115 protein-coding genes, 1 other RNA gene, 1 pseudogene and 3 other annotated features (2 of these 120 only partly in view) are annotated in these 115,343 nt (G+C 45.9%); of the genes and pseudogenes, 94 read left to right on the top strand and 23 right to left on the bottom strand.

Features of this window, described 5'->3' with window-relative positions; translation table 11 throughout:
* From KNP93_RS01780 to KNP93_RS01700, 16 genes and pseudogenes are all read left to right on the top strand, one after another.
* A protein-coding gene (locus KNP93_RS01780; protein WP_214852821.1) for an L-aspartate oxidase crosses the window boundary here: on the top strand, positions 1-979 show its 3' portion. Its footprint begins 452 nt before the window's first position; 979 of the gene's 1,431 nt are visible here — the last part of the coding sequence; its start codon lies beyond the left edge, outside the window; the stop codon is at positions 977-979.
* Positions 948-1,790, top strand: coding sequence for a carboxylating nicotinate-nucleotide diphosphorylase (gene nadC, locus KNP93_RS01775; RefSeq protein ID WP_214852819.1), 843 nt, complete (start codon positions 948-950; stop codon positions 1,788-1,790). Before KNP93_RS01780 ends, nadC begins: the two co-directional genes overlap by 32 nt.
* Positions 1,780-2,877 (top strand): quinolinate synthase NadA, encoded by a 1,098-nt coding sequence (gene nadA / locus KNP93_RS01770; RefSeq protein ID WP_131502719.1) that lies wholly within the window; start codon positions 1,780-1,782, stop codon positions 2,875-2,877. Before nadC ends, nadA begins: the two co-directional genes overlap by 11 nt.
* A gap of 216 nt (positions 2,878-3,093) precedes the next feature.
* Positions 3,094-3,687, top strand: a complete 594-nt coding sequence (gene ruvA / locus KNP93_RS01765) for a Holliday junction branch migration protein RuvA (protein ID WP_012370967.1) — start codon at positions 3,094-3,096, stop codon at positions 3,685-3,687.
* A gap of 4 nt (positions 3,688-3,691) precedes the next feature.
* Positions 3,692-4,687, top strand: coding sequence for a Holliday junction branch migration DNA helicase RuvB (gene ruvB / locus KNP93_RS01760; protein WP_026832440.1), 996 nt, complete (start codon positions 3,692-3,694; stop codon positions 4,685-4,687).
* 2 nt (positions 4,688-4,689) lie between these two features.
* Positions 4,690-5,733, top strand: a complete 1,044-nt coding sequence (gene queA, locus KNP93_RS01755) for a tRNA preQ1(34) S-adenosylmethionine ribosyltransferase-isomerase QueA (RefSeq protein WP_114595335.1) — start codon at positions 4,690-4,692, stop codon at positions 5,731-5,733.
* On the top strand, positions 5,730-6,875 hold the full coding sequence (gene tgt / locus KNP93_RS01750) for a tRNA guanosine(34) transglycosylase Tgt (protein ID WP_114595336.1): 1,146 nt from the start codon (positions 5,730-5,732) through the stop codon (positions 6,873-6,875). Before queA ends, tgt begins: the two co-directional genes overlap by 4 nt.
* Positions 6,876-6,946: 71 nt before the next feature.
* Positions 6,947-7,237: a preprotein translocase subunit YajC gene (gene yajC, locus KNP93_RS01745; protein ID WP_012370963.1), complete on the top strand. Its 291-nt coding sequence runs from the start codon at positions 6,947-6,949 to the stop codon at positions 7,235-7,237.
* A 153-nt stretch (positions 7,238-7,390) separates the two neighbouring features.
* Positions 7,391-9,602, top strand: a pseudogene (secD, locus tag KNP93_RS15595) (protein translocase subunit SecD).
* 69 nt (positions 9,603-9,671) lie between these two features.
* Entirely contained in the window at positions 9,672-11,957 is a 2,286-nt protein-coding gene (recJ, locus tag KNP93_RS01730) for a single-stranded-DNA-specific exonuclease RecJ (protein WP_214852817.1), read from the top strand.
* Between the two features lies 1 nt (position 11,958).
* Positions 11,959-12,477, top strand: a complete 519-nt coding sequence (locus KNP93_RS01725) for an adenine phosphoribosyltransferase (protein ID WP_012370959.1) — start codon at positions 11,959-11,961, stop codon at positions 12,475-12,477.
* Positions 12,478-12,616: 139 nt separating this feature from the next.
* A complete protein-coding gene (locus KNP93_RS01720) occupies positions 12,617-14,815 on the top strand; it encodes a RelA/SpoT family protein (RefSeq protein ID WP_114595340.1) in 2,199 nt (732 codons plus the stop codon).
* A gap of 13 nt (positions 14,816-14,828) precedes the next feature.
* The gene (gene dtd / locus KNP93_RS01715; RefSeq protein ID WP_188004553.1) at positions 14,829-15,266 is read left to right on the top strand and encodes a D-aminoacyl-tRNA deacylase; all 438 of its coding nucleotides are present in this window, start codon (positions 14,829-14,831) and stop codon (positions 15,264-15,266) included.
* A 56-nt stretch (positions 15,267-15,322) separates the two neighbouring features.
* Positions 15,323-15,546: a binding site (T-box leader), on the top strand.
* Positions 15,547-15,587: 41 nt separating this feature from the next.
* Entirely contained in the window at positions 15,588-16,865 is a 1,278-nt protein-coding gene (gene hisS / locus KNP93_RS01710; RefSeq protein WP_251138589.1) for a histidine--tRNA ligase, read from the top strand.
* A complete protein-coding gene (gene aspS, locus KNP93_RS01705) occupies positions 16,865-18,631 on the top strand; it encodes an aspartate--tRNA ligase (RefSeq protein ID WP_214852815.1) in 1,767 nt (588 codons plus the stop codon). Before hisS ends, aspS begins: the two co-directional genes overlap by 1 nt.
* A gap of 61 nt (positions 18,632-18,692) precedes the next feature.
* Complete coding sequence (locus KNP93_RS01700) at positions 18,693-19,280, top strand: DNA-3-methyladenine glycosylase (protein WP_214852813.1); 588 nt, start codon at positions 18,693-18,695, stop codon at positions 19,278-19,280.
* 91 nt (positions 19,281-19,371) lie between these two features.
* Here the strand turns inward: KNP93_RS01700 and KNP93_RS15750 are convergent, their stop codons facing one another.
* Positions 19,372-19,494, bottom strand: a complete 123-nt coding sequence (locus KNP93_RS15750) for a hypothetical protein (RefSeq protein WP_012370953.1) — start codon at positions 19,492-19,494, stop codon at positions 19,372-19,374.
* 140 nt (positions 19,495-19,634) lie between these two features.
* Here KNP93_RS15750 and KNP93_RS01695 point away from each other — a divergent pair, with 140 nt between their 5' ends.
* From KNP93_RS01695 to KNP93_RS01685, 3 genes are all read left to right on the top strand, one after another.
* Entirely contained in the window at positions 19,635-20,837 is a 1,203-nt protein-coding gene (locus KNP93_RS01695) for a DASH family cryptochrome (protein WP_214852811.1), read from the top strand.
* A gap of 67 nt (positions 20,838-20,904) precedes the next feature.
* Positions 20,905-21,094, top strand: a non-coding RNA gene (gene ssrS, locus KNP93_RS01690) — 6S RNA.
* 98 nt (positions 21,095-21,192) lie between these two features.
* On the top strand, positions 21,193-21,957 hold the full coding sequence (locus tag KNP93_RS01685; RefSeq protein ID WP_131502710.1) for a tRNA threonylcarbamoyladenosine dehydratase: 765 nt from the start codon (positions 21,193-21,195) through the stop codon (positions 21,955-21,957).
* 35 nt (positions 21,958-21,992) lie between these two features.
* Here the strand turns inward: KNP93_RS01685 and KNP93_RS01680 are convergent, their stop codons facing one another.
* Positions 21,993-23,306, bottom strand: coding sequence for a replication-associated recombination protein A (locus KNP93_RS01680; protein WP_131502709.1), 1,314 nt, complete (start codon positions 23,304-23,306; stop codon positions 21,993-21,995).
* 63 nt (positions 23,307-23,369) lie between these two features.
* Between KNP93_RS01680 and cymR the strand changes: the two genes are divergently transcribed.
* The 4 genes from cymR to KNP93_RS01660 are packed head-to-tail and all read left to right on the top strand — an operon-like array spanning position 23,370 to position 26,728.
* Positions 23,370-23,777, top strand: coding sequence for a cysteine metabolism transcriptional regulator CymR (cymR, locus tag KNP93_RS01675; RefSeq protein ID WP_026827839.1), 408 nt, complete (start codon positions 23,370-23,372; stop codon positions 23,775-23,777).
* Between the two features lie 13 nt (positions 23,778-23,790).
* On the top strand, positions 23,791-24,921 hold the full coding sequence (locus KNP93_RS01670; RefSeq protein ID WP_188004550.1) for a cysteine desulfurase family protein: 1,131 nt from the start codon (positions 23,791-23,793) through the stop codon (positions 24,919-24,921).
* 12 nt (positions 24,922-24,933) lie between these two features.
* A complete protein-coding gene (mnmA, locus tag KNP93_RS01665; RefSeq protein WP_131972448.1) occupies positions 24,934-26,058 on the top strand; it encodes a tRNA 2-thiouridine(34) synthase MnmA in 1,125 nt (374 codons plus the stop codon).
* A gap of 13 nt (positions 26,059-26,071) precedes the next feature.
* Positions 26,072-26,728 (top strand): tetratricopeptide repeat protein, encoded by a 657-nt coding sequence (locus KNP93_RS01660; RefSeq protein ID WP_131502706.1) that lies wholly within the window; start codon positions 26,072-26,074, stop codon positions 26,726-26,728.
* Positions 26,729-26,777: 49 nt separating this feature from the next.
* Here KNP93_RS01660 and KNP93_RS01655 read toward each other — a convergent pair whose 3' ends face one another.
* A complete protein-coding gene (locus KNP93_RS01655) occupies positions 26,778-27,326 on the bottom strand; it encodes a VOC family protein (protein WP_131502705.1) in 549 nt (182 codons plus the stop codon).
* 117 nt (positions 27,327-27,443) lie between these two features.
* Between KNP93_RS01655 and recD2 the strand changes: the two genes are divergently transcribed.
* The 14 genes from recD2 (at position 27,444) to KNP93_RS01585 (ending at position 42,087) form a co-directional block, all read left to right on the top strand.
* A complete protein-coding gene (gene recD2, locus KNP93_RS01650; RefSeq protein WP_131502704.1) occupies positions 27,444-29,669 on the top strand; it encodes an SF1B family DNA helicase RecD2 in 2,226 nt (741 codons plus the stop codon).
* A gap of 42 nt (positions 29,670-29,711) precedes the next feature.
* Positions 29,712-29,929, top strand: a binding site (T-box leader).
* A gap of 60 nt (positions 29,930-29,989) precedes the next feature.
* Positions 29,990-32,632 carry an alanine--tRNA ligase gene (gene alaS, locus KNP93_RS01645; protein ID WP_131502703.1) on the top strand — a complete coding sequence of 881 codons (2,643 nt, stop codon included), beginning with the start codon at positions 29,990-29,992 and terminating at the stop codon, positions 32,630-32,632.
* A gap of 34 nt (positions 32,633-32,666) precedes the next feature.
* Positions 32,667-32,936 (top strand): IreB family regulatory phosphoprotein, encoded by a 270-nt coding sequence (locus KNP93_RS01640; protein ID WP_026827846.1) that lies wholly within the window; start codon positions 32,667-32,669, stop codon positions 32,934-32,936.
* Positions 32,933-33,355, top strand: coding sequence for a Holliday junction resolvase RuvX (gene ruvX / locus KNP93_RS01635; RefSeq protein ID WP_026827847.1), 423 nt, complete (start codon positions 32,933-32,935; stop codon positions 33,353-33,355). The genes KNP93_RS01640 and ruvX overlap by 4 nt, the downstream gene beginning before the upstream one ends.
* Before the next feature lie 12 nt (positions 33,356-33,367).
* Positions 33,368-33,655, top strand: a complete 288-nt coding sequence (locus KNP93_RS01630; protein ID WP_012370940.1) for a DUF1292 domain-containing protein — start codon at positions 33,368-33,370, stop codon at positions 33,653-33,655.
* The gene (locus KNP93_RS01625; protein ID WP_233494510.1) at positions 33,639-33,935 is read left to right on the top strand and encodes a DUF1292 domain-containing protein; all 297 of its coding nucleotides are present in this window, start codon (positions 33,639-33,641) and stop codon (positions 33,933-33,935) included. Before KNP93_RS01630 ends, KNP93_RS01625 begins: the two co-directional genes overlap by 17 nt.
* A gap of 81 nt (positions 33,936-34,016) precedes the next feature.
* The gene (mltG, locus tag KNP93_RS01620; RefSeq protein WP_114595354.1) at positions 34,017-35,165 is read left to right on the top strand and encodes an endolytic transglycosylase MltG; all 1,149 of its coding nucleotides are present in this window, start codon (positions 34,017-34,019) and stop codon (positions 35,163-35,165) included.
* 72 nt (positions 35,166-35,237) lie between these two features.
* On the top strand, positions 35,238-35,879 hold the full coding sequence (locus KNP93_RS01615; protein WP_131502702.1) for an O-methyltransferase: 642 nt from the start codon (positions 35,238-35,240) through the stop codon (positions 35,877-35,879).
* Between the two features lie 20 nt (positions 35,880-35,899).
* A complete protein-coding gene (gene udk / locus KNP93_RS01610) occupies positions 35,900-36,547 on the top strand; it encodes a uridine kinase (protein ID WP_012370936.1) in 648 nt (215 codons plus the stop codon).
* Positions 36,548-36,603: 56 nt separating this feature from the next.
* Positions 36,604-37,077, top strand: a complete 474-nt coding sequence (gene greA, locus KNP93_RS01605; protein WP_012370935.1) for a transcription elongation factor GreA — start codon at positions 36,604-36,606, stop codon at positions 37,075-37,077.
* Between the two features lie 58 nt (positions 37,078-37,135).
* A complete protein-coding gene (mtnN, locus tag KNP93_RS01600; protein ID WP_131502701.1) occupies positions 37,136-37,840 on the top strand; it encodes a 5'-methylthioadenosine/S-adenosylhomocysteine nucleosidase in 705 nt (234 codons plus the stop codon).
* Positions 37,841-37,951: 111 nt separating this feature from the next.
* On the top strand, positions 37,952-38,896 hold the full coding sequence (locus KNP93_RS01595; protein ID WP_131502700.1) for a beta-ketoacyl-ACP synthase III: 945 nt from the start codon (positions 37,952-37,954) through the stop codon (positions 38,894-38,896).
* A 1-nt stretch (position 38,897) separates the two neighbouring features.
* Complete coding sequence (gene fabF, locus KNP93_RS01590) at positions 38,898-40,136, top strand: beta-ketoacyl-ACP synthase II (protein WP_131972451.1); 1,239 nt, start codon at positions 38,898-38,900, stop codon at positions 40,134-40,136.
* A 304-nt stretch (positions 40,137-40,440) separates the two neighbouring features.
* Entirely contained in the window at positions 40,441-42,087 is a 1,647-nt protein-coding gene (locus tag KNP93_RS01585) for a peptide ABC transporter substrate-binding protein (protein WP_214852808.1), read from the top strand.
* A gap of 111 nt (positions 42,088-42,198) precedes the next feature.
* Here the strand turns inward: KNP93_RS01585 and trpS are convergent, their stop codons facing one another.
* Positions 42,199-43,200, bottom strand: coding sequence for a tryptophan--tRNA ligase (trpS, locus tag KNP93_RS01580; protein WP_131502698.1), 1,002 nt, complete (start codon positions 43,198-43,200; stop codon positions 42,199-42,201).
* Positions 43,201-43,252: 52 nt separating this feature from the next.
* Positions 43,253-43,457 (bottom strand) — a binding site (T-box leader).
* 56 nt (positions 43,458-43,513) lie between these two features.
* Positions 43,514-43,894, bottom strand: coding sequence for a DUF3899 domain-containing protein (locus KNP93_RS01575; protein ID WP_131502697.1), 381 nt, complete (start codon positions 43,892-43,894; stop codon positions 43,514-43,516).
* A gap of 270 nt (positions 43,895-44,164) precedes the next feature.
* On the opposite strand from KNP93_RS01575, the gene KNP93_RS01570 reads away from it, so the two are divergent.
* The 5 genes from KNP93_RS01570 (at position 44,165) to KNP93_RS01550 (ending at position 50,131) form a co-directional block, all read left to right on the top strand.
* Complete coding sequence (locus tag KNP93_RS01570) at positions 44,165-45,781, top strand: peptide ABC transporter substrate-binding protein (protein WP_131502696.1); 1,617 nt, start codon at positions 44,165-44,167, stop codon at positions 45,779-45,781.
* 338 nt (positions 45,782-46,119) lie between these two features.
* The gene (gene opp3b, locus KNP93_RS01565; RefSeq protein WP_131502695.1) at positions 46,120-47,046 is read left to right on the top strand and encodes an oligopeptide ABC transporter permease; all 927 of its coding nucleotides are present in this window, start codon (positions 46,120-46,122) and stop codon (positions 47,044-47,046) included.
* Entirely contained in the window at positions 47,046-48,077 is a 1,032-nt protein-coding gene (gene opp3C, locus KNP93_RS01560) for an oligopeptide ABC transporter permease (RefSeq protein ID WP_114595364.1), read from the top strand. Before opp3b ends, opp3C begins: the two co-directional genes overlap by 1 nt.
* A 27-nt stretch (positions 48,078-48,104) precedes the next feature.
* Complete coding sequence (locus KNP93_RS01555; RefSeq protein WP_026827862.1) at positions 48,105-49,178, top strand: ABC transporter ATP-binding protein; 1,074 nt, start codon at positions 48,105-48,107, stop codon at positions 49,176-49,178.
* The gene (locus KNP93_RS01550) at positions 49,178-50,131 is read left to right on the top strand and encodes an ABC transporter ATP-binding protein (RefSeq protein WP_131502694.1); all 954 of its coding nucleotides are present in this window, start codon (positions 49,178-49,180) and stop codon (positions 50,129-50,131) included. The genes KNP93_RS01555 and KNP93_RS01550 overlap by 1 nt, the downstream gene beginning before the upstream one ends.
* A gap of 49 nt (positions 50,132-50,180) precedes the next feature.
* Here KNP93_RS01550 and KNP93_RS01545 read toward each other — a convergent pair whose 3' ends face one another.
* Positions 50,181-50,714, bottom strand: a complete 534-nt coding sequence (locus tag KNP93_RS01545; RefSeq protein WP_131502693.1) for an HD domain-containing protein — start codon at positions 50,712-50,714, stop codon at positions 50,181-50,183.
* A 222-nt stretch (positions 50,715-50,936) separates the two neighbouring features.
* Between KNP93_RS01545 and KNP93_RS01540 the strand changes: the two genes are divergently transcribed.
* The 3 genes from KNP93_RS01540 to mecA all read left to right on the top strand — a co-directional run bounded on the left by KNP93_RS01540 (position 50,937) and on the right by mecA (position 52,447).
* A complete protein-coding gene (locus KNP93_RS01540; RefSeq protein ID WP_012370921.1) occupies positions 50,937-51,074 on the top strand; it encodes a hypothetical protein in 138 nt (45 codons plus the stop codon).
* A 178-nt stretch (positions 51,075-51,252) separates the two neighbouring features.
* Positions 51,253-51,651 carry a transcriptional regulator SpxA gene (spxA, locus tag KNP93_RS01535; RefSeq protein ID WP_012370920.1) on the top strand — a complete coding sequence of 133 codons (399 nt, stop codon included), beginning with the start codon at positions 51,253-51,255 and terminating at the stop codon, positions 51,649-51,651.
* 169 nt (positions 51,652-51,820) lie between these two features.
* Positions 51,821-52,447, top strand: coding sequence for an adaptor protein MecA (gene mecA / locus KNP93_RS01530; RefSeq protein ID WP_131502691.1), 627 nt, complete (start codon positions 51,821-51,823; stop codon positions 52,445-52,447).
* 72 nt (positions 52,448-52,519) lie between these two features.
* Here mecA and KNP93_RS01525 read toward each other — a convergent pair whose 3' ends face one another.
* Positions 52,520-53,242 carry an SDR family NAD(P)-dependent oxidoreductase gene (locus KNP93_RS01525; RefSeq protein ID WP_131502690.1) on the bottom strand — a complete coding sequence of 241 codons (723 nt, stop codon included), beginning with the start codon at positions 53,240-53,242 and terminating at the stop codon, positions 52,520-52,522.
* Positions 53,243-53,303: 61 nt separating this feature from the next.
* Here KNP93_RS01525 and cls point away from each other — a divergent pair, with 61 nt between their 5' ends.
* From cls to pepF, 3 genes are read left to right on the top strand one after another with little or no spacing between them, the layout of a single operon-like run.
* Positions 53,304-54,815, top strand: coding sequence for a cardiolipin synthase (cls, locus tag KNP93_RS01520; RefSeq protein ID WP_214852805.1), 1,512 nt, complete (start codon positions 53,304-53,306; stop codon positions 54,813-54,815).
* 14 nt (positions 54,816-54,829) lie between these two features.
* Positions 54,830-55,897, top strand: a complete 1,068-nt coding sequence (locus KNP93_RS01515) for a competence protein CoiA family protein (RefSeq protein WP_131502688.1) — start codon at positions 54,830-54,832, stop codon at positions 55,895-55,897.
* 5 nt (positions 55,898-55,902) lie between these two features.
* Positions 55,903-57,705 carry an oligoendopeptidase F gene (gene pepF, locus KNP93_RS01510; protein ID WP_214852803.1) on the top strand — a complete coding sequence of 601 codons (1,803 nt, stop codon included), beginning with the start codon at positions 55,903-55,905 and terminating at the stop codon, positions 57,703-57,705.
* Between the two features lie 170 nt (positions 57,706-57,875).
* Here the strand turns inward: pepF and KNP93_RS01505 are convergent, their stop codons facing one another.
* Both KNP93_RS01505 and KNP93_RS01500 read right to left on the bottom strand, forming a co-directional pair.
* The gene (locus KNP93_RS01505) at positions 57,876-58,667 is read right to left on the bottom strand and encodes a DsbA family protein (protein ID WP_114595373.1); all 792 of its coding nucleotides are present in this window, start codon (positions 58,665-58,667) and stop codon (positions 57,876-57,878) included.
* A 92-nt stretch (positions 58,668-58,759) separates the two neighbouring features.
* The gene (locus KNP93_RS01500; protein ID WP_251138588.1) at positions 58,760-59,335 is read right to left on the bottom strand and encodes a CYTH domain-containing protein; all 576 of its coding nucleotides are present in this window, start codon (positions 59,333-59,335) and stop codon (positions 58,760-58,762) included.
* A 105-nt stretch (positions 59,336-59,440) separates the two neighbouring features.
* Between KNP93_RS01500 and yjbM the strand changes: the two genes are divergently transcribed.
* From yjbM to KNP93_RS01485, 3 genes are read left to right on the top strand one after another with little or no spacing between them, the layout of a single operon-like run.
* Positions 59,441-60,091 (top strand): GTP diphosphokinase, encoded by a 651-nt coding sequence (gene yjbM / locus KNP93_RS01495; protein WP_034769792.1) that lies wholly within the window; start codon positions 59,441-59,443, stop codon positions 60,089-60,091.
* A gap of 10 nt (positions 60,092-60,101) precedes the next feature.
* Positions 60,102-60,905: an NAD kinase gene (locus KNP93_RS01490; RefSeq protein ID WP_114595374.1), complete on the top strand. Its 804-nt coding sequence runs from the start codon at positions 60,102-60,104 to the stop codon at positions 60,903-60,905.
* 18 nt (positions 60,906-60,923) lie between these two features.
* On the top strand, positions 60,924-61,805 hold the full coding sequence (locus KNP93_RS01485; protein ID WP_131972459.1) for an RluA family pseudouridine synthase: 882 nt from the start codon (positions 60,924-60,926) through the stop codon (positions 61,803-61,805).
* Positions 61,806-61,850: 45 nt separating this feature from the next.
* Here KNP93_RS01485 and KNP93_RS01480 read toward each other — a convergent pair whose 3' ends face one another.
* Positions 61,851-63,020 carry an FtsW/RodA/SpoVE family cell cycle protein gene (locus tag KNP93_RS01480; protein ID WP_131502685.1) on the bottom strand — a complete coding sequence of 390 codons (1,170 nt, stop codon included), beginning with the start codon at positions 63,018-63,020 and terminating at the stop codon, positions 61,851-61,853.
* A gap of 144 nt (positions 63,021-63,164) precedes the next feature.
* Here KNP93_RS01480 and fabI point away from each other — a divergent pair, with 144 nt between their 5' ends.
* Together fabI and KNP93_RS01470 are read left to right on the top strand one after the other, a co-directional pair.
* Complete coding sequence (gene fabI / locus KNP93_RS01475) at positions 63,165-63,938, top strand: enoyl-ACP reductase FabI (RefSeq protein ID WP_114595377.1); 774 nt, start codon at positions 63,165-63,167, stop codon at positions 63,936-63,938.
* A 133-nt stretch (positions 63,939-64,071) separates the two neighbouring features.
* Complete coding sequence (locus KNP93_RS01470; RefSeq protein ID WP_114595378.1) at positions 64,072-64,275, top strand: hypothetical protein; 204 nt, start codon at positions 64,072-64,074, stop codon at positions 64,273-64,275.
* Positions 64,276-64,277: 2 nt separating this feature from the next.
* Here the strand turns inward: KNP93_RS01470 and KNP93_RS01465 are convergent, their stop codons facing one another.
* A complete protein-coding gene (locus KNP93_RS01465) occupies positions 64,278-64,790 on the bottom strand; it encodes a YjcG family protein (RefSeq protein ID WP_131502684.1) in 513 nt (170 codons plus the stop codon).
* Between the two features lie 145 nt (positions 64,791-64,935).
* On the opposite strand from KNP93_RS01465, the gene KNP93_RS01460 reads away from it, so the two are divergent.
* The 3 genes from KNP93_RS01460 to KNP93_RS01450 are packed head-to-tail and all read left to right on the top strand — an operon-like array spanning position 64,936 to position 66,609.
* Positions 64,936-65,481, top strand: coding sequence for a phosphatidylglycerophosphatase A family protein (locus KNP93_RS01460; protein WP_026827879.1), 546 nt, complete (start codon positions 64,936-64,938; stop codon positions 65,479-65,481).
* Complete coding sequence (locus tag KNP93_RS01455) at positions 65,481-66,116, top strand: phosphatase PAP2 family protein (RefSeq protein WP_131502683.1); 636 nt, start codon at positions 65,481-65,483, stop codon at positions 66,114-66,116. The genes KNP93_RS01460 and KNP93_RS01455 overlap by 1 nt, the downstream gene beginning before the upstream one ends.
* A complete protein-coding gene (locus tag KNP93_RS01450; RefSeq protein ID WP_131502682.1) occupies positions 66,103-66,609 on the top strand; it encodes an HAD family hydrolase in 507 nt (168 codons plus the stop codon). The genes KNP93_RS01455 and KNP93_RS01450 overlap by 14 nt, the downstream gene beginning before the upstream one ends.
* Before the next feature lie 163 nt (positions 66,610-66,772).
* On the opposite strand, the gene KNP93_RS01445 is transcribed toward KNP93_RS01450, so the two are convergent.
* The 4 genes from KNP93_RS01445 to KNP93_RS01430 all read right to left on the bottom strand — a co-directional run bounded on the left by KNP93_RS01445 (position 66,773) and on the right by KNP93_RS01430 (position 70,509).
* Positions 66,773-67,645 (bottom strand): DegV family protein, encoded by an 873-nt coding sequence (locus KNP93_RS01445; protein ID WP_131502681.1) that lies wholly within the window; start codon positions 67,643-67,645, stop codon positions 66,773-66,775.
* A 64-nt stretch (positions 67,646-67,709) separates the two neighbouring features.
* Positions 67,710-69,032 carry a branched-chain amino acid transport system II carrier protein gene (brnQ, locus tag KNP93_RS01440; protein ID WP_131972461.1) on the bottom strand — a complete coding sequence of 441 codons (1,323 nt, stop codon included), beginning with the start codon at positions 69,030-69,032 and terminating at the stop codon, positions 67,710-67,712.
* A gap of 201 nt (positions 69,033-69,233) precedes the next feature.
* The gene (locus KNP93_RS01435; RefSeq protein ID WP_026832492.1) at positions 69,234-69,527 is read right to left on the bottom strand and encodes a hypothetical protein; all 294 of its coding nucleotides are present in this window, start codon (positions 69,525-69,527) and stop codon (positions 69,234-69,236) included.
* A 250-nt stretch (positions 69,528-69,777) separates the two neighbouring features.
* On the bottom strand, positions 69,778-70,509 hold the full coding sequence (locus KNP93_RS01430; RefSeq protein WP_214852800.1) for a hypothetical protein: 732 nt from the start codon (positions 70,507-70,509) through the stop codon (positions 69,778-69,780).
* Positions 70,510-70,631: 122 nt separating this feature from the next.
* Between KNP93_RS01430 and KNP93_RS01425 the strand changes: the two genes are divergently transcribed.
* From KNP93_RS01425 to KNP93_RS01395, 7 genes are all read left to right on the top strand, one after another.
* Entirely contained in the window at positions 70,632-71,189 is a 558-nt protein-coding gene (locus KNP93_RS01425) for a GNAT family N-acetyltransferase (protein WP_012370898.1), read from the top strand.
* Positions 71,190-71,197: 8 nt separating this feature from the next.
* A complete protein-coding gene (locus tag KNP93_RS01420) occupies positions 71,198-71,923 on the top strand; it encodes an alpha/beta fold hydrolase (RefSeq protein ID WP_131502678.1) in 726 nt (241 codons plus the stop codon).
* Between the two features lie 139 nt (positions 71,924-72,062).
* Positions 72,063-73,154: a virulence factor gene (locus tag KNP93_RS01415; protein WP_214852798.1), complete on the top strand. Its 1,092-nt coding sequence runs from the start codon at positions 72,063-72,065 to the stop codon at positions 73,152-73,154.
* A gap of 357 nt (positions 73,155-73,511) precedes the next feature.
* Positions 73,512-73,724 carry a hypothetical protein gene (locus KNP93_RS01410; RefSeq protein ID WP_114595387.1) on the top strand — a complete coding sequence of 71 codons (213 nt, stop codon included), beginning with the start codon at positions 73,512-73,514 and terminating at the stop codon, positions 73,722-73,724.
* Between the two features lie 91 nt (positions 73,725-73,815).
* Positions 73,816-74,280, top strand: a complete 465-nt coding sequence (locus KNP93_RS01405; RefSeq protein WP_131502675.1) for a BsuPI-related putative proteinase inhibitor — start codon at positions 73,816-73,818, stop codon at positions 74,278-74,280.
* A 37-nt stretch (positions 74,281-74,317) separates the two neighbouring features.
* The gene (gene nadE / locus KNP93_RS01400; RefSeq protein ID WP_131502674.1) at positions 74,318-75,133 is read left to right on the top strand and encodes an ammonia-dependent NAD(+) synthetase; all 816 of its coding nucleotides are present in this window, start codon (positions 74,318-74,320) and stop codon (positions 75,131-75,133) included.
* A gap of 106 nt (positions 75,134-75,239) precedes the next feature.
* Positions 75,240-76,535, top strand: a complete 1,296-nt coding sequence (locus KNP93_RS01395) for an FAD-dependent oxidoreductase (RefSeq protein WP_131502673.1) — start codon at positions 75,240-75,242, stop codon at positions 76,533-76,535.
* On the opposite strand, the gene KNP93_RS01390 is transcribed toward KNP93_RS01395, so the two are convergent.
* A complete protein-coding gene (locus KNP93_RS01390; protein WP_214852795.1) occupies positions 76,529-76,921 on the bottom strand; it encodes a disulfide bond formation protein B in 393 nt (130 codons plus the stop codon). The genes KNP93_RS01395 and KNP93_RS01390 overlap by 7 nt on opposite strands.
* Before the next feature lie 65 nt (positions 76,922-76,986).
* Between KNP93_RS01390 and KNP93_RS01385 the strand changes: the two genes are divergently transcribed.
* From KNP93_RS01385 to KNP93_RS01365, 5 genes are all read left to right on the top strand, one after another.
* Entirely contained in the window at positions 76,987-77,877 is an 891-nt protein-coding gene (locus KNP93_RS01385; RefSeq protein ID WP_012370890.1) for a transcriptional regulator CcpC, read from the top strand.
* Positions 77,861-78,973: an N-acetyldiaminopimelate deacetylase gene (locus tag KNP93_RS01380; protein ID WP_114595392.1), complete on the top strand. Its 1,113-nt coding sequence runs from the start codon at positions 77,861-77,863 to the stop codon at positions 78,971-78,973. Before KNP93_RS01385 ends, KNP93_RS01380 begins: the two co-directional genes overlap by 17 nt.
* A 222-nt stretch (positions 78,974-79,195) precedes the next feature.
* Positions 79,196-80,584 carry a cytochrome ubiquinol oxidase subunit I gene (locus KNP93_RS01375; RefSeq protein WP_131502670.1) on the top strand — a complete coding sequence of 463 codons (1,389 nt, stop codon included), beginning with the start codon at positions 79,196-79,198 and terminating at the stop codon, positions 80,582-80,584.
* A gap of 12 nt (positions 80,585-80,596) precedes the next feature.
* Entirely contained in the window at positions 80,597-81,619 is a 1,023-nt protein-coding gene (locus KNP93_RS01370; RefSeq protein ID WP_012370887.1) for a cytochrome d ubiquinol oxidase subunit II, read from the top strand.
* A gap of 187 nt (positions 81,620-81,806) precedes the next feature.
* Complete coding sequence (locus KNP93_RS01365) at positions 81,807-82,475, top strand: potassium channel family protein (protein ID WP_012370886.1); 669 nt, start codon at positions 81,807-81,809, stop codon at positions 82,473-82,475.
* A 52-nt stretch (positions 82,476-82,527) separates the two neighbouring features.
* On the opposite strand, the gene KNP93_RS01360 is transcribed toward KNP93_RS01365, so the two are convergent.
* The gene (locus KNP93_RS01360) at positions 82,528-83,304 is read right to left on the bottom strand and encodes a Cof-type HAD-IIB family hydrolase (protein ID WP_131972465.1); all 777 of its coding nucleotides are present in this window, start codon (positions 83,302-83,304) and stop codon (positions 82,528-82,530) included.
* Between the two features lie 170 nt (positions 83,305-83,474).
* Between KNP93_RS01360 and KNP93_RS01355 the strand changes: the two genes are divergently transcribed.
* Entirely contained in the window at positions 83,475-83,693 is a 219-nt protein-coding gene (locus KNP93_RS01355; RefSeq protein ID WP_114595395.1) for a DNA-dependent RNA polymerase subunit epsilon, read from the top strand.
* Entirely contained in the window at positions 83,690-85,357 is a 1,668-nt protein-coding gene (gene rnjA / locus KNP93_RS01350; RefSeq protein ID WP_012370883.1) for a ribonuclease J1, read from the top strand. The genes KNP93_RS01355 and rnjA overlap by 4 nt, the downstream gene beginning before the upstream one ends.
* 56 nt (positions 85,358-85,413) lie before the next feature.
* Here rnjA and def read toward each other — a convergent pair whose 3' ends face one another.
* Entirely contained in the window at positions 85,414-85,953 is a 540-nt protein-coding gene (gene def / locus KNP93_RS01345; RefSeq protein ID WP_131972466.1) for a peptide deformylase, read from the bottom strand.
* A gap of 378 nt (positions 85,954-86,331) precedes the next feature.
* Between def and pdhA the strand changes: the two genes are divergently transcribed.
* From pdhA to KNP93_RS01320, 5 genes are all read left to right on the top strand, one after another.
* Positions 86,332-87,414 carry a pyruvate dehydrogenase (acetyl-transferring) E1 component subunit alpha gene (gene pdhA / locus KNP93_RS01340; RefSeq protein ID WP_012370881.1) on the top strand — a complete coding sequence of 361 codons (1,083 nt, stop codon included), beginning with the start codon at positions 86,332-86,334 and terminating at the stop codon, positions 87,412-87,414.
* Positions 87,415-87,417: 3 nt separating this feature from the next.
* Complete coding sequence (locus tag KNP93_RS01335) at positions 87,418-88,395, top strand: alpha-ketoacid dehydrogenase subunit beta (protein WP_131502667.1); 978 nt, start codon at positions 87,418-87,420, stop codon at positions 88,393-88,395.
* Between the two features lie 99 nt (positions 88,396-88,494).
* Positions 88,495-89,793, top strand: coding sequence for a dihydrolipoamide acetyltransferase family protein (locus KNP93_RS01330; protein WP_214852793.1), 1,299 nt, complete (start codon positions 88,495-88,497; stop codon positions 89,791-89,793).
* 3 nt (positions 89,794-89,796) lie between these two features.
* Positions 89,797-91,209 carry a dihydrolipoyl dehydrogenase gene (gene lpdA / locus KNP93_RS01325; protein WP_026827898.1) on the top strand — a complete coding sequence of 471 codons (1,413 nt, stop codon included), beginning with the start codon at positions 89,797-89,799 and terminating at the stop codon, positions 91,207-91,209.
* A gap of 102 nt (positions 91,210-91,311) precedes the next feature.
* Entirely contained in the window at positions 91,312-91,620 is a 309-nt protein-coding gene (locus KNP93_RS01320; RefSeq protein ID WP_131502665.1) for an SAV0927 family protein, read from the top strand.
* Positions 91,621-91,673: 53 nt separating this feature from the next.
* Here the strand turns inward: KNP93_RS01320 and KNP93_RS01315 are convergent, their stop codons facing one another.
* Positions 91,674-93,161, bottom strand: a complete 1,488-nt coding sequence (locus KNP93_RS01315; protein WP_114595399.1) for an aminotransferase class I/II-fold pyridoxal phosphate-dependent enzyme — start codon at positions 93,159-93,161, stop codon at positions 91,674-91,676.
* A gap of 132 nt (positions 93,162-93,293) precedes the next feature.
* Between KNP93_RS01315 and KNP93_RS01310 the strand changes: the two genes are divergently transcribed.
* The 3 genes from KNP93_RS01310 to KNP93_RS01300 all read left to right on the top strand — a co-directional run bounded on the left by KNP93_RS01310 (position 93,294) and on the right by KNP93_RS01300 (position 94,907).
* A complete protein-coding gene (locus KNP93_RS01310; protein ID WP_131502664.1) occupies positions 93,294-93,566 on the top strand; it encodes a UPF0223 family protein in 273 nt (90 codons plus the stop codon).
* A 234-nt stretch (positions 93,567-93,800) separates the two neighbouring features.
* A complete protein-coding gene (locus KNP93_RS01305) occupies positions 93,801-93,989 on the top strand; it encodes a hypothetical protein (RefSeq protein ID WP_012370874.1) in 189 nt (62 codons plus the stop codon).
* Between the two features lie 138 nt (positions 93,990-94,127).
* Positions 94,128-94,907 (top strand): inositol monophosphatase family protein, encoded by a 780-nt coding sequence (locus tag KNP93_RS01300; protein ID WP_214853444.1) that lies wholly within the window; start codon positions 94,128-94,130, stop codon positions 94,905-94,907.
* 18 nt (positions 94,908-94,925) lie between these two features.
* On the opposite strand, the gene KNP93_RS01295 is transcribed toward KNP93_RS01300, so the two are convergent.
* Positions 94,926-95,096 (bottom strand): DUF5325 family protein, encoded by a 171-nt coding sequence (locus KNP93_RS01295; RefSeq protein WP_012370872.1) that lies wholly within the window; start codon positions 95,094-95,096, stop codon positions 94,926-94,928.
* A gap of 187 nt (positions 95,097-95,283) precedes the next feature.
* Here KNP93_RS01295 and typA point away from each other — a divergent pair, with 187 nt between their 5' ends.
* The 3 genes from typA to KNP93_RS01280 all read left to right on the top strand — a co-directional run bounded on the left by typA (position 95,284) and on the right by KNP93_RS01280 (position 98,700).
* A complete protein-coding gene (typA, locus tag KNP93_RS01290) occupies positions 95,284-97,131 on the top strand; it encodes a translational GTPase TypA (RefSeq protein WP_012370871.1) in 1,848 nt (615 codons plus the stop codon).
* Positions 97,132-97,158: 27 nt separating this feature from the next.
* Positions 97,159-97,512 carry a YlaH-like family protein gene (locus tag KNP93_RS01285; protein ID WP_012370870.1) on the top strand — a complete coding sequence of 118 codons (354 nt, stop codon included), beginning with the start codon at positions 97,159-97,161 and terminating at the stop codon, positions 97,510-97,512.
* A gap of 138 nt (positions 97,513-97,650) precedes the next feature.
* A complete protein-coding gene (locus tag KNP93_RS01280; protein WP_131972469.1) occupies positions 97,651-98,700 on the top strand; it encodes a PQQ-dependent sugar dehydrogenase in 1,050 nt (349 codons plus the stop codon).
* 29 nt (positions 98,701-98,729) lie between these two features.
* Here KNP93_RS01280 and KNP93_RS01275 read toward each other — a convergent pair whose 3' ends face one another.
* Positions 98,730-98,933 (bottom strand): YlaI family protein, encoded by a 204-nt coding sequence (locus KNP93_RS01275; protein WP_131502662.1) that lies wholly within the window; start codon positions 98,931-98,933, stop codon positions 98,730-98,732.
* Positions 98,934-99,049: 116 nt separating this feature from the next.
* Between KNP93_RS01275 and KNP93_RS01270 the strand changes: the two genes are divergently transcribed.
* Positions 99,050-99,502: a PNPOx family protein gene (locus KNP93_RS01270; RefSeq protein WP_131502661.1), complete on the top strand. Its 453-nt coding sequence runs from the start codon at positions 99,050-99,052 to the stop codon at positions 99,500-99,502.
* Positions 99,503-99,541: 39 nt separating this feature from the next.
* Entirely contained in the window at positions 99,542-100,858 is a 1,317-nt protein-coding gene (locus tag KNP93_RS01265; RefSeq protein WP_131502660.1) for a PhoH family protein, read from the top strand.
* 78 nt (positions 100,859-100,936) lie between these two features.
* Here KNP93_RS01265 and KNP93_RS01260 read toward each other — a convergent pair whose 3' ends face one another.
* Positions 100,937-101,398 carry a hypothetical protein gene (locus KNP93_RS01260; protein WP_114595405.1) on the bottom strand — a complete coding sequence of 154 codons (462 nt, stop codon included), beginning with the start codon at positions 101,396-101,398 and terminating at the stop codon, positions 100,937-100,939.
* A gap of 122 nt (positions 101,399-101,520) precedes the next feature.
* Between KNP93_RS01260 and KNP93_RS01255 the strand changes: the two genes are divergently transcribed.
* The 4 genes from KNP93_RS01255 (at position 101,521) to KNP93_RS01240 (ending at position 108,034) form a co-directional block, all read left to right on the top strand.
* Entirely contained in the window at positions 101,521-101,799 is a 279-nt protein-coding gene (locus KNP93_RS01255) for an Fpa/YlaN family protein (RefSeq protein ID WP_014970798.1), read from the top strand.
* 77 nt (positions 101,800-101,876) lie between these two features.
* On the top strand, positions 101,877-103,148 hold the full coding sequence (locus KNP93_RS01250; RefSeq protein ID WP_114595406.1) for an FtsW/RodA/SpoVE family cell cycle protein: 1,272 nt from the start codon (positions 101,877-101,879) through the stop codon (positions 103,146-103,148).
* Entirely contained in the window at positions 103,141-106,575 is a 3,435-nt protein-coding gene (locus tag KNP93_RS01245) for a pyruvate carboxylase (protein WP_214852790.1), read from the top strand. The genes KNP93_RS01250 and KNP93_RS01245 overlap by 8 nt, the downstream gene beginning before the upstream one ends.
* Positions 106,576-106,678: 103 nt before the next feature.
* Entirely contained in the window at positions 106,679-108,034 is a 1,356-nt protein-coding gene (locus KNP93_RS01240; protein ID WP_214852787.1) for a cryptochrome/photolyase family protein, read from the top strand.
* A gap of 63 nt (positions 108,035-108,097) precedes the next feature.
* Here the strand turns inward: KNP93_RS01240 and KNP93_RS01235 are convergent, their stop codons facing one another.
* Positions 108,098-108,991, bottom strand: coding sequence for a COX15/CtaA family protein (locus tag KNP93_RS01235; protein WP_114595409.1), 894 nt, complete (start codon positions 108,989-108,991; stop codon positions 108,098-108,100).
* A gap of 325 nt (positions 108,992-109,316) precedes the next feature.
* On the opposite strand from KNP93_RS01235, the gene cyoE reads away from it, so the two are divergent.
* From cyoE to KNP93_RS01200, 7 genes are all read left to right on the top strand, one after another.
* Entirely contained in the window at positions 109,317-110,249 is a 933-nt protein-coding gene (cyoE, locus tag KNP93_RS01230; RefSeq protein WP_188004533.1) for a heme o synthase, read from the top strand.
* A gap of 64 nt (positions 110,250-110,313) precedes the next feature.
* On the top strand, positions 110,314-111,345 hold the full coding sequence (gene coxB / locus KNP93_RS01225) for a cytochrome c oxidase subunit II (RefSeq protein WP_114595411.1): 1,032 nt from the start codon (positions 110,314-110,316) through the stop codon (positions 111,343-111,345).
* A 34-nt stretch (positions 111,346-111,379) separates the two neighbouring features.
* A complete protein-coding gene (gene ctaD, locus KNP93_RS01220) occupies positions 111,380-113,248 on the top strand; it encodes a cytochrome c oxidase subunit I (RefSeq protein WP_026827913.1) in 1,869 nt (622 codons plus the stop codon).
* A 1-nt stretch (position 113,249) separates the two neighbouring features.
* The gene (locus KNP93_RS01215) at positions 113,250-113,879 is read left to right on the top strand and encodes a cytochrome (ubi)quinol oxidase subunit III (protein WP_012370856.1); all 630 of its coding nucleotides are present in this window, start codon (positions 113,250-113,252) and stop codon (positions 113,877-113,879) included.
* A 1-nt stretch (position 113,880) separates the two neighbouring features.
* A complete protein-coding gene (locus KNP93_RS01210; RefSeq protein WP_131972474.1) occupies positions 113,881-114,210 on the top strand; it encodes a cytochrome C oxidase subunit IV family protein in 330 nt (109 codons plus the stop codon).
* A 130-nt stretch (positions 114,211-114,340) separates the two neighbouring features.
* Positions 114,341-115,246, top strand: coding sequence for a cytochrome c oxidase assembly factor CtaG (gene ctaG, locus KNP93_RS01205; RefSeq protein WP_114595413.1), 906 nt, complete (start codon positions 114,341-114,343; stop codon positions 115,244-115,246).
* An 18-nt stretch (positions 115,247-115,264) separates the two neighbouring features.
* Positions 115,265-115,343, top strand: partial view of a DUF420 domain-containing protein gene (locus KNP93_RS01200; protein WP_114595414.1) — the 5' end (the start) only. Its footprint extends 383 nt past the window's final position; only the first 79 of its 462 coding nucleotides appear in the window; the start codon lies at positions 115,265-115,267; its stop codon lies beyond the right edge, outside the window.

Genomic DNA, 115,343 nt, shown 5'->3' with positions numbered 1-115,343 from the left:
TACCGTCATTACGGAATTGTTGATGAACAGACAACAGGTCGTCGGCGCACGCGGGTATCGCGGTCAAACGCCGGTCGTCTTTTCTGCTCGGGCTGTCATCCTGGCGACAGGCGGAATCGGCGGCTTGTTCACGGCTTCGACGAACGAACCGGACCTGACGGGTGACGGTCTGGCACTCGCAGCGCAGGTCGGAGCACGTCTATCCGATTTAGGGTACATCCAGCATCATCCGACCGTGCTTCTTCACGACGGTGTCAGTCAAGGCTTGATTACGGAGGCATTACGCGGAGCGGGTGCGTATTTGATGACAACAGACGGTCGCCGTGTGATGGCGGATCATCCGCAAGGAGACTTGGCCGCCCGGGATGAAGTCGCAAGGCGCATCACGACAGTACGCGAACAAGAACCGGTTTATCTCAATACGACGTCTGTCGAACAATTGCACCGACGCTTTCCGACGTTTGTTAAGAAATGTGAAACGTTGAACATATCACCTGGTATCGTTGAAGTGATGACCGGTGTTCACTTTTTAATGGGCGGGATTAAAACAGACCGTCTCGGGCGGACGACCGTTCCGGGACTGTATGCAGTTGGTGAGACGGCATCAACAGGATTGCATGGAAAAAATCGATTGGCCTCAAACTCGCTGCTCGAATGTTTCGTAATGGGCAAGGAATTGGCATTACGGCTTCAGTTGCCGACACGCCAGCCGTTACCGGACATAGAGATCGTACAGGAGAGAGAGCCGGAACCACTCGATTCCTCCTGGGCAGAAGCGTTAAGCGTTCAGCTCGATGAACGCCTGCTTAAACAAACGCTGGAAACCTTCCAACATCAACCGGATGAACAAGGATCCGGACGGGACGCTGAACTGAGGCGTCTGCATCGGATGACGGCAAAGCTGTTACTTGAAGGAGCAATTCAACGATTAAAAGGAGAACAACCACATGAACAGATGGTACCTACGACGACAACTTGAAGATTTTTTAGTGGAGGATATCGGTCATCAGGACGTGACGAGTGAAGTATGTCTGATTGGCGATGAACAAGGAACCGGTCAATTCATGGCGAAAGAGTCCGGTATTTTTTGCGGTGAAGCTGTATTGGGCGAATTAGCCCGACTGCTCGAAGTCGAACACGAAACGATCGTCCGGGACGGACAACCGATTTCCCGAGGACAAGTGGTCGCGAAATGGTCCGGTCGCCTGCAGGCGATTCTGACGGGAGAGCGGGTCGCTTTAAATCTCATACAACGAACGTCGGGAATCGCGACCTTGACGCACCAGGCAGTAAATCTTGTCGGTGGGAAAGTCCGGATTGCCGATACACGGAAAACAACACCGGGTCTCCGGATGCTTGAAAAACATGCAGTTCGGATCGGGGGCGGATTTAATCACCGCGGTCGACTCGATGATGCCGTCATGATCAAAGATAATCACATCACCGTCGCCGGTTCAATTACAGCTGCCGTCAGTCGGGCGAAGGCACAAGTCGGTCACACGACACCGATTGAGGTGGAGGTCGAGACAAGTGAAGAGGTCAAGGAAGCAGTCGCAGCCGGTGTCGATATCATCATGCTCGACAACCGGACACCGGAAGAGATCAAGTTGTTCCGGTCATGGATTCCGCGAACGATTACGGTCGAAGTATCAGGCGGAATCACACTGGATACGTTACCGGCATATGGTGAGTGCGGAGCGGATTATATCTCAATTGGTGCATTGACCCATTCGGCACCGGCGTTAGACATCAGTATGAAAATTGCGGGAGGAAAAAAAGATGAGTCTTAATTTATTTACAGAGCAAGGGATTCCGAGAACATACTTAAAAAAAACAGATGCAGAATTAGTGGCAATCATCGAAGGGGTCAAACTGCGGATGGGATCAAGACTATTTTTACCCGCGCATCATTATCAAAAAGATGAGGTCGTTCAGTTTGCGGATGCAACAGGAGATTCACTCCAACTCGCGCAAGTGGCGAAACAGATGACGGATGCCGACTATACAGTTTTTTGCGGTGTTCATTTCATGGCAGAGACGGCGGATATGCTGACGGATCAACAGCATACGGTCGTCTTGCCGGATATGCGGGCCGGCTGTTCAATGGCTGATATGGCGAACGGCTTTCAGACGGAACGGGCATATGGCGTGTTGACGAACCGGTTGGGGCGATCGATTCTCCCGTTGACGTATGTCAATTCAACAGCTGAAATCAAAGCGTTTGTCGGTCGTCACGGCGGAGCAACCGTTACTTCCTCGAATGCAGTTCGAATGGTCGAGTGGGCACTTGCTGAACGCGACATCCTCTTCTTCCTGCCCGATCAACATCTCGGACGGAATACGGCGCATGCCTTGGGAATTCCGCTCGAACAGATGGCTGTCTGGGATCCGATTGCCGATCAGTTGGTGTTTGACGGAGCGGATGAGGACATCCGGGTCGTACTGTGGAAGGGACATTGTTCTGTTCATGAGAAGTTCACGGTCGAACAGATTGAGCAGTTCCGTAAAGCAGATCCCGAACGGAAAATTCTTGTTCACCCGGAATGTTCCTTTGAAGTCGTCGCAGCGTCAGATTTGAATGGTTCGACAGCGTATATCATTGATCAAATCAGACAGGCGGAACCGGGAACGAAGTGGGCCATCGGGACAGAAATGAACTTAGTCCAACGGCTGGCAAAAGATTATCCGGAACTCGACATCGTGTCCTTAAATCCATTCATGTGTCCGTGTCTGACGATGAACCGGATTGATTTACCGCACCTCGCCTGGTCACTCGAACAAATTGAATCCGGTCAGCCGGTCAATGTCATCACCGTCGATCCGGAAACGACACGCTATGCAGTCCTCGCACTCGAACGGATGCTGGAACGCTCGTAACAGTACGAAAAGTAAAGCGGACTCGAACAATTCACGCACTACGAAACAGGGCAACGGAATGCGACATCCGTTGCTCTGTTTCATTTTTTTGAGAGAAGTAGAATACGCAAATTTCCATCGTGACAGTCTCAGTTATGGAGAATTACGTTTTGAAGAGCCTCCTCGTTATATGCTACAATAACACGAGAGTTTGTTAATGGATGGGAGCGTTCAAAAGTGATAGAATTCGTACGCGGCGAAGTCGCTTATGTCTGTGCGGAATTCGTGACGATCGAGGTCGGGGGGATTGGCTACAAAATCGTAGCACCGAACCCGTTTTTTTATCGGACCGGAGACGAACAGGTTATCGTATATACGTATCATTATGTCAGAGAAGACCAGGAAGTCTTGTTCGGATTCCGTTCAAGACGTGAACGGGCGCTGTTTACGAAATTGCTTGGCGTAACAGGGATTGGTCCTAAAGGATCACTTGCCATCGTGGCGTCAGGAGATGTCGATGCGCTTGTTGAAGCAATCGAGCAGGAGAAGGAAAGTTATTTGATTAAGTTCCCGGGTGTCGGTAAAAAGACAGCGAAGCAGATGACGCTTGATTTAAAAGGGAAACTGGCTGAGCTCGCACCGGACTATATTCCAAGTGAAGGATTATTTGCCCAGGGAAATGCGGAATTGAATGAAGCATGTGAAGCCTTGACGGCACTCGGATACAGTGAACGGGAAGTCGAGAAAGTCAAAAAAGCACTTCAAGGTGAAGTGTTGTCGACGGACCAATATGTGAAGCGGGCGTTGCAGTTGTTATTGAATGTGAGGTGAGAACGTGGAAGAACGGATTTTGTCAGAATCCGCACATGCGGAAGATCAGGAAGAGTGGAGTTTGCGTCCTCAGACACTGGATCAGTACATTGGTCAGGAAAAGGCGAAAGGCAATCTGAGTGTCTTTATCCAAGCGGCAAAAATCCGTCAGGAAACACTGGATCACGTGCTTTTATACGGTCCTCCCGGTCTTGGGAAGACGACACTTGCGACAATCATTGCCAACGAGATGGGCGTCGGCATCAAGACGACAGCCGGCCCGGCGATTGAACGGCCGGGGGATCTCGCGGCAATTTTGTCTTCGCTCGAACCGGGAGACGTCTTGTTTATTGACGAAATTCACCGGTTGAGCCGGTCGATTGAGGAGATTCTTTATCCGGCTATGGAAGACTATTGTCTTGATATCGTCATCGGTCAAGGGGAGTTGGCACGCAGCGTACGGATTGATTTGCCACCGTTTACGCTAGTCGGAGCAACGACACGGGCAGGCATGTTGTCGGCTCCACTTCGTGACCGCTTTGGTGTGACGCTGAAACTGGAGTACTATACGATGCCGGAACTGTCGGCGATTGTCACACGGACATCCCGTCTGTTTGGGTTTGAAGCAGACCGGATGGCAGCAGAAGCCATTGCGCTTCGTTCCCGCGGGACACCACGGGTTGCCAACCGGTTGTTACGACGTGTCCGTGATTTTGCGCAAGTCGCGCATCAGACCGCAATCGACGCGACACTTGCGACGAGTGCACTCGATCGTTTGCATGTCGATGCGCTTGGACTGGATGATGTTGATCACCGTCTGTTACGTTCGCTTGCCGAACGGTTTGCCGGAGGACCGGTTGGTCTTGAGACGATTGCAGCGACGATCGGCGAAGATGCGCAGACAATTGAAGACGTCTACGAACCTTATTTACTACAACAAGGATTTTTACAACGGACACCACGCGGTCGTGTCTTGACGCCGTTTGCGCGGCAACATTTAGGATTGAAAGAAGGAAACTAAAGATGGATGTAAATTTATTTGATTTTCATTTACCGGAAGAACAGATTGCCCAAGTGCCATTGCTCGATCGGACAAGTTCAAAGTTGATGGTCGTCAATCGGGAAACAGGCGCCCTTCGTCATGAAAAATTTCATGATATCGTCTCGTATTTTAACGCAGGAGATACGCTCGTCATCAATGATACGAAGGTCTTACCGGCCCGACTGTTTGGTGTCAAAGAAGAGACCGGCGGCAAAATTGAACTGTTATTGCTCAAGCAGACGAGCGAAGATGTCTGGGAGACGCTCGCAAAACCCGCGAAACGCGTTAAACCGGGAACTGTCCTGTCATTTGGTGACGGATTGCTCCGGGCGGAATGTGTCGAAGCACTCGACGATGGCGGGCGAATCCTGAAGTTCTCGTACACCGGCATTTTTTATGAAGTACTCGATCAGCTCGGGACGATGCCTTTGCCACCTTATATCCATGAGCAACTCGAAGATCAGGACCGTTACCAGACGGTCTACGCCCGGGAACGGGGGAGTGCGGCAGCCCCGACGGCAGGTCTGCATTTTACACCGGAACTGTTGCAGGCACTGACTGATAAAGGCGTTCAGCTTGCACCGTTAACATTACACGTCGGACTCGGGACATTCCGTCCGGTCTCCGTCGATGACGTGGACAGTCACAAAATGCACAGTGAATACTACGAATTACCGGAGTCCTCTGCGAAGATTTTACGGGAGACCCGTAAAAACGGCGGACGGATCATTGCCGTCGGAACAACTTCGACCCGGACACTTGAAACCGTCATCCGGGATCACGGGGATTTCGTCGAAGCATCCGGTTGGACGGATATCTTTATCTATCCGGGGCAGGAAATCAAAGGAATCGACGGCTTGATCACGAACTTCCACTTACCGAAGTCGACTTTGATCATGCTCGTATCCGCTCTATCGACCCGTGAACACATATTACATGCCTATGAAGAAGCTGTTGCGCAAAATTACCGATTCTTTAGTTTCGGAGACGCAATGTTCTTAACGAGAGAGGAATTAAACCGATGACAAAACATGCAGTAACGTACGAACATATCAAGACTTGTAAACAATCTGGTGCGCGGTTAGGAATCGTCCATACGCCGCACGGCAGCTTCGAGACACCTGTTTTCATGCCGGTCGGTACACAAGCGACAGTCAAGACGATGGCGCCGGAACAGATTAAAGACATGAATGCGAACATCATTTTGTCCAATACCTATCACCTGTGGGTCCGTCCGGGCCATGATGTCATTAAAGAAGCCGGCGGCCTGCATAAATTCATGAATTGGGACGGCGCCATCTTAACCGATTCCGGTGGATTCCAAGTCTTTTCTCTCGCTGATTTACGTAACATCACAGAGGAAGGTGTCCATTTCCGGAACCACTTGAATGGAGATAAACTGTTCCTGTCACCGGAAAAAGCAATGGAAATCCAAAATGCCCTCGGTTCTGACATCATGATGGCGTTTGACGAGTGCCCACCGTTCCCGGCTTCTCATGAATACATGAAAGCTTCTGTCGAGCGGACAAGCCGCTGGGCGGAACGTTGCCTTGAAGCACACGAACGGCCGCAGGATCAAGCATTGTTCGGTATCATTCAAGGCGGCGAGTATGAAGACTTACGCCGTCAAAGTGCCCGTGATCTTGCATCACTTGATTTCCCGGGTTATGCGGTCGGTGGTCTTTCAGTCGGAGAACCAAAAGACGTCATGTACCGCGCTCTTGATTTTACGACACCACTCATGCCAGAAGACAAGCCGCGTTACTTAATGGGCGTCGGTTCACCGGATGCCTTGATCGAAGGTGCCATTCGCGGTATCGACATGTTTGACTGTGTCTTGCCGACTCGAATTGCACGCAACGGTACGTTAATGACATCAAGCGGACGTCTTGTCGTCCGGAATGCGAAATATGCCCGTGACTTCCGTCCACTCGATGAGAAATGTGATTGCTATGCGTGTAAGAATTACTCACGTGCTTATATCCATCACTTGATCCGGGCACAGGAAACATTTGGTCTTCACCTCTGTTCGACACACAATCTTCACTTCCTCGTCAAGTTGATGGAAGGCGTCCGTCAAGCGATTCGCGAAGACCGTCTGCTTGATTTCAAAGACGAATTCTTTGAAGAATACGGTTATAATTTACCGAACGCAAAGAATTTCTGATAAATGGTCTGACAATTCCATTCTTTTTACGGTATAATGAACGTGATTTGAATGAAAAGGAGCTGACTCAGATGCAACAACTATTGACTTTCCTCCCGATGATCTTGATCTTCGTGGTGTTTTATTTCTTGTTGATTCGTCCACAGAACAAACGCCAGAAGCAAGTGCGTGAGATGCAAACCCAATTATCACGCGGTGACTCGATCGTAACGATCGGTGGCCTTCATGGGGTCGTACAAAAAGTAGATGAGACAACCGTCACATTGAAGTCGGGTAACGCGCAATTGACGTTTAACCGTAGTGCGGTCGCAGAAGTTACGAAAAAAACTACGACTGTCATGGACGACGAAATCGTCGAATAAGGCTCGAAAAAGACGCTTTCCGAATTCGGAAGCGTCTTTTCTGTTTATATATGAGAAAAACGATTGCTAAGATTACCAATTCTTATGTAAGCTAGGATAGGATAAGAAAGTTGTCTGAAAATATACAGGGATTGAGAGAAAGGACAATGTAGCATGATTAAGAAGGGAAAACTGGCCACGTTCTTCATTATCGTCGCCGCGCTGCTCGTTTTGATTGGCACGACATCGAATTGGCTCTTAAAAGACACCAAACTCGGTCTGGACTTAAAAGGCGGATTTGAAGTCTTGTATGAAGTACAACCACTAAAAGAAGGCGATGTCATCGATTCCAATGCGATGAGCGCGACGCTGACGGCAATCGAAAACCGGGTTAACGTACTGGGTGTTTCGGAACCGGACATCCGGATTGAAGGAGACAACAGGATTCGTGTCCAGCTAGCCGGTGTCAAAAATCAAAGTGAAGCCCGTCAGATTTTATCCTCGACTGCCGAACTGTCATTCCGGGACATCAACGACAAAGTGTTACTTGATGGATCAGACTTAAAGGCAAAAGGAGCGAAAGTCGGATACGATCCGCAAACAAACGCACCGCTCGTCGAACTGACAATGAAGTCGAAAGAAAAATTTTATGAAGTGACACAACAAGTGTCTAAAATGCAACCTCCTGCAAATCGTCTTGTCATCTGGCTCGACTATGAAAAAGGGGATACGTACGAAAAAGAGATTCAAAAAGAAAATTCAAAAATCGTCTCCGATGCTTCGGTCCAACAGCCGATCAACTCAGATAAAGCCATCATCTCTGGTGGTGACATTACAGCAGAATACGGAAAACAACTATCGTCAATCCTGAATGCCGGAGCACTACCCGTCAAACTGGATGAAATCTATTCGACGTCTGTCTCGGCCGCGTTTGGTCAAGATGCCCTCGATCAGACATTGTTTGCGTCAATGATCGGTGTTGCAGCCGTCTTCCTCTTCATGTTGCTGTTCTACCGGGTATCTGGTTTAGTGTCGATCATTACATTGTTGTTCTATATCTATCTCGTCATGATTTTCTTTAACGGGATCAATGCAGTCTTGACATTGCCGGGTATCGCTGCGCTCGTACTGGGTGTCGGGATGGCAGTTGATGCGAACATCATCACGGCAGAACGGATCAAAGATGAACTCCGAAGCGGGAAATCCGTCTTGTCCGCCTTTAAAGCCGGTAACCGCCGCTCATTTGGTACGATTCTTGATGCCAACTTGACGACGTTGATTTCAGCAGGCGTGTTGTATTACTTCGGAACAAGTACCGTCAAAGGATTTGCCATCATGCTGATGGTCTCGATTGCCGTTACGTTCATCACGAATGTTTTCATCTCACGTTACTTGATGCAACTTCTCGTCAGCAGCCGCTGGTTTGATAAGAAAAAAACCTGGTTTGGCGTAAAGGAGGATGAAATTCGTGAACTTTAATCCAACGAAATTTGATTATGTGAAGCATCGGAAAGTTTACTTTGCAATCACGATTGCGCTTGTAGTCATTTCGATTCTACTGTTGGCCTTCCGCGGCTTGAACCTCGGAATCGACTTTACAGAAGGAACACGCGTTGAAATTTCTTCAACGAACACGATCAAAGAAGCAGAGGTTCGTTCCGTCATTGAAGAGGCCGGAATTGATGCCGCTGAAATCAATGGTGTGCAATTCGCGCAAGGCGGAAAGCTCGCGAACGTGACGTTCGTCGGAGAATTCGATCAGGAGCAAATCTCGAAAATGAAACAAACGATTGAAGCAAAATATAAAAAAGAACCAAGCATCTCGACAGTGTCGGCACAAGTCGGTCAGGAAATCGCCCGTAACGCGATTTATGCCGTCTTGCTGGCTTCACTCGGAATCGTTATTTACGTCTCGTTCCGTTTCCAACCGCTATACGGGATTGCGACTGTCCTTGCTTTGCTCCATGATGCGTTGATGATCATTGCCTTCTTCTCGTTGTTCCAGATTGAAGTTAATCTGTACTTCATCGCAGCGATTTTGACGATCATCGGTTATTCGGTCAATGATACGATTGTTACCTTTGACCGGGTCCGGGAAAACTTGGGTCTTGCTGAAAAAGGTGGCCGTCAAGTGACGTTCAGTGAATTGTCGCATATCGTCAATGAATCGATTCAACAGACAATCATTCGTTCAATCAACACGGTCGTCACAGTCATCATGACGGCAGCGGCACTCTACATCTTCGGTAGTGAAGCGATCCGTGGATTCAGTCTTGCCTTACTCGTTGGTCTGATCATGGGCATGTATTCTTCGATCTTCATCGCAGCCCAACTGTGGCTCGTCATGAAAGGTCGGACGCTGAAATCAACAAAACAAGCCTCATAACCTGACCCGTGTTAGCTATCGCTAACGCGGGTTTTGTTCTATAATGATGAAGTTGATTGGAGGGATTAGATGTATCATTCAAAGAAAACATGGATCGATAAGCAAGTCGAGTCCGTTAAAATAGACGAACTGGCTGGCCAGGTGAACGTTTCCCATCAAGTCGCACACTTGCTCGTGCAACGTGGCTTTGAGACAGCGGATCAAGCTAAAGCGTTTTTGGAAACCGATCAAATGGCGTTTCATGATCCGTTCCTGTTCCAGGACATGAACAAAGTAGTCGCCCGGATCCAGCAAGCGGCTGATGAAGGTGAGATGATTTTGATTTACGGAGACTATGATGTCGACGGCGTCAGTTCCGCTGCGATTTTATGGCATGCGTTGATTGAAATCGGTGCGATGGCGGAATGCTACATTCCGAATCGGTTTACAGAAGGTTACGGACCGAACGAGGCAGCGTTCCGCTGGGCGGCAGAAGAAGGATTCGGTCTCGTCATCACGGTCGACTGCGGAATTTCCGGTATCGAGGAAGCCGCCGTCTTAAAAGAACTCGGCGTTGATTTAATCATTACCGATCACCATGAAGCAAAAGACGTCTTGCCGGACGCTTTCGCCATGATTCATCCGGGTGTTGATTCCAATTACCCGTATTCGAAGCTTGCCGGTGCCGGTGTTGCCTTTAAGGTCGCCCATGCGTTACTGGGACGTGTGCCGGAAGAATTGCTTGATTTGGCTGTACTCGGAACGATTGCCGACTTAGTGCCGCTCGTCGGTGAAAACCGGTTGCTTGCAGCGAAAGGGATTGAAGCGTTAAATGCCAGTGAACGACCGGGTATTTTAGCGTTACGGAAAGTCTGCAGTCTCGTCGAAGACGAGTTGACGGAAGAGTCGGTCGGGTTTGCCTTTGGTCCCCGGATCAATGCAGCCGGTCGACTCGACTCGGCGATGCCGGCGCTTGAGATGTTACTCGCGGAAACAATAGAAGAAGCCAGCCTGCTTGCAGAACAACTCGACCAACAAAATAAACAACGGCAGGATATCGTCAAAAAGATTGCCGAAGAAGCGACCGACCTCGTGGAACAGCATTATCTGGCAGACCGTGTCTTAGTCGTCGATTCGGATCAATGGAATCCGGGTGTCGTCGGAATCGTAGCGTCCCGGCTTGTTGAAAAGTATCATCGACCTGTGATTCTTTTGTGTCATGATGCAGAAAAAGGGACGGCAAAAGGTTCTGGCCGTTCGATTGCCGCATTTGATCTCTTTGCCGAGTTGAATCAGTCGGCTGATATCTTACCGCACTTCGGAGGACATCCGGCTGCTGCCGGAATGACATTGTCATCAGAAAACGTCAGTGTTTTACGGGAACGATTGAATGCCCAAGCGGCAAGTTTGCCGGAAGAAGCGTTCATCGCGACGACAGAAATTGATTTACGCCTGAATGTTTCGGATGTCTCCATCGGCTTGATTGAAGAGATGGGACGACTCGCACCGTTCGGTATGGGGAATCCGTCACCGCGTGTCGTCGTGGAAGGTGCCAGCATCCGAGACTTAAAACGGATTGGCCGTGATTTGACCCACCTGAAGGTTCTCGTGACCGACGGAAAGACCGAACTGGATGGAATCGGATTCGGTTTTGGTGACGCCGTCGACGAAGTGTCATCACTCGCAGAAGTGTCGTTAATGGGGAGTCTGAATATCAATGAATGGAACGGTTTCCGTAAACCGCAACTGATGATTCAGGATTTAGCAGTCGTCGATTACCAACTATTTGATTACCGTGGTGGCAAGAAACCGTTGACGGATGTGTTTGAACTTCCGCATGATACGACGACGTTTGTCGCCTTCTCGGAAGAAACACAAACCAAATATGCCGAGCGTACGCTAAATGGATCTGCTAAGGCAAACGTCGTCTTTTTGGATCTGCCGGAAGAAGAGTCGGCCTTCTTGCCTTATTTGAACGAAGCCGAACGGATTTACTGTGCGTTTAAAGACGAAGGATACTATTTCGAGACGATTCCATCCCGGGAAGAATTTAAGCATTACTTTAATTACTTTGCGAAATGCCCCCGTGATGAGCTCCGAATTGGACTTGTTCGTTTGTCGAAATCGCGAAAATGGTCGAAACGTTCGATTAACTTTATGCATTCAGTGTTTTCGGAACTTGATTTTCTTGTTACAATGGAGGACGGGCTGCCGGGTGTGAACCCGAACGCTGAAAAACGAGACTTGACGGAAGCTGCGACGTACAAGCGTCATGAGGAACGTCAACGTCTTGAGCAACAATACATTTATTCGTCACTCGCTCAGTTGAAAGAGCGTTTTGATACTTTGGTAGAAGGGCGAAGCAGGAGGAAATGACATGGAGTTCAAACAGCATATAAAAGAGGTCGAAAACTGGCCGAAAGAAGGAATCAGTTTCAAAGATATCACATCCCTGATGCAAAACGGTCCTGCTTACAAGCAGTCGGTCGATGCCTTGATCGATTATGCCCGTAAACAAGGAGCGGACGTCATCGCTGGACCGGAAGCACGCGGATTTGTTGTCGGCTGCCCGGCAGCATACGCGATGGAAATCGGATTTGTACCTGTCCGTAAAGAAGGGAAATTACCACGTGAGACGGTCCGTGTCGAGTATGGTCTTGAGTACGGAAAAGATGTCTTGACGATGCATCACGATGCGATTCAACCAGGACAACGCGTCGTCATCCTGGATGACCTACTGGCAACAGGCGGAACAATCGAAGCGACAATCAAAATGATCGAGCAACTTGGTGGAACGGTTGCCGGAATCGGATTCTTGATCGAGCTCGACGGTTTAGGTGGACGTGAAAAATTAGAAGGATACGATATTCTTTCCTTAATTCGTTACGCAGATTAATGAATCGCAAGTACCTTCCCGACAGTGGTCGGGGGGGTATTTCTTTTTATTTTGACATATTATCAAAATTTCACGATAATAGAGGATATATATTAGGGATTCAGCGTAATCAATCCCGGGGACTGGGTGAGGATAAGGGATGACAAATAAACAAATCGTAAATGTAGAAGACCTTCTCGCTCGATGTGCGGAGTACATGACAGAGGCAGAAGTTAAAGATATCGAACGCGCCTATCAATTCGCAAAAGACGAGCATGACGGACAATTTCGTCGATCGGGTGAACCTTACATCATTCACCCCGTTCAAGTAGCGGGGATACTAGTGGATATCGGTTTGGATGCGACAACGATTGTTGCCGCGCTTCTTCATGATGTCGTCGAGGACACCGATATTACGCTGGAACAACTGACGGAACGATTTGGAGCAGATGTTACGATGCTCGTCGATGGTGTGACGAAGCTTGGTAAAATCAAATACAAGTCGAAACGGGAAGAACTGGCCGAGAATCATCGGAAGATGTTCATCGCGATGGCCGAGGACATTCGGGTCATCTTGATCAAGCTGGCCGACCGTTTGCACAATATGCGGACTTTGCAACACATGGTCAAAGAGAAGCAAGTACAAAAAGCGGAAGAGACACTTGAAATCTTTGCCCCGCTTGCTCATCGTCTCGGGATTTCGACGATCAAATGGGAACTGGAAGACATCAGTCTGCGTTATATCAACCCGCAACAGTACTACCGGATCGTCTCGATGATGAAACAAAAGCGGACCGAACGGGAAGCACTCGTCACGTCTGTCATCGATGAAGTCAATGAGGTCCTGGAAGAAGTTGAGATTGCAGCTGAGGTCGATGGTCGTCCAAAACATATTTATTCCATCTATAACAAGATGCAAAACTCGAAAAAAGAGTTCAGTGAGATTTATGACTTGATGGCGGTCCGAATCATCGTCGATTCGATCAAGGATTGTTATGCGGTGCTCGGAATTATTCATACGCAATATAAACCGATGCCCGGTCGCTTCAAGGATTATATTGCGATGCCAAAACCGAATATGTACCAGTCGTTGCATACAACGGTCATCGGGCCGAAGGGTGAACCGCTTGAAGTGCAAATTCGGACACGCGATATGCATTTCATCGCCGAGTACGGAATTGCCGCTCACTGGGCGTATAAAGAAGGAAAAGAGCAGGAAGCCAAATCAGGTTTTGAAGATAAAATTGCTCATTTCCGTGAAATCTTGGAACTCCAAAAAGATACGGCGGACGCGGAAGAATTCATGGAATCAGTCAAAGTCGATTTCTTCAGTGATATGTTATACGTCTTTACGCCAAAAGGAGACGTCATCGAGCTGCCGAAAGGTTCGGTCCCGATTGATTACGCGTACCGGATTCATACAGAAATCGGTCACCGGACAATCGGTGCCAAAGTCAACGGACGGATGGTGCCGATTGACTATAAATTGAAGACCGGTGACATCATTGAAATCGTCACATCCAAACACAGTTATGGTCCAAGCAAAGACTGGCTGAAAATTTGTGTGTCGAGTCAGGCGAAAAATAAAATCCGTCAATGGTTCAAACGCCAGCAACGGGAAGAAAATGTCTCAAAGGGCCGCGAATTAATTGAGGCGGAAGTGAAGAAACTCGGTTTCGAGCCAAAAGACGTCATCAATGAAAAGACGCTCGAAGACGTGACACGGAAGTTTAACTTCGGTCAGGAAGAAGATATGTATGCGGCAGTCGGCTATCATGGACTGACCGCGGCTCAAGTCGCCCATAAATTGACGGAAAAATTGCGCAAAGACAAAGAATCGAAGAATATGGAATTAAACGAAGCCATCAGCGGGATGAAGACATTTGACCGGCCGCAGAAACAGAATCCGGAAGGGGTTCGCGTCAAAGGGATCGACAATATGTTAGTCCGCATGAGTCGTTGCTGTAATCCGGTTCCGGGTGACGACATCGTCGGCTATATCACCCGTGGCCGCGGGGTTTCGATTCACCGGTCCGATTGTCTGAACGTCATTCATGAACAGAATCCGGAACGGTTGCTTGAAGTCGAATGGGAACACGAAGGAAAAACAGTCAAGAGTTATAACGTCGAAATCGAAATCTCCGGTTTTGACCGGGCAGGTCTGTTAAATGACGTTCTCCAATCGGTATCCGCGATGAATACGAATATCGTAGCCGTCAGCGGGAAGGGAAACGACAGCAAACAGGCGAAGATTTCAATGACGATTGCAATCGACAACGTCAACCATTTGCAAAAGGTCGTTGATCGGATTAAACAAATATCAGACGTCTATGCGGTGCATCGCGTCATGATGACATAAGGAGCGGATAGAAATGCGAGTCGTATTACAACGGGTCAAAGAAGCAAGTGTGACGGTCGAAGGGGCAGTTACCGGTCAAATCGATCAAGGATTTCTTTTACTCGTCGGGATCACGCATGACGATACGCTAGAGCAAGTCAACTGGTTGGCGGACAAAATTGCCGGTTTACGGGTGTTCGAGGATGAAGAAGAGCGGATGAACCGTTCGTTGCAGGATGTCGAAGGTAAAATCTTATCGGTGTCCCAGTTCACCTTATACGGAGACATCAAAAAAGGCCGTCGTCCTGCCTTTACGGAAGCGGCAAAACCGGATCTTGCGAACGAGTTGTATGAAGCGTTTAACGCGCGTTTACGTCAGCAGGGAATTGTTGTTGAAACGGGACAGTTCGGAGCGATGATGGACGTCGCACTCGTCAATGACGGACCGGTCACGCTGATTTTAGAAAAGTGACCAAAGTCTTGACAGGATCTTTTGAACGAGGCAATATAAAGGATAACAGAACGAATTAAGAACCGATGACGAAGAAGAGTAATTTAGATCTCGGCTGCATAGAGAGTCGCCCCCCGGCTGAAAGGGTGATCAGACGAACTAGATGAAAGACCCTTTTGAGGTATTTTCCTGAAACGAACAGAGTAGGGAAAATCGTAGGCAGGCGTTAACTGCACCGAGTGGCTGAGAATTTTCAGCAACCAGGGTGGTACCACGGGATCTTCAGGTTCTCGTCCCTTTGCGGACGAGGACTTTTTTTGTATTCAAAAAGGAGGAATTAGGATGAAATTACCACGCGGAACGTTTGATGTACTTCCGGGTACAGTAGAACGTTGGCAGTATATTGAAAACCAATTGCGGGAGATCAGTAAACGGTACAACTATAAAGAAATCCGGACACCGATCTTTGAAGAAACAGAGTTGTTCAAACGGGGTGTCGGTGAGACGACGGACATCGTTCAAAAAGAGATGTTCATGCTTGAAAAACGCGGGAAGGAACAATTTACGCTTCGTCCGGAAGGGACAGCAGCCGTCGTTCGTTCATTCGTGACGAATAAACTCTACGGCGCCGCCAATCAACCGGTCAAACTCTTTTATATCGGACCGATGTTCCGCTATGAACGTCCGCAAGCCGGTCGTTTCCGCCAGTTACACCAATATGGCGTCGAGGCACTCGGCAGCGAAGAACCGGCAATCGATGCAGAAGTCATCAGTCTTGCGATGAGTATTTACCGCTCGTTTGGTCTGAAAAAACTGAAGCTCGTCATCAACTCGCTCGGAGACAGCGAAAGCCGCGCCGCCCACCGGGAAGCACTGGTCAATCACTTCAATCCGGTCGCCCACGAGTTATGCCAGGATTGTCAGAACCGTCTCGAAGCGAATCCGCTCCGGGTACTGGATTGCAAAGTCGACCGTAATCACCCGAGCATGGCGACAGCGCCGTCGATCCTCGACTTCCTGAACCCGGCTTCGAAAGACTATTTCGATCAAGTCCTGTTGCACCTGGATGCGCTCGGCATCGAATACGTGATTGATCCGACACTGGTCCGAGGACTTGATTACTACAATCACACGTCGTTTGAAATCATGTCGGAAGCAGAAGGATTCGGCGCAATCACGACGCTTTGCGGCGGCGGACGTTATAACGGACTCGTCGAACAAATCGGCGGACCGGCTACACCGGGAATCGGATTTGGAATCGGGATCGAACGTCTGTTGATGGCGCTTGAAAATGAAGGTGTCCTGCCGGAAATCGATGATGCGATTGATGTCTTCATCGTCGCGCAAGGCAACGAAGAAGTTGAAAAAACGGCAACACGCCTGTTGCAATTGATGCGTCTCGAAGGACTTGCCGCTGACCGTGATTATCTCGGACGGAAGTTCAAAGGACAATTCAAAGCAGCCGATCGGATGAAAGCCCGCTTCACTGTCATTTTGGGAGACGAAGAAGTCGAACGTGGAGCAGCAGCGTTAAAAGACATGTCGACCGGTGAACAGATTGATGTGCCATTATCAGCTGTTGCCGATACGATTGTCGCGAAATTAAAGGAGGAAGCATAATGATCGGACGTACACACATGAACGGAACCGTAACAGAAGAAACAATCGGCCAAGCCGTTCAATTAAAAGGATGGGTCCAAAAAAGACGTGACCTCGGAGGATTAATTTTCCTTGATCTTCGTGACCGGACCGGGATCGTCCAAGTCGTCTTCCAACCGGAAAACGAACAGGCGCACCGCCTGGCGGAATCGATTCGTTCGGAATACGTGCTCGATATCAAAGGGACGGTCGTCCAGCGTGAAAATCCGAACCCGAACATCCCGACCGGACAAGTCGAAGTCGTCGCAGACGAAGTCATCATCTTAAACGCTTCAAAAATGACGCCGTTCCCGATTAGTGAGGAAGCGGAACAGACATCAGAAGATTTGCGTCTGAAATACCGTTACCTCGATCTTCGTCGTCCGTCGTTACAAGAGACATTCCGTCTGCGTTCGAAAGCTTCGAACATCATGCGGAACTTCCTTGACGAACAGGATTTCCTCGAAGTCGAGACACCGATCTTAACAAAATCGACACCGGAAGGCGCACGGGATTATTTGGTTCCGAGTCGTGTTCACCCGGGTGAGTTTTACGCCTTGCCGCAATCACCGCAATTGTTTAAGCAATTGTTGATGGTTTCGGGCTTTGAGCGGTACTTCCAAATTGCCCGTTGTTTCCGTGACGAAGATTTACGGGCCGACCGTCAACCGGAATTCACACAAGTCGATATCGAAACGAGCTTCATGGATGTTGAAGATTTATATGCAATGATGGAATCAATGATGACACGTGTCATGAAAGAAACGCTCGGAAAAGACATCACGACACCGTTCCCGCGGATGCCGTATGCAGAAGCGATGAGCCGGTTCGGTTCAGATAAACCGGATACGCGTTTTGGTCTTGAATTGATTGATGTCGCAGAAGCAGTCACAGGAGCCGGCTTTAAAGTCTTCGACATGGCGCTAGAATCAGGCGGCGAAGTCAAAGCGTTGAATGTCAAAGGCGCAGCCGATCAGTTCTCCCGCAAAGACATCGATAAATTACAAGAATTCACAGCGATTTATGGAGCGAAGGGTCTTGCCTGGATCAAAGTGACAGCAGACGGACTGAACGGTCCAATCGCGAAGTTCTTTGACGAGACAGCAACGGCCCGACTCGTGGAAGCGACGGCAGCTGAAGCCGGTGACTTACTTGTTTTCGTCGCAGCAAAAGCTTCGATCGTTGCCGACAGCCTCGGTGCACTGCGACAAAAACTCGGGAAAGAACTCGGTTTGATTGACGAAACCGTCTTCAACTTCCTGTGGGTAACAGACTTCCCACTCGTAACGTTCGAAGAAGCGGACGGCCGTTTTTATGCGAACCACCATCCGTTCACGATGCCGCGCCGGGAAGATCTCGAGAAACTCGAGACAGACCCGGGCAGCGTCCTTGCCGTAGCCTATGACCTCGTCTTGAACGGGTATGAGCTCGGTGGCGGATCACAACGGATTTACGAACGTGATATCCAGGAGCGGATGTTTAAACTGCTTGGCTTCAAGGAAGAAGAAGCAAACGAACAGTTTGGTTTCCTGATGGAGGCGTTCGAGTACGGCACGCCGCCGCACGCAGGTATTGCACTCGGTCTTGACCGTCTCATTATGCTGCTTGCTGGCCGGACGAACTTACGTGATACGATTGCATTCCCGAAAACAGCTTCGGCAAGCGATCTGCTGACAGCGGCACCAAGCCCGGTTTCAGACGCACAACTGAACGAACTGTCGATTCGGACAGCTGTCAAACAATCATAATACCAACAGATTTCCTTCAGTCATGAGGGGAATCTGTTTTTTTAATGGAGGAGGATTCGTGATGGAGCGCACTTTTTTTGAACGGTCACCGGTTGAGGTGGCCCCGGAACTGTTAGGGAGTCTGTTGACGGTTGATGAGGTCACGATGCGGATTGTCGAAGTGGAAGCATATCTCGGACCGCACGATCAAGCCGCCCATTCTTACAGTGGACGACCAACAAAACGGACGGCACCGATGTTTGGACCGGCCGGTCATATTTATGTGTATTTTACCTACGGCATGCATCATTGTTTGAACATCGTCTGCGGGGAAGTAGGGGAAGGATACGGAATTTTGTTGCGCGGGGCGGAAGTCGTCCACGGACATGATCTCGTTGCGACCCGCCGTTTCGGAAAACCGTATGCGGAACTGACGAAAACCGAACAAAAAAATCTTGTCAATGGTCCCGCCAAATTATGCCAAGCGTTCGGGTTAATGACGGAGGATTCCGGAACGGATCTCTATACGGATCACCGTTTTCAGATTGAAGCCGGTCCAGTTACTGACGTCATCCAGACAACCCGGATCGGGATTCCGAATGCCGGAGAAGCGACAGCCTATCCGTGGCGGTTTTATGAAGCGGGAAGCAACGGGGTCAGTAAAAAATAAATGGAACGGCAAACAAACGTGTCGCTGACGGACACATCCTTCACACACAAAAAAACGTGTTTCTCAAAAAAGAGAAGCACGTTTTGCTGTTTTATCGTTTTGGTGTATTGATTGATTTTTTAGATTGCTGTTTTTTATAGAATTTGTAGACGATTGGTCCGACCGTCGTAGCAAGCGTGATTAATGTTCTTAATTTACCTTTTTTAGCAGCCATGAAATAATTCACTCCTTAGTAAGTTGTACTAATCATATTCCACGAAAGCAAAAAGTTAAAACCTTTCCGGCACATCGGTTCTTTGCGAAAGGAAATAAGATTGAGATAGTACGGGTAGAAAAGAGAAAGGAGCTGATGACGTGGCAGGAGTCGTATGGTATCGAAAAGATTTGCGGGTCGACGATCATGAAGCATTGATGCGTGCATGCAACGAAAAAAACACGGTCCGTGCAGTATTTATCCAGCAGGAATCCGGAAACCGTGGAAAACAGCAAGTAAGGTTTGAACAGGAAACGCTTCAGTCCTTGCGGGAACACTTAGAACAACTTGGCGTCGAACTGACGATTTTACAAGGGGAGACAGTCGAACAACTGACATCGTTTGTTCAACCGGAGGACATCGTTTACTTTCACCGGATGACGGGTGAGTACGAAGCACGACAGGAAAACGCAGTGCAAAAACATTTTACCACGCGAATGTATGAGACCCAGACGCTTCATCTCCGGGAAGATATCGGCAGTGACGAACTGAAACGTGTCTTCACGGCGTTCCGGAAAAGAGTTGAGCATGACGGCCGCTTTGCGGATCCAATCGAAGCACCGGGGGAAGTTCGGTACATCGAATCACCGCAAACGAGAGCAGGCTACGACCCGCGAACTGCGTTCCCGTTTACGGGAGGCGAGTCGGCAGGGCTGGACCGATTAGCCGCATATTTGGAACGGCCGATTTTTACCTACAAAGAAACACGAAACGGCTTTGACGTTGATGACTCTTCGAAATTATCCGCCTGGCTGGCAAACGGTTCGCTGTCCCCGCGACGGGTCATGGCAGAACTTCAACGGACCGAACGCGAGCATGACGCTAATGAATCAACATACTGGTTGTATTTCGAATTGTTATGGCGCGACTTTTTCCACTTGACGATGCGTGAGACAGGACACCGGCTGTTCCGTTCCAATGGGTTACGGGACGGACACTTGACCTGGAAGACGGATCCAGCGGCGATTGATTCCTGGATTGCAGGGGAGACGGGTGAACCGTTTGTCGATGCGTTCATGCGGGAAATCAAGGAGACCGGCTGGATGTCGAACCGTGGACGTCAGATTACGGCCAGTTATCTGATTCATGACTTAAAGCAGGATTGGCGGATCGGTGCGCGATACTTTGAACAGCAGTTGATTGATTACGATGTAGCCTCCAATTACGGGAACTGGGCTTATATTGCAGGCGTTGGAAATGCGACCCGGACACCACGGTTTAATCCTGAATTTCAACAACAAAAATATGATCCGGCCAAAGCATTTATCCGGCGCTGGATGTCAAGCGAAACGACTGAAAAATGACCAAATTTTAAGAGTCAGAACCAGTTGCATTTCGATAAGGGGAATGCTATATTAAATGCAACAGATGGGGTTCCTGAGATGTACGAGAGCCGCCTTTTATCTTTGAGCCACTCTTTTTTGATAGGGAGTTTGACGTTCCAACTAGTAGTACATGCCTCGTAACACAGCAGGAGGACGTACGAATAGGAATCGGATAAGACACCCACCTGCGCAGCAGGTTCAAAAATAAGGTATCGACACGGCACTTCGGGTCCCATCGTTTCTTTTTTTAGATGAATCACACCATACGTCGCATGACGTTTTTTTTTATGATATAATTCCGAGTAAAACAGTATGAGTATTGTGAGGTTATGAGATGTTAAATCAATTTTCACGTAATGAATTGGCAATCGGTAAGACCGGACTTGACGCATTGGCATCCAAGTCTGTTGCGATTTTAGGAATCGGCGGCGTCGGTTCGTTTTCGGCGGAAGCCCTGGCCCGCAGCGGCGTCGGTCGTTTGATTCTTGTTGATAAAGATGATATCGATATCACAAACGTCAACCGTCAGATCCATGCCTTGTTACCGACAGTCGGTCAGCCGAAAGTCGATGCAATGGCGGATCGTTTGATGCAAATTAATCCGGATTTAGAAATTGTCCGCTTGAAAATGTTCTACAACGAAGAAACGTTCGAAGCCTTTTTTGCAGAAAATCCAGATTATGTGATTGACGCTTCGGATACAGTATCGTTTAAGATTCATTTGATTAAAGAGTGTAAACAACGTCAGATTCCAATTATCTCGAGTATGGGAATGGCGAACAAGATGGATCCGACACGAATCAAGATCGTTGATATTAAAGATACGAGTTACGATCCGCTTGCAAAAGTGATCCGGACGCGCCTGCGTAAGGAAGGGATCCATAAAGGAGTCCCGGTCGTCTTTTCGGATGAACCACCGGTCAAAATCATCGAAGAAGTCCGTCAAGTCGTCGGTAACGATGAAGCGTTTATTCGGAAAGCTAAAATGCCGCCGAGTTCAAACGCGTTTGTTCCATCGGTTGGTGGATTGATTGCGGCAAGTTATGTCATCAATGAGATTGTCCGGGAAGCTGGCGTCATCATCGAACGTGTCCGTTAAAAAAGCGACCTCAGCAGGTCGCTTTTTCTAATCGTTTACGGTTGTTTTTTCCAAAAATCGAGCCGTGCCTGTAATTGTTTTTCGAATCCGCGTGGACTCGGCTTATAAAAAACCGGTTTGGTTCGTGCCAGGTTTTCCGGCCAATAGTTCTGTTTGACATACGCATGCGGAAACTGGTGCGGATACTGATATTCGACACCATTGCCGAGTGCTGCGGCACCGGCATGATGTGCATCCCGTAAATGCGGAGGGACCGGACCACCATCTGATCGACGGACGAGTTCAAGTGCCTGATCAATCGCTGTAATGACAGTGTTTGATTTCGGAGCAGTCGCGAGATACAGCACAGTTTCAGCAAGCGGAATTCGTGCCTCCGGAAAACCAATGTACTCACAGGCCCGGGCACACGCATCAACGATCAGTAGCGCTTGTGGATCGGATAATCCGATGTCTTCTGCTGCATGGACATAGAGGCGGCGGACGATGAAGCGTGGGCTTTCCCCGGCTTCAATCATGACAGCAAGCCAGTAAAGGGCAGCGTCGGGATCCGAGCCGCGAATCGACTTGATGAAGGCCGAGATGACATCGTAATGCCGGTCTCCGTCTTTATCGTATTTCAAAGCTTTTTGCTGAATCGATTCTTCGGCTACAGCAAGGTCAATCGTGATTTCACCGTCAATTTCCGGTGTTGTCAGAACGGCGAGTTCGAGGGCGTTGAGCAGTGCCCGGTAATCACCGTCCGAAAGCTTCACATAATGCTCGACGGCCTCCTCGGTGACAGTGACCGGATACTTGCCGAGACCGCGGTCCGGGTCTTCTAAAGTCCGGTGCAGAACAACGCGCAAATCGTCTGTCGTCGGTGTCTCGAACCGGAAAACAGTCGCCCTGGATAACAGGGCAGCATTGACTTCAAAACTTGGGTTTTCCGTCGTTGCGCCAATCAACGTGATTGTTCCGGCTTCGAGTGCCGGCAGTAAGGCATCCTGCTGCATTTTATTGAAACGGTGGATTTCATCTAAAAATAAAATGGTTTTTTGTTGGTCAAACTGCAAACGGGATTCCGCTGCTTTTAAGACTTCACGCAACTGATCCAGTTTTGCCGTGACGGCATTCAACTGTTCAAATGCTGATTTCGTATAACTGGAAATGACACGGGCGAGCGTCGTTTTTCCGGTTCCAGGGGGTCCGTAGAAAATAACGGTTCCGAGCCGGTCAGCCAAAATAGCCCGGCGTAACAGGGTCGATTCTCCAATCAAATGGCGTTGGCCAACGATTTCATCCAGTGATTGAGGGCGCATCCGATTGGCAAGTGGCCCGGCCGGAGAATGTGATTCAAATAAATTAGCCATAGGTAGCGTTCCTTCTTTCAACTTTTAGCTACTACTATACTAGAAAGGATGTCTTTTCGCATGATGAAAATCTCGACAAAAGGCCGTTATGGTCTGACAATCATGATTGCACTCGCCAAAGGAGGCGAGGCAAAGCCATTGTCTTTAAAAAAAATTGCGCAGATGTATGATCTGTCCGAGCACTACCTGGAGCAATTGATTGCCCCGCTCCGTAACGGCGGTCTCGTCAAAAGTGTTCGCGGAGCATACGGTGGATATAAATTAGGCCGTTCAGCCGAAGACATTACCGCAGGGGATATCATCCGTCTGCTCGAAGGTCCGCTTGTCGTCGTCGAAGGCGACAATTGTGACGAAGTGACGAAACGGAAATTGTGGGATAAAATTCAAAGTGCCGTGGATCAAGTACTTGATACGACGACATTAAAGGATTTAGCGGAAGAAGACGATACAGGTTATATGTTTTATATATGAGAGGTGAAAAACGATGATGTATTTTGATCACGCTGCAACGACGCCGATGCGGCCCGAAGTGCTCGAGAAGATGACACCATACATGCTTGAACAATTCGGAAATCCGTCAAGCGTCCATGCATTCGGACGAACAGGGCGGGCTGCGATTGACACGGCACGACGAATGATGGCGACGGAATTAAACGCCAGACCGACGGAAATCATCTTTACGAGCGGTGGCACGGAATCCGATAACTATGCCATCCTCGGTGCTGCCATCCAGTATCAATCGAAAGGGCGTCATGTCATCACAACGCGGTTTGAGCACCATGCCGTACTTCATGCTTTCGAGGAACTGGAGAAACGTGGATTTGACGTGACGTATCTTGATATTCCGGAGTCGGGCATCGTGACGGAAGAGGCTTTACGTGCAGCAGTTCGACCGGATACGATTTTAGTATCGATGATGTTCGGGAATAACGAAGTCGGAACGGTCCAGCCGATTGCGGCATGCGGTCGTTTCTTGCGTGAACAACAGATTGTGTTCCATACGGATGCTGTTCAAGTATTTGCGAAGTCGCCCATCGATGTAGAAGCGATGCACATTGATTTGCTGTCGGCATCGAGTCATAAAATCAATGGACCAAAAGGCGTCGGAATATTATATGTCCGGTCTGCTATCAAGTTAGCGCCTCAATCGTATGGTGGGGAACAGGAACGCAAGCGTCGTGCCGGAACGGAAAACGTCGCCGGAATTGTCGGGTTTGCGGAAGCTGTCCGGCTGACGGCAACGGAGCGGGAAGAGCAGACTCGACAGTACCGGCTGTTACGGACGATGTTGCTCGAACGGCTGCGAGCCTCAACGATTGATTTTGAAGTCAACGGGGCGGAAGGATTGCCGCAAGTCCTCAACCTGTATTTCCCAAACGTCGAAATTGAACCGTTTTTAATTATGCTCGACATGCGGGGGATTGCCGTTTCAAGCGGAAGTGCCTGTACGGCAGGATCGGTTGAGCCGTCGCATGTCCTGTCGGCGATGTACGGTGAAAATCCGCGGACGAAACAATCGGTCCGGATCAGCTTCGGCCGTGGAAACGATGCGGCACAAGTCGAACTGCTCGCACAAGGCCTGATAGATGTCGTAAAATCGTTTCAGAACAATTAAGAGGTGAAAACAATGAATACACGCGCAAAAGCACCGGAGGAAACAACGGTCGTCGTCGGGATGTCCGGCGGCGTCGATTCGTCCGTTACGGCTTATTTATTAAAAGAACAAGGATACAACGTCATCGGAATCTTCATGAAGAACTGGGACGATACCGACGAAAACGGATTTTGTACAGCAACGGAAGATTACGAAGATGTCATCGCTGTCGCCAATCAAATCGGCATTCCGTATTACGCAGTCAATTTCGAAAAAGAGTACTGGGACAAAGTCTTTACGTACTTCTTGGAGGAATATAAACTTGGCCGGACACCGAATCCGGATGTCATGTGTAATAAAGAAATTAAATTTAAAGCATTTCTTGACCATGCGATGCGCTTAGGGGCAGATTTTGTTGCGACGGGCCATTATGCGCGGGCTGTATATGAAGACGGTGAGCATAAATTATTACGCGGCGTCGATACAAACAAAGATCAAACGTATTTCTTGAACCAACTGTCGCAGGATCAAATCGCTAAAGCGATGTTCCCGATTGGACACATGGAAAAATCAGAAGTGCGGAAAATCGCCGAAGAAGCGAACCTCGCGACGGCGAAGAAAAAGGATTCGACCGGTATTTGTTTCATCGGGGAACGGAATTTCAAACAGTTCCTCAGTCAGTATCTGCCGGCGCAACCGGGTGAAATGCGGACACTTGACGGTACAACGATGGGACGTCATGACGGTCTGATGTATTACACGATGGGACAACGCCACGGTCTCGGGATTGGCGGAGACGGAGAACCATGGTTCGTCGTCGGGAAAAACCTCAAAGAGAATATCCTGTTCGTTGAGCAGGGATTCCATAATGAATTGCTTTATTCAGAGGGGTTATATGCGTCTGATATCAGCTGGACGGCAACGATGCCGGTCGGGACAGAATTCCGTTGTACAGCGAAGTTCCGTTACCGTCAAACGGATACACCTGTGACCGTTCGTATTCTGGACGGCGGACGGTTAGACGTCGCGTTCGACGAACGGCAACGGGCAATCACACCGGGACAAGCTGTCGTTTTCTATGACGGAGATATCTGTCTTGGCGGGGCGACGATTGACGATGCATACAAAGCGGGCAAACAGTTAACGTATCTTGCGTAAGGGAGAGAATGAAATGAACTACAACGAAGTCGGGTTCCGACATCTGGAGTCCGGGAATTATGAACTGGCGGCTCAAGCTTTTAACGATGCCATCGAAGAACAACCAAATGATCCGACAGGTTACGTCAATTTAGGGACATTGCTCCAATCAATGGACGATGCTGACCGGGCACTCCGGTTTTACGATAAGGCATTGACGATTGATCCAACGTTTGCCAGTGCCCATTATGCCAAAGGGGCATTATATTTCTCGGCGGATTTACTGGTGGAAGCCGAAGAATCATTGCGCCTTGCTTTGTTACATGGACTCGATGACGCGGATCTTCATTTCATGCTCGGTCTGACATATCAAAAGCTGGGTGATCCAGTCCGGGGAATTCCACGTTTGAAGCAAGCCACGGAACTGAACGGTGTAGATGTTGAAATCGCCTTCCAGTACGGTCTTGCCCTTGCTCAGAACGAACAGATTGAAGAAGCGGCTGAAATCTTCGAGCAGGTATTATTGCTGGAAGAGACACACACGGATGCCCGTTATAACTATGCCATTGCACTGGCTTTTTTAGGTCAGCAGGAAGCATGTTATACGGAACTCGAAACTGTTCTTGCTTATCAGCCGAACCATACGATGGCACAGGATGCGAAAGCGAAGATGGATGCCTTATTGAACTAAAAAAAGCGTTGCGACCGATGAACATCCCGGTTTCGCAACGCTTTTTTCATTAATGTCCGACTTCACGTACGATTCGTAACGGTGGACCGGAAAAGTCTTCATACGCTTCGTCCATGTTTTTCGTATACAGTTCGATGACATTTTGTTCCGTATCTTTAAAGTAAGCGGAGTACTCCTTATCATTCGATGTCTCCTGTTCATCCCATTCACGAATTTTGACATCAATTGAAGCAGTACGCAACAGATCAAGGGCTTCTTTGAATTCATTTTTCTCGACATAAAAGGCGCAATGGACATGGACTCCGCCTTCATCGTACAAGCTGTCCCACTCTGTGACAGGAAGGTGTTTGACTGTCCGTTCTTCCATTGTAAAGTCACGTTTGAGCCAAAGGCCGAGACGGGTGTTTCCGCCAATGTACAACCACGTTGCCCAAACGCCGTCCTGCTTTTCCTGTTCATGACTCGGCTCGGCATCTTCCGGTGCCCACTGTTCAACAATCGGAATACCAAGCGTCCCGTTCCAAAAGGCAACAGCCCGTTCCATATCTTCCACTTCCAGCACTAATTCACACAATCCGGCAACTGGCAATCGTCCCATGATTTGTTCCTCCATTCAATTATTGATTCAAGAAATGTTTCCCTCATTTAAAATCCCTTAAACGAATGCTATGATTGGAACAGCGTAATGGAGTTCAGACAGAAAGCAGGTGGAGTGATGGAGCACCCCCATCAAGTAGTCGGCCGCATTAAACGTGTGCTTTTTTCCTCCGAAGAAGAAGCCCATTCCATCGTTTTGATGGCAATTAAAGAAAAGAACTTTGAATTAAAAGAAACAGAACTCGTCGTCACAGGAACCGGTGTCGGAATCGAACTCGGCGGAACGTATCAAGCATTCGGACGATTGATTGATCATCCGCGATTCGGTAAACAACTAAAAGCAGAGTTGATCCGCCGGTCGGTTCCGATGACGAAACACGCAGCCGTCCGTTTTTTGACGAACGGTTCGTTTACCGGCATTGGTCCGAAAACAGCGAAAAACATCGTCGATGCTCTTGGTGAAGATGCAATCGATATCATCTTAAAAGACAGCAAGGCACTTGACCGTGTCCCTGGACTGAAACAAAAACAGGCCGATGTCATCTTCAGCCGACTCGCAACCCTATACGGTGTTGATCAATTGATGCTTTTTTTAGCCCCGTTTGATGTTACTCCGAAACTCGCGGCGAAGATTTATGCGGCATATGAAGGAGACGCGATGGCGAGAATTCGGGAAAATCCTTATTCTTTAATGTACGAAGTCAGTGGCATCGGTTTTAAGACAGCCGATCAAATCGCCTCGCATCTGGGGCTTATCGGCTTGCATCCGGAACGGGTCGCAGCCTCCATCATGCATATACTCGAACAGGAGGCGGGAGAGGGGCATGCGTTTGCAACCGTCGAATCACTGTTGCAACGGGCACCCCGTCTACTCGGAGAAGATCCCGGCGAACGTCTCGAACAAGCCATCGAACTGTTGTTGAACGAAGATAAGGTCAAACTCGAAGAAGGCTGTTTGTATTTGCCGACGATTTTTTATGCGGAAGTCCGGGCGGCAAAGGAACTGGCCCGTGTCATGGCGAACGGAGCGGAGCAGGAAGTTGATGTCGCGACGATTCTGTCGGCCATCGGTCAGCTCGAAGAACGGTTCGGTATGGAATATGCAGTCCAACAACGGGAAGCCATCGAACTGGCGGTCAAAGCGCCGTTGATGGTCTTGACGGGTGGACCGGGTACCGGGAAGACGACCGTCATTAAAGGGATTTTGCACGCGCTTCAGGAAATTCATGATTGGCCGCTTGAAAAAAGTCAGGTCAAATCGGGTGAGGTCTATCCCTATGTCCTTGTTGCTCCAACCGGACGAGCGGCAAAACGCTTGTCGGAAGCGACGGATGTTCCGGCGATGACCATCCATCGTTTGTTAAAATATGACGGGTCAAATTTTCAATTGGACGAAGACCAACCGATCTCGGGCAAGGTTTTGATCATTGATGAATCATCGATGATAGATATCTACCTGTTATCGAGTTTGTTACGAGCGGTACCGAATGGCATGAAGATTTTATTTGTCGGCGATCGTGATCAACTGCCGTCGGTCGGACCGGGACAAGTCCTGGCCGACTTAATGGACACAGACGGAATTCCGGTCGTTCGGCTCAATGTCGTTCACCGGCAAGCCGAGGATTCCTCGATTCTTCGGCTGGCTCACGATTTGAAAAACCGGGTCACGTCAGCTGACTTGCTTGCTCCGTTATCTGACCGGCGATTTTATTCGCTCGCCCCGCAAGAGTCGTTACGCGGTATCGCCGCCTTCGCGGAAAAAGCACTGGCGAAAGGCTATTCGAAGTTTGACGTCCAAATCCTGGCGCCGACGTATCGTGGACAGGTAGGAATCGATGAACTGAACATCGTCCTGCAACAGGTCTATAATCCGGAAGCGCCCAAAAAACGGGAAGTCAAACAAGGGACACGAATTTACCGGAGTGGAGATAAAATTCTTCAGCTCGTCAATAATGCGGAAGAAAATGTCTATAACGGGGATATCGGCGAAATCGTCAACATCTTTTTTGCAAAGGAAAATGTCGACAAGGTGGACAAAATCATTGCCCGGTTCGATCAGACGGAAGTCGAATACAACCGGAGTGAGTGGGATCAATTCACACATGCGTATGCGATTACGATTCATAAAGCACAAGGGTCGGAGTTTCCGATTGTCCTGATGCCGGTCTTTTTCACCGGAGCCTTTAAACATTCCCGTAATCTCATCTATACGGCCGTCACACGGGCAAAAGCCAGTTTGTTGTTGTTCGGAGATCCCCGTGCCTTTTATAAAGCTTCCCAAGAGGAAGAACCACGCCGGCGGACCCGGCTGATTGAACGGCTCGGCGGTATGACAAAGACTTGACTGAATGCACCAGATAGGTAATAATCACGGTAGATGAATGGACGCAAAACGTTGATGGAAGATAAGTAAGTCGTAATCTTCATGACCAGAGAGAGATGGATCTGCTGCAACCATCTTCATGACGATTCGATTGAAGCTCCTTCCGGAGTCGAGTGCAAACACTTGCGGGTAATCTCCGTTAACGGATTTTTCGAGGTAAAGAGAGCACATGTCTTTACGAACGAGGGTGGTACCACGAAAGCGATGCTTTCGTCCCTTTTCAGGGATGAATGTATCGTTTTTTTGCGTTCAGGACAAATTAATCAATGGGGGTATTTTCGATGAAACCATTAAAACCGTTGACGGGTGCACAAATCCGTCAGATGTATCTCGACTTTTTCCAGTCTAAAGGACATGCAATCGAACCAAGCGCATCGCTCGTTCCAATCGAGGATCCAACATTACTGTGGATCAACTCGGGTGTCGCTACGTTAAAAAAATATTTTGATGGACGAGTCATTCCGCAAAATCCGCGGATTGTCAACGCGCAGAAATCGATCCGGACGAACGATATCGAAAATGTCGGAAAAACAGCACGTCACCATACATTCTTTGAAATGCTTGGAAACTTTTCTGTCGGCGACTACTTCCGTGAAGATGCAATCAAATGGGGCTGGGAACTCTTGACGAGTGACGAGTGGTACGGACTTGATCCGGACCGTCTTTCCGTGACGATTCATCCGGAAGACGACGCAGCACGTCAAATCTGGCTTGAACTCGGTGTGCCGGCTGAACGTATCATTCCGCTGGAAGATAACTTCTGGGAAATTGGTGAGGGTCCTTCAGGTCCGAACACAGAGATTTTCTTCGACCGCGGACCGGCTTTCGGCGACGATCCGAACGATTCTGAATTGTATCCGGGCGGCGAAAACGAACGGTATCTCGAAATCTGGAACATCGTGTTCAGTCAATATAATCATGATGGACACGGCAATTACACAGAATTACCGCGTAAAAACATCGATACCGGGATGGGTCTTGAGCGGATGGCGAGCGTCATGCAAGATGTGCCGACGAACTTTGACACGGACTTGTTCATGCCGATCATCCATAAGACAGAAGAACTCAGCGGTAAACTTTACCGTGAAGACACAAAACTGGATGTCGCGTTCAAAGTCATTGCTGATCACATCCGGACGGTTGCCTTTGCAATCGGAGACGGTGCGTTGCCTTCGAACGAAGGACGCGGTTATGTCTTACGCCGCCTGCTTCGTCGTGCTGTCCGTTATGCAAAAATGCTCGGAATCGAACGTCCGTTCATGTACGAGCTCGTTGATACAGTCGGTAGCGTCATGGTCGATTTCTATCCACAAGTTCCAGAAAAAGCAGATTTCATCAAACGTGTCATTAAAAACGAAGAAGAACGATTCCACGAGACGTTACATGATGGTCTTGCCATCTTAAACACCGTGGCACAAGCAGCGAAGAGTAACGGTGAACACGTCATCAGCGGAGAAGATGCCTTCCGTTTGTATGATACGTATGGTTTTCCACTCGAATTGACGGTTGAATATGCGGAAGATCATCAGATGTCTGTCGATGAAGAAGGATTTAAACGGGCAATGGATGAGCAACGGAAGCGTGCTCGTGCTGCCCGTGAAGACGGCGGTTCGATGCAACAACAATCAGAAGTGTTAGCAACGTTGACTGTTCCAAGCCAGTTCATCGGTTATACGGACCTTGAGACGGATGCTAAAATCATTGCTTTGTTGCATGATGGAGAACGAGTGACAGAAGTCGCTGCCGGCGAAGAAGCACAATTGTTGCTTGATATTACACCGTTTTATGCAGAAAGCGGTGGAGAAGTGGCGGACACAGGAACCATTACAGGTCCTGATTTCGTCCTTGATGTCAAAGATGTTCAAAAAGCACCGAACGGTCAAAACCTGCATACCGTTATTGTTCGGACGGGGATTGCTTTGGCAGATGCGACAGTTCATGCAACAGTCGAAGCGTCGTCACGTCAAGCCATCACAAAGAACCATACTGCAACCCACCTGTTGCACAAAGCATTAAAAGATACACTCGGGACACACGTCAACCAAGCTGGTTCACTCGTTTCGGCAGATCGTCTCCGGTTTGACTTCTCGCACTTCGGAGCAGTCACGGCTGAAGAATTGACAACTATCGAACAGGATGTCAACCAAGCAATCTGGGCATCACTTGCAGTCGACATTGAAGAGATGAACATTGCTGATGCGAAAGCAAAAGGTGCAATGGCTCTGTTTGGTGAAAAATACGGTGAGACGGTTCGTGTCGTTTCGGCTGGAACATATTCCATCGAATTATGCGGTGGAATCCATGTTCGAAACACGGCAGAAATCGGTCTGTTCAAGATTGTTTCCGAATCAGGAATCGGAGCTGGAACACGACGGATTGAAGCAGTCACAGGCGCTGGAGCATACCATGTGATGAACGGTCACCTGCAGACACTCGAGCAGGCAGCACGCGTACTGAAAACGAAGACGACTGAAGTACCGGGACGGATTGAAGCACTTCAAGTCCAGCTCCGCGAAACGGAACGTGCACACGAATCCCTACAAGCAAAACTGGCAAACATTGAAGCAGCATCATTGAAAGAGGATGTCGAGCAAATCAATGGAGTCCAAGTCCTTGCGAAGCAAGTCGACGTCTCAGATATGGATGCGCTTCGCGGTATGATGGATGAATTGAAGTCGAGTCTCGGTTCGGCAATCATCGTCCTCGGCAGCGCGCAGGGAGACAAAGTCAACCTCGTTGCAAGTGTCTCGAAAGACTTGATTGATCAAGGATACCATGCCGGTAAACTGATCAAGGAAGTAGCGACGCGTTGCGGCGGTGGCGGTGGCGGCCGCCCGGACATGGCACAGGCTGGCGGAAAAGATCCTGCAAAATTAAACGAAGCTCTTGCGTTTACTTCACATTACGTGCAATCACTGGCATAATAGAGAAGTAGTGTAAATGAAAGAGGTGATTAACGTGAGTCAGATGGATCAAACGATGAAATTTAATTTTCCAGAAGACGATAGCCAGGCGGCAACACGCGAAGTATTGCTGACGGTCTATCATGCTTTAGAAGAAAAAGGCTATCATCCGATCAACCAAATCGTCGGATATCTACTTTCCGGTGATCCTGCTTACATTCCTCGTCATAACGATGCACGTAATATGATCCGAAAGATTGAGCGTGATGAACTACTGGAAGAACTCGTGAAATCTTATCTATCGGAGAGTGGAGACAAAAAATGAAGCGTGCCATCGGACTTGATGTCGGTTCGAAGACGATCGGTGTTGCGGTGAGTGATTTGATGGGCTGGACAGCACAAGGCATCGAGACCATCAAATGGACAGAACCTGAATATCCGGTCGCCTTCAAGCGACTCGAGGCAATTATTAAGGAATACGGTGTCGAAATCATCGTCATCGGACATCCGAAAAACATGAATGGATCAATTGGTCCCAGAGCTGAGGCGAGTGAAGCGTTCGCGCGTGAAATCGAGACGCAGACAGGCCTTTCGACCGTTCTTGTCGACGAGAGATTGACGACGATGCAGGCAGAACGTATGCTGATCGATGCCGATGTCAGTCGAAAAAAACGGAAACAAGTCATCGATAAGATGGCAGCAGTCATGATCCTACAATCTTATTTGGATCGGGCAAATCGATAAGGAGGAAATGAGATGTCTGAAGAAAAACGGCAGTATCTCTTTCCTGATGAAGACGGTGGCGAACATCTTTTCGAAGAATGGTACCGTTATGTCAGTGAGCGAACCGGCAAGACCTATCTATTTCTCGAAATGATTGGTCATCCGGAAGAGGGCGCAGATGATTTGATCATTTGTGAAATCGACGAGTTTGGCGAAGGCGAAGATGATTTTGAATTGAGCCTGATTGATGAAAACGATGAGCAGACTTGGGATGAACTTGAGGCTGCATTAAAGGAGCGGATGAATGATGCAACAGAATGAACCTACACATTACGTAATTCCCGATGGAGAAGGTAATGAATTTAAATTTGCCGAGCGTTTACGGTATGAAAGCCCGCGCTCAAGCAAAACGTATATTTTCCTTGAGCCAGTCGGCGCGGATTATGATGAAGCAGAAGAAGTCGACATCTTTGTTTATGAGTTAGAAGAATATGGTGATGGTGATGATGACTTCAACCTAGTTCCGATCGCAGAAGACGATGCAGAAACTTGGGATGAAATTGAAGAAGTCTTTAATACATTAGAAGACGAGCTTGACTAAACCGACTCGTGTATAAGGTGGTGTCGTCAGAGCAGCAGCTCTTTCGATATCACCTTGTTTTAAGAGAAGAAGGAGGAACCGATGGAGAATGAATGGAAGAAAAATGCTGAAATCGAACAGAAACGTCGCCGGACATCGCGCCGGATTACGTTAATCATCCTTTCAGTATTATTCACGATTTTCTTAGTAGCAGGAGCAGCCATCTACATCTTTTTAAAGAGTTCACTCGAGCCGGTCAACGAAGAGGCGACGAAGTCCGTCAAAGTCGAAATTCCCTTAGGCGCCGGAACAAGTACGATTTCAAGCATTCTCAAGGAAAAAGATTTAATCGCGAACGAAACGATTTTCCGCTATTATGTCCGCTATAAGAATGAATCGTCATTCCAAGCCGGGACATACACATTGACGCAAGCGATGACACCGGATGAAATCATCAATGAGTTAAAGACCGGAACGATCATGAAAGCAGCAGATGTTAAAATTACGATCCCTGAAGGAATCACGATGGATCGTCAAATTGCCATCATTGCGAAAGCAACCGGTTTTAAAGCTGACTCGATCCGAAAATCATTGACGGATGAGGCGTATATCAAGACATTAATTGACAAGTATCCGATGTTAACGGATGAAGTGACAAAGCAGGGAGTCCTTTATTCACTCGAAGGATACCTTTTCCCGGCGACATACGAATTCGACAAAGGAAAAAGTATCAATCAAATTGCCGAAACGATGTTAGATGAGACGGAAAAGATTTATGATGAGAACACCGATGCGATTAAGAAATCAGGCATGACCTTCCATGAAGTGTTGAGTCTCGGATCGATGGTCGAGCGGGAAGCCGCAACACCAGACGATCGTCGTGAGATTGCCGGTGTCTTTACGAATCGCCTCAACGACGGGATGAAACTCCAATCGGATCCAACGGTCTGGTACGGTACAGGAGAGAATACAGCACTGACGACATTGAAGGATCTTGAGAACAATTCGAAATACAATACGTACAAGTATGAAGGTATTCCGATTGGTCCGATTTCAACGGTCAGTAAAGATTCAATTCTTGCCGTCCTTAATCCGAAAAAGACGAAATATGTTTATTTCTTTGCCCGACCACCAAGTGATAAAAATCCACGGGGGCAAATTCTTTATGAGGAAACCTATGAGGAACATCAACGAAATGTTGTGAAGTATAAACCGGAATGGGTCGAATACGAAGCAAGTAAAGAGCAATGAACAGGGGGTTGATCGGGAACGGTATGTTCGTTCCCGGTCAACCTGTTTATGCGCAGAAGGAGTGAATTCCGAATGAATGATTTTACAGCGTATGTCGAAGGGATGATTCGACCGCGTGATCCCTTGTTACAGGAAATGGAAGCATACGCGAAAGAGCACCATATTCCAATCATTGAACTGACGGGATCGGAAGTTTTGTTATCGTTGTTGACGTTACAACAACCGAAACGAATTCTTGAACTTGGAACAGCGATTGGTTACAGTGCGATTCGGATGGCTCGTGCCTTACCGGATGCCCGGATCACGACAGTAGAACGAAATGCGAAACGATACGCCGAAGCCAGGATGTTCATTGAACGATCAGACGTCGCGGACCGGATTGACATCGTTTTTGCTGATGCAGTAGAATTAGCCGAAACCCTTGAACAGCAGTTCGATGCCGTATTCATCGACGCAGCGAAAGGACAGTATAAAAAATTCTTTAACGGTTATGGGCGATTGGTGCCAATAGGCGGAGTTTTATATACGGATAACCTGTTTTTGCACGGAGATGTCCTTGAGACAGATCCGAAGACCTTTGACCGGAGAAGACGGCGCCTTGTCCGTCTGGTTAAAGAATTCACGGCATGGATGATGGAGCAAGATCAATATGATACGACGATTTTCCCACTTGGAGACGGTGTGTCCGTCAGTCGGAAAGTAAAGTCGGAATGAATGATGGAGGTACGAATTCAATGCAAAAACCGGTTGTAATTGGTGTGGCTGGAGGAACAGGTTCAGGAAAGACGACGGTCGCACGGTCACTTGTCGACGCGTTCCCGAGTGAATCCATCGTCATGATCGAGCAGGATGCTTACTATAAGGATCAAAGTGAATTATCGATGGAAGAGCGTTATCAAACAAACTATGATCACCCGTTTGCCTTTGATAACGATTTGCTGATTGAACACATTAAGGCACTGCGAGAAAATCAGGCGGTTGAAAAACCGGTCTATGATTACGTTGCGCACACACGGGCAACGGAGACGATTCCGCTTGATCCACGTGACGTCATCATCGTCGAAGGTATTTTAGCGCTTGAAGATGAACGTTTACGGGAATTGATGGATATTAAAGTCTTCGTGGATACAGATGCCGATGTTCGGATTCTGCGCCGGATGCAACGTGATATGAATGAACGGGGACGTTCGATTGATTCTGTCGTCGAGCAGTATACGAAAGTCGTCCGTCCGATGCATCTTCAGTTTTGTGAACCAACAAAACGATATGCTGACATCATTGTTCCCGAAGGTGGCGAAAACCACGTGGCAATCGATTTACTCGTCACGAAGATCCGGGCGATTCTCGATTATCGGTCTTCACTTGATCAAAGAGGATATTGATTCCAAAAAAGATGTGAATATACTATACTAGTGGAATAAAAAGGAGCGTGACAAAAATGGCAGAAAAACAGTATTACATGACGCTTGAAGGTAAAGCGAATGTTGAAAACGAATTAAACGAACTGAAGTCAGTCCGCCGTAAAGAAGTTGTCGAAAACATTAAGATTGCCCGTTCATTTGGTGACTTGTCGGAAAACGCGGAATATGATTCAGCGAAAGAAGAACAAGCAATGGTCGAAGGCCGGATTGCTCAATTGGAAGAGATGTTACGCAACGTCGCCATCATCTCGGAAGATGAGAAGGATATCTCGGTTGTTGGTATCGGGACAACAGTTACATTCTTGATCCTTGAAGACAATGAAGAAGAAACGTATACGATTGTTGGTAGTGCAGAAGCCGATCCGTTCACTGGGAAAATCTCGAACGAATCACCAATCGCTAAAAGTCTGTTCGGTCACAGCGTCGGTGAGCAAGTATCCGTTCAAGCACCCGGCGGAGATTTCGCTGTAAAAATTACATCAATCAAGTAAATAAGAACGGACAGCAGCCGGAGCAATCCGGTTTTCTGTTTGAACGGGGGGAAAAGACATGCCAATCGCAATCATCGGAGCGATGGAAGAAGAAGTAAACTTACTTCGAAATGAATTATCGGAACGAAAAGATACCGTCATTGCCAATTATCATTTTTATGAAGGATTGTTGAACAGTGTCCCGGTCGTTATCTTAAAATCCGGTATCGGAAAAGTAAATGCCGCAATCGGAACGACATTACTGCTTGATCATTTCAAGCCAAGTGCCGTCATCAATACCGGTTCAGCCGGCGGATTCAGAGCCGGTTTAAAAGTCGGTGATGTCGTTGTTTCGACGGAAGTCCGTCATCACGACGTCGACGTGACAGCGTTCGGTTACGAGTATGGTCAAGTACCGGGAATGCCGGCTGCCTATACAGCTGATCCAAAACTGATTGCAACAGCGGAAGCTGTCATTGAACGAATGGATGCGATTCGGGTCGTCCATGGTTTGATCGTGACAGGTGATTCGTTCATCCATGATACGGAGCGTTCAAATCTCATTAAAACGAACTTCCCGGATGTCGCGGCAGTTGAGATGGAAGCGGCACCGATTGCACAAGTTTGCCATCAGTTCGATGTTCCGTTCGTCGTGACACGTTCGATTTCTGACAGTGCCGATGAAGAAGCATCTCTGTCATTTGATGAATTCTTGGAGATTGCTTCGATTAATTCAGCGAAGATGGTCATGGAAGTCGTCCGCACATTAGCTGATTCAGAGTAATCTGGATTACGTGAAAGAAGGTCTCTCAACGGGAGACCTTCTTTTCTCTTTGACAAAATGTGTTTAACGCTTTATATTAGTACCAGATACTAATTTCAAAGGAGCAATCATATGAATATCGGAATTGTAGGACTCGGTACATCATTACCCGAACATCGGATGACAAATGATGATTTAGCAGCGACACTCGATACGAGTGATGAATGGATTCGGACACGTACAGGAATCGGCGCGCGACGGATTGCAGATGATGCAGTCGATGTCACTGATTTAGCGACGGAAGCAGCGGAAAAAGCATTAGCGGATGCTAACTTGACAGCAGACGACATCGGATTGATTGTTGTCGGAACGGCAACCGGACGTGCTTTCCCGTCAACTGCCTGTATCGTTCAGGAGCGGATCGGCGCACTCGGTGCGACAGCTTTTGATATTAGCGCAGCCTGTAGCGGATTCATTTTTGCCCTACAGACGGCTTCGAGTATGATGACGGCAACGGAATCGAAGCATGCACTGGTCATTGGTGCAGAGAAGATGTCCAGCATCGTTGACTGGTCAGACCGGTCGACAGCCATCTTGTTTGGTGATGGCGCTGGAGCGGTTGTCCTCGGTCCAACCGAGCAGCAAGGATTGAATGCCTTTGAACTTGGCACGGATGGCCGCGGAGCACATCTGTTATTTAAAAACCTGGATGGTCCGATTGAAATGAACGGTCGGGAAGTCTTTAAGTTCGCAGTCCGCAAGTTACCGGACATCGTGGAAAAAGTCATTCAAAAAGCGGACGGAACACTGGCCGAACTTGATTTACTGATTCCGCATCAAGCGAATTTACGGATTATTGATGCAGCACGTGAACGGCTTGGAATTGAAGAAGCGAAAGTGATCGTGACGATTGACGAACATGCGAATACATCTGCTGCGTCAATACCACTTGCACTAGAAGAGGCACGGCGACAAGGAAGATTGTCACCGGGGACGACACTTGTCCTCGCCGGATTCGGCGCAGGTTTGACATGGGGGGCAGCTTACATTACTTGGACTAAAGGGGAGAACACATAAAATGATGAGAAAACGTGTAGTAGTAACAGGTATGGGCGCACTGACGCCAATCGGTAATGATGTCGATACATTCTGGAATGCGTTAAAAGCCGGTGAAAACGGGATTCGTCCGATGGAACGTCTTGATATCGATGAGTATCCGACGAAAGTAACAGGAGAATTACAGAATTTTGATGTCACGGAATTCATCGAAGCAAAGGAAGCCCGGAAAATGGACCGTTTTGTTCATTATTCGCTCGTCGCAAGTATGGAAGCCGTCAAAAATGCTGAACTGGATGTTAAAGCCAATGCTGAACGTATCGGCGTCTGGATCGGATCAGGAATCGGCGGCGTCGAGACGATTGAAAAACAGGCGAAAATCTATTTTGAACGGGGACATCGTCGTGTCAGTCCATTCTTCATTCCAATGATGATTCCAAACATGGCAAGTGGCCAAGTTTCGATTTATACAGGAGCAAAAGGACCGAATAACTGTTCCGTCACTGCATGTGCTTCCGGTACAAACGCGATTGGTGAAGCGTTACGCGTCATTGAACGCGGCGACGCGGACGTCATGATTGCCGGTGGAGCAGAAGCACCGATTACCAATCTTGCTTTTGCTGGTTTTTGTGCCAATAAAGCGATGTCGACGAACCATGATCCAAACACGGCAAGCCGTCCGTTTGATGAAGGCCGTGACGGATTTGTCATGGGAGAGGGTGCCGGAATCCTGGTACTTGAAGAGTATGAACATGCGATTGCCCGCGGTGCCAAAATCTATGCAGAAGTCAGCGGATACGGATTAACAGCCGATGCTTACCATATCACAGCACCAGATCCAGACGGCGACGGCGGAGCGCGCGCAATGGCGATGGCGATTCAAGATGCAGGTATTGAACCGGCCGCCGTTCAATATATTAATGCTCATGGAACAAGTACGCCGATGAATGATGTACTTGAAACGAAAGCGATCCATACCGTATTTGGAAATCATGCTGAAAAATTAGCCATCAACTCGACGAAGTCGATGATTGGTCATTTACTAGGCGGTGCCGGTGGAGTAGAAGCCATCGCGACAATTAAATCGTTGCAAGAACAAATCGTTCACCCGACGATTCATTTGGAACAACCGAGTGAAGGGTGTGATCTTGATTACGTGCGCGAGGGAAGCCGGTCATGGGATGTGGAGTATGCCCTCAGCAACTCGCTTGGGTTCGGTGGTCATAATGCTTCACTCGTCTTTAAACGCTATCACGCGTAATATCGCATAGGAATAGAAGAAGGAAAAGCGATTTAACGGTTCGGATGACCGTTAAATCGCTTTTTTGAATAAAGAAATTTAGCTTTATTTTATAAAAAGTCACACAAAAAACTAAAAATTCCACTTATTTTCAAATTGTTTTGAAAAAATATTTAGAAAAATCGGATAAAAGGTTTGCAAAATTATCAGAACATTGTAAACTATTTGTAACGAGAGGTTTTGGTCGAATAAAAGTAACGACTTTTTTTTTCGCTCAAAAACCTTAGATTACTAGCTTTGGAAATTTTAGGGGGGTCATCGTATCATGAAAAAGAAAAGTTTTGCACTGGCTACATCTGTAGCCCTCGTTTCAAGCGCGTTCCTTGCAGCTTGTTCGACGACTGATTCAAATGACACATCATCGGGCGACAAAAGTTCAGACAAAAAATCAAGTGAGCAAACGCTAAACTTGATCGAAAGTGCTGATATTCCGACGCTTAACCCAACAACTTCTACGGATGCCGTGTCGTTCAACGTCTTGAACAACACGATGGAAGGTCTTTATCGTTTAGATGACAAGCAACAGCCGACACCAGGTATTGCTGAAAGTCACACAGTTTCTGACGATAAATTGACGTACACATTCAAGCTACGTGATGCTAAATGGTCGGACGGTACACCAATCACAGCAAAAGACTTCGAATATGCTTGGAAAGAAGTCTTGAACCCGGAAAATGCTTCGCAATACGCGTATGTCTTCTACAACATCGAAGGTGCTGAAGAATACAACACGAAAAAAGGCGAGCGTGATGCGGTTGGCGTCAAAGCAGTTGACGACAAGACATTCGAAGTCAAATTGAAAGCACCAGCGGATTACTTCCTTGGTTTAACTGGATTCGGTCCATTCATGCCGAAATCGGAAGAACTTTCGAAAAAAATCGGTAAGGACTTCGGTTCGACAGCAGATAAATCACTTTACAACGGACCATTCAAGTTAACAGAATGGACACGTGAACAAGGCTGGAAAATGGTCAAAAACGACAACTATTGGGATAAAGATAGCGTCAAGTTGAACACAATCAACGTCAAGGTCGTTAAAGAAATTTCAACAGCAGTTAACCTTTACGAAAAAGGCGATATCGACCGTGCTGGTCTCTCTTCAGAATTCGTTGCTCAGTATCAAGATAATGACGAGTTCAAAACAAAGGGTGAATCTACAATCTTCTACCTTTACTTGAACACGAAAGTCAAAGCATTAAACAACGAAAAAATCCGTCGCGCAATCGACATGGGTTACAATAAAAAAGGAATCACGGACGTCATCTTAGCGAACGGATCACTTCCTGCAAACTATCTCGTACCAAAAGATTTCGCGAAAGATGCTGACGGAAAAGACTTCCGTGAAAAGTACCCGACATTCAACGAGTACAATGCAGACGAAGCGAAAAAACTATGGGAAGAGGGCTTAAAAGAAATCGGTCAAAAATCGGTTGAACTTGAGCTTCTTAACTACGATAGTGATGACGCGAAGAAAATCGGTGAGTTCTTGAAAGGTGAGCTTGAGAAGAACCTTCCAGGCATGAAAGTCACAATCAAGCAACAACCGTTCAAAAACAAACTTGATCTCGAAAACAAAGGCGACTTTGAGTTCTCATTCGCCGGCTGGGGTCCTGACTACCAAGATCCAATGACGTTCCTCGATCTCTTCTTGACTGACGGACCATACAACCGTGGTAAGTGGTCAGATAAAGAGTACGATAAACTCATCAACGATGCAAAAACACAAACGGATGCTACAAAACGTTGGTCAGAGCTTCAAGAAGCAGAGAAAATCCTTCTTGATTCTGCAGCCATCTCGCCTGTTTATCAGCGTGGACGTGCATTCATGGTTAAACCATACGTTAAAGGGATTGTCGAACATAACTTCGGCGCAGATTTCTCGTACAAATGGGCTTCAATCGAAGGTAAATAAGTATAAAAAGCGTTCCCTTAACTGGGAGCGCTTTTTTTGTTGCGCAAATAAAAAAACCTTTCTTCTAAAAAAATAAGAAGAAAGGCAAGAATCGTTGAAAGACACCTAAAATTATTTCTTTACTTTTGCGCGTTTCCGTTGGAGTCCCATCGCTTTTTCGACTTTCGCCAATTTACGTGAAGCAACCAGATCTGCTTTGTCGCGACCATTGTCAAGAATCAAATCGAGTTCTTCTGAATCAATTAAGTCGTAATAACGTTGCTGGATCGGTTCTAGTTCAGCAACGATGACTTCTGCGACATCTGATTTAAATACACCATAGTTCAATCCATCATACTTTGCTTCCAAGTCTTTGATTGAAATACCAGCCAGCAATGAATAAATTTCGAGCAAGTTTGAGACGCCCGGTTTGTTTTCCCGGTCAAATCGAACGATCCCCTCGGAATCCGTTACGGCAGACTTGATTTTTTTGCGAATCACGTCCGGAGCGTCGAGCATCGAAATATAGCCTTTTGGATTTGTATCCGTTTTTGACATCTTTTTATCGGGAGACGTCAAGCTCATGATACGGGCACCCGTTTCGGCGATGACCGGCTCCGGCATTTTAAATGTTTCGTAATAGCGGCTGTTAAAACGTTGCGCTAAGTCACGTGTCAACTCGATATGTTGTTTTTGATCGTCGCCGACTGGAACAAGCTCTGCATCATATAAGAGAATATCGGCTGCCATCAAGGTTGGATAAACAAATAATCCAGCACCAATCCGGTCTTTGCCTTGCGACTTATCTTTATATTGTGTCATACGTTCCAGTTCACCCATACCGGACAGACATGTCAGCATCCACCCGAGCTGAGCGTGCGCTTTAACTTCCGACTGGACGAAGATTGTTGATTTTTCAGGATTGAGTCCGCTTGCGATATAAAGTGCAGCAAGCGCCCGTGTATTGTTCATAAGTTCAATCCGGTCAATTTCGACCGTGATGGAATGTAAGTCGACGATACAGTAATATGCATCGTGTTCGTTCTGCAGATTAACAAAGTGTTTCATCGCGCCAATGTAGTTACCAAGCGTCACCGTACCCGTTGGCTTAATGCCTGAAAAAATCGTTTTCATGAGAATCCCTCCAAAAAATGAAATAAAAAAGATGACACATCCCTTGAATCATTCAAGGGACGAGTCATCGCGTTGCCACCCAAGTTGCTAGAAAACTAGCCGCTCATTTGCTGTAACGGGCAGACCCGTCTGATTCTACATCATTTCGAATCAGCCACTCCGAAGTCCATTCCATCTGCGCCGACTGTCCATTTCCACCATCCATGGACTCTCTGTAAGTGGTTATCAGATGTACTACTCTCCATCACTGTGTTCTCGTATAACGTTATCTCCACTTTAGCACATGTTTCTTCTAATCGTCATCAAAATTCCGTCAAATGAACGATAAGAGTAAAGAGACGACGATACAAATAAAACCACTCGAGAGATAAGGAACCGTCCGGTTAGAAGCCCGCTTTTGTTTTGCTTCTAAAAGTTCACTTTCTTCATCCTCGTCTTCGTAATAATCCCCATCGACTTCCCGTAACTTCGCTTCCCGTTGCTTTTTAAAGCCTGCAGTGATGCCTTTAAAAAATCCATTGGCAGACATATTGGAGAAGAATCCGATAGCAAGTAACAGGAAGCCGGCAATGAACAAGCCGCCTGACAAGTGATAAACAAATGAATGGGTAGCGTCGGTGGCGACGGCCCAAATCGTGTAGACAGTTGTTAAAATCAAAGCAATCAGAAGCGGGCGTAATAGTTTAGCAGACATGATGAACCTCCTACGGCAAGATGATGATTTCATTATACGCAAAGTCAAGGATTGTTACGACTCTGTACTATTCAGGACGTATAAAATAGCAAATAGTGTGACTATTCACTTGACGATATTGTTATTCTCACATAAAATCAATTTATCACTTCGTTTAAGTTTTTGAAACTAGGTCAATGCGTTTTGGGGAACGTTGAGGCAGTTTCGACGAGATGTCCAAAAATCGTTTATATTAAGCGGTTTTGAAAATGAAAAGGAGATGACTCACCGATGAATAAAAAAACAGTCGGTCTCGCGTTATCAGTTATGCTTGCAGGAAGCGTTGTACTTGCAGGTTGTTCAACAACAGGTGACGGAGATAAAGATGCAGGTTCTTCTAAAGGCAAAAAAGTTTTACGATTAACGGATACTTCTGATATTACGACGGTCGATCCGGCACAAGCAACAGATGCAGTTGCGTTCAACATGATCGGAAACACGATGGAAGGTCTTTACCGGTTAGACAAAGACGGGAAAGCGATTCCGGCACTTGCTGAAAAAACAGATATCTCAAGTGATAACCTCACATATACGTTTACGCTTCGTGATTCTAAATGGTCAGATGGTACACCAGTCAAAGCACAGGATTTTGAATTTGCATGGAAACGTGCCGTCGATCCAAAAACAGCTTCCGGTTATGCATACATCTTTGATACGGTCAAAAATGGTGCTGATGTCTCACAAGGAAAAAAACCAGTCGACGAGCTAGGTGTCAAAGCGATTGACGACAAGACACTTGAAGTTAAACTCGAACGTCCGGCACCATACTTCCTTTCACTCACATCATTCGGAACTTATACACCAATCAGCGAAGATTTCTATAACAAAAACAAAAAAGACTTCTCGCTTAAACCGGATAAACTTCTTTACAACGGTCCTTTCGTTTGGACATCTTGGAAAACGGATTCAAAACGTATTCTGACGAAAAACGAAAACTATTGGGATAAAGATGCCGTTAAACTCGATGAGGTCTCGATCAGTGTCGTTAAAGATAACTCTACCGTTGTAAACCTGTATGATACGGACGAAATCGATTATGCCGGCCTCACGTCAGAGCAAGTTGCGACATATGAATCAAAACCTGAATTCAAGACCGCACTCCGTTCATCGATTGCTTACTTGAAGTTCAACAATGAAGACGCCACAATGAAAAACGTCAATGCGCGTAAAGCGATCGCACGGGCAATCGATCCAAAAGGGATCACGGATACGTTACTTGCGAACGGTTCGATTCCGACTACAAGCTTCATTCCGAAAGAATTCATCAAAGATGACGCAGGTAAAGACTATACAAGCGACATCAATTGGTTCGACCGGGATGCGAAAGAAGCAGCTGATCTTTGGAAAAAAGCAAACGGTGATAAGAAAGCAACGATTGAACTCTTGTCATTCGATAGCGAAGACGCGAAGAAAATCAGTGAATACATGAAGGGACAGATTGAGAAAAACCTTCCGAATGTCACTGTTGCGATCAAACAACAACCGTTCAAAAATAAACTGGATTTAGAAGCAAAAGGCGATTACCAAATGTCTTATGCGCTTTGGGGTCCGGACTATCAAGATCCAATGTCGAACTTATCGATCTTTGAATCGACAAACAGTCAAAATGACGTCAAATACAAATCGTCTGCCTACGATAAATTGTTGAACGCTGCCAACGAAGAATCAGATGTCGCAAAACGTCTTGATCTCTTTAAACAAGCAGAGTCACAATTGATCGAAAAAGACCAAGCGATCGCACCGATTTATCAAGCGGGTGCTGCATTCCTGAGTCGTCCGACGGTCAAAGACTTTAACCGTCAAGTTTTTGGTGCTGACTTCCAGTACAAATATGTTGATGTGAAGTAATTGAAAATGGGAGCGTCCTTGAGAACGTTTTCAAGGAACGCTCCTGTTTTATACGATTTTTTCTGAATGGAAACTCATTTTGTTAGCAGAAATGTGAAATTTTCGTAAAAAATAGGTTCTAATTACTTTGTTAGCAAAGTATAATGGAATCAAACGAAAAATTCTGAAATATTGGTTAACTGTGAAAAAACAGCGGCCAGGGGGGCGTCAATCAGTCCAAAATAAAAAAGAATTTTAATTTTTACGACAAAATTCTTGAATGTTCCGACAATTTTGGGTCATACTGATTTTATTGATGTTTCGAAAAAAACAGAAAATCTTTATAGGGGGTGCCATCTATGGGCCGTTATTTAGCTCAACGCCTTGTTTACGGCGTACTGACGTTTTTACTCATCGCTTCGTTCACTTTCTTCCTAATGGATCTGTTACCAGGTTCACCGTTCCAAAACCAGGAGAAACTTTCTCCTGAACAGTTAGATATCCTGCGGGATAAGTACAACTTGAATGATCCGCTTCCACAACGCTATGCAGCGTACATGGTCAACTTAGTTCAAGGAGACCTCGGTGTATCATTTAAATATGACAGCCGTCCAGTAACAGATTTGATTATGGAACGAATTGGACCATCCGCTCAATTAGGTATTCAAGCCCTTGTTCTCGGTGTAGTTCTTGGTCTTGTCCTCGGTGTTGTCGCGGCTCTTCGCCACAATACAGCAGTTGATTACGGTGCGATGTTCATTTCGGTACTAGGGATTTCCGTGCCATCATTCGTATTTGCGTCACTTCTTCAATATTATATCGGAGTGAAATGGGGCGTATTGCCAGTAGCCTTCTGGGAAAGTCCAGCACATACGATTCTTCCGACCGTTTCCTTATCGCTTGGAGTAACAGCCTCAATTGCCCGTTTCGTTCGAACGGAGATGCTTGAAGTCACCGGTCAGGATTACGTGACACTTGCTAAAGCAAAAGGCCTAGACGGTCAATCGATCACTTGGAAACACATGGTGCGTAACGCCTTGATTCCAGCCATCACGATTCTTGGACCAATGACAGCAGCCTTGATTACAGGAACATTCGTTATTGAAAAAATCTTTGCCGTACCGGGTCTTGGTGAATTGTTCGTTTCGTCCATCACACAAAATGACTATACGGTTATCATGGGGACAACGCTGTTCTTCTCGGCAGTCTTTATCTTTATGATCTTGCTCGTCGATATTCTGTACGGTGTCGTCGATCCACGGATTCGTTTGGGGGGTAGCAAATAATGGCAGAACAAAATTCAAACGCAAAAGCAGAACAGTTCGACTCATCACTGTTCCAACCAGTAGAATTTAATGAACAAGCGGGTGAGCGGATTGCCGGAAAAAGCTTAAACTTCTGGCAGGATGCCTGGACACGCCTTCGTAAAAACAAAGCGGCAATCCTGTCGCTCGTCATCATCGTCATCATCGCACTGTTATCACTCTTCGGACCGATGTTGTCCGGTAGAGATGCTTATACCCAAACGATCACTCAAGCTAAACTACCGCCAAAAATTACAGGTCTTGAGTGGGCTGGTTTTGACGGAATGGCAACACTTGGTGAAAAGCCAATCGATTTTTATGAAACGAAACAAGTCAAAGATACATTTTGGTTTGGTACGGACCATCTCGGTCGTGACTTATGGTCACGTGTCTGGGAAGGAACACGAATTTCACTCTTCATCGGTCTTGTCGCAGCAATCATTGATGTTCTAGTCGGTGTCACGTATGGCGGAATTTCTGCTTACTACGGTGGACGTGTCGATAATATCATGCAACGGATTGCGGAAATCCTGACAGGGATTCCGAACTTGATTTTAATCATCTTGTTCATCTTGATTCTTGAACCCGGAATCACGACCATCATCCTCGCGATGACGATCACCGGCTGGATCGGGATGAGTCGACTCGTCCGCGGACAGATCCTGAAACTTAAGAACCAGGAATTCGTTCTTGCAGCACGCACACTTGGTGCTTCTAGCGCACGTTTAGTATTCAAGCATTTGATTCCAAATACACTCGGTACAATCATCATTTCATTGATGTTCACGATTCCAGGTGCAATCTTCTTCGAGGCTTTCCTAAGCTTCATCGGTCTTGGTCTTGCTCCACCACAACCATCACTGGGTACATTGATCAATGAAGGGTACAAAGAATTAAAAACATTCCCTTACTTGCTCGTCATCCCATCGACAATCCTCGTACTTGTCATGATCAGCTTTAACATGCTAGCCGATGGATTACGTGATGCGTTCGACCCACGTCTACGTCGCTAACGGAAATAAGAGAGGAGTTCATCCACAATGGAAACTATTTTATCAGTACGCGACCTGACTGTCGCTTTCCATACGTATGCTGGGACGGTTCAAGCCGTCCGCGGCGTATCGTTTGATTTAAAGAAAGGCGAAACACTTGCCATCGTTGGTGAATCCGGTTCAGGTAAATCGGTTACATCAAAAGCTATCATGCGTTTGATTCCAAATCCTCCCGGTGAAATCACGAAAGGTGAAATCATGTTTGACGGCCGTGATCTGGTCAAACTCTCTGATAAAGAGATGCAAAAAGTACGTGGTCGTGATATCGCGATGATCTTCCAGGATCCGATGACATCATTAAATCCGACGATGACCATCTTCAAACAGATTGCCGAAGGTTTGAAACGCCACCAGGGATTGACAGGCGATGCAGCTAAAAAACGGACGTTAGAATTACTGACACTCGTCGGAATTCCGAACCCGGAAGCACGTCTGAAACAATATCCGCACCAACTATCAGGCGGGATGCGTCAACGGATTGTTATCGCGATTGCACTGGCTTGTAATCCTAAAGTCTTGATTGCCGATGAGCCGACGACAGCACTCGATGTTACGATTCAGGCACAGATTCTTGAGTTGTTAAAAGACATCCAGCAAAAAACAGGTACAGCTATCATCTTCATCACACACGATCTTGGTGTCGTAGCGAACATGGCAGACCGTGTAGCGGTTATGTATGCTGGGAAGTTGATTGAAAAAGGAACGGTCGATGAAATTTTCTATGAGCCACGTCACCCTTACACATGGGGACTGCTTGGATCAATGCCACGACCGTCTGACGATCGTTCGCAAGACTTACCGGCAATTCCTGGAACACCACCGAACTTATTGCACCCACCAGTCGGTGATGCATTTGCACCACGTAATCAGTACGCAATGAAAATTGATTTCGAGAAAGAACCTCCGTTCTTCCCGATCACAGATACTCATGAAGCGGCAACTTGGTTATTACATCCACAAGCACCGTATGTAGAACCACCGGTAGCCATCCGCGATCTTGCGCTGAAATATCGTCCAGATAGCACATTCGCGAAATCGCTTCTGAAAGGCGGTCTAAAGTAATGGAGAATCGTAGTAAATTACTTGAAGTAAAGAACCTCAAACAACACTTTAATATCGGTCGTGGTCGTGTCGTCAAAGCAGTTGACGGTTTATCATTCGATATCTATGAAGGAGAAGTTCTTGGTCTTGTTGGAGAGTCAGGTTGTGGGAAATCGACAACGGGGCGTTCAATCATCGGTTTATACGATGCGACAGACGGAGAAGTCCTTTTCAAAGGTGAAAATGTTCATGCTAAAAAATCGCGTAAAGAGAAATTGAAATTCAACCGTTCGATGCAGATGATTTTCCAAGATCCATATGCATCGTTGAACCCACGGATGACGGTCGGGGATATTATCGCTGAAGGAATCGATATTCACGGTCTTGCCAAGTCGAAAGACGAGCGGAACAACCGTGTATATGATCTTCTTGAAACAGTTGGTCTAACGAAAGAACACGCGAGTCGTTATCCGCATGAGTTCTCAGGTGGACAACGTCAGCGGATCGGGATTGCCCGTGCGTTAGCCGTCGAACCAGACTTCATCATTGCCGATGAGCCAATCTCTGCACTAGATGTATCGATTCAAGCCCAGGTCGTCAACCTGATGAAACAATTGCAACGTGATCGCAGTCTGACGTATCTGTTTATTGCCCATGATTTATCAATGGTCAAATATATCTCAGATCGAATCGGAGTCATGTATCAAGGTCACCTCGTTGAATTGTGTGATGCGGATCGCCTTTATGAAAATCCAGTCCATGCCTATACGAAATCCTTGTTATCAGCAATTCCACTTCCGGATCCAGAGCATGAGCGGACACGTAAGCGGATCATTTATGATCGCCCGACAGGCGGAGCGGTTGGGAAATCGAGTGAAGACTCAAGCATCCCGCCGTTGCGCGAAATCGAACCGGGTCATTATGTCTCGATGACAGATGCAGAACTCGAAGCGTATCAAGCACAACTTGTGTAATTTAACCAAACTAAAAGGCATTCCTGAAGTTATTCGGGAATGCCTTTTTTTAATTTTCGGAAGCAATACGGGGAAGGTTGTTGAAACGGTGGACAACCGAGTCAAGAGCATGCAGACGGCTGACGGCTTCTTCGAATGGAATTTTCTCATAATGATGAAGACCACCCGGTTGTTCTTCAAGCGTATCGGCATCATGGACCAATTGTTGCAATGGAGTCCGGTTAATCGTCCCCGGTGGTAAATAGGAATCTGTGTGCAACAGAACGGCAAGGGCGATTTCTTTTGCCCGTTCCGGTTCTTCACCGAGACGAATCAGTAATTTATGGGCCCGTTCCGCTCCTTTGATCGCATGGATGTCATTTTGACGGTAGAGATCATAATTCCATGTGCCGTCTGTATACCATTCATAATGACCGATATCATGAAGCAGGGCAGCCTTCGTTGCTGTATCTGCATCCAGACCACGCTGGGTAGCGAGTCTCAACGCCTGTTCTGCTACAGAAATGGCATGATTCAAGCCGGATCGTGCTAAATATTTTTGGGCAATCGGATGTTCAATGATAGTGACAAGGGTAACTGGCATAAAAAATAACTCCTTTCACGAGTAAGTATTTCTATACACTTTACGTGAAGTGGCGAGCAATTGCAACTATTTACTAAAGACAAATCGACAATCTCACATAATTAATTGCTTCAAGTAGGAATAGAAATCAGGTAAACGTGGTATACTAATTAATGTAGAAGATGATAATTTAGCTTTCGTTGGTTAACAGTTCTTTTTTCGGACCGAGTGAGGTGTCGGAGTATGAAAGAACGTGATAAAAAGAAAAAGTTGAAAAAACGCCTTTTGCGGGACATTTTTGAAAAAAAATTAAAAGAGATTAAACTCCCTAAAGCAAAAGAGACGATTTCTCAACCCTTTGATCACACACCAGCTTGCTGAAGCCACCTGGTGGCTCTAGCAAGTTTTTTTACGAAAAGTTCTTTCATCTCAAAACATATATCGGGTTTTATTTTTTAATGAAAATCAAAGTAAACTGTCAAGTAATAGAATCATCAACTACTGGGTAATAAATTTACGCAGGAGAAATGATGTGAAATCAGGGGGAGGATGTTTTTCAATGGTAACACTCTATACTTCACCAAGCTGTACTTCTTGTCGTAAAGCGCGCGCGTGGCTTGAAGAACATGAAATCCCATTTGTGGAACGTAATATTTTCTCAGAGCCATTATCGCTTGATGAAATTAAACAAATACTTCGTATGACAGAGGACGGAACAGATGAAATCATCTCGACACGTTCGAAAGTCTTTTCAAAATTAGATGTGTCGGTAGAAAACTTATCGTTACAACACTTGTATGATTTGATTCAAGAATATCCAGGTTTATTACGCCGTCCAATTCTGATTGACGAAAAACGTCTTCAAGTTGGATACAACGAGGATGAAATCCGCCGCTTTTTACCGCGAAAAGTCCGTACCTTCCAGTTGTTGGAAGCTCAGCGCCTTGTCAACGAGTAAATTGTCATGAGCACGCTGCTTTCTGAGCAGTGTGCTTTTTGTTACCGCCTAAAAAGGTTAAAATAGAGATAACAAAGGAATATACCCTATATGTTTAATGATTCTTTTGAATCTATGTGAAGTGCTCGTTCGTATACTAGATAAGAGCGAGAGGAAAGGAGTGGACATATTGAAAATCGAACGCGTCAATGACAACACCGTCAAGTTCTTCATTACGTACACGGACATCGAACGCCGCGGCTTCGCCCGAGACGAGATTTGGTACAACCGTGAACGTGGAGAACAGTTATTCTGGCAGATGATGGATGAAGCGAATGAAAAAGAGTCCATCTCCTTCGAAGGTCCACTATGGATACAAGTACAGGCATTTGAAAAAGGTTTAGAAGTCACTGTTACAATCGCTAAAACAACGATTGACGGAGAACAAGTTGACGAAGATGAGTTGGATTCGTTACTTCGTTCCGCAATGTCTGATGCGGAAGAAAAAGAAACGGAACTCAGTCAAGATGTCTTATTTGAAACAACAGATTTCGAGCATATCATTGCCCTTAGCCAATATGCAGAAGCACCGATCTTCGAAGAAGTGAAAACGTCTCTTTATCAAAAAGACGGACTCTACCTGTTGCACCTTCACTTTAAAGAAGAAACAGAAGTGGAAGAACAGGAAAATGTAATGAGTCTGATTGCAGAGTACTTGAGCTTTAGTGAACAGACGATTCATCCTGTAGCAGAGTATGGAAAAATAATCGTACCTGGCGATGTCTTTACGTTCATTCGGAAGCATTTTCCGAATTAACAGAATCAAACGGTACAATCAAAAAGGACTGCTCCAATTTGTTTGGAAGCAGTCCTTTGTTGTGTAGAATAATCAAGTGAGGGTGTAACCGCCATCGACGACTAAGGTTTGTCCATTGATGTAACTTGCTTTATCGGATAATAAAAAGCAGACGACTTCTGCGATTTCAGACGGTTGAGCCGCTTCACCACGTAAATGATGTTTCATCGCTAAATCAAACTTATCTTTTCCACCATATAAGGAATGACTTAACTTCGTGTCGACAGGACCGGGACAGATAGCATTAAAACGATATTTTCCGTGAAACCGAGCAGCATATGTTTTCGTAAGCGTAAGAAGAGCACTCTTGGAGGAAGCATACGGCAAGAGCATGGCAGGGAATTTAACATGTCCGACAATTGCACTGTTATTAACGATGGAAGCACCACGACTCAGCCGTTTGACTGCATGTTGAATGATCTGCTCCGGTGCATGATAATTGACTTGAAAGACTTCGCTCTGTTGGTCAGTCACCCGTTCTGGTGCAACCGGCTGTCCGAAGGTTCCGGCATTGTTGAAAATCCCGTCAAGTATTGGGAATTGTTCTTTTGTGTCTTCGAAAAATCGATCGATGTCGGATGGAATCGACAAGTCGACTGGAAAGAAGTTGATCCGTCTTTCACCGCGACGTTCCAAATCGTGACCACGTTCCTCATTTCGTCCAAGCGCAAGGACAGTATGTCCTTCTTGTGCCAGTTGTAAGGCGGTAGCTTCACCAATTCCGCTTGTTGCACCAGTCACTAGATACGTTTTCATTTTGAATCGTCCCTTCTACATAAAAGTATGTCATTCATAACAAATTACAGGAGGGGATACCATGTTGCGACGTGTCCAATTACTTATGACGCTGCTGTTGACAGTCAGTCTGATCGGATTTCTTTCTTATTACTGGAGTGTGTACATGGTAGGATGGCTCTCTCTCGTCATCATTCTCGTCGTACTGAGTGTCTTCGTCATCATCTTGCTTGAGAACCGGAATCCGGAACGAACGCTTGTCTGGGCACTTGTCATGATGGCATTACCGGTCGTCGGTGTTTTCGTGTATTTCACCTTTGGTCAAAATTATAGACGAAAAAGAATGTTTCGTCTGAAAGCGATGCTCGATGAAGAGTCTTACATTAAATATCGTACCCAGTTTGATCATGGGATACACAATCGAGTGTTCCGACATGGACATTACACGAAAGTTGTTAAACTTATCGATTCGATCAGCCGCTTGCCGATTTCGTATAATAGCCATACGAAAGTATTGACGAACGGACAAGAGAAATTTCCGTTATTGTTAGCAGAAATCCGTCAAGCAGAACGCCATATCCATTTGGAGTACTATATCGTCCGGGATGACGCACTTGCGCTAGAATTGCAAGAAGCATTGATTGAACGTGCAGAAGCGGGAGTAGAGATTCGTTTTTTATATGATGCTGTCGGTTGTTTCTCAACGGACAAAACCTACTTCAAAAAGATGGAGGCGGTCGGAATCGAAGTGCGCCCATTTTTCCCTGTCGTCCTTCCTTTTATCTCGAGTAAATCCAATTACCGGAATCATCGGAAAATCGTTGTCATTGATGGTACAGTTGCTTTCACCGGTGGAATCAATGTCGGAGACGAGTATATGGGAAAAGATAAGATGTTTGGATTTTGGCGAGATACCCACCTGTTGGTTAGGGGAGAAGCAGTCTCGGAGTTGCAACTGATTTTCCTTCAGGACTGGTACTACATGACGGGAGAACGGTTGTTTACACCGTATTACATGAAACCGCTCGAAGTCATGGAGGAAGCGACAGGGGGTGTTCAAATCATTGCGAGCGGACCGGATGAACCACATGAAACAATGAAGTCTTTATACTTTGGTTTAATCACGGAAGCCCGCAGTTCGGTTTACATCGCTTCTCCGTATTTAATTCCGGATGAGGACCTGATGACAGCTTTGAAGACCGCCGCCATGTCTGGTATCGATGTCCGAATCCTCTTGCCGAGTTTTCCGGACCATAAAGTTGTTTTTTATGCCAGCCGCTCTTATTTTGAAGACTTATTATTAGCAGGTGTAAAGATTTACGAATACAACAAAGGGTTCATGCACTCGAAAGTCATCGTAGTCGATGATGCGATTGCGACGATCGGCACAGCGAACATGGACTTAAGAAGTTTCCATTTGAACTTTGAAGTAAATGCCTTTTTGTACGGGACAAATTCAGTCCATGAATTGACACGTGATTTTTATGAAGATTTTTCGAATTCTTCACAGGTCGAACGGAGTGTCTTTATTCAAAGAAGTTTTAGTCAACGTTTGATCGAATCCATTTCGCGGTTATTTTCACCGTTGCTCTAATAAGGAGGAGTAAGATGTTTGAGGCGATGGATGAGCAAGGAAATCGAATCAACAGTCAGCTTGAGACCTTACAATCCTTAGCAGGTAAAATACTTTACTGTCCGTATTGCCAAACACGCCTTCGGATCCGGCAAGGGAAAAAACGGCTACATTTTGTTCACGTAACGGCCTGTACCGGTGAATCGTCAGAACATCAATTTTGGAAAACACGACTTGCTGCCCATTTTGAAAATTTACGATTTAAGGTTGAAATTGAGGCGGTACGGGGGCGAAGACGATTTGACCTTTTAATATGGCCCGGAGAAATCGGGATTGAGATTCAGCGCTCGAAAATGAGCGCTGAAGAATGGCGACGAAGATGGTCGATCGATCAACAAGGCGGATATCAAGTACGGTGGATCGGGTTTCATGAGTCGAGCGGTCAGTTTCTTAAGCTCGATGGCTGGATGAAACCGGCATTTATGAAGAATGGTTATATTGATTTAATCGAGCAGGAACGAATTATCCGCTACATGCATCCACTTCCGTTCGCACAACGTTTTGTAATCTGTCAGCGCGTGTCCTTGTCAGTGGAGCAATTTCTTTTCCCACGTCCGGTTCCGCGACAATTCCTCGAACGACCATGGACGACACTGATAAAACACTATCGGCTTCGTCCGTTTTTTTCTTCGTTACCGCATCGTTATGTACGCTTTCCTCTTTATCACTCCAATCTTTATGTCTCTACACTTCCATCCTGGTGTTTTTTGCCCTTATCTGCGTTACTTTCCGTACCCGTCCATCCTTTTGAAATTCAAATAGCAGTTTACCTGCGTTTAAAAGGAAATTACTCCGTGCCCAATCTCCTTTCATTTCTCACAGAATGTTTGACACAGATGAAGATTCGATTTGAGCTAGCTGATTTATATGCTCTGATTGAAGAATGGATGGCGATTATCAACTTTCTTCAATACCACCTGTCTGAACTTTTTCAAAACCGTCCTGCTGATTTATCGGCTCGTTTGGAAGAAGATCAAAGGTTAGCAGGAGCGCTTCGTTTGTTTGTCGAAAGGGAAACAGGTATAAATGAAGTAAAGGAGTGATTCATATGGCAGAAGTATTAACACGGAAAGACGTCAAGAACGAAGAAACGTGGAATTTAGAATCGATTTATGAAACGAACGAAAAATGGGAAGAGGATTTTGAGTCAGTGAAAGCAATGCTTCCACTACTTGTCGAGTATAAAGGGCGTCTTGCACAGTCGGATGCAACTTTATATGAAGGACTTCAACTTCGTGACGAAATCTCAAGACGGCTGCATAAGCTCTATACATATGCACATATGCGTTACGATGAAAATACGGCGGATAGTTTTTATCAGGCGATGAATGACCGTGCCCGGACGCTGGCTTCGCAAATTGGTGCAACATTAGCCTTCATGACACCTGAGCTGTTGGAAGTTCCAGAAGAGACGATCGCTTCGTACTTGGATCAGAATCCGGATCTTGCGCTTTACCGTCATGCATTTGACGAGTTGAACCGTGAACGGGAACATGTCTTGTCAGAAGCGGAAGAGGCAATTCTCGCAAAAGCAGGAGAAGTTCTCGGACAGTCGGGAACGACATTTGGCATGTTAAATAATGCAGATATGAAATTCCCGAAAATCAAAGGTGAGGACGGGGAAGAGGCAGAACTGACGCACGGACGTTTCATCACGTTCATGGAGTCAAAAGATCGTTCTGTCCGCGAGGACGCGTTTAAAGCGATGTATGAGACGTATAGTCAGTATACGAACACATTAGCCTCTACTTTAGCCGGTTCCGTCAAAAAAGATAACTTCTATGCCGAGGTCCGGAAGTTCAAAACGGCCCGCGAATCAGCGTTACACGGAAACACGATTCCGGAGCAGGTATATGACGGATTGATTGAAGCGGTTCACGAACACCTTCCGTTGTTACACCGTTATGTTGCTTTACGTAAACGGATTTTAGGCGTCGATGAACTGCATATGTATGATATGTATACACCGCTCGTCAGTGAAGTCGAAATGAAGGTGACGTACGAAGAAGCCAAACAGTTGATGGTGGATGGATTAGCACCACTAGGACCTGAATACAAACATATTCTTGAAGAAGGTCTTGCGGAACGCTGGGTCGATGTCCGTGAAACACGTGGTAAGCGGAGTGGTGCCTATTCTTCAGGCGCATACGATACACAGCCGTTCATCTTGATGAATTGGCAGGATAACGTCAACAACTTGTTTACATTAGCACACGAGTTTGGTCACTCCGTCCATAGCTACTATACACGTCAGAATCAACCATACGCTTATGGTGATTATTCAATCTTTGTCGCTGAGGTAGCATCGACGACAAACGAAGCACTCCTAAATGATTACTTGTTGAAACGTGTGACGGATAAAAACGAGAAACTGTACCTCTTGAACAACCAATTGGAAACATTCCGTGGAACGTTATTCCGTCAGACGATGTTTGCAGAGTTCGAACACCAGATTCATGAAGCGGCACGTCTTGGACAAGCGCTGACACCTGAATTCTTAACTAAGACGTACTATGCCTTAAATGAAACGTATTTCGGTGAGGGTATCGTGTTAGATGAAGAAATTGGTTTGGAATGGGCACGGATTCCACACTTTTATTACAACTATTATGTCTATCAGTATGCGACAGGTATTTCTGCAGCAGCGGCACTGACTTCGCAAATCTTAGAAGAAGGAGAGCCGGCGGTCGAGCGCTACATCAATAACTTCCTCAAAGCAGGATCAAGTGATTATCCGATTGAAGTCCTCAAGGCGGCAGGCGTCGATATGACGACGAAAGCTCCGGTTGAAGCAGCCCTCCGTCAATTCGAACGGGTACTCGATGAATTTGAAGCACTGCTCGGAGAATGACAATTTTGTGAAAATATGAACAAAGGGCTTTCGAAGAGGGATGTATTCGATTATACTAAACATGTGAAGCGAATCACATTCCCCCTGATGATTCTCTTTTCCCCCATCCGAGTTTAAAAGAACGACAAAGAAGCTGCTTCCGCGATTGACGTGGAAGCAGCTTCTTTAAGTTAAGCATGGGCAGAATCTTTTAAATGACGCCATACTTTACCGTCACAATACGTCAGTGAAACGCATTTTTGTTGAAGCATTAACTTTTTCAATTCGTGTTCAACCTGCGCTTCTGTTGCATCATAGATAAATGCAATTTCAGAAGTCGTTGCGGTGTCATACCGTCTCAAGAATTGTTCGAGAGGAGGCTTTGCCTGTTTCTCAAACGGTTGTTCTAACAATTCGTTCAGAATCGATACATAAATCAAGTATTCATAATGGCCTTCAGCCTTGATTGCTTCCTCATCTCCAACAAAAGCAAGCGTCGGGAGAATACGTACGTCCCAATCGGTCACCAGTTCAGTTTCCTTTTCGAGCATCAATTGAATGGTATCTGATTCGATATCACGATGGAATTCTGCTAAATCAAGACCAAATTCCGTTAATGCTTCTGCCAATCGCATCAGGGAAGAGCGCGAATAAGCGCTTTTTCCTTCGACATTATGCAACATGCGTAAACGACGCATGAATCGCATGCCAAACGTTTTCCCCTGCAATTCAATTGCTTTTAGAATCAGCAGAGGTGACATATCACACGCTGATCGCGAAGGCGCACAAGGAATTGTTGCAATTGTCCGAAGACGGAACAGATGACCGTATTCTAATTCTAATTTCTTGAGAACGGGAATCAACCGTAAACCATCCGTTTGTGTGATGTCTAGAAAATGATAGATTTCTAGTGGTTTTGTCGGTTGTTGAATTGATGGTTCGTCCAATGAACAATATGAACCGTTGCATTGTTCGTGTTCCATCCGTTCACCCCTTTTCTTTTTAATATCGTTACCCTATTTTAGCAACGAAAAAAAAGAAAGAGCAAAGGTTTTGCTTGTACATTTCTACACGATTAACGTGTAAGCGCTTTACGGTCCATAAAACGGACGATTTTATTTTTTGTTTCACGAAGGGGAATCTCGTTTGTTTGCAACAGTTCTTCGAACGCACGTTTACCGGCCGCGTAGTTTGTCACTTCAAATTCAAGTTCATAATCTGTGGTGCCTAAATACGTACTTTTATCTAAAACTAACAAACCGCTTTCCAGTTGTTTCTCGAATCGTTCTGTTTCAAGGCGTCCTAAATGTTCAAGTGAAGTCGTTAATTCGAATTTTTCCAACTGCTGATTCATTTCAGGAGAGTGGATCAAACCGTATTGGAATAAATCTTCCGCCTCTTGTTCGGACAAAGACACATGTGTTTCAAGTAACCCGTCGTCCTGCGGTTCTTTCAAAGTCAAAACCAAACCGGTCTTCTTTTCACGAATGCGCAATGCAGCACCGTAGCTACGAAGTTCAAACGTAGGTGTATCAAAATAGTCATTTGCTTGCCAAACAGAAGACCCGGATGTATTGTACCGTTCCATCAGTTTGGTGTAATCCGTTTCGTTTAACAGGTTTTTAAATTCAATTTCCATTTCTTGTCTCATTTCCGACCACACCTTTCTAGTTGAATGCTTGAAAATATGATACCATGAATGGTGTAGTGGAACGAATTGAACTAACAATTTAGACTAAAAGTGGTGACAATAACGATGACAAAAGAAAATTGGGACTTATTTCTCGCACCGTATCAAATCGCAGTGGATGAATTAAAAGTAAAATTAAAAGCCATTCGAAAACAATTTCAACAACGTGGGGAACATTCACCGATTGAATTTGTCACAGGACGTGTCAAACCTGTAAAGAGTATCTTACAGAAGGCTGAACGAAAATCGATTGATATCGAGTTATTGGAACAAGATATGCAAGATATAGCAGGTCTCCGGATCATGTGCCAATTCGTGGATGACATCATCCATGTCTTAGAACTGTTACGTTCACGGGGAGACTTTAAGATTGTCGAGGAACGCAACTACATTACACAAAAGAAGGAGAGTGGGTATCGTTCGTACCACATCATCATTGCTTATCCTGTCCAAACGATTGAAGGAGAAATCCCGACACTTGTTGAGATTCAAATCCGGACACTTGCAATGAATTTTTGGGCGACGATCGAACATTCTTTGAATTATAAATATCAGGGGAACATTCCCGAAGAGACACGGGAACGATTGAGGCGTGCGGCTGAAGCAGCGTTTCTGCTCGATGCGGAGATGAGTCAGCTGAAAGTAGAGATACAAGATGCTCAAGTCGTTTTACATGAACGAGAGGCGACCGAAGCAAAGAATCGAACAAAAGAGTAGGGGGATGACGATGCGTTTTGCGGTTACGGCTCGGGGCGATGAACGTTCCCATATGCTGAAGGAACAAGTAGAACAGGCGTTGATCGAACGGGGAAGTCATCGAGACGTCGTTACTCCGGAAATCGTGATTTCAATCGGCGGGGATGGTACGATGTTGCAAGCCTTCCATTCTTATTTGGATCAGGTCGAGGAAATCACGCTGGTCGGAATTCATACCGGGCATCTCGGCTTTTATGCCGACTGGAGACCGGAAGAAATGGATGAATTGATTCAACACATCGCGGACGATAACATAGCGACCGTTGAATATCCGCTACTTGAATTATCGATCGATTATGCAGACGGTTCGACGAATAAACTGTTGGCATTAAACGAATGTACGATTAAAAGTTTTAATCAGACATTGGTCTGTGATCTGTCGATTCGCGGAGAGTATTTTGAAACGTTTCGTGGTGATGGTCTGTGTATTTCAACCCCATCCGGTTCAACAGCCTACAATAAAGCACTGGGCGGGGCCATTGTGCACCCGGCGCTCGAGGCGATCCAGATCACAGAAATGGCTTCAATCAATAACCGGGTGTACCGGACGATTGGATCCCCGATGTTATTGCCGAAGCACCACGATGTCGAGATTCAACCGGTCAATCCGATTGATTTTCAATTGACATACGATCATTATGCATCGATTGTGCATCAAAATGTTAAGTCAATCCGTTGTCGTGTGTCCGATAAAAAAGTCAAATTCGCCCGATTCCGCTCTTTCCCGTTTTGGCAACGCGTCCGAGAATCATTTTTAGCAGAAGAAAGAAGTTAATTATAAAGAGGTAACGTGATGGCATTTCAAATTGAACAACAAGTAACTTCTATTGAAGATGGCTGGAGTGTCGGTCATTTTTGTACGACACGCCTCCATATTTCCCGAAAAATGTTAGTTTCGATCAAGCACCACGGGAATATTTTACGGAATGGACAACATGTCAACGTCAACGAGCCCGTTCATGAAGGCGACCGGATTTATGTCCGGTTTCCGGAAGAACAGCCTGCTCAGGACATGCATGCGACAAGCGGGGAACTCGATATCCTCTTTGAAGATGAATGGCTGTTGATTGTCAATAAACCACCGGGCATGGCTTCCATTCCGTCCCGACTCCATCCAGAGCGGTCATTATCGAATTTCGTGCTCGGTTATTACCGGCAACATCAAATTCCATACGCGATTCATATCGTCAATCGGTTGGACCGTGACACGAGTGGTTTGGTCGTTTTTGCAAAACATGCCCTTGCGCATCATCAGTTGAGCAAGATGCAACAGAATGGTTTGCTCGATCGCCGGTACGTGGCGTTGATTGAAGGATCAATCAAACCTCAGACAATTGATCTTCCGATCGGTCAAACCGATCATTCCTTCATGGAAAGAATGGTCCGGGAGGATGGTCAACAGGCAGTAACGCATATCTTAACGAGTGAGCGAATTACTGCGTTTTCGCGTGAATTGTCCCGATTGACGATTAAACTGGAGACGGGAAGGACGCATCAAATCCGGGTTCACCTTGCTGCACTTGGTCATCCGTTAGTCGGAGATACGATGTATAAAGGGACACCATTGATTGCGAGACAAGCACTACACAGCGCATCTGCTACGTTTCCGCATCCAGGGACAGGTGAGGTGATGACATTCGTCGCACCGTTGCCGGACGACTTAAGTCTTTCGTGAATACCAAAAGAGTGGCACCCGACTGGATGCCACTCTTTTTTGAAGTTAATCTTCATCAAACATCGAGATACGGGACTGTGAAGCAATTGCCATGATCAAGCCGAGTCCAACCAAGTTAACAATCATCGTCGACCCTCCGTAACTAATGAAGGGAAGCGGGAGACCGGTGATCGGTAAGACACCCATCGTCATACCGATGTTTTGGAAGATTTGGAATGTGAACATGGCGACATAACCCGTTACGATATACGTTCCAAACGGATCTGCTGTTTCCAGCGCGATTTGAATCAACCGGTAGATGAAAAGGAACAAGATAATTAGAACGACGGCTGCACCGATAAAGCCGTAGTGAGCTGAGATCGCGGTGAAGATAAAATCGGTATGCAGTTCGGGAACTGATACTTGCAGTTTTCCGTACCCGACACCAAACATCTGACCTGAGCCGATAGCGTTAATCGATTGGACCAGCTGATAGGAAAGGTCATCCGCATACTCAAACGGTTGTAACCAAGCCATAATCCGGTTCATCGCATGCCCCGGGAAGAAGGTGGCGAGTAAATCATTCTGGAAATAAAACAGATAAAAGAATCCGACAATTGCGACGGTCAACAAGCCGAACATAGTAAGCAACCATTTCCAGTTCAAGCCGGACAGTAACATCGCACACGCTAAGATGACGCAGAGAATCAAACCGATTCCTAAGTCAGGTTGAATGATGATTAAAGCAAGCGGAAGCAACGTAATCGCGGCCATCTTGACTAACAGCAGGAAGTCCCGTTCATGTTGGACATACCGGGCATTGTGTTCCGAAATCACCGCAGCTAACGTAACAATCAGAAAAAACTTCATGAACTCAGCCGGTTGAACGGTTCCGATGACGGGGAACTGATACCAACCGTACGCCCCTTTAATGTTTGCGACCAACGGCGTATTACGTAAAACAACGAGACCAATCAGGGAGATGATCCCTGCTCCATATAAGTACCAGTGAAAACGTTTCAGCTGCTCATAATCGATGAGAATGACGACAGACAGTGCGATAAATCCGATGATATACCACTGAATCTGTTTTGCCATGAAATTGATTTCACTGATTGCCCCTTGTAAGAAAGGTTGCGCGGTATAGATTGCGATGACACTGATGACCATCAAACAACCGAGCAAAAAAAGCAACGTGTTATCATAACGTTGTGTAAATGATTTAAAACGGTTCATTCCATCCCTACTTTCTGTCTCTTTCTATATTACCGTAATTTATCAAAATCGCAATATCAAGAGCGATGGTTGACAGAAGCGTTACGTTTTTGTAACCTAGATATAGGTGTTATTACCAGGTACTAATTTAAGGGGGAACTCATAATGAATATTTATCCTTCGCTTGAGGGAAAGACGTATGTTGTAATGGGTGTCATCAATCAACGGTCAATCGCATGGGGAATCGCACGTGCTCTTGATGCAGCAGGGGCAAGTCTTGCCTTTACGTATGTCGGAGAACGCTTCAAGGCGCCACTCGAAAAATTAGGTCAAGAACTTTCACGACCGGCGACGTATTATACGTGTGATGTCACGAGTGATGCTGAAATCACACAAGTATTTGAAACGATTCATGCCGATCACGGACAAATTTCAGGAATCGCTCACTCGATTGCTTTTGCCGATAAAGAAGCATTACGTGGTGAATTCTCAGGTGTGACACGCGAACAGTTTGCGCAAGCACTCGATATCTCGGCATACAGTTTGACGGCTGTTGTGAAAGCGGCAAAAGATTTCTTCACGGAAGATGCCTCTGTTATTACATTGACGTATCTTGGTGGCGAAAAGATGGTCCCGAACTACAACGTGATGGGCGTCGCGAAAGCGGCACTCGATGCAAGTGTCCGTTACTTAGCAGCAGAGTACGGAAAGCAGGGTGTTCGCGTCAACGCGATTTCAGCCGGTCCGGTCCGAACGGTTTCTGCAAAAGGTGTCGGTGATTTCAATTCGATTCTCGAAAGTATTGAAGAGCGGGCACCACTTCACCGTAACGTCACGACAGAACAAATTGGTCAAAGTGGATTATTCCTCTTGTCCCAGATGTCGAGTGGTGTTACGGGTGAGATTCTTCACGTCGACAGCGGTTTCCATATCTTATAATATAATAAGAATTTTCGTTCATTCCGAACTAAACTGTACAGTTAAAACCAAGGGAAACCTTGGTTTTTTGTTTTTCTTAAAGAGATTTTGGGAATAACAGAATAACGAGCTGAACTTTAGGGAGGGATATTCTATGTACCAAGTAGATTTTACGGTAGTCCAATATGTGAATCGGCAAGTCAGAGTCGATTTGGAGCGGAAAACAGAACCGGTCGCCCGCATCAATCCGATCAAGCGTGTCGAGCCGCATCATGCTGAGCTGGAAGAACAAGCAAATGCTTATGGGGTTTTGCCAGAACTAAAACTTCCCGGTCGCAAGTTCGACCGGGAAGTTTGATGTTATTGACCTGTAAATCGGAACGTTTCGTACACACTCCATGAACCATTTTCGAGTTCATACAGAAGAGCCATCTTGGTGACATCTTCTTGGAAACGGATATCTTCCATTTTCAATCGTTCGAGAACGTCGAATAATTCGACATCGGATAAATCTTGACCGATTGTAATGTGAGGTAAGAAATCATACTTCGGTGTGTGACTAAGATCACCCGAATGCAAGGCTTGATGTAATTGTTCCAATTCATCCGTCGGCATGACTTTTAAAAATAAGACATTATTCGTCGGATGGAAAGACCGAGCGCCTTGGATATGAAGTGAAACCGGTTTCGTTTGCTCTGCTACCTGATTGAGAGCAGCTACGATGGAATCAAGTTCGGTATCATCGACACTGATCCGTTCTCGCATCGTAATGTGTGGTGTGATTAACGCATACTTGGAATCGTACCGTTTTCGGTATGAATTCGCAAAATCCTGAATTCGTTTCGATGGAAACAAAACTACCCCGATGTTCATCGAAAATCCCCTACTTTCCCCTGAAATGATAACGCTTTACAGGATAATCATGACGGATTATCGGTGTGATGTCAAAGAAGTTTGAGGGGAGAGCAGCAATCCGTGTATACTTGTGAAGAACTTTGTCAGAGAGGTGGATTTTGTCATGAAAGAAAAAGCACATTCTAAAGAAGTAAAACAAGCAGCAATCGATAAGCTGCATGAGCGAGGTGTTACGATTCATGCAATTGCTGAAATCGTGTATCAAATGCAAGCACCATACACGATTGAACTTACGCTTGAAACCTGTGTCAGCTCCGTGGAACGTGTTCTCGAAAAACGGGAGTTGCAGCATGCTATTCTCGTTGGGGCAGAACTCGATATTTTAGCCGAAAAAGGATTGTTATCTGAACCGCTTTTATCCATCATTCGTAGTGATGAAGGATTGTTTGGCGTCGACGAGACGATTGCAATTGGAGCTGTCAATACGTACGGTTCGATTGCCGTAACGACGTTTGGTTACTTGGATAAGGCTAAGATCGGGATTATCAAAGAGCTGGATACAAAGGTCGATGACGGACGCGTCAATACCTTCATGGATGATATCGTAGCAGCCATCGCTGCCAATGCGTCTGGACGTCTTGCACACCGATTACGTGATAAAGAAGATTATTCGGCCGAAGAACTTGAGCAACGGAAAGGGACGTATTGATGAAACTAAATCGAAAAGCTTTAGCTGTTTCAGGAATTGCGTTCGTCATCTTTCTCGGAATCGCTATCTCCATCCGGTTGACGGGCTATTTTTTATTTGACGCGCAACTGTCCAATCGCATGTCGAAACAAGTCCCGGCTGACTATGTCAGTTGGTTCACGCAGTTAGGATCAGGAGTAGGAGCCGTAACGGTGACACTTCTGTTAACCGCCATCAGTTATTACCTGTGGCGAGATCGGGTGGGAAGTATTTGGTATCTGTTATCCTTTTTGGCGGTGGCCGTTCTCAATCAAGTTGCTAAAGCTTTTTTTGTCCGGGATCGTCCTTCACTCAATGAATTGGTTGGCGGAGTCGGCTATAGTTTTCCGAGCGGTCACTCGTCAATGGCTTTTGCAGTGTACGGTGGATTTTTGATTTTGAGTTGGCGGTTTTTAAATCGGGCCGGGAAAATCATTTTGGGAATCTTTCTTAGTCTGTTGATTTTAGCAATGGGTTCGTCACGTATTATCTTGAACGTGCATTACTTCTCGGATGTTGTTGGTGGTTTTTGTTTTGCTGCGTTCATCTTGTGTCTGTCCTATGCCTTCATCTCATCGCGACGTAAACAAAAGGAGACCGGTCATGTTATTAATTGATATCGATCACAGTCTGCTTTTTGATGAAACGGCGATGAAGACGATTGCAGTTCCTACTTTATTAGTAGAGCGAGTAGGAGAAGAAAAACGGTTCATGACGATGCGGACGCATTTGCGATTGAAACGTCTCGTTGAAAAGAACGGTTTGATTCCATTTACGAGCCGCACGTTTGAGGGATTCCGGCATTTGGAGTTGTTTCAAATTGATGCGAAGCCGAAATGGTCTATTCTTGAGAGTGGTAGAACCTTACTGAAGGATGGGAAACCAGATAAACGTTATGCAAACTGGTTACGACAATACGAAGAAAACCCTTCTCTGGAAACGGTACTCCGTTATTTAGAGGAAGTGGAGCAGTTCGATTGGACCGTTTATCCGGCAGAAGCATGGGAAAAACGAATCACTCGTCCGCATCAGACGATTTTGCGCCAAGAAGATGAAGCGACGATGCTTGATGATGTCTTTAAACAAATGAATGATTTGCAGCAAGGATAACACTTACCCGAATGGGGACACTTAATTCAAAGGTCCCATTCGGTTTTTTTGTGTAGATGGACTGTTATACGGGCACTAAAAAAGATGACTCCGATGTAATATCGGAATCACCTAATAAGCGGGAGCAGCGTCCAAAATAAAGGAAGTCGTTCAAGGTTACTTCTTATAGGTTGACAGTCAAATCATCGAACCAGTACACACCAACGGTTTCCGATCCAGCGTGCGTGAGAATGGATGGACCAAACTGTGTAATTTCGATTGAAATCTGTGGCAATTTTGTTTGCAGCAAATCGCGTAATTGTTCGGCAGAAGACCGCGCAAGTGTATGGCCGATGTAAAGGGTCTGATTGTATAAACCAAACTGTTCGATTTTAGTAGCGATCTCGAATGACATTTCGTGAAAAGCTTTTTTAATCGACCGCACTTTTTTAAACGGAACCAGTTTACCGACCTCGTCGAACTTCACGATCGGTTTAATGTTCAGCATGTTGGCCAGTAAAAATTGACTGCTGGAAACACGACCACTTCGACGCATCGTCTCCATGTTGCCGATAATCAGATAGAAATGAGAGTGGTGCTTGAACTGTTCCAAGACTTGCATGACTTCTTCCGGCTGCTTACCAGCTTGCGCCATTTCGATGGAAAGACGTAACATGTTTTGTTGATTCGTAGCACCGGTGTAAGAGTCAATGGCATATAACTTAAAACCGACAGCATCCGCAGCGGCGACAGAACTGGCATACGTCCCACTTAAGCCGCTCGTGATGTGAACAGCATACGCATAATCATAACCGTCTGCTTGTAAACGCTCGTAAAGTTCAACTAACTCACCAAACGACGGTTGTGAAGTCGTCGGGATGACAGAAGAATTTTCGCGCATTTTTTGATCCAGTTGTTCAATCGACAGATCAGCATATTCCCGGTATGATTCTCCGTTGATGATGATGACTGTTGGTACGACATGGACTCCGAGTTTTTCAGCTTCCCCGGATGGGAAAAAAGCCATACTATCGGTAATCCAAGCAATCTTATCCATTAAAGCGACGCCTCCAGTAGAATTTCATTTTTTTAATCATACCATAGCGATGAAAGCGGCATCACTAGCCAATCTGTTTTTCAGGAATAGAATTTGGAGAAACGTGTCTAATCGATGAACTGATGAAGAAGGTGATCAAAACAGGCAACAGCCAAGCTAAACTTTTATCGGATAACGGCAAGAATGAATATACAGCGACTATCGGATTAGTCAAAACTTTTAACGTATGGAGAGCACTTAATAAAGAGAATAAGGCCGTGACCGATAAAGTGGTTCGATACACAAGTGATGGTCTCTTCAGCAAAGAACGGATAAAGGTCAAACCAATCAGGACGATGACGATCGGATACAGGAACATCAAAACAGGTACCGCAATCGCAAGTAAGGCATCAAGTCCGACAATTGAAACGGAAAAACCTAAAACGGTTGTGATCGTGCCGGTGATTGGAAGTGTGAGACGGGTTGAGAGCGACATCATATATTCTGAAAAAGCTGTGACAAGACCAACGGATGTCGTTAAACAGGCAAGCAAAATAGCGACTCCCAAAATCATCAGACCAATCGTACCAAATGTACTTTCGGCATATTGTTGTAATAATGAAGGGCCATCGATTACCCCGACTGCTCCAAAACTATTCCGACCAATGAAACCGAGTCCGGTGTAAACCAGAGTCAGTGATAGTGCAGCAATTAATCCGGCTTGTGTCACGGTTTTTAATTGGACTTTTCGACTTTTTAAACCTCTGGCATGTAGTGTATGCAGGACGATGACACCAAATACAAGAGCGCCGAGAGCGTCAAGCGTCAAGTATCCTTGAAGAAATCCCTGAATGAATGCATCTGTAAAACCATCGTACGAAGAGGCAGGGGGTTGAACTGCTGATAATGGCGTTAAGATACTGCTGATACTGAGTGTCGCAAGTGCCAACAGCAACAACGGAGTGATAAAACGACCAATGATATCAAGCAGTTTGCCCGGTTTAAGGACAAGGTACAATGTGATTAAAAAGAAAACGGAAGAAGAAATCAACAGCGTCGTTTGACTAGGACCACTTAAGAAGGGAACAACACCAAGTTCATACGTGACGACGGAAGTCCGTGGAATTCCAAAAAAAGGTCCGATGGCGACATATAAAGCAAAAGTCAGTAGGGCACCGACGAATTTAGGAAGCGGACGGGCAAGTGTACGGATTCCCCCGCCGACCCATGCGACAGCAATCAATCCAGTCAGAGGTAATCCGACACCGGTAACAATGAAGCCGAGTATTGCAGGAAAGAACTGTGTTCCGGCCAGGGCACCGAGTTCAGGAGGGAAAATCAAATTACCCGCACCAAAGAATAATGCGAAAATCATAAAACCTAAAGCAAAGACATCTTTTTTACTCATAATATATCTTACCTCCTGTTTTTTTTACGTTATCCACTATATCATCGGATGGGAATGGATGAAAGAATTTTTAGAAAATTCATTTGTTTTCAAGCTTTATTTTTTGACTTTACCAAAAAAAGCCCATGTCATGGTTAGAAGATCTCTAACGGTGACATGAGCAGGATGTTGCAGGAATGATAAAGTAAAGGAGTAAGTGGTTTAGCTAGACGCCATGAAACGACCTTTTTTTTGTCGTCTTAATTTATGGAGGAGCCAAGCGTGAACGACTTCGCACGATTGACGAGGGAGGGTCAGTTCCACGAGTGGTTCTTGCTGCTGACCATGGATAATAAATAATCCTGTTTCTTCATCAATAGGTGAGATAGTCATTGAGCTCGCTTCATTCAACGATACTTTCAGTTCGCCTGTTGTGGCATCCTTCAATTTCAGGATGTTTCCGTTCGTTGCAAACTTGGTGAATGAACCGATACCGTTCACTTTTAACTGATCCATGCTAAATTCCTCCTTCGGTTGATCCAAACTTATTTAAATCATCAGAAAAGCGGTTCCAACTTCTAACTTCCAAAAGGTTAATCTCATTATAACGAAGTCTGGACCAGATACCAGTCTTAATTTATGTGAAAATTCCGATTAATCAGTAATGGTATTGTCATATAGAGGATTATACAAAAAACGAGCAAAAAGTACCGTATGAAAAATATGAGAAAACTATCCTGTTATCAAGTAAAAAAAGTGATTAGGATCAACGTAACTCCAAACTCCAATTTTTTTTACGATGGATCAACTCACCACGAAGGATGATCGATTCTTTTTTTGTCTCAAGATCTTCTTTCAGAACATGCATGTCTTCGTATCGACCGGCGATATAAACCGGAATGGTCGTTTGACGTGTGAACATCGATTGCCGTATATGCGTGAAATCGATCAAAATTCCTTCTTGTAACAATTGACGCAGATTAATGATGATTTCCGCTGTAAGAGGTGAAAGGGTCGGAATACGGAGTTCGCGACGGATTTTTTGTTGCACTAATGTGGATAAGACTTGTTCGATACTGGGCCAATTTTTTAAATAAGCCGTTGCCTGTGTCCCATCATGCTCACTGAAATAGGCCCATTCGTTTTCGACGGAAGTCATGAATGGACTAGGCATTCCGCGTTTCATATGCATTAAAAACAACAGCTCTGCAATTTCAACATCTGTCAGGATATCCAGGGAATGAGAAGAACGGATATCAATGGCGTTCAGTGGAAAACGTTCTACATCATTCGATTGGACAAATTGTTCGACTTCATGCGCCTCGACATAATGAAAGGCGGTCCGCGAAGAATATTTGATGGATTTGAAAGCGGCTCCTGAGACAAGCAGGGCACTTTTTGAATCAATAGACGTGATAAAGTCCGCAAAAGTAACACCGGACATCGTCAAACGATGATTTTCGGCATCTTCATACAAGTAGAGCAGGGAGTTGGACATAAACGAGCGACTTCCTTTCGTGGTCAGGACGTGAATAAGTTCAATAGTAGCAAAACTTCTAATGAGCGAAAAGGGTATTTCCTTCTGAAAACGGGCATAATATAAAAAAGAGGTGATTGGGCATGTGGGGGTTAAGAAAACCATTCCCGGAACTAAAAACAGAACGCTTCATCTTGAGAGAACTGGAAAACAAAGATGCACGAGATCTATTTAAGATTTTATCGGATGATGAGGTCATGTATTATTACGGATCAGATCCGCTGGTCACGGTGTATGAAGCAAAAAATGTCATCAGTTACTTCAAAGAACAATTCACCCAAGGGAAAGCGATTCGATGGGCGATTGCCGACCAACAAACGAATCAACTGATTGGAACGATTGGATTTCATAATTGGTTGACCCAGTATCACCGGGCAGAAATCGGATTTGAAGTCAGCCAAGACTATTGGCAACAGGGAGTGGCCTCGGAAGCAGCACGGGCAGTCTTGACACACGGATTTGAAGACTTCGCGCTGCACCGAATCAGTGCACTCGTTGCACCTGAAAATATCGCGTCCAATGCACTGGTTCAGAAACTTGGTTTTCAAGCAGAAGGATTACTTGAAGATTATGCGTACAGTCATGGACGATTTATGGATTTAACGATCTACCGAATGCTTGCATCGGAATGGAAAGGATGACTAGTCGAATGTCGAAACAATCACTTGTGTTACTACATGGATTTGCCGGAGGAACGGATTATTTTAATCGGGTTGAAGCGAAACTGCGTCTGTCGTTTGATGTACTCGTGCTGGCTCTGCCTGGTCATGAAGGACAATCAGTCGGTCCGGAGACGATTGAAGAATTTGCCTCATGGGTGATGGAGGACTTGGAACGAAGAGGGATTGAACGGCCGATTCTGATTGGACATTCGTTTGGCGGTTATATCGTCTCCTCGATTGTCGAGATGTATTCGGAAAAAATCAATGGATTTGGTCTTGTCTATTCAACGGCTAAAGCAGATACGGACGAAGCCAAACAAAAAAGAAATCAAAACATCAGCCGAGTCCAAGAAATCGGTGTACGGGAATTTGTTGACGGGTTAGTTCCCGGACTATTCGCTGAAGGTACTGATGTGATGATCGTCTCTGAAGCGAAGGAAATCGGTTATATGATGACTGTCGAAGGGGCAATACGGGCGCTGACAGCGATGCGTGACCGTAGAGATTTGACAGCCGTCTTAAGTCGAACGGATGTTCCAGGAGTGATCATCCACGGAACGAAGGATCCTTTAATTTCGGAAGCGAGTGCATTTGCGCCTCAAAACGAACGGATTATAAAACGTTCGACGGACAGCAGTCATATGGGGATGCTTGAGACACCGGATGCATTTTGTGAAATTTTAGAAGAAGTGTTCTCAGAGGAGAAGTCTTGAGGGCAATCTGTCTGATCAGCGTTCACCACACGGTGGGCGCTTTCTTGCTTCTTTTACGTAACCGGTTGAAAAAAGATACAAAAGCGTATGCGTTGCATTTTTAATTGAATTTCTGAATGATGAAAGGGGAGGGATTAAGATGAAAATTATAGCAATTGAACCAACACCAAGTCCAAATAATATGAAGGTCATCGTTGATGAAACGTTTTCGGAAAAGGGACAAACGTTTGAACATGCATTTGGTGCACCGGATCATGTAGCAAAATTACTGGAGATTCCAGGCATTAAGTCGGTTTATCAAGTGAGTGACTTTTTAGCCGTTGAACGGTTTCCGAAATATGATTGGCGTACGCTAGTCATCGAGATTCGCCGGTCCTTTGGCGAAGTACTCAGCGATGTCGAACAACATGAGACGGATGAGGCATTTGAGCCTGTTCATCTGTTCATTCAATTTATTTTAGGTGTACCGATGCAACTAAAAGGAGTCAAAGGACTAGAAGAAAAACGCCGCGGATTACCCGACCGGTTCCGGGAAGCTGCGCTATTCGTTCAACCTTATGTGAAGAATGTCATCAGTGACCGCCGCTGGGTCGAACAGGCACCGCGTTACGGGGATTTAGATGAAAGTTTGGCAGAAGTAGCTCAAGAAATCGAAGTCGCGTATCCAACAGAGCGGATTGATCGCTTAAAGACTATTGCTTCAGGGGAAGAAGTCACATTTGACGGACAGGCGTTAACGTCGTCAGATTGGAAACAGCGTTTTGCAGCTCTAGATGAATTACCGATTGAATTGAACTGGGTCCCGGCATACGCCAAGATGCTTCAAGATGAAAAGATGCAGATCAGAAGACAGGCTGTAGTCAAACTCGGAATGTTTGAAGATAACCGATTAGAGCTGCTGGATTATATAACAAATGCGCTACACGACCCGTCAAGCAGTGTACGGCGAACGGCCGGAGATACGATTTCCGACTGGGCCTTGCCGGAGGCGGAAGTGATGATGATTGAAGCGTTGACGGATAAAAATAAACTGGTCCGTTGGCGGGCTGCCCGCTTTTTATTTGATGTCGGAACGGAACAATCGATTCCACGGTTAAAGGAAGCCGTGCAAGATAAGGAATATGAAGTCGCGCTTCAAGCGGAACTGGCATTGGCACGAATCGAAAGTGGGGAAGAAGCACTAGGTACGGTTTGGCAACAAATGAATCGAATGACGGGTGAGAGTTCATAAGAACCTCAAAAAAACAGTGTATGAAGAACCATTCGACAAAATAACAATTAAGATGTCTAGGTATATTTTACCTTCTAACGAATAGATATGGAAAAATATGAAAAATATTTTGTAATGGTTTTGAAATGGAATTGAAATGTCGTTATAAATCACCATTTTAAAGGTGTATAACCCAACTATTTTAACATTCCAATAAATGGTTGTATTTTTTGGAATAAAGTTTTGACACGAAATGTCGAACGGGAATTTTCCGATGTTTTTCCTGTTTTGATAAAGTGAAATCACAATAACTGATTCGATTTCAAACAGCTATTCTGGTTTGACTGACATCTGACATAACAAAGGAGATTCGGGGACATGATACTTTTTGCTGAAACAGATCTAGCAGTAGGATACAAAGAACGTACGGCTTCGGGTGTATTCGTAACGATTGAAACAATGGACAGCCGGACAATTACACTTGTGGCACCGGCAACGGCAACGGATGCCATTTGCGATGAATTGTTTGTAACGGGGATTGAACAATTGTTTTCTACATCAAAAATGACAGTAGCCATTCCGGTTGCTTAATTGATGAATCAAAGAGGCAGGATGGGGGAGAACCTTATCCTGCCTCTTTTTTGTGCTAAAATTGAGAAGAGAGAAGAGAGGAGGCATTGTTTTGAAATGGATTATCCGGTTATCCTGTTTATGCGTACTGACCTTGATGTTGGCTGGATGTAACCAGCAAGAACAAAAGAAAGCGACGACACAAGGCGATGCCACGGAACAACCGATTGAAATCAAGGTGTCCGGAAAACAATTAGAACCAAACGTCGTCTTAGCTGTCGTCCAATTAAAAAATCCGAATGAACAAGCGGTGACCCTGACATTCCCGACATCCCAGCGATTTGAATTAAAAATCAAGGATGCGGATCAAAAAGTGCTCTATACTTTTTCGCAAGAGCAAGTGTTTACGCAAGCGATTGAACAAGAGCGCTTCAAAGGGTTGGAGACAAAACGTTACGAAGTAAGAATTGAGCTTCCGGATTCCAGTCATCCGACGCAAGTCGAGGCGATGACCATCCGTCAAGTAAAGGGAGATGCGATTTCCAACGGGAAAGCGCAAAATGAAATCTCGAACTAGGCAAGTATAAAAAAAGCTGAAGGAGTGTGACGGTTTCATGCAACAGGAAATCATTCAAGTGACGGGGGTCAAGCCGGTCATCGTTGCTGAAGAAGAAATTAAACAACGCGTTCAATTTTTAAAAGAGTATCTTGTGCATACAGGGGCAAAAGGACTTGTTCTTGGTATTTCAGGAGGACAGGACTCCTCATTAGCGGGTCGCCTCTGTCAACTCGCTGTTGAAGAGTTACGCAGTGAGACGAATCGAGATTATCAATTTTACGCCGTCCGATTACCGTATGGTCAACAACAAGACGAGTCGGATGCACAGCTTGCATTGTCATTCATCCGTCCGGATCATGCGTTGCGAGTCGATATCAAGCCGGCCGTTGCTGCTTCCATGGCTTCTTTTGAACAGGCAACGGGAGGCGTTTTGTCTGATTTTAGCAAAGGAAATACAAAAGCACGGGAACGAATGAAGGTGCAATATGATATAGCGGCTCATTACGGCTGTTTAGTCGTCGGAACAGATCATGCAGCAGAATTCGTAACCGGTTTTTATACGAAACACGGGGATGGAGCATGTGATTTAACACCATTGACCGGACTGAACAAGCGCCAAGGAAAACAGTTACTCCGTGAATTACAGGCACCTGAAGGATTGATTGAAAAAGTTCCGACAGCCGACTTAGAAGACAATCAGCCGGGGTTGCCTGATGAACAAGCGCTGGGCATGACATACAATGAAATTGATGATTATTTAGAAGGTAAAACGATTTCCAGTGAAAGCCAGGCTAAGCTGGAAGGTCAGTACAAACGAGTGGGACATAAACACCATATGCCGGTCTCGCCACTGGATACTTGGTGGAAATGAGTAATCCATTGCAGACGACAGCTGAAACAGCTGTCGTTTTTTTCGTCTGAAAATCGGGAAAAGACCCAAAACACATCAATAAGAGAGTCGGACGGGAGGTAAAGACATGGAATCAATTGCAGTCGTTGGTGGTGGACTAGCGGGATTATCAGCCGCAGCCTTGCTTGCCAAACAAGGAAAACGTGTTCAGCTATATGATGCAGCGATGTTAGGCGGAAGAGCGACCTCACAAATCATCAAAGGGTATACGTTTAACTACGGGGCGCATGCAGTGTACGGGCGGGATCATTCCGTGTTAAAGACGATCATTAAAAGCTTGAAATTAGAGATTACCTGGCTGGACTTTTCTTCGACGAAAGCAAAATATGAATTTTCCGGCCACTTAACTGCTGCTCCGGCTAATGCGATTGGTCTCTTGAAGACAGAAGTGATTGGCGGAACGGATAAACTTCGTTTTACATGGGAAGTTGTGAAAACAGTTCTCCGTCTTGAAAAAGGAGTGCCAGAGTTGTCAATTGGTCAATGGCTGGTGCAAGAAAAAGTCGAAGAAGACGTGTCACGCTTGATGCTTGATTTAGCGTCCAGTAATTTTTTTACGACCGAACCTGAAAACATTCCGTCAGTCGTCTATTTTGACTATTACCGGAAACTTTTTCGGACACGAAAACCGGTTTCGTATATCGCCGGCGGATGGCAAGTCCTAATTGATGAATTGGAACGTGTCCTGCAAGAACAGGGAGGGACGATTCACCGGAAAACTAAAATTACAGCGATTGAAGAAAAGGAACAAGGATACCGGTTACGTGACCGGAAAAAAACGGAATGGACTGTTGACCGGGTTGTCTTGGCGCTTCCGCCCCGTGATATGCGAAAGCTCGCCTTACCTGCCACCGTCCAATCCTTTATCGAACCTTTTGCCCAATATGAACCGGTAGAAGTTCTTGTGTACGATGTCGGAATCAGTCCATATCTCAAAACACCGTTTTCATACGTTTACGACCGTACCCATCAACTGTTCGTCACCGATTTATCTCATTACGATCCGAGTATCGCACCGGAAAACGGTCAGGTCTTACAAGTCGTCGCCTATCTTGCGCATCAGGAAGTCGGAAATCCAGATTATTTAGCGGAAAAGGTCAAACAGATTCACCGGCTTCTCGATCAGCATTATCCGCAATGGCAGGAACGTCTGGTCGTCGAACGGACAATGAAGCGGGCGATCGTTCAAGAAATCAAATGGAAGATGGGGCAAACTCCCCTCCCTAATTTTATGCAGGATGGACATAAGGAGACGATGGCTTTTGTCGGGGATTGGTGTGAAGGAGAAGGGCAGTTATCGGAATTGTCTTTCTCGAGCGCGTTGAACGTAGCAGCGGAATGGCAACAAAAAAACGCTCATTGAGCGTTTTTTTGTTTCGGATAAAAGGCAAGGGCAATCAAAATCGTAAAAGCAATCAAACTCATCATCGGAATCGTCAGGAAACCAAAATAATTGACCCACTTGATGAGGCAACCGTTCGTGCAGAGTGCTTCTCCGTCCGGTAAGCGTTCGAGTATGACGTGATAGGCTGCGACCGCAAATCCGAGTAAAGTATATAATCGAAGAAAAAATCCATCGATCGGGCGATTACGGAATAAGGATACAAGCAAATAAATGGCGGTCGTATACATGAACAGACGTTGCCACCAGCACAACGGACAAGGAATGAATCCGCGAATCTCACTGAAATACAAACTGCCTAAAGTCGCGACCGTTGAGACGATCAACATAAAATGATAGCGTGACATATGTACCTTCCTCTCTAACGTGTTAAACTAATGCCATCTTATATCATGAGGAGTCGAATCATACATTGCAAGTGTCGGAAATGGAAATGTTGATTACGTTATCAGAAGAATTGAACATGAGACGGGCCGCAGAACGTCTTTTTGTCTCGCAACCTGCTCTCAGCCAGCGTCTGGTCGCAATCGAGCGGCGCTGGGCAACAAAGCTGTTCATTCGTTCATCACGTGGACTGAGTATCACCCCGCAAGGTGAAAAAGTCATCGGACTCGCCAAAGAAATGAACCGAAAAGAACTGGAGCTTAAAAGTGAATTGACGGCGGAAGAGGGGGCTGTTTACGGTACACTTCGGATTGCTGTCGCGTCCATTATGGGACAATATTGGCTTCCCCGTGTCCTGAAACGGTTTGTCGAACGTTATCCGCATGTCCGTGTCCAATTGGTCACAGGGTGGTCAAGTGAGATGATGCGCCATATGCTGGAAGAGCATTTTCATATTGGTATCATCCGCGGAAATCCTGATTGGAAAGGCGTGAAGGAACGGCTGTTCTCGGATCCGTTATATCTTGTTGACAGTGAACTGACGTCACTCGAACAGCTTCGGAAAACAGAACGTCCTTTCATTCAATTTAAAAGTGACTCGACGTACTATCAGGAGATTTTAGAATGGTGGCAGGACCGTTTTTCGAGTCCACCGGCCCGGACGCTCGTCGTTGACCAGATTGAGACGTGTAAACAGATGGCGCTTCACGGGATTGGTTTTGCCATCTTACCGGAATCAACGATTCATGAAGCGAGTGAAGTGATGCAGATTCCGCTTAAAACGTCATCGGGAAAAATTTTAAAGCGGGACACGTGGATTCTATCGACGGAGTCGATGCTTGAATTAAAACAAGTCCAAGCGTTTTGGGACATCGTCAAAGAAGAAGGAGGAAGTCAGTCAGATGGAATACGCAATTGAAATGCGCCGAGAACTTCATAAAATACCGGAGCCGGGTTTTAAGGAGTTTAAAACGCAAGCTTTTATCCTCGATCAAATCCGGTCGTACCCGGAAGATCGTGTTAGTTATGATACATTCGAAACAGGAGTATTTGTCCGCGTAAAAGGTTTAACGGGGAACCGGACGATTGGATATCGGGCCGATATCGATGGATTACCAATCGAAGAAGCAACGGGGTTACCATTTGGTTCTGAACACCCGGGCTTCATGCATGCCTGTGGTCATGATGTTCACGCATCCATCGCCTTAGGTTTGTTACGCCGGATTGTCGAACTGCCTGTCATGGATGATGTCGTCTTCCTGTTCCAACCGGCTGAAGAAGGACCGGGTGGGGCGGAACCGATGATCAAAAGCCCGCTGTTTGAAAAGTATCGTCCGAGTGAGATGTATGGTCTGCATGTCGCGCCGGAATATCCGGTCGGGACGATTGCAAGCCGGCCTGGTGTCTTGTTTGCGAGTGCCCGGGAAGTTCATATCACGATTTATGGACAAAGCGGTCATGCAGCCTTTCCGCATTTGACGATTGATACGGTTGTTGCTCAGGCGGCATTGATCATGCAACTTCAGACGATTGTCAGTCGTTCGATCAATCCAATGAACTGCAGTGTCATTACGATCGGGAAAGTGGAAGCGGGAATCCGGGAAAATGTCATTGCAGGTCGTGCTTTACTCGACGGAACGATGCGTGCGCTTAACGGAACAGACATGGAAAAACTAGAGCAACGTGTGCGTGACATCGTACGCGGCATCGAAGCTTCATTCGGCGTAAAAATCGATTTACAGTTTGGAAATCGGTATTATGAAGTCGTCAACGATCAACGAGTCGTTGATAAATTTTCGTCCTTCGTCAAAATGAATGCGAATTATATTGAGTGCGATGCTGCAATGACAGGAGAAGATTTTGGATTCATGTTAAAAGAAATTCCCGGCATGATGTTTTGGCTTGGTGTCAATAATGCTACGTCCGGATTACACCAGCCGACCCTGAATCCGGATGAAGATGCCATTCCCTTCGTCATTAATTTACTCGATCATTATTTCCGCGAATATGTCTGAACAAAAGACGTGACAATCGGCCCTTTATTCCTGAAAAAAATGGATAAAGGGCTTTCATTTTATAGAAGAGAACAGTTTTCGAACGTTTTGTGAAATAAATCACGAGTATATGTGAACAATTTGTTACATCAAACATTTAAAACAGACACAAATGATTATGTTCTCTATGATACGGATATAAACAATATATAGAAGTACGTCTAGAAAGAGGGGGCTATACACATGTTCAATGATCCAGTCATGCTCAGTCGATTATTGACAGGGCTCACATTAGCATTCCATATCATCTTTGCGACGATTGGGGTAGGGGTTCCATTGATGGTACTCGCAGCGGAGTACATCGGAATTAAACGAAAAGATTCAGACTATATTCTTCTGGCTCGACGCTGGACGCGTGGTTATATCGTAACTGTAGCGGTAGGTGTCGTAACCGGAACAGCAATTGGATTACAATTGTCGCTCCTATGGCCTTCTTTGATGCAAGTAGCAGGTCAAACGATCGCATTACCGTTGTTCATGGAAACTTTCGCCTTTTTCTTTGAAGCGATTTTCCTCGGTATTTATCTCTACACATGGGACCGGTTTAAAAATCCGTGGTTACACTGGTTAATCGGGATTCCGGTCGTCATCGGGGCAACATTATCCGCCTTCTTCATCACGACGGTCAACTCATTCATGAACTCACCAGAAGGATTTAAAATCGTCAACGGGACACTCACGCAAATCGAACCGTTAAAAGCGATGTTTAATACGGCGACACCGACAAAAGCAACACACGTCATCGTATCCGCTTACTTGACGGTTGCTTTTATCCTGGCAGCGATTGCGGCTTTCCATCTGTTACGGAAGAAAACCTTGTCGGCAGCAGAAACGGCATATCATAAAAAAGCTCTTCGCTTAACGGTCATGGCCGGATTAATCTTTGCGTTCTCAACTGCGTTAGTCGGAGATTTCTCCGGGAAATACCTGGCGAAATACCAGCCGGAAAAATTAGCAGCAGCAGAATGGCATTTTGAAACAACAAGTGAAGCCGAGTTGATTTTCGGTGGAATCCTGGATGAACAAGCGGACGGCAGTTATGAAATCAAAGGTGCCGTCAAAATTCCGTATGCTTTATCCATTCTCGCGGGCGGAGCGCCGGATACAGAAGTCATCGGGTTAAACGAATTCGCCAAAGAGGACCAGGCACCACTGTTTGTCCACTATTTCTTCGATATCATGGTATCGATCGGCATGTATTTAGCCGCCATCTCGGCCCTGTTCGTATTGGCTTTCCGACTCAAAAAGTTGAATCCATACAACAAGTGGTTGTTACGCGGTATCTTTATCGGTGGACCACTCGCCATTGTCTCGATTGAAGCAGGCTGGATGTATGCGGAAATCGGACGTCAACCGTGGACGCTCTATGGTATTATGAGAACGGCTGATGCGGCGACCACTTCGACCGCTGTCGGACCGATGTTGATTTTATTCAGTTTACTGTATCTGTTGCTCGGAACGATTTGTACAGTCGTCCTGCTCCGGATGTTTAAAAATAACCCTGTCGGCAAAGAACTCGCAGATGATCATCATACACGTGGTGAAGCGATGTTTGCGGACGACAACAAATAAGGAGGGAACGAGTTGGACATTCAAACACTTGGAATAACCGTACTTTGGACGTTCCTTTATGGATATCTCATCGTTGCCTCAATTGACTTCGGTGCCGGTTTTTATGCGTTTTATTCAAAATATACGAAACGGGATCATTTGACGAACCGTTTGATTCTCCGTTATCTTTCTCCGGTTTGGGAAGTGACGAACGTGTTTTTCGTCTTCTTCTTTGTCGGACTTGTCGGGTTCTTCCCGGATACGGCTTATTATTACGGAACAGCTTTACTCGTTCCCGCTTCAATCGTCTTAGTATTAATCGCGATTCGCGGTAGCTTTTACGCGTTTGCCAACTACGGTTCAAACGACAGCATGTTCTATACTTTCTTATATGGAGCAACAGGACTATTGATTCCGGCAGCGATGTCCACGACATTGACGATCAGTCAAGGTGGATTCATTCGGAAAACGAATGAGACAGTCGAATTCCTTGGGACGAAGCTGTTCACAAACTTCTATTCTTGGACGGTCGTCGCGCTTGCAATCGTATCCGTCCTCTATATCAGTGCCATGTTCTTGTTGTTCTATGCGGATAAAGCAAAGGACGAGAATGCAACACCATTGATTCGTAAATGGGCATTGTTCTGGAGTATTCCGACGATTGTTGTCTGTGCATTAGTCTTCTTTGGCTTAAAAAATCAAGCGGCTTGGCATTATGAAAACATCTTGAACGGTAATTGGTGGTGGTTCGCAGCAAGTTTCCTTTTCTTCTGCGTCGCGGTGACACTTGTCTACTTGAAGAAAAACTACGGGATTGCCTTTATCGCTGTTATGGCGCAATACGGGGTTGCCTGGTTCGGATACGGATACACACATCTTCCTTACATTCTTTATCCGTACATCGATATCAATAAAGCGGTCGTTAATGAAACGATGGCAACGGCACTTGTTGTGGTCTTTATCTTCGGATTGATGTTATTGATCCCGGCATTGTATTTGATCTTACGATTGTTCCTGTTTGATAACGACTATGTCAGTGGGAAAAAAGCAAAATAAACAGAACCTGTGTCACGTAACCATTCCGTGTGTCATCCATATAAAGGGTGGCACACTTTTTTGAGCGGATTTGTCATTCACTTTAAGGGATTGAAAACGGAAAACCGCATTAAAAAAGCGTTCATAGTAATTTAGAAGTGAATCGGGTACACTACTACTGAAGCAGAATTGTGAAGGAGAGTTGAACATGAATGGAGAGTTCGCAGTAATTGGTTTAGGTCGGTTCGGGGGTTCGATTGTCCGGGAATTATCAAAGAATGGATATGACGTTCTGGCGATTGATTCGGATGAAGAGCGTGTCAATGAATACATGGGGATTGCGACGCATTCTGTCATTGCGGATACGACGGATGAAAACGTCTTAAAGAGTCTTGGGATTCGCAATTTTGACCATGTCATCGTTGCGATTGGTGAAAATATTCAAGCGTCGATTTTGACGACTTTAATTTTAAAAGAGCTCGGTGTTCAATCGATTACCGTCAAAGCGACAAATGATTACCATGAAAAGGTGTTACGTAAGATTGGAGCCGACTTCATCGTTCACCCTGAACGGGATATGGGGGTCCGGATTGCGAACGGACTGATGAGTTCAAATATTTTAGATTATCTCGATTTATCACAAGAATTCTCAATCGTTGAAATCAAAGTCAGTGATCGAATGGCCAATCAGACATTAATCGACTTGGATTTGCGGAGTAAGTACGGTGCCAACGTCGTTGCAATCAAACGAGGCGAAAACGTCATGATTTCCTTACAAGCGGATGAATTGATTGAAAAAGGAGATTACCTTGTCGTCATTGGCGAAAATGATGACTTGGACCGTTTGGAACGTGCCATCCATAAAGTGAAAAATTAATATCAAAAAAGGCTGAGGAATCATTCCTCGGCCTTTTGAGTACTTGTTACATTTAAATGAGTTGGAATTCTTTCAGACCGTGTTCGATGCCGTCTTCTAGAATGTGTTTTGTGACGAAGTCAGCCGCCGCTTTTGTTTCAGCAAGACCATTGCCCATTGCGATGCCGGTTCCGACATAACGTAACATTTCTAGATCGTTCAGCGCATCTCCGAAGGCAAACGTATCTTCGCGCCGGATATTCGTCAACTTCAGGAATTGTCTGATACCATCAGCTTTTGACGAACCGACATTAATGACATCCATCGCATTCGGATGCCAGCGGATGAAGTCAAAGGCTTTGTAATTTTGAGTGTACTCGGCTTCTTCTTCAGCGGTACAATAGACAAGCGTTTGGAAGACATCATGTGTCGTAAATGCTTGCTCATCGAAGGCGGGTAAAGGAATATCCAGTTCTCCAAGGGATTCCTGGACCAACTGATCTGACGGTTTAGTTGAGAAACCCTGTGTTTCACCTAGATAGACGAGTGTATGACCGTTTTGATGTGCGCGAGCGGTTAAGTGCTTAAGATCTTCAATCGGTTGTGGGCGTCTGTAAATGACCTCGTTCTGATGAACAACGATTTGACCATTATAACCAATGATCGTATCGATGTTGAGCAGTTCGCGCACACCGGATAACATCGCCGGACCACGTCCGGTCGCGATGGCTACATAAACACCATTTGCTTGTAGCTGTTTAATTGCCTGTTTGGTCGACTCGGGAACAAAATGACCATCGTGAAGTAAGGTTCCATCGATATCGAAAAAGACGACTTTCTGATTTGCCATGGTTTCACCTTCTCTTTTTAATTGGCTGTTCAGCCGGATACATGTGGAATTATAGCATAGCGTTAACGTTTACGCCGACCTTGGTTTAGGAATAGGATGAAAAAATAGTAGGATATCGTGTATACTAATCTAAGGACAAAAAACAATGGACTGATAAGGAGTTGCTAAACATGATTTTTAAAGTATTTTATCAACCGCTTCGTTCGGAAGCCCCAGTACGGGAACGGACAGAAGTGATGTATGTTGAGGGAGAGAACATTCGTGAAGTGCGAACAGCGATTGATCACCTCATCAAAGATATCAATGTCGAATTCATCCGTGAGTTAAGCGGCGAATTCCTTGAATATGAAAAACTAAGCCCAGACTATAAGGTTGAAACGTTCGCATGAAGTTCGTTAAAAACCATCAAGCAGCCGTTTTCGCACTCGGTGGCTTAGGAGAAATCGGGAAGAACACGTACGTCGTTCAATTTCAAGATGAGATCATCGTCATCGACGCCGGTGTCATGTTCCCGGAAGATGAACTACTTGGAATTGACTACGTCATTCCGGATTACACGTACTTGATTAAAAATAAAGATAAAGTAAAAGGGGTCTTCATCACCCACGGTCACGAAGACCACATCGGGGGATTACCGTTCTTACTCAAACAAGTCAACTTACCAATTTATGCTGGGAAAATTGCACTTGGTCTCATTAAAGTAAAACTTGAAGAACACGGTTTGTTACGGACGGCCGAGTTACATGAAATTGATGAGGATTCAATCATCAAATTCCGGAAGACAAGCATTTCGTTTTTCCGGACGACACACTCGATTCCAAACTCGTTTGGCGTCGTTGTCAAAACACCGCAGGGCAACATTGTCCATACCGGTGATTTCAAATTCGATTTCACACCAGTCGGAGAACCTGCTGACTTAACAAAAATGGCGGAACTCGGCAAGGAAGGTGTTCTCTGTCTGTTATCAGACTCGACGAACGCTGAGATTGAAGGCTTTACGATGAGTGAACGTGTCGTCGGAGATACGATTTCAAACATCTTCCGTAAAGCAGAAGGTCGGATTATCTTTGCGACATTCGCTTCGAATATCTATCGCTTGCAACAAGTCGTCAATGCATCGGTCGAAGCAGGGCGTAAAATCGTCGTGTTCGGTCGGAGCATGGATAAAGTCATGATGATTGGTCAGGAACTTGATTTCATCAAAGCACCTAAAGGAACAATCATTGAACCGAATGAAATGAAACGGTATAAATCGAACGAACTGACGATTCTTTGCACAGGCTCACAAGGGGAGCCGATGGCAGCCCTAAGCCGGATCGCTAACGGGACACACCGTCAGATTTCAATCATTCCGGACGACTTGGTTATCTTCTCGTCTTCTCCGATTCCAGGAAACGTCGTTTCTGTCGGAAAAACGATCAACCAATTGTACAAAGCCGGTGCAGATGTCATGTATGGCAAGTTAAATGACATCCATACATCAGGTCACGGCAGTCAACAAGAACAATTGTTGATGCTTCGTCTCCTGCAGCCGAAATACTTCATGCCGATCCACGGAGAATACCGGATGTTGAAAAAACATATGTCGCTTGCAATGGACGCCGGTGTACCGGAAGAAAACTGTTTCGTCATGGACAACGGTGAAGTCTTGGCACTCGATGCCAATGCAGCTGCGATTACCGGTAAAATCCAAGCGAATGCCGTCTATGTAGATGGAAAAGGAATTGGAGATATTGGGAATATCGTCCTGCGTGACCGACGAATTCTTTCAGAAGAAGGATTGGTCGTCGTCGTTGTAACACTTGATTCTAAAACAAATCGTCTTGTTTCAGGACCGGATATCATTTCACGCGGATTTGTTTACATGCGTGAATCAGGTAACTTGATCAAGGATGCAGAACGCTTGTTGAAGCGTTCACTTGAGCAATCTTTGGCGAATCGAAATACAAAATGGACGGATATCAAACAAGTCATCAATGATACATTGACACCGTACTTGACTGAAAAAACACAACGTCATCCAATGATCATGCCAATCATCATGGAAGTATAAATAAAAAAGGACATTTCCTTATGTTGGAAATGTCCTTTTGTTGTTTCTTAATTAAATTAAAGCGATGAACCATATTCCTTGAACGGTTCTTTCGGATCGATTCGATCGTAAAACATGATGCCATCCAAATGATCATATTCGTGCTGGCAGACGACTGCTTTTAATCCTTTTAATCTTAATTTTACAGGATTTCCGTTATGATCGATGCCAGACAGGGTAATACGCATATAGCGCGGTACATGGCCTTCGACTTCCCGGTCAACGGACAAACAACCTTCACCGCCGGCAAGATATGTTTGTTCAACGGAATGACTGACGATTTTCGGATTGTAGATCCCGAACTCGAGAATATCATCCCCGTCTTGCAGGCGAATGGCAAACATCCGTTTGTTGACCCCGATTTGGGGAGCCGCCAGTCCGATCCCGCTACGCAAATCATATTTTTCAGCTAACTCGTCGTCCTGACTGTTGGCAAGATACTCCATCATCAGACGCATCGTTTCTTTATCTTCCTCGCTGAGGGGGAAGGTAACATCGACAGAACGTTTGTGAAGCGAAGGAACGTCTTCCCGAACGATTTCATTCATGGTAATCATGAACAACACCCCTTTCATCTAGAAAAATTATAGCATATCAAAGGAGGAATATTAATAACTAACACAGTTGTAAAATGATGAATAGTACAGAAGTAAAGCCGTTCTTCGAATGTGAGGTCATTCACAAGAACATCCGCTAAAAAAAATAAAACATTTCCTTTGATTTTATAGGTGTTACAGTTTTATACTTGTAACGTAATGAACAAGACATGCTTTCGTGTCTAGTCATGTTAATACAGTTTACTCAACTGGATAGGTACACAGATATATGTTCAAGAAAAGGTCATACGGGACTTCATTTTTTGAACACTATTCGTATGTGAGCAAATCAGTCAGAGGAATATTTCGCTGAGCACAGTGAAAGGATGAGGTGAAAAGATGAACTTAAACATGTTTAAAAACGTGGAAGAAAACTTTGAAACATTCCGCATTCTGGATGAAAAAGGTGAAGTCGTCAACAAAGACGCTATGCCGGATCTTTCAGATGAAGAACTTACGGAATTAATGCGTCGTCTCGTTTACACACGTATCTGGGATCAACGCGCAATCTCACTCAACCGTCAAGGACGTCTCGGTTTCTATGCGCCAGTCGCTGGGCAAGAAGCGTCAATGATCGGTTCACAATTTGCTTTAGATAAAGATGACTGGATTCTTCCAGGATACCGTGATATCCCGCAAATGGTTTTCCACGGCTTCCCGCTTTACAAAGCATTCTTATTCTCACGCGGACACATCACAGGTGGTAAGATTCCTGAAGGTGTTAACGTCTTAATGCCGCAAATCATCATCGGTGCACAAATCGTGCAAGCTGCCGGTGTTGCACTCGGTCTTAAGAAAAGTGGAAAAGAGCAAGTCGCAATTACGTACACAGGTGATGGCGGATCATCACAAGGTGACTTCTACGAAGGTATGAACTTCGCTGGAGCATTCAAAGCACCTGCAATTTTCGTTGTCCAAAACAACCGCTTTGCGATTTCAACACCGGTTGAAAAACAATCGATGGCGAAAACAATCGCTCAAAAAGCCGTTGCAGCCGGAATCAACGGAATCCAAGTTGACGGAATGGACGTTCTTGCTGTCTACGCAGCAACGAAACAAGCTCGTGTTGAAGCACTGAACGGGGTGCCGACATTGATCGAAACACTCACATATCGTTACGGACCGCATACACTTGCTGGAGATGACCCAACACGTTACCGTACAAAAGATATGGACGATGAGTACCAAGCACAAGATCCACTCGTTCGTTTCCGTGCGTTCATGGAAACAAAAGGTCTTTGGAACGAAGACAAAGAAAACGAAGTCATCGAACAAGCAAAAGCGGATGTAAAAGAAGCACTCGCTCAAGCAGATAAAGAACCGAAACAAAAAGTAACAGACTTCATCAACGTGATGGCTGAAAAGTTACCACAAAACCTGCAAGAGCAGCTTGATGAGTATACAGCAAAGGAGTCGAAATAACCCATGGCACAAATGACGATGATCCAAGCGATCACTGACGCAATGCGCGTCGAGATGAAACGCGACGAGCAAGTTCTCTTGTTCGGTGAAGACGTCGGTAAAAACGGTGGGGTATTCCGTGCGACAGAAGGTCTTCAAGACGAATTAGGCGAAGACCGTGTCTTCGATACACCACTTGCCGAGTCTGGTATTGGTGGTCTTGCAGTCGGATTCAGCTTAACTGGTTTCCGTCCAATCATGGAAATTCAATTCTTCGGTTTCGTATTCGAAGTATTTGATTCTGTAGCAGCACAACTCGCACGTTTACGTTACCGTTCAGGCGGCACGTACAGCGCACCTGTCACAATCCGTTCACCATTTGGTGGCGGTGTTAAAACACCTGAGCTTCATGCAGATAACCTGGAAGGATTAATGGCTCAGTCACCAGGACTTAAAGTCGTCATCCCTTCAACTCCGTATGATGCAAAAGGTCTTTTGATTGCATCAATCCGTGATAACGATCCAGTCGTTTTCCTTGAGCACATGAAACTGTACCGTTCATTCCGCGGTGAAGTGCCAGAGGGCGATTACACGATCGAACTCGGAAAAGCAGACATCAAACGTGAAGGTACTGACGTTACAATCGTAACGTACGGTGCAATGGTTCACGCATCATTGAAAGCTGCTGAAGAGCTTGAAAAAGAAAACATCAGCGTTGAAATCATCGACTTGATGACAATCAGCCCGATTGACATCGATACAATCGTTGAATCAGTTAAGAAAACAAACCGTGTGGTTGTTGTTCAAGAAGCTCAAAAACAAGCAGGTGTGGCTGCAATGGTCGCAACTGAAATTCAAGAGCGCGCAATTCTTGACCTCGAAGCACCAATTCTTCGTGTCACGGCACCTGACACAATCTTCCCATTCGCACAAGGTGAAGATTCATGGCTTCCGGACCACAAAGATATCGTTGAAAAAGTGAAAACTGTTTACAATTTCTAAGAGTGAACCGGAAAAAGAGGAGAGAGGTAATTCTCTCCTTGCTTCCGTTTTAAAGATAACAATCGACCAGAAGAGTGAAATAAAAGGAGGCTAATTCAAATGGGTTTATTTGAATTCAAATTACCGGATATCGGTGAGGGTATTCACGAAGGTGAAATCGTAAAGTGGTTCGTTAAAGCAGGCGACACAGTCAAAGAGGATGACATTCTTCTTGAAGTACAAAACGATAAAGCAGTCGTTGAAATTCCGTCACCAGTTGATGGCACAGTCAAAGAAGTAAAAGTCGACGAGGGTGTCGTAGCCGTCGTTGGTGACGTATTGATCACGTTTGATGTGGAAGGCGAAGGTTCAGCTCCTTCTGAAGAAGAAGCACCAGAGCAGCCTAAAGCGGCAGACAATGCAAAAGACGTCCAAGACACAGATAAAAAAGTCGAAGACAAACCGAATGAAGTTCAAATCCATAAATCAGAACGCGTTATCGCAATGCCTTCAGTGCGTAAATATGCACGTGAAAAAGGTGTCGACATCCGTGAAGTTCAAGGTTCTGGTGACAACGGTCGCGTTGTCAAAGAAGACATCGATTCATTTGCAAACGGTGGACAATCTTCAACTGCACCAGCAGCAGAAGAAAAAGCACCGGCAGCACAAGCTTCAGCATCTAAATCTGAAGTGAAACCGTATGTTGCAGCTCAACCTGAGCTTGAAACACGCGAGAAGATCAAAGGAATCCGTAAAGCGATTTCGAAAGCAATGGTCAACTCGAAACATACAGCACCACACGTTACATTGATGGATGAAGTCGATGTTACGAATCTTGTTGCACTCCGTAAAAACTTCAAAGAAGTTGCGGCAGCACAAGGTACGAAATTAACGTATCTTCCATTCGTTGTGAAAGCATTGACAGCAGCGGCTAAGAAATACCCTGCAATCAACGCATCGATCGACGATGTGAACGAAGAAGTCGTTTACAAAAACTACTTCAACATCGGTATCGCAGCAGACACAGACAACGGTCTTGTTGTTCCTGTCGTCAAAGATGCAGACCGTAAATCAATCTTCGGATTAGCAGATAACATTAACGACCTTGCTGGTAAAGCACGTGACGGAAAACTTTCTGGTGACGAAATGAAAGGCGGATCGATCACAATCACAAACATCGGTTCTGCTGGCGGACAATGGTTCACACCTGTCATCAACCACCCAGAAGTTGCAATCCTCGGTATTGGTCGTATCGCTGAAAAAGCGGTCGTCAAAAACGGCGAAATCGTTGCAGCACCAGTACTTGCTCTTTCATTCAGCTTCGACCACCGTCTCATCGATGGTGCTACAGCACAAAACGCGCTTAACTTGGTTAAACGTTTGTTAAATGACCCACAACTTCTCATTATGGAGGGATAAGCAATGGTAGTAGGTGAATTCGCACAAGAAACAGATTTACTCGTAATCGGGGCTGGCCCTGGTGGTTACGTCGCTGCAATCCGCGGTGCGCAACTCGGACTTAAAGTAACAGTCGTCGAACGTGAAAACGTCGGTGGTGTTTGTTTGAACGTCGGATGTATCCCGTCAAAAGCCTTGATCACAGCTGGACACAACTTCCAACATGCAAAAGGTTCAGATTCAATGGGAATCACATCTGAAAACGTCGCAGTCGACTTTTCAAAAGTTCAGTCTTGGAAACAGTCTGTTGTCAACAAATTGACTGGCGGTGTTGGTGGTCTTCTTAAAGGTAACAACGTCGAGACAGTCGTTGGGGAAGCTTACTTCCAATCTGAAGATACAGTTCGTATCATCAATGAAGATTCTTCTACACCTTACAAATTCAAAAAATGTATCATCGCAACTGGTTCGACTCCAATCGAACTTCCGGCTTTCAAATGGTCAAAACGTGTCCTTTCTTCAACAGGCGCATTGAACCTTCCTGAACTTCCGAAAAAACTCATCGTCATCGGCGGCGGCTACATCGGAATGGAGCTCGGAACAGCGTATGCTAACTTTGATACTGAAGTTGTCATCTTAGAAGGAACAAAAGATATCCTTTCTGGATTCGAGCCGGCAATGACACAAGTCGTCAAGAAAAAGCTCAAACAAAAAGGGAACATCACGATTCACAACGAAGCACTTGCACAAAGTGTTGAAGAGACAGAAGAAGGCGTGAAAGTTACGTTTGAAGTCAAAGGTGAAACACAAACTGTCGAAGCGGACTACGTCCTCGTCACAGTTGGTCGTCGCCCGAACACATCTGATCTCGGTCTTGAAATGGCAGAAGTTAAAGTCAGCGAACGTGGACTCGTCGAAATCGACGATCAGTGCCGTACGTCGAACGAAAACATCTATGCTATCGGGGACATCGTTCCTGGACCACCACTTGCACACAAAGCTTCATTCGAAGCAAAAATTGCTGCTGAAGCGGCTGCTGGACACCCGGCATACCTCGACTACAGCGCGATTCCTGCGGTTGTCTTCACAGACCCAGAACTCGCAACAGTCGGTTATACAGAAGCGCAAGCAAAAGAAGAAGGTCTTGATTACCTCGCTTCTAAATTCCCTTACGCTGCAAACGGACGTGCTCTTGCACTCAACGAGCCAGACGGCTTCTTGAAAATGATCACACGTAAATCAGACGGTCTCTTGATCGGTGCTCAAATCGCTGGTACAGGCGCATCTGACATGATCGCAGAGATGGGACTTGCAATCGAGTCTGGAATGACTGCTGAAGATATCGCACTCACAATCCACGCGCACCCTTCACTCGGTGAAATCGCAATGGAAACTGCTGAAGTTGCAATCGGTAGCCCGATCCACATCATTAAATAATCAAGAAAACCTTAAGCGGGGAGCCGACCGCTTAAGGTTTTTTTGTTTCGTTTAACCTTTCTTTAAAACAGGAAAAGGATAAAAAAGAAAGGGTGAGACACGATGGAATCGCAATTATCGCCACTCGAAGAACTGTATCATGTCTCAGAAACAGATAAAGTCAGGTTTATCGGTGTGACGACGGAACAAGCACGGTACGATTTTGGTGTCGTCTTTACCAAACAATTTTTTGGGAAGATGCTAGTTGTCAGTCTCACGAGCGGGCGCGCTGCATTGCTCGATCACACAGATGTATTGGATGCAGACGCTTTATACCGGTTACTCGGCATCGAGACCATTGATGCCGAGCCGGTAGGGGAATTTTTAGCGACACTGTTGCCGGATGTTCCGAGTTATGAACAGGCAGACTAAAAGACCGCAATTGCTTTTTCAGCAGTTGCGGTCTTTTTTTTAATGCACGTTTTTTAACGAATCGCGTTCGATTGTTGAATGACTTTGATTGTCTCGAGCGTATGATCTTCGAGTCCTTGAACGGGTAGACCGGCTTCGATATTTTCTTTGATATACGCCAAATTGTCTGTCGTAATCATTTCACCTGGAATGAAAATCGGAATGCCAGGTGGATAGACCATCATGAACTCTGCCGAGATCCGACCGACAGCATCCGCGAGTGGAATCGTTTCTGTTTCTTCATAAAAAGCATCACGCGGACTGAGGGCGAGTGCCGGAATATCGGGTAAGACGATCGAGTGGGACGCGGTTTTCGATCCCGTATCCCGGTGACGCTCTACAAGATCAGCCATTCCTGCAAGCAAGGCATCAATCGTCTCTTCCGAATCACCAGAAGTGATGATCAACAAGATGTTGTTTAAGTCTGACAGTTCGACTTCAATCCGGTGTTCTTCCCGTAAAAATTCTTCGACGAGATGGCCCGAAATACCAAGTCCTTTAACGGAAATCAACACTTTTGTCGGATCGAAGGCAAATGTCGCACTTGAATGCAAATCCGATTCACCAAACACGGCGAGATAAGGCAATTTCGCGAGTCCCATCCGCATCCGTGTCGCGAGTTCGAGCGCCCGGCGGTTCATTGCTTCTCCGTTAATCGCCAGATGGCGGCGGGCGCAGTCGAGTGATGCGAGCAATAGATAGGAAGTGGAAGTCGTCGTCAGCATCGACAGGACGGCCTGGACTTTATCCGGTGAGACGAGTCCGCGACGTACATTCAAGACGGAGCTGCCGGTCAGCGATCCTCCTAATTTATGAACACTTGTCGCAGCGAGATCTGCACCTGCCTGCATCGCAGACAGCGGCATATCATCATGAAACGCAATATGAACACCGTGTGCTTCGTCGACGAGGACAGGGATCCCTTTACTATGGGCAAGCGTAACGATGCTCTCTAAGTCACCTGCGACACCAAAATACGTCGGATTGATGACGAGGACCGCTTTCGTGTCCGGGTGAAGACTGAGAGCACGCTCGACGGCACTTGGCGTAATACCATGAGCGATGCCAAACATTTCATCAAACTCGGGGTGAATGAAAATCGGGTGCGCTCCAGAAAGAACGATAGCCGACATGACCGATTTATGAACGTTCCGGGGAACTAAAATTTTATCGTCCGGACCGACGACGCTCATGATCATTGCCATGATGGCGGTCGACGTTCCCTGAACGGAGAAAAATGTTTCGTCTGCATGAAAAGCTTGGGCTGCTAATTGATGAGCATCCTTGATGATTCCTTTTGGATGATGTAAATCATCGAGCGGCGCGATATTGATTAAATCGATATCGAGCGCATTTTGACCGATAAATGATCGAAAAGCAGGATCCATTCCTTGGCCATTTTTATGACCGGGAATATGAAATTGAATTGGTTGACGTTTCGCGTGCGCCAGCAGCGCATCGAATAAAGGTGTATCGAGCTGTGTTAAGCTTTTTGTTTGCACCAGATTTCCCCCCTTAAAACCGAATAAAAAAACAATCAAACAAGCTAACTATAACAATTTTTCATAAGGTTGCAACTGTTTTATGTTCGATTTCGTTGTAAAATAGGAAGCGTCAAGAAAGGAAGTGTCACAATGGCGGTCAATTATCCGATTAATCCGGACTGGTCTACGGACGAAATCGTAACAGTCATCCAATTTTTTAATATGGTCGAAGAGGCTTACGAAAAAGGAATCGATCGAATGGTCTTTTTGAATGCCTACCAGGCTTTTAAAACCATCGTCAATTCAAAGTCGGAAGAAAAACAGCTCGACCAGTTTTATTTTGAAGAGACAGGATGTTCGAGCTACCGGGCTGTTCAGCAAGCAAGAAAACAAACAGATGCTTTGTTGCGTTTAAAAAAGTAACGACATTCGTATCGTCAAGCACCCCCTCTTCTGACCGTTCAGAAGAGGGGGTGCTTGTTTAGAAAAAACAAAAACTGGTTATATACTACATACAAGACGATATCGTACAACTGTAAAATTGAAAAATAGATACTTTACATCTAAGTTAAATCGTACTATTATGGATTCAATCCACTAATTAGTCGCAATTGTCTGATAACTGAGTTTTTTATCCCGCGAAGGAGTGTGGTTACTGTGAAACAAGTGATCGAAGCATACAAAAGAAAAGATGCAGAAAAACGCATTCCTGTTTTGCGCCTTGAAATCGATTATGAACTTGCGACATTGCATGATGCAATCGTAGCAAGTGATACGGAAGCGATGGGTGCCAGTAAGGAACGTCTTGAAAAATACCGCCAAGAGATGGTTCGTCTTGAAGCGTAAACAAGATGATATCTTTTAAAATAGAATAAACGATAATAAAATAATCCCAAAATCAACCAGCGAAATTTTTGTTGGTTGATTTTTTTTGTTATCATGAAAAGGTAGGACGGTCTAAAGGAGACGGAAAGGGTGAGTCGGATGCAAGGGATTGAGTTACATGCGATCGATCTAATCAAGCGGGCGGGAAAGTATATTCGTCAAAAGATGGATCAAGCGTATCATATAGAAGAAAAAACAAATAAAAGTGATCTTGTCACAGAAATTGATCAGCATGTTGAGGATTTACTGATTCGAGGAATTTTGGATCGGTATCCGGATCACCATGTGTACGGAGAAGAAGGACGAATCGTTCGTCCGGATACGTTGGAGGGCACGGTCTGGTTCGTTGATCCGATTGACGGGACGATGAACTTCATTCGTCAAAAACGGTTATTCGCCATCTCGATTGCCATTATGGTAGAGGGAGAATTACGTTACGGATTCGTCTATGACGTGATGGCGGATGAACTGTTTCATGCCATTAAAGGGCAAGGGGCTTACGAAAACGGAATCCGGCTTGCGCCAATCAAGGAGAGACCGGTCAAGGAAGCCATTATCTGCATGAATGCGACATGGGTGACGGCAAACCGGCGAATCGATTCCAACCTGCTCGCGCCTCTTGTCCGTGATGCGGTCGGTGTTCGGGCAGTTGGTGCGGCTTCACTCGAACTCGCCTGGGTTGCGGCAGGTCGGGTCGACGGATATATTACGATGCGGAACATGCCATGGGATTATACAGGGGGACAAGTCTTGATTGAAGAACTCGGCGGACGTGTCGGGACAATCGAGGGAGCGGACATGACGTATCTTGAACAAACGAGTGTATTGGCAGGAAGCCGGCAATTCGTTGAGGATGTCTTAACGTACGTGCAAAAATAAAACGCCCCTAGAGGGCGTTTAAGCTTGTTTACGTAAACGAGCTTTTAAGACGAAGCCTACTCCCATTGTTCCGATAGTCAAAAGAAGTGAGACGACAATCATCAGTACGTTTTGCTCCGCAATAAAAATACCGATGGCAGCCATTGAACCGACTGCGATAATGGCTAGCAATAAAAAAAGAATCCGCATTTGTCATTTCCCCCTTACGATACATGAACTCGTCTTTAGTTTAGCGTGAATCAGGGACAATGAAAAGGCTTTCGCTGTCATCTTCAATCGAAGTGATTGCCAACTACTAGTCAACCTGTGCTATACTCTTAAAGTTGACCGAAAGTATTAATGGATTATTTAAATGAACAGAAAGAGGTACACACCTATGACAACATTAGTAAGAAACGATTTACGCAACGTCGCGATCATCGCCCACGTTGACCATGGTAAAACGACACTCGTCGATGAGCTTTTAAAACAATCTGGAACATTCCGTGCGAATGAACTAGTCGAAGAACGCGCAATGGACTCAAATGATATCGAGCGTGAGCGCGGAATCACGATCCTTGCTAAAAATACGGCAATTGATTACAAAAATACACGTATCAACATCGTTGATACACCAGGTCACGCCGATTTCGGTGGTGAAGTAGAACGTATCATGCGTATGGTTGACGGCGTTATCCTCGTTGTCGATGCACGTGAAGGCTGTATGCCACAAACACGTTTCGTATTGAAAAAAGCACTTGAACAAGGTCTTCAACCAATCGTCGTCGTCAATAAAATTGACAAGCCGATGGTCCGTCCACTCGAAGTTGTTGACGAAGTCGTCGACCTCTTGATCGATCTTGGAGCGGATGAAGATCAACTCGAATTCCCAGTCGTTTATGCATCGGCAGTCAACGGCTCAAGTTCATTTGACCCTGAACTTGAAAATCAAGAAGATACAATTACAAACGTTCTTGATTTGATTCTTGAACACACACCGGCTCCTGTTGACAACAGCATGGACCCGTTACAATTCCAAGTTACAATGCTCGACTACGATAACTATCTTGGTCGTATCGGAGTAGGACGCGTTTTCCGTGGAGAAATCAAAGTTGGAGACAGCGTTTCGCTTTCTAAACTTGATGGATCAATCAAAAACTTCCGTGTTACAAAATTATTCGGATACTTTGGTCTGAAACGTGTTGAAATTGAAGCTGCAAAAGCTGGAGATTTGATCGCAATCGCAGGTATGGAAGATATCAACGTCGGTGAAACGGTTTGCCCGACTTCACACGTCGATCCACTCCCATTACTTCGTATTGATGAGCCGACTCTTCAAATGACGTTCATCGTTAACAACTCGCCATTCGCTGGTCGTGAAGGTGACCTCGTCACTTCGCGTAAAATCGAAGAGCGTCTTGAAAAAGAACTTGAAACAGACGTTTCGCTCCGTATCGAAAACACAGATTCACCGGACCGCTGGATCGTATCTGGCCGTGGTGAGCTTCACCTCGGGATTTTGATTGAAAACATGCGTCGTGAAGGATACGAAATTCAAGTATCTAAACCGCAGGTAATCATCAAAGTTGAAGACGGCGTTAAAGTTGAGCCGTTTGAGCGCGTTGTCATTGATACACCTGAAGAGTACACAGGTGGTGTCATGGAATCGATCGGTCTCCGTAAAGGTGAACTGACGAACATGCAGACAATGGATAACGGACAAACAAAAATGGAATTCATCGTTCCTTCACGTGGATTGATCGGATACCGGAATGAATTCTTATCTGCAACACGCGGATACGGAATCATGAACCACACATTCGAAGAATACCGTCCGTTCATCAATGCAGACATCGGTGGACGCCGCAGTGGTGTTATGGTCTCAATCGAGACAGGTAAAGCGACTGCTTATGCAATCTCTGCACTCGAAGACCGCGGAACGATCTTCATCGAGCCAGGCCTTGAAGTGTACGAAGGAATGATCATCGGTGAATGTAACCGTGACGTCGACCTCGCTGTTAACGTTGTTAAAGCGAAACAATTGACGAACATGCGTGCATCTGCGAAAGATACAACAAACGTTCTTAAACGTCCACGTGTCTTTTCACTTGAAGAATCATTAACATTCTTGAATGAAGATGAGTACTGTGAGATCACACCGCAATCAGTTCGTCTTCGTAAACAAGTATTAAACAAAAACGAACGTGAAAAACAAGACAAGCGCCGTCGTCTTGGTAAAGACTGAGCTCTTAACACGTAAGGGGGACTGGCAATGACTGCACAACCTGCCGTTGCTTCTGATTTCTCGAAATTTGATATTCCTGCCGTTGCCAAATTGCTTGGTGTGGGAAGTGACCCGAATAACTTGAGTGCCGGATTTAATGCACTGATGATTACGGTCGTCATCTTGACGTTAATCGTTTTTAAATTAGGTTTTGCGAAAGAGTTAGCCTGGTGGAAATCACTGATTGTCTATTTGTTACTCGCGGTATTTTCTGCTGCTTTAACACTCGTCTTTTGGACATGGCCGATTCCTGAAGTCTTACTTGCGATGGTCGTCATTCTCGGAATTTACCGATTCCGGATGTGGATGGTCAAACGTGAGCGAGAACGAACTGCTTCTTGATCGTAAATCAATAAAAAAGTCCCGTTTCCTTTTGGAAGCGGGACTTTTTTATGTGAAATGAAGGGAAACGTAATCCGTGTTCGATTCCAGGAATAGTTTGCGGCAGGTTCGGGAAAAAAACAGCAAGAGGTGATAGATATGATCAACCGAAAATGGAGCATCCCGTGCAGTCTTGCTGTTGTTTTAGCCGGATGTTCAGAAACCACGACCGAAGATCCATCGAAATCGGTTCCGAAAACATCTGAGCCGGTCGAAAGTAATATCATTTTCAAAAATTTAAAGATACCGTGGAATATTGAAAAAAACAAACAGACCTTTTATATTACAGAACGGGAAGGGACAATCGTCAAAGGAACAGAAGGGAAGTATAGCCGGATGGAGCTCGAATTGACCGAACCGGTCGTTGCAGAAGGGGAGGGCGGACTGCTTGGGATGGCGCTTGATCCAGACTTCCAAAAGAACCGAATAGCGTATGTCTATCATACGTATGAGAAAGAGGGTGCACTTTGGAATCGAGTCATTGAAATCACGGAAGAGAACGAATCGTGGAAAGAGCAACGCGTGTTACTTGATGAGATTCCAGGTGCATCGATTCATAATGGCGGTCGAATTGAAATCGGACCGGATGGATTATTATATGTGACGGCAGGTGACGCGGCAGTCCCCGAAAACGCTCAAAAACTATCTTCTTTATCCGGAAAAATTCTCCGTATGAACCTCGACGGCAGCCCGGCGAAGGGGAATTTAAGAGAATACGTCTACAGTTACGGTCATCGTAATCCACAAGGGTTGGTTTTTGTCGATCAAACATTGTATGCAACGGAACACGGTCAGAGCGGTCATGATGAAATCAACCGGATTGAACAAAAAAACTATGGTTGGCCATTGATTGAAGGAACGGAAAAACAGCAAGGATTAGTAACGCCTTGGTACGAAGTGGGTGAAAATTCAGTTGCACCGAGCGGAATAGCAGAACAGGGGGGGAAGTTGTATTTTGGAACGCTGGTCGGTCAGAGCCTCCGGTCAATTGAAACGTCGACCTCTAAAGTGGAACAACTCGTAACGGACCAGGGGCGTATCCGGGACGTGATGACGGATGGACAACACCTGTATTACGTCACGAACAATAGCGATGGACGAGGAAATCCGTCGGATGAAGATGATGTCCTAGTTCGTCTCGAACCGTAAAAAAACTACTTTGAAAACCAAAGTAGTTTTTACCATCTTTTTTTAGTTGTCGCCCAGGTCGGATAGAGGTTGAACTGTCCTGTTTCTTGCCGCGCAACGGTCCGCTTTGTGATACGTTCATGGCATTCATCGCATATGTAGACGCGCACTGGTTTGTTTCGCAATCTTTTGGCTGTGAAGGACCAGTCGTCGATGGTTTCTCGTTTATCGCAGATGGTGCATTTAACACGCATGGTAGGTCCTCCTTTTTTTCTTAGTATATCATATTTAAGAATTATTCAACTTGAAAAAGGGATGCGTTTATTCGATATCGAATAGTAATAAAATAAGGAACGGAGGGGGTGGTATCATGGCAAATAAAGTGGAACATCGTCTGAGTGAACAGCAGATGAAGGCATTAACAGATTTACCACTCGTGTTTTTAATCACACATGATCAGAGCAAAAGCTGGCCGATTACACATGCCATCAGTTGGGTGTACGCAAAAGATGAAACAACGATTCGTTTTGCGATTGAAGCGGATTCGTTACTTGTCAAAACGTTAGCTGATCATCCCGTTTTTACACTTATTTTCTTTGCCGATCAATCAACGTACAGTTTAACGTGTACGGATGTCGCAGCCTGGGAAACGAACAATCGATTACCTTTACAGGTAGCGTTGTATGAAGGACAGATTCAAGAAGTCCGCGATATCTTATTCTACGGGGCCGCCGTGTCGGACCGGCCGCGTGTTCATAAAACGTATGATGAAGCAGCAGCTCTGAAACTTGATCAACAAATTCAGGATATTTTAAAAGGATAACATTCATCAAAACTCGACTCTAAAGGAGCGAACGATGGAATGAAAAAAATATATGTGCTCGATACCAATGTCATGCTACATGATCCGTTGTCTCTGTTTCAATTCCAGGAGCACGATGTCGTGATTCCGGCCATTGTCTTAGAAGAATTGGATGGGAAAAAACGGAATATGGATGAAGTCGGACGAAATGCACGGGAAACGGCGCGGATTCTTGATCAATTACGGGAAACCGGACATCTCCATGCCGGTGTTCCGCTCGGGAATGGAGGGATTCTACGGGTTGATATCGGAGATTCCATCAGTGAAGTTTCACCGTTCACGCATGAATCAAACGACAACAAGATTCTTGAACTGGCCTGGTCGATTCATCGGGAACAAAAAGAACAACAAAGCGGGCGGGATGTCATCCTGGTCTCGAAAGATATTTTAGTCCGGGTGAAAGCGGATGCGTATGGGTTAGTCGCAGAAGATTACTTGACGGATCATATCGCTGACCTGACAGGACTATATACGGGTTTTGTTGAACTGGTCGTTGATCAAGAATACATCGATTCTTTTTATCAAGATAAACGATTGTCAGTCGATGTTCTTCCGGAAAAAGTGCATCCGAATCAATTCGTCATTTTAAAGAGTAATGTGTCGAAAGCATCTGCCATTGCCGTCGTCGATCAAGAAATGCCGATTATTCGTGCACTATCACTCGACATCGATCAAGTCTGGGGTGTCGTTCCGCGAAACGTCCAACAGCGAATGGCATTTGAACTGTTGCTTCGGGATGACGTTCCACTTGTCACACTCGTCGGGAAAGCGGGAACCGGAAAAACATTACTGGCACTCGCGGCGGGGTTATTGCAGGTCGAAGATGAACACCGGTATAAGAAATTGGTAGTTGCGCGGCCGGTTGTGCCGATGGGCAATGATATCGGATATTTACCGGGGGAGATGGAAGAAAAACTCCGGCCTTGGATGCAACCGATTTATGATAACTTGGAGCATTTATTCAACACGAGTTCCGGTGACGAACTAGGAAACATTTTGGCGGGGATGAAATCGATTCAACTGGAAGCCCTGACCTATATCAGAGGACGGAGTATGCCGGGGCAATTCATTATCATCGATGAGGCGCAGAATCTGACAAAACATGAAGTGAAAACGATTTTGACCCGTGTCGGTGAAAATTCTAAAATTGTCTTAGTCGGCGATCCCCAACAAATCGATCATCCGTATTTGGATGAGTATTCAAACGGATTATCTTATGCAGTCGAACGGCTGAAAGGTGAAAAAATGACGGGGCATGTCAAACTCGTTAAAGGCGAGCGGTCAAGCCTGGCCCGCTTGGCAGCAGACTTACTCTAAGCAAACACGACAAAAAAGCCGTTTCTGTTTCCTTCACGTTAAGAAGGCACAGAAGCGGCTTTTTATATCTTTTTTAGATCATACTACAGTTATACGAGTCACAGAGCGGACGATTTGATCACGGTAAAGCAGATGGACAGGGCCATCACTTAACACTTTTCCGTCTTTTGAAAACTGCAAGTACAGTTCCGGTAACATACTCAGATCAAGTTCAACCGTTTCCGTTCCTTCGAACCGTAATGCGGCGGCGCCTTCGATCGGCTCGGCATTTTGAATGAACGCTGCAAGCGGCATAGCGAATGACCCACGCAAGGCGGCATCTTTTTCTTCGCGCGTCATCGGTTTGTTATGGTCAGTCCGGCTGCCTTCCGTAATTCCTTTATCCCAAGCGGCCCCCATTTTGGCATAATAAGCTTCTTGTGCGTTATCTCCGACTTCTTTCCCAATGTGGTCGACTTCAATCTTCCGTTCATCGAAGATCCAAACCGTTGGGTCGATCGTCAGTGGATAGCGGACGTTACCTGTAATCGGAAAAATCATCATTATTCCCCCTAAATGTATGAGTCGTGCAAATCCATTATACCGAAACGTTGAATTGTTGGCGAAAGTAAGGTAAAGTTTAGCTATAACAGGAACGCGTCATTTGATGAGGAGGGATTGGATTGTCAACTGAAATCGGGACAGTTCATCGCCAGCGCGCTCTTGAGCTACTAGAAGCGGATGCCCATAAAATCCGCCGGTTGATCGAGGTCCAGCTTGCGAATTTAACGATGCCACAATGTCCTCTGTATGAGGAAGTATTGGATACACAAATGTTCGGATTGTCACGCCAAATTGATTTTGCCGTTCGTCTCGAACTGATTGATGCGAGTGAAGGAAAACAATTACTCGACTCATTAGAACAGCAATTATCTGATTTACATGATGCGGAGACGTGCTGATTTTCTACTCAAACGTGAAATGCGGCGTTTGGGTATTTTTTTTTAGAACTAGGAATTAGAAAAAGGACGTGTACATAATGCAATCGAAGTTTAAGGAAAAACGTGCGTTTTTTGATTATCGCCTCTTCTTCACGATGCTGATTCTGATGGCGATCAGCACGGTGATGGTTTACAGTGCCAGTGTCTGGAACGGTGGCGATTACGCAGACACCTCATTTTTTGAGAAACAATTGATGTTTGATGTAATGGCGATTGCTGTCTTCTTGTTTGTCGCCCATCTGAATCATGAGATTTTCCGAGGACCATTGGTACGGTTGGCTTTGTATGTCATCACGTTCGGTATGTTGACGGCAACGCTGTTTGCTACACCGTTGAACGGGGCGCGTGCCTGGTTGAATTTCGGGATTTTCTTGATCCAGCCGATCGAGCTGTGTAAATTTGTTCTCGTCATCGGTCTTGCCAACTATTTTGATCAAAAACATAAAGGGCAGATGAATGGTGTGATTGGAATCGTCCACCATTTCATTCATCGTCAAATCGCACCGGATTCATCCGGCAAGCGGATTTTGCTCAGTTTCACGGACTGGATTTTGATTCCGATGCTCGTGTTACTAGCCCCTTATGCCTTGATTATCCGGATGCAACCGGATGATGGCGGGTTGTTCATTTTACTCTTAATTACGGCGATGATTTGGTTTGCAGTCGGATTGCCGCGCGGTTATATCGCTGTTGCCATTGTATTAGCAGCAGGAGCCGCTCTGTATGCCTGGAACAATTTTTCCGCCAATCAGATGGAACGAATCAATGCCATCTTCAATCCCTTTCTGGACGCGGAAGGAAAAGGGTATCAATTGATCAATTCGGTCATCTCGATTGCCCACGGAGGATTCTTTGGAGTTGGTTTAGGGAACAGCTTTCAAAAGTACGGTTATCTGCCGGAACCGGAGACCGATTATATCATGTCGATTATTTCGGAAGAACTCGGATTCGTCGGAGTCCTGATTGTGCTGGGACTGTTGTTCTTTTTAATGTGGCAAAGTGCGCTTATTGCCCGGCAATCGGCTTCCATCTACTCGAGCATGGTGGCATTCGGCATTTCGTCCATCATCTTTATTCAAACCGGCATCAATATTGGAGCGATGTCCGGTCTGTTTCCGGGGACCGGTGTGACGTTACCGTTCATCAGTTACGGCGGGTCTTCGCTTCTCGTCATGAGTACGATGCTTGGTGTCGTGGCAAATATTTCGATGCAAAACAAGCACCGGATAGCGTATCATAAAGAAGTACAGGAAGCACGAAAGATGAGTGCTACGAGTTCATTACCTAAAGGGGGAGCATCAGTTGACTAAAATCAAAAAGATTCTTGTCGCCAACCGCGGAGAAATCGCGATTCGCGTATTCCGTGCGGCGACCGAACTTGGGATTCGGACAGTCGCTATTTATTCACGAGAAGATAAGGGATCGCTTCACCGGTATAAAGCAGATGAAGCATACCGGATTGGCGAGGGGAAAAAGCCGATTGAAGCGTATCTTGATATCGAAGGAATCATCGAGACTGCGAAGAAAGCGGAATGTGATGCAATCCATCCCGGGTACGGTTTTTTATCAGAAAATATTGAACTCGCTACACGATGCCGCGAAGAAGGCATTATTTTCATCGGTCCCCGAGAAGAACATCTCTACAGTTTTGGCGATAAAGTCCGTGCGCGGACGACGGCCATTGAAGCCGGTTTACCTGTTATTCCGGGTACGGATGGTCCGATTACATCAATTGATGAAGCGTATGCTTTTGCTGAAAAGGCCGGTTATCCATTGATGGTCAAAGCTTCTTTAGGCGGCGGTGGACGCGGTATGCGTGTCGTCCGGACCGAAGAAGAGTTACCGGACATGATTGAACGGGCAAAATCGGAAGCCTTAAAAGCATTCGGCTCAGACGAAATATACGTTGAGAAATTGATTGAACGTCCAAAACATATTGAAGTTCAAATCATTGGAGATGCCCATGGCAACATCGTTCATTTGTTCGAACGTGATTGTTCAGTGCAACGCCGACACCAAAAAGTTGTCGAAGTCGCGCCATGTGTCACGTTATCAGATGAGGGGCGCCAAAAGATTTGTGATGCAGCTGTCACATTGATGAAGCACGTCGGTTATGAAAATGCCGGAACGGTTGAATTTTTGGTGACACAAGACGAATCATTCTATTTCATCGAAGTCAATCCGCGTGTTCAGGTTGAACATACGATTACGGAAATGATTACCGGGATTGATATCGTTCAGACACAAATCCGAGTTGCGGAAGGGGAATCACTACATAGTAAATTAGTGGGTATTCCTGCACAAGAAGAGATTCAAATGTTAGGTTTCGCTATCCAAAGCCGGATTACATCAGAGGATCCGGAAAATGGCTTCTTGCCGGATACGGGCAAAATCAAGGCCTACCGTTCACCGGGTGGTTTTGGTGTTCGTCTCGACGGTGGAAATGCCTATGTCGGTGCTGAGATTTCACCTTATTACGATTCTTTACTCGTTAAGATTTCGACACACGGCTTAACCTATGATCAAGCCGTTGCAAAAATGAGCCGGAACTTAAGCGAATTCCGAATCCGTGGTATTAAAACCAATATTCCGTTCTTAAGTAATGTATTGAAACACCATGCGTTTATCAGCGGTGATTACAATACGTCGTTCATCGATGATACAAAAGAATTGTTCATCTTCCCGAAACGACAAGACCGTGGAACGAAGCTGCTGACATATATTGGAGAAGTATCTGTCAACGGTTTCCCCGGAATCGGAAAAATCGAAAAACCGATTGCCCGTGACGTCCGGATTCCAAAAGATCTGCCTGCCGACTATCAAGCAGGAGCTAAAGCGATTCTTGACGCGGAAGGACCACTTGGTGTCATCAACTGGCTAAAAGCACAAGAACGCGTCCAATTGACGGATACGACATTCCGGGATGCCCACCAGTCGTTACTTGCGACGCGGATGCGGACGAAGGATTTAATCGCCATCGCGGAAGCGGAAGCTAAACTGTTACCGGAACTCTTCTCAGTGGAAGCTTGGGGTGGAGCAACATTTGATGTGGCATACCGGTTCCTGTCAGAAGATCCGTGGGTCCGTTTGATGCAATTACGCGAAAAAATGCCGAATGTTTTGATTCAGATGTTGTTACGCGGAGCCAATGCAGTCGGTTATAAAAACTATCCGGACAATGTCATTCATGCCTTCGTAAAAGAAGCAGCCCAAGCAGGTGTCGATGTGTTCCGAATCTTCGACAGCTTAAACAATCCGGAATCCATTCAGCTTGCGATCGATGCTGTCTTGCCGACGGGAAAAATCGCCGAAGCAGCAGTTTGTTATACAGGCGACTTGTTCGATGCGAACCGTCCGAAATATCATCTTCCGTATTACGTCAAGCTGGCGAAACAGCTCGAAGCGAGTGGTGCTCATATCATTGCCATCAAGGATATGGCAGGATTACTGAAACCGGAAGCTGCTTATGCTTTGGTCTCAGCATTAAAAGATGCTGTTGATTTGCCGATTCATCTGCATACGCATGATGCAAGCGGAAACGGAATTTACACGTATGCCCGGGCTGTCGATGCCGGAGTCGATATCGTGGATGTCGCTGCTTCAAGTATGGCCGGTCTGACAAGTCAGCCTGCCGGAGGAAGTTTGATTCATGCATTAAGCGGTCATAAACGTCAGCCGCTCGTATCTGTCCAAAAATTCGAACAAGTGTCGGACTATTGGCAGGATGTACGCCATCTCTATCAAGCGTTTGAACTTGATATGTTAGCTCCGAATCCGACAGTCTATGATCACGAGATGCCGGGTGGTCAGTACTCAAATCTTCAACAACAAGCAAAAGCTGTCGGTCTCGCGGATCGTTGGTCTGAAGTTAAAACGATGTATGCCCGTGTCAACATGTTGTTCGGTGACATCGTTAAAGTTACACCATCTTCAAAAGTCGTCGGCGATATGGCTTTATTCATGGTCCAGCATCATTTGACGGAAGAAGATGTACTGGAACGTGCCAGCAATCTCGATTTCCCGGATTCTGTCGTCGAATTGATGAAAGGGGAGCTTGGGACGCCATCAGACGGTTTCCCGAAACAAGTCCAGGCGGCAATCCTCAAAGGCGTCGAGCCGTTGACGGAGCGTCCTGGAAAAATGATGGAGCCACTCAATTTTGATGCCATCAAGCATGAACTGTTCGAAAAACTGGAACGTCCGGTGACGGAGTTTGATGCCTTGGCATACGCTTTGTATCCGAAGGTATTCCTCGATTACAGTTCGTACGTTGCACGATATGGTGATATTTCAGTTCTCGATACGAGCACGTTCTTCCACGGCATGCGTCTTGGGGAAACGATCGAGGTCGAAATCGAGCGCGGAAAAACGTTGTATTTGAAGTTGATTCAAATTGGTCAACCAAACGATCATGGTGTCCGTGTCATCTACTACGAGATGAACGGTGTGCCGCGTGAAGTCGAAGTAAAAGATATCAGCATTAAAGAAAGCTCATCAAGCCGTCCGAAAGCCGATCGTTCGAATCCGAAACAGATTGGTGCGTCTATGCCGGGTAGCGTCTTGAAAGTCTTAGTTGAGCCTGGAACGCGGGTTCGTAAGGGAGAGCAGTTGCTTGTAACGGAAGCAATGAAAATGGAGACGACGATTCAAGCACCTGAAGACGGTGAGATCAAGTCGGTCCACGTCAAAGAAGGCGAAGCTATCGCGAGTCAAGACTTATTGATTGAATTCATTTAACACACGAAACGTAAATCGGCATAAATACAGTATGACGAAAGCAGGCAAAACGCATGGCGGATTGCCTGTTTTTCGTTCATCATTATTTTAGGGAGGCACGAATATGAACATCATCTGCTGGATTCGAAGTGATTTTCGAATCGAGGACAATCACATGTTGGCACAAGCGGTCGACTATCTAGAAAAGGATGAACAGGCAAACGTCGAGTTCGTTTTTTGGGTGAACCCAGACTATATCGGAGAGTATGATGCGAGGCAACAATATTTCTTTCAGGCACTCGAACACTTCGCAAAAAACTGTAAAACACACGGGATGCCGATTCGATTCATCGAAGGGCAGGAAAAAGATTTTCTCGAGGCGACAGATATGGCAGATGTCTTATTGTTTAACGCTGAATATGTAGAACCGTTTAAGAGTCGTGACGACGGGATTATGAAAAAGCGGGGTGACAAAAAGTCGGAACGTCTACTTGACCGTCATCTGCTTCATCCACATGCCGTCAAAAAAAATGACGGTTCCTATTATAAAGTGTTTACACCATATAAAAATACTTTTTTGAAGAAAGATATCAGTAAGCCGTATCCGGTCAATCTGGATCTCCTGAAAGAACGTTATCATACACGACGTCAAAACAATGCATTTATGTTGGATTACTTTAAACAGGCGGCATCGGAGGCTGACTTTGGTGTAGGGGAAGAAAAGGCGACGAAACGATTGCAGGCATTCATCAAAAACAATCTGTCTTCTTATGACGAGCAACGGGATCTGCCGGCGGTCGACGGAACAAGTCTGATGTCCCGTTACCTGCGGACCGGTGAAATCGGAATTCGGACAATCTATGAAGCCGTCAATCAGGAGGAAGGTTCGAAGGGAAAACAAACGTATCTGACAGAATTGATTTGGAGGGAATTTTATTACACGATTTTGATGCATTATCCGGAGTCCAAACGACTGCCGGTCAACGAGCAGTATACGAAGGTTGAATGGGAAACAGATGAGGCGGGCTTTAAAGCCTGGACAGAAGGGAAAACGGGCTATCCGATTGTCGATGCGGCCATGCGACAGCTCAACACGACGGGGTGGATGCATAACCGTCTGCGGATGATTGTCGCGTCCTTTTTGACAAAGGACTTACTGGTCGATTGGCAAAAAGGGGAGCGGTATTTCCAAAAAAAACTGGTTGATTATGAAGCCGCGTCTAACATTGGCGGGTGGCAATGGGCGGCGTCGGTCGGGACGGATGCTGTTCCGTATTTCCGAGTCTTCAATCCGACGACTCAGTCGAAGAAATTTGATAAGGATGGAACCTTTATCCGCCACTATTTGCCGGAACTCAAGGATTTACCTAAAACATCGATTCATGAGCCAACGGAACAACAACGACAAGATTACGATTATCCGATGCCGATTGTCGAGCATGACATGGCCCGAAAACGAGCGATTGCCCGTTTCAAATAAAACGTGCAAAAAAAACAGGGAGGAGGATTAAATCCTCTCCCTGTTTTTTAGTTGAAAGTCTAATCAGCGTAACCGGGAATCGTCTTTTCGCGTCCGGAATGCATGGTAGGCGAGGTAAGAGATGACTCCGAAATAGCATGTGATCAAGAATGCGTGTAATAACGGAACGTACGTGGCATGTCCACCAAGAACGATCCAGGCACCGGTTGCAACCTGACAAGAGATAAAGAAGGTTGCGAACAACATACCGGTACGCGAGGTCCGGTGTTTCAGGCGAATCGCCGTGTAGTGAACGAACAGCGTATAGAAGAACAACAGACCGGCCAAAATCCGGTGAATCATTTGAACCCACGCTTCGAACGTCATCGTCGGTTGCGAACAGACCGGCCAGCCGACGCAGGCATACGTCGCACCGACATGGCGGACGAACGCTCCGGTGTAAACGACGATTAACGTATAGATCAATAAGCCGTACAACAGTTTACGCAAGAACGCTGGGACCGATTCCCTGAATTCTTGACCGGGACGCTCCATAATCAAGATCGTCAAGATAAGTAAGGAAGCAAAAGAAATCAATGAGATTCCAAAATGGAGTGCCATGACGAGATCCGACTGTTGCCAAACGACGGCACCTGCACCGACGATGGATTGAATCAACATGAAAATGAAGGCCAGGAAAGCGAAAATCTTGATATCCAGGCGATCTTTGAAAGCGACAAGTGTCCAAAGACACAAGGCGATGATCAATAAACCGACGACTCCTGTTACTGCGCGGTGACTATACTCAATCATCGTTTCGACACTTGGATTAGTTGGAATCAATTCTCCGTGACAGAGCGGCCAATCGGTCCCGCATCCGTTTCCGGAATCTGTTTTCGTGACGGTCCCCCCCATGAGAAGAACGATCATCATCGTGAATGTGACAAATGCTGAAAAAATCGAGAGTTTTCGATTCAAAACGCAGCCACCACCTTTCTAGAGAAAATACATGATACTTGAAATACCTAGCAATAGTATCGCATAAAAAATATCGAAACGCTTGCAATCTTTTAGAAGAACGCTATTCTAATATTAGGTAAATATGGTGAACTGTGAGGTTAATCACATAGATTTCACATTTTGTTCATTATGTCGAAAGTATTTTCATACGTCATGACCTTGAATATGTGGTATCTTTTATAGAGAAAAGGACGTTTCGTGGCGTGTCTGTGTTATTTCTGTGAAGAAAATACGTGAATCCTACGTACAGAAAGAACGCGGACGGTTAGAAGGAGGAAACAACATGGCGAAAGTAAACGGGGAGACCCTGGACATCATGATCGAGCAATCGGATCAGCCGACGTTCAAGGACTATGTCACCCTAGCAAAGATGGGAATCGTTCGTGCGAATCTCATCACCGTCTTCGCAGGTTATGTCGTGGCAGCATCATACTTAACGGATGATGTTCTACTGTATTTGTGGCAGACGAAGTTGACATTATTGTGGACGCTTCTCGGAAGTGGACTGGTCATTGCCGGTAGTTGTTACCTCAATAACTATATCGACCGTGACATTGATTACAAGATGGAGCGGACGATGGGAAGACCGAGTGTTACCGGTAAGATGGATGGGCAACGGATATTGGCATTAGGACTTGGGATACTGGCTACCGGTACCGTTCTCTTGCTGATCGTTAACCATGTCGCGGCAGTTTTCGGATTGATTGGTTCGTTTGTCTACGTCGTCATCTATACGATGTGGTTAAAGCGGACACACACGATCAATACAGTCGTAGGTGGTATTTCCGGAGCAGTGCCACCGATCATTGGATTTGCGGCAGTCACTCCAACACTTCATATCGATGCATGGATTTTGTTTCTCATCATGTTCGTATGGCAACCGCCTCACTTCCTTGCGCTCGCCATGAGACGGACGGAAGAGTACCGGGCTGCCGGTATTCCAATGTTACCTGTCGTCAATGGTTTTGCGATCACGAAACGGCAAATTGTATGGTGGATTGCAGTTTTAGTTCCATCATCACTCCTCCTCGCGCATTACGGCATCATTTACATGCTTGTCATGGCTGCGCTTGGTGGATACTGGCTCTACATGGGACTGAAAGGTCTCAAAATCAAGGAAGAACAAGCTGAGATTAAGTGGGCTTCGAAGATGTTTTTCTTCTCGCTCTTTTATTTCACGGCTTGGATCGTGACGGTCGTACTCGTTTCTCTCTAAAACGATTTGACATACTTCACGAACACCATTAAGAAAGAAAAAAATTGGGGAAAAGAAAGTGGGGATGGTTGTGAAAAAATCAGGAAAAATGCTCTTCCGGCTTCTTCCGATCGGTTTGATGGCATTATTGTTATCAGGTTGTGGAATCCCGGAATTGTCCGCACTACAGCCTCGCGGGGAAGGCGCACAAATGCAACTTGAAATCATTAAGCTCAGCTTATGGGTCATGTTGTTTGTCCTTGCGATTGTAGCAGTCATCTATATTTACGTACTTATGAAATTCCGTCGTAAAGCTGGAGACAACACTGTTCCGAAACAAGTGGAAGGAAATCACACACTTGAAATCATCTGGACAGTCATTCCGATTCTCTTGTTAGTCGTTCTTGCCGTACCAACCATCAAAACGACGGTTGAATTAGCAGATGCGAAAGAAGCGAAGAAAAATGAAGTCATCAACGTTACAGCAAACCTGTACTGGTGGGAGTTCGAATATCCAGACAAAGGTGTTTCAACAGGACAAGAGCTCGTTATTCCAGTCGGAAAACGTGTTGCTGTCAACTTAACTTCAAAAGACGTCATTCACTCATTCTGGGTACCTGCTCTTTCAGGTAAAACAGATACAAACCCGGGTCTTGAGAATGAAATGTGGTTACAAGCACAAGAAGCCGGTACGTACTACGGTAAATGTGCCGAGTTATGTGGACCATCGCATGCTTTGATGGACTTCAAGGTCATCGCGCTTGAACAGGATGATTACGATGCATGGCTTAAAGACATGAAGTCAGCTAAAGAAGCAGAAACAAAACAATTGGATGCAAAAAATGAAAAGAACTGGACGACTGGCGAGCAAGTTTACGCACAAAACTGCCTCAGCTGTCACGGTGGCGGGAAAGTCGCGCCAAGCTTAACAAACTTTGGTGATCGTCAGCGTATCGCTGGATACCTCGATCATGACAAAGAAAATCTCGAAAAATGGATTCGCGATCCACAAAAAGAAAAACAAGGAACAAAAATGCCTGGTTTCTCTGAAGATAAGATTAGCGATGAAGAGTTAAGCGAACTTGCAGACTACCTATTGGACAAAAAGCTCCAATAATATTTAAGGGGGAATCATAGTGGGGACACATACTATGGGTATGCCGAAGAAAAAAACCGGCATCATGGACTGGCTAACGACAGTCGACCATAAAAAAATCGGGGTTCTCTATATCATCTCTGGATTGTTTTTCCTTCTGGTTGGTGGCGTAGAAGCCTTAATGATTCGTTTTCAATTGATTAAACCGATGAACGATTTCGTCAGCGGTGAATTATTTAACCAGTTGATCACGATGCACGGTACGACCATGATCTTCCTGGCAGCCATGCCGATGTTGATCGGTTATATGAACGCTGCTGTTCCGCTTCAAATCGGAGCACGTGACGTTGCGTTTCCATTTTTAAATGCACTTGGTTTTTGGTTGTTCTTCTTCGGGGGAGTCTTGTTGAACCTGTCATGGTTCTTCGGCGCAGCTCCGAACGCAGGGTGGACAGCATATGCACCACTTTCAACTGTTCCAGAATCACTCGGTGTTGATTTCTACTCACTCGGATTACAGATTTCTGGTTTCGGTACACTCATGGGGGGGATTAACTTCCTCGTTACGATTTTGAACATGCGTGCACCAGGTATGAAACTGATGCGGATGCCGTTGTTCACATGGACAGCATTCGTTGCATCAGCATTGATCGTTTTCGCATTCCCGCCACTTACGGTCGGATTGTTCCTCTTGACGTTTGAGCGTCTGTTCGGGGCACATTTCTTCGATCCGGCAGCCGGTGGTAACATCGTCATCTGGGAACACCTTTTCTGGATTTTCGGTCACCCGGAAGTATACATCTTGATCTTACCGGCCTTCGGTATCTTCTCTGAAATCATTCCTACATTTGCCCGTAAACGTCTCTTCGGTTACACGACGATGGTCTTTGCGACAATGTTGATCGGTTTCTTAGGATTCATGGTTTGGGTCCACCACATGTTCACAGTTGGACTTGGTCCGGTTGCGAACGCAATCTTCGCGGTTGCGACAATGGCGATCGCCGTTCCGACCGGGGTTAAAATCTTCAACTGGCTCTTTACGCTATGGGGCGGTAAATTGACGTTCCCAGTTGCGATGCTCTACTCGGTTGCCTTCATCCCATCATTCCTTGTTGGTGGTATGACAGGGGTCATGCTTTCTGTTGCTCCTGCCGATTATCAGTACCATGACAGCTACTTCGTAGTTGCCCACTTCCACTACGTTATCGTTGGTGGAGTTGTCTTCGGTCTCTTCGCAGGTCTGTACTACTGGTTCCCACTCATGTTCGGGAAACAGCTCAACGAGTTCTGGGGTAAAATTCAATTCTGGTTGTTCTTCATCGGCTTCCACTTGACGTTCTTCCCACAACACATTCTCGGTCTGACTGGTATGCCACGTCGTGTCTTCACGTACTTGCCAAACCAAGGCTGGGAAACAATGAACTTACTGTCATCAATCGGAGCAGCCTTCATGGGTGTCTCGACAATCGTTCTTGTCGTATCCATCGTTGCGGCATTGATGTCAAAAGAATACGTTAAACGTGACGTCTGGGGAGACGGTCGTACCCTCGAGTGGACACTTCCTGTCCCAACTCCAGAGTACAACTTTGCACAGATTCCACTTGTTAAAGGTCTTGACACATACTGGCTCGAAAAAATGGCTGGAAACAAAACGGTTTCGGTTTCGGAAGAAGTCGGCGATATCCACATGCCGAACAACTCGATCCTGCCATTCGTCATGTCTGTCGGTTTATTCCTTGCCGGTCTCGGATTCATTCTTCGCCTTGACTACGGTACAGTAGGTCTGATTATCGCCTTGATCGGTCTTGCGATGACACTCTTCGCAATGTTCCTCCGTTCTTGGATTGACGATGAAGGATACTACATCCCGAAAGCGGAAATCGAAAAAGATCTACGCCTTGAAGCTGAAAAGGAGGCGAAGTAAGATGGGACATCATTCAGTACCAAACAACCCGATTACGGGTATTCCGGATCATGTTGAAAAAGCAACACTTGAGGGTAAGAATAAATATGTAGCCTTCTGGTTCTTCCTTGGAGGAGAGACGACATTGTTCGCTTCTCTCTTCGGGACGTACATCGGGTTGCACAACTCCGGTGCGAAAGAAGGATTACGCAGTTACGATATTTTTGAAATGGGTCTTGTCTTCATCATGACGATGCTCCTTCTCACAAGTTCACTGACAAGTGTTCTTGCGATGATGGCGATGAAACGTAATGATGTGAAGAAAATGAAAATGTGGTTGATCATCACGCTTGCACTCGGTTTAGGGTTCCTCAGCGGTGAGATTTATGAGTTCAACCATTACTACCACATCGGTCACACGTTTACGTCAAGTGCTTTTGGATCAGCCTTCTACACACTCGTTGGTTTCCACGGAGCACACGTCTTGTTCGGTCTCCTCTGGATCTCGACATTGTTGATTCGGAACTGGAATCGCGGGATTACGGTCGTTAACGCACCGAAGTATTATGTTTCAAGTCTTTACTGGCACTTCATTGACGTCGTCTGGGTCTTTATCTTCTCAGTCGTCTACCTCATGGGGATGGTGAAATAAGATGGAAAAACACGAACCGCAATTAACACGTAATCAAGTTGAACTCGAGATGAAAGCAGATCGCAGCCGCGAGATGCAGTTGCAACTCACAAGTTTCGCTTTGATGATCTTTCTCACACTGATTGCTTTTGGTGCGGTCATGGCAGAACTCATGCCACATTGGGCAGCCGGTGGATTCCTGATCATCATGGCAATCGTGCAAGTGTACCTCCAACTTTATATGTTCATGCACATGAACAATAAAGGAAATACATGGATCAAAGTCATGATGGCACTCGGTATCTTCGTCGCCTTGACGATCGTCGCGACACTCCGTCTTTTGATCTGGTAATAAATTGTGACCATTCTGCTAACGTTTAGCAGGATGGTCTTTTATTTTGGAATCGTTTTATGAGAAACCTTTACAATGAAATAGGGGAACGGTAATCTTAATCTGTAGGAAAAAGGAACGGGGTGAAAACATGTTAGGCAACTTAAGGGGATCTTTATCACAATTCGACTGGACGGTTTTATGGAGTCCATATTATGCATTACTTTTGATTGGTATATATGTTTTATACGCTGTCTTGACGGAAAAGATCCGTCGACCCGATGAAGCTGAGACGACGCTAGGGCAGAAGTTTTCGATGCTTGCGGCATTATTCGTCTATTACATCGGTTTTGGCAGTCCGCTTGACGTCCTCGCGCACATCACATTCTCTGCCCATATGCTGCAGATGGTATTCGTGTATATGGTGGCGCCACCGCTCTTGATGATGGCGATTCCAGGGTGGGTATTCAAACGGTTGTTTGAGGTGCCATATCTCGGACGGACATTACGATTTTTCATTTTGCCGTTGATTGCACTGATTTTGTTTAATTCCTTGTTCACGTTTTACCACATGCCATTCATCTTTGATTATGTCTTGACGAATTATACGGTGCACCGGATTTTCCACGGAACACTGATTTTCCTCAGCATGACGATGTGGTATCCGATCATTGCACCCGTCAACGAAGAAGACAGTTTGTCGGACTTGAAGAAGATGGTGTATATCGTGGCGAACGGTGTATTGTTGACACCAGCGTGTGCGTTCATGATCTTTAGTCAAAGTTTTCAGTACGATGCCTATCAGGATCCGGCTACTTTTGCGAAAGTATTAGCATACTGTATGCCGAATAATGATTTAAGTGGACTCAATATGGAACGACTATTCGGAACAACAAAAGATTTGCTTGAGGACCAGCGTTTTGGCGGAGTTCTCATGAAACTCGGTCAAGAATTAGTGTACGGGCTGTTCTTTGGTCTGACGTTCTTTACATGGGTCAGACGTTCTAAAAGTACTGCTGTCGATGAAGGTATGTCCTTCTCGCCAAAAGCGGATTAAATTGGGGGAAGTTGGAACATGAGTTATTTGCCGTTGATTTGTGTCTCGTTGATTGTCATCAGTGCGATTTTTGTCGCAATCGGTTGGTTTTTGATTG

The organism is Exiguobacterium sp. s166 (assembly GCF_018618855.1).
Classification (GTDB): Bacteria; Bacillota; Bacilli; order Exiguobacteriales; family Exiguobacteriaceae; genus Exiguobacterium_A.
The sequence above is the reverse complement of the archived record's forward strand: the minus strand, read 5'-3'. Positions and strand labels throughout refer to the sequence as shown.

Excerpts from the sequence above, each read along its gene's own strand:
- nadC (WP_214852819.1), top strand. The coding sequence starts at position 948 with ATGAACAGATGGTACCTACGACGACAACTTGAAGATTTTTTAGTGGAG.
- nadA (WP_131502719.1), top strand. The coding sequence starts at position 1,780 with ATGAGTCTTAATTTATTTACAGAGCAAGGGATTCCGAGAACATACTTA.
- queA (WP_114595335.1), top strand. The coding sequence starts at position 4,690 with ATGGATGTAAATTTATTTGATTTTCATTTACCGGAAGAACAGATTGCC.
- tgt (WP_114595336.1), top strand. The coding sequence starts at position 5,730 with ATGACAAAACATGCAGTAACGTACGAACATATCAAGACTTGTAAACAA.
- yajC (WP_012370963.1), top strand. The coding sequence starts at position 6,947 with ATGCAACAACTATTGACTTTCCTCCCGATGATCTTGATCTTCGTGGTG.
- recJ (WP_214852817.1), top strand. The coding sequence starts at position 9,672 with ATGTATCATTCAAAGAAAACATGGATCGATAAGCAAGTCGAGTCCGTT.
- KNP93_RS01725 (WP_012370959.1), top strand. The coding sequence starts at position 11,959 with ATGGAGTTCAAACAGCATATAAAAGAGGTCGAAAACTGGCCGAAAGAA.
- KNP93_RS01720 (WP_114595340.1), top strand. The coding sequence starts at position 12,617 with ATGACAAATAAACAAATCGTAAATGTAGAAGACCTTCTCGCTCGATGT.
- dtd (WP_188004553.1), top strand. The coding sequence starts at position 14,829 with ATGCGAGTCGTATTACAACGGGTCAAAGAAGCAAGTGTGACGGTCGAA.
- hisS (WP_251138589.1), top strand. The coding sequence starts at position 15,588 with ATGAAATTACCACGCGGAACGTTTGATGTACTTCCGGGTACAGTAGAA.
- aspS (WP_214852815.1), top strand. The coding sequence starts at position 16,865 with ATGATCGGACGTACACACATGAACGGAACCGTAACAGAAGAAACAATC.
- KNP93_RS01700 (WP_214852813.1), top strand. The coding sequence starts at position 18,693 with ATGGAGCGCACTTTTTTTGAACGGTCACCGGTTGAGGTGGCCCCGGAA.
- KNP93_RS15750 (WP_012370953.1), bottom strand. The coding sequence starts at position 19,494 with ATGGCTGCTAAAAAAGGTAAATTAAGAACATTAATCACGCTTGCTACG.
- KNP93_RS01685 (WP_131502710.1), top strand. The coding sequence starts at position 21,193 with ATGTTAAATCAATTTTCACGTAATGAATTGGCAATCGGTAAGACCGGA.
- KNP93_RS01680 (WP_131502709.1), bottom strand. The coding sequence starts at position 23,306 with ATGGCTAATTTATTTGAATCACATTCTCCGGCCGGGCCACTTGCCAAT.
- cymR (WP_026827839.1), top strand. The coding sequence starts at position 23,370 with ATGAAAATCTCGACAAAAGGCCGTTATGGTCTGACAATCATGATTGCA.
- KNP93_RS01670 (WP_188004550.1), top strand. The coding sequence starts at position 23,791 with ATGATGTATTTTGATCACGCTGCAACGACGCCGATGCGGCCCGAAGTG.
- mnmA (WP_131972448.1), top strand. The coding sequence starts at position 24,934 with ATGAATACACGCGCAAAAGCACCGGAGGAAACAACGGTCGTCGTCGGG.
- KNP93_RS01660 (WP_131502706.1), top strand. The coding sequence starts at position 26,072 with ATGAACTACAACGAAGTCGGGTTCCGACATCTGGAGTCCGGGAATTAT.
- KNP93_RS01655 (WP_131502705.1), bottom strand. The coding sequence starts at position 27,326 with ATGGGACGATTGCCAGTTGCCGGATTGTGTGAATTAGTGCTGGAAGTG.
- recD2 (WP_131502704.1), top strand. The coding sequence starts at position 27,444 with ATGGAGCACCCCCATCAAGTAGTCGGCCGCATTAAACGTGTGCTTTTT.
- alaS (WP_131502703.1), top strand. The coding sequence starts at position 29,990 with ATGAAACCATTAAAACCGTTGACGGGTGCACAAATCCGTCAGATGTAT.
- ruvX (WP_026827847.1), top strand. The coding sequence starts at position 32,933 with ATGAAGCGTGCCATCGGACTTGATGTCGGTTCGAAGACGATCGGTGTT.
- KNP93_RS01630 (WP_012370940.1), top strand. The coding sequence starts at position 33,368 with ATGTCTGAAGAAAAACGGCAGTATCTCTTTCCTGATGAAGACGGTGGC.
- KNP93_RS01625 (WP_233494510.1), top strand. The coding sequence starts at position 33,639 with ATGATGCAACAGAATGAACCTACACATTACGTAATTCCCGATGGAGAA.
- mltG (WP_114595354.1), top strand. The coding sequence starts at position 34,017 with ATGGAGAATGAATGGAAGAAAAATGCTGAAATCGAACAGAAACGTCGC.
- KNP93_RS01615 (WP_131502702.1), top strand. The coding sequence starts at position 35,238 with ATGAATGATTTTACAGCGTATGTCGAAGGGATGATTCGACCGCGTGAT.
- udk (WP_012370936.1), top strand. The coding sequence starts at position 35,900 with ATGCAAAAACCGGTTGTAATTGGTGTGGCTGGAGGAACAGGTTCAGGA.
- greA (WP_012370935.1), top strand. The coding sequence starts at position 36,604 with ATGGCAGAAAAACAGTATTACATGACGCTTGAAGGTAAAGCGAATGTT.
- mtnN (WP_131502701.1), top strand. The coding sequence starts at position 37,136 with ATGCCAATCGCAATCATCGGAGCGATGGAAGAAGAAGTAAACTTACTT.
- KNP93_RS01595 (WP_131502700.1), top strand. The coding sequence starts at position 37,952 with ATGAATATCGGAATTGTAGGACTCGGTACATCATTACCCGAACATCGG.
- fabF (WP_131972451.1), top strand. The coding sequence starts at position 38,898 with ATGATGAGAAAACGTGTAGTAGTAACAGGTATGGGCGCACTGACGCCA.
- KNP93_RS01585 (WP_214852808.1), top strand. The coding sequence starts at position 40,441 with ATGAAAAAGAAAAGTTTTGCACTGGCTACATCTGTAGCCCTCGTTTCA.
- trpS (WP_131502698.1), bottom strand. The coding sequence starts at position 43,200 with ATGAAAACGATTTTTTCAGGCATTAAGCCAACGGGTACGGTGACGCTT.
- KNP93_RS01575 (WP_131502697.1), bottom strand. The coding sequence starts at position 43,894 with ATGTCTGCTAAACTATTACGCCCGCTTCTGATTGCTTTGATTTTAACA.
- KNP93_RS01570 (WP_131502696.1), top strand. The coding sequence starts at position 44,165 with ATGAATAAAAAAACAGTCGGTCTCGCGTTATCAGTTATGCTTGCAGGA.
- opp3b (WP_131502695.1), top strand. The coding sequence starts at position 46,120 with ATGGGCCGTTATTTAGCTCAACGCCTTGTTTACGGCGTACTGACGTTT.
- opp3C (WP_114595364.1), top strand. The coding sequence starts at position 47,046 with ATGGCAGAACAAAATTCAAACGCAAAAGCAGAACAGTTCGACTCATCA.
- KNP93_RS01555 (WP_026827862.1), top strand. The coding sequence starts at position 48,105 with ATGGAAACTATTTTATCAGTACGCGACCTGACTGTCGCTTTCCATACG.
- KNP93_RS01550 (WP_131502694.1), top strand. The coding sequence starts at position 49,178 with ATGGAGAATCGTAGTAAATTACTTGAAGTAAAGAACCTCAAACAACAC.
- KNP93_RS01545 (WP_131502693.1), bottom strand. The coding sequence starts at position 50,714 with ATGCCAGTTACCCTTGTCACTATCATTGAACATCCGATTGCCCAAAAA.
- KNP93_RS01540 (WP_012370921.1), top strand. The coding sequence starts at position 50,937 with ATGAAAGAACGTGATAAAAAGAAAAAGTTGAAAAAACGCCTTTTGCGG.
- spxA (WP_012370920.1), top strand. The coding sequence starts at position 51,253 with ATGGTAACACTCTATACTTCACCAAGCTGTACTTCTTGTCGTAAAGCG.
- KNP93_RS01525 (WP_131502690.1), bottom strand. The coding sequence starts at position 53,242 with ATGAAAACGTATCTAGTGACTGGTGCAACAAGCGGAATTGGTGAAGCT.
- cls (WP_214852805.1), top strand. The coding sequence starts at position 53,304 with ATGTTGCGACGTGTCCAATTACTTATGACGCTGCTGTTGACAGTCAGT.
- KNP93_RS01515 (WP_131502688.1), top strand. The coding sequence starts at position 54,830 with ATGTTTGAGGCGATGGATGAGCAAGGAAATCGAATCAACAGTCAGCTT.
- pepF (WP_214852803.1), top strand. The coding sequence starts at position 55,903 with ATGGCAGAAGTATTAACACGGAAAGACGTCAAGAACGAAGAAACGTGG.
- KNP93_RS01505 (WP_114595373.1), bottom strand. The coding sequence starts at position 58,667 with ATGGAACACGAACAATGCAACGGTTCATATTGTTCATTGGACGAACCA.
- KNP93_RS01500 (WP_251138588.1), bottom strand. The coding sequence starts at position 59,335 with ATGAGACAAGAAATGGAAATTGAATTTAAAAACCTGTTAAACGAAACG.
- yjbM (WP_034769792.1), top strand. The coding sequence starts at position 59,441 with ATGACAAAAGAAAATTGGGACTTATTTCTCGCACCGTATCAAATCGCA.
- KNP93_RS01490 (WP_114595374.1), top strand. The coding sequence starts at position 60,102 with ATGCGTTTTGCGGTTACGGCTCGGGGCGATGAACGTTCCCATATGCTG.
- KNP93_RS01485 (WP_131972459.1), top strand. The coding sequence starts at position 60,924 with ATGGCATTTCAAATTGAACAACAAGTAACTTCTATTGAAGATGGCTGG.
- KNP93_RS01480 (WP_131502685.1), bottom strand. The coding sequence starts at position 63,020 with ATGAACCGTTTTAAATCATTTACACAACGTTATGATAACACGTTGCTT.
- fabI (WP_114595377.1), top strand. The coding sequence starts at position 63,165 with ATGAATATTTATCCTTCGCTTGAGGGAAAGACGTATGTTGTAATGGGT.
- KNP93_RS01470 (WP_114595378.1), top strand. The coding sequence starts at position 64,072 with ATGTACCAAGTAGATTTTACGGTAGTCCAATATGTGAATCGGCAAGTC.
- KNP93_RS01465 (WP_131502684.1), bottom strand. The coding sequence starts at position 64,790 with ATGAACATCGGGGTAGTTTTGTTTCCATCGAAACGAATTCAGGATTTT.
- KNP93_RS01460 (WP_026827879.1), top strand. The coding sequence starts at position 64,936 with ATGAAAGAAAAAGCACATTCTAAAGAAGTAAAACAAGCAGCAATCGAT.
- KNP93_RS01455 (WP_131502683.1), top strand. The coding sequence starts at position 65,481 with ATGAAACTAAATCGAAAAGCTTTAGCTGTTTCAGGAATTGCGTTCGTC.
- KNP93_RS01450 (WP_131502682.1), top strand. The coding sequence starts at position 66,103 with ATGTTATTAATTGATATCGATCACAGTCTGCTTTTTGATGAAACGGCG.
- KNP93_RS01445 (WP_131502681.1), bottom strand. The coding sequence starts at position 67,645 with ATGGATAAGATTGCTTGGATTACCGATAGTATGGCTTTTTTCCCATCC.
- brnQ (WP_131972461.1), bottom strand. The coding sequence starts at position 69,032 with ATGAGTAAAAAAGATGTCTTTGCTTTAGGTTTTATGATTTTCGCATTA.
- KNP93_RS01435 (WP_026832492.1), bottom strand. The coding sequence starts at position 69,527 with ATGGATCAGTTAAAAGTGAACGGTATCGGTTCATTCACCAAGTTTGCA.
- KNP93_RS01430 (WP_214852800.1), bottom strand. The coding sequence starts at position 70,509 with ATGTCCAACTCCCTGCTCTACTTGTATGAAGATGCCGAAAATCATCGT.
- KNP93_RS01425 (WP_012370898.1), top strand. The coding sequence starts at position 70,632 with ATGTGGGGGTTAAGAAAACCATTCCCGGAACTAAAAACAGAACGCTTC.
- KNP93_RS01420 (WP_131502678.1), top strand. The coding sequence starts at position 71,198 with ATGTCGAAACAATCACTTGTGTTACTACATGGATTTGCCGGAGGAACG.
- KNP93_RS01415 (WP_214852798.1), top strand. The coding sequence starts at position 72,063 with ATGAAAATTATAGCAATTGAACCAACACCAAGTCCAAATAATATGAAG.
- KNP93_RS01410 (WP_114595387.1), top strand. The coding sequence starts at position 73,512 with ATGATACTTTTTGCTGAAACAGATCTAGCAGTAGGATACAAAGAACGT.
- nadE (WP_131502674.1), top strand. The coding sequence starts at position 74,318 with ATGCAACAGGAAATCATTCAAGTGACGGGGGTCAAGCCGGTCATCGTT.
- KNP93_RS01395 (WP_131502673.1), top strand. The coding sequence starts at position 75,240 with ATGGAATCAATTGCAGTCGTTGGTGGTGGACTAGCGGGATTATCAGCC.
- KNP93_RS01390 (WP_214852795.1), bottom strand. The coding sequence starts at position 76,921 with ATGTCACGCTATCATTTTATGTTGATCGTCTCAACGGTCGCGACTTTA.
- KNP93_RS01380 (WP_114595392.1), top strand. The coding sequence starts at position 77,861 with ATGGAATACGCAATTGAAATGCGCCGAGAACTTCATAAAATACCGGAG.
- KNP93_RS01375 (WP_131502670.1), top strand. The coding sequence starts at position 79,196 with ATGTTCAATGATCCAGTCATGCTCAGTCGATTATTGACAGGGCTCACA.
- KNP93_RS01365 (WP_012370886.1), top strand. The coding sequence starts at position 81,807 with ATGAATGGAGAGTTCGCAGTAATTGGTTTAGGTCGGTTCGGGGGTTCG.
- KNP93_RS01360 (WP_131972465.1), bottom strand. The coding sequence starts at position 83,304 with ATGGCAAATCAGAAAGTCGTCTTTTTCGATATCGATGGAACCTTACTT.
- KNP93_RS01355 (WP_114595395.1), top strand. The coding sequence starts at position 83,475 with ATGATTTTTAAAGTATTTTATCAACCGCTTCGTTCGGAAGCCCCAGTA.
- rnjA (WP_012370883.1), top strand. The coding sequence starts at position 83,690 with ATGAAGTTCGTTAAAAACCATCAAGCAGCCGTTTTCGCACTCGGTGGC.
- def (WP_131972466.1), bottom strand. The coding sequence starts at position 85,953 with ATGATTACCATGAATGAAATCGTTCGGGAAGACGTTCCTTCGCTTCAC.
- pdhA (WP_012370881.1), top strand. The coding sequence starts at position 86,332 with ATGAACTTAAACATGTTTAAAAACGTGGAAGAAAACTTTGAAACATTC.
- KNP93_RS01335 (WP_131502667.1), top strand. The coding sequence starts at position 87,418 with ATGGCACAAATGACGATGATCCAAGCGATCACTGACGCAATGCGCGTC.
- KNP93_RS01330 (WP_214852793.1), top strand. The coding sequence starts at position 88,495 with ATGGGTTTATTTGAATTCAAATTACCGGATATCGGTGAGGGTATTCAC.
- lpdA (WP_026827898.1), top strand. The coding sequence starts at position 89,797 with ATGGTAGTAGGTGAATTCGCACAAGAAACAGATTTACTCGTAATCGGG.
- KNP93_RS01320 (WP_131502665.1), top strand. The coding sequence starts at position 91,312 with ATGGAATCGCAATTATCGCCACTCGAAGAACTGTATCATGTCTCAGAA.
- KNP93_RS01310 (WP_131502664.1), top strand. The coding sequence starts at position 93,294 with ATGGCGGTCAATTATCCGATTAATCCGGACTGGTCTACGGACGAAATC.
- KNP93_RS01300 (WP_214853444.1), top strand. The coding sequence starts at position 94,128 with ATGCAAGGGATTGAGTTACATGCGATCGATCTAATCAAGCGGGCGGGA.
- KNP93_RS01295 (WP_012370872.1), bottom strand. The coding sequence starts at position 95,096 with ATGCGGATTCTTTTTTTATTGCTAGCCATTATCGCAGTCGGTTCAATG.
- typA (WP_012370871.1), top strand. The coding sequence starts at position 95,284 with ATGACAACATTAGTAAGAAACGATTTACGCAACGTCGCGATCATCGCC.
- KNP93_RS01285 (WP_012370870.1), top strand. The coding sequence starts at position 97,159 with ATGACTGCACAACCTGCCGTTGCTTCTGATTTCTCGAAATTTGATATT.
- KNP93_RS01280 (WP_131972469.1), top strand. The coding sequence starts at position 97,651 with ATGATCAACCGAAAATGGAGCATCCCGTGCAGTCTTGCTGTTGTTTTA.
- KNP93_RS01275 (WP_131502662.1), bottom strand. The coding sequence starts at position 98,933 with ATGCGTGTTAAATGCACCATCTGCGATAAACGAGAAACCATCGACGAC.
- KNP93_RS01270 (WP_131502661.1), top strand. The coding sequence starts at position 99,050 with ATGGCAAATAAAGTGGAACATCGTCTGAGTGAACAGCAGATGAAGGCA.
- KNP93_RS01265 (WP_131502660.1), top strand. The coding sequence starts at position 99,542 with ATGAAAAAAATATATGTGCTCGATACCAATGTCATGCTACATGATCCG.
- KNP93_RS01260 (WP_114595405.1), bottom strand. The coding sequence starts at position 101,398 with ATGATTTTTCCGATTACAGGTAACGTCCGCTATCCACTGACGATCGAC.
- KNP93_RS01250 (WP_114595406.1), top strand. The coding sequence starts at position 101,877 with ATGCAATCGAAGTTTAAGGAAAAACGTGCGTTTTTTGATTATCGCCTC.
- KNP93_RS01240 (WP_214852787.1), top strand. The coding sequence starts at position 106,679 with ATGAACATCATCTGCTGGATTCGAAGTGATTTTCGAATCGAGGACAAT.
- cyoE (WP_188004533.1), top strand. The coding sequence starts at position 109,317 with ATGGCGAAAGTAAACGGGGAGACCCTGGACATCATGATCGAGCAATCG.
- coxB (WP_114595411.1), top strand. The coding sequence starts at position 110,314 with ATGGTTGTGAAAAAATCAGGAAAAATGCTCTTCCGGCTTCTTCCGATC.
- ctaD (WP_026827913.1), top strand. The coding sequence starts at position 111,380 with ATGGGTATGCCGAAGAAAAAAACCGGCATCATGGACTGGCTAACGACA.
- KNP93_RS01215 (WP_012370856.1), top strand. The coding sequence starts at position 113,250 with ATGGGACATCATTCAGTACCAAACAACCCGATTACGGGTATTCCGGAT.
- KNP93_RS01210 (WP_131972474.1), top strand. The coding sequence starts at position 113,881 with ATGGAAAAACACGAACCGCAATTAACACGTAATCAAGTTGAACTCGAG.
- ctaG (WP_114595413.1), top strand. The coding sequence starts at position 114,341 with ATGTTAGGCAACTTAAGGGGATCTTTATCACAATTCGACTGGACGGTT.